At 62.6% G+C, this 115,343-nt stretch carries 89 protein-coding genes, 2 tRNA genes and 2 pseudogenes (2 of these 93 cut by a window edge); 59 read left to right on the forward strand and 34 right to left on the reverse strand.

Features of this window, described 5'->3' with window-relative positions; genetic code table 11:
- Nucleotides 1-234, reverse strand: the 5' portion of a protein-coding gene (rnz, locus tag AC6H4Z_RS04070) for a ribonuclease Z (protein ID WP_497545462.1). It extends 702 nt beyond the left edge of the window; only the first 234 of its 936 coding nucleotides appear in the window; it begins with the start codon at nucleotides 232-234; the stop codon falls past the left edge of the window.
- A 364-nt stretch (nucleotides 235-598) separates the two neighbouring features.
- Between rnz and AC6H4Z_RS04075 the strand changes: the two are divergent.
- Nucleotides 599-844: pseudogene (locus AC6H4Z_RS04075) on the forward strand (KGG domain-containing protein); the annotation flags it as partial.
- A gap of 318 nt (nucleotides 845-1,162) precedes the next feature.
- Here AC6H4Z_RS04075 and AC6H4Z_RS04080 read toward each other — a convergent pair.
- Complete coding sequence (locus tag AC6H4Z_RS04080) at nucleotides 1,163-2,119, reverse strand: threonine ammonia-lyase (protein WP_497545463.1); 957 nt, start codon at nucleotides 2,117-2,119, stop codon at nucleotides 1,163-1,165.
- 174 nt (nucleotides 2,120-2,293) lie between these two features.
- Between AC6H4Z_RS04080 and AC6H4Z_RS04085 the strand changes: the two genes are divergently transcribed.
- A tRNA-Ala gene (locus tag AC6H4Z_RS04085) sits at nucleotides 2,294-2,366 on the forward strand.
- A gap of 204 nt (nucleotides 2,367-2,570) precedes the next feature.
- Here AC6H4Z_RS04085 and AC6H4Z_RS04090 read toward each other — a convergent pair.
- Nucleotides 2,571-3,893 (reverse strand): hypothetical protein, encoded by a 1,323-nt coding sequence (locus AC6H4Z_RS04090; RefSeq protein WP_497545464.1) that lies wholly within the window; start codon nucleotides 3,891-3,893, stop codon nucleotides 2,571-2,573.
- A gap of 130 nt (nucleotides 3,894-4,023) precedes the next feature.
- Between AC6H4Z_RS04090 and AC6H4Z_RS04095 the strand changes: the two genes are divergently transcribed.
- The 5 genes from AC6H4Z_RS04095 (at nucleotide 4,024) to AC6H4Z_RS04115 (ending at nucleotide 9,261) form a co-directional block, all read left to right on the forward strand.
- Nucleotides 4,024-4,096: transfer RNA gene (locus AC6H4Z_RS04095), tRNA-Gln, on the forward strand.
- A 304-nt stretch (nucleotides 4,097-4,400) separates the two neighbouring features.
- On the forward strand, nucleotides 4,401-5,141 hold the full coding sequence (locus AC6H4Z_RS04100; RefSeq protein ID WP_497545465.1) for an FHA domain-containing protein: 741 nt from the start codon (nucleotides 4,401-4,403) through the stop codon (nucleotides 5,139-5,141).
- 60 nt (nucleotides 5,142-5,201) lie between these two features.
- Entirely contained in the window at nucleotides 5,202-7,643 is a 2,442-nt protein-coding gene (locus tag AC6H4Z_RS04105) for an RCC1 domain-containing protein (protein WP_497545466.1), read from the forward strand.
- 13 nt (nucleotides 7,644-7,656) lie between these two features.
- A complete protein-coding gene (locus AC6H4Z_RS04110; protein ID WP_497545467.1) occupies nucleotides 7,657-8,745 on the forward strand; it encodes a hypothetical protein in 1,089 nt (362 codons plus the stop codon).
- Nucleotides 8,746-8,772: 27 nt separating this feature from the next.
- Nucleotides 8,773-9,261, forward strand: a complete 489-nt coding sequence (locus AC6H4Z_RS04115; RefSeq protein WP_497545468.1) for a hypothetical protein — start codon at nucleotides 8,773-8,775, stop codon at nucleotides 9,259-9,261.
- Between the two features lie 6 nt (nucleotides 9,262-9,267).
- On the opposite strand, the gene AC6H4Z_RS04120 is transcribed toward AC6H4Z_RS04115, so the two are convergent.
- The 3 genes from AC6H4Z_RS04120 to AC6H4Z_RS04130 all read right to left on the reverse strand — a co-directional run bounded on the left by AC6H4Z_RS04120 (nucleotide 9,268) and on the right by AC6H4Z_RS04130 (nucleotide 15,167).
- Nucleotides 9,268-9,984 carry a hypothetical protein gene (locus AC6H4Z_RS04120; protein ID WP_497545469.1) on the reverse strand — a complete coding sequence of 239 codons (717 nt, stop codon included), beginning with the start codon at nucleotides 9,982-9,984 and terminating at the stop codon, nucleotides 9,268-9,270.
- A 205-nt stretch (nucleotides 9,985-10,189) separates the two neighbouring features.
- Nucleotides 10,190-13,117, reverse strand: a complete 2,928-nt coding sequence (locus tag AC6H4Z_RS04125; RefSeq protein ID WP_497545470.1) for a WD40/YVTN/BNR-like repeat-containing protein — start codon at nucleotides 13,115-13,117, stop codon at nucleotides 10,190-10,192.
- A 79-nt stretch (nucleotides 13,118-13,196) separates the two neighbouring features.
- Nucleotides 13,197-15,167, reverse strand: a complete 1,971-nt coding sequence (locus AC6H4Z_RS04130; protein WP_497545471.1) for an AfsR/SARP family transcriptional regulator — start codon at nucleotides 15,165-15,167, stop codon at nucleotides 13,197-13,199.
- Nucleotides 15,168-15,339: 172 nt separating this feature from the next.
- On the opposite strand from AC6H4Z_RS04130, the gene AC6H4Z_RS04135 reads away from it, so the two are divergent.
- The 3 genes from AC6H4Z_RS04135 (at nucleotide 15,340) to AC6H4Z_RS04145 (ending at nucleotide 18,194) form a co-directional block, all read left to right on the forward strand.
- Nucleotides 15,340-16,776 (forward strand): hypothetical protein, encoded by a 1,437-nt coding sequence (locus AC6H4Z_RS04135; protein ID WP_497545472.1) that lies wholly within the window; start codon nucleotides 15,340-15,342, stop codon nucleotides 16,774-16,776.
- Between the two features lie 157 nt (nucleotides 16,777-16,933).
- Nucleotides 16,934-17,755, forward strand: a complete 822-nt coding sequence (locus AC6H4Z_RS04140; RefSeq protein ID WP_497547010.1) for an enoyl-CoA hydratase/isomerase family protein — start codon at nucleotides 16,934-16,936, stop codon at nucleotides 17,753-17,755.
- 40 nt (nucleotides 17,756-17,795) lie between these two features.
- On the forward strand, nucleotides 17,796-18,194 hold the full coding sequence (locus tag AC6H4Z_RS04145; protein WP_497545473.1) for a GlcG/HbpS family heme-binding protein: 399 nt from the start codon (nucleotides 17,796-17,798) through the stop codon (nucleotides 18,192-18,194).
- A 12-nt stretch (nucleotides 18,195-18,206) separates the two neighbouring features.
- Here the strand turns inward: AC6H4Z_RS04145 and AC6H4Z_RS04150 are convergent, their stop codons facing one another.
- From AC6H4Z_RS04150 to AC6H4Z_RS04165, 4 genes are all read right to left on the reverse strand, one after another.
- A complete protein-coding gene (locus AC6H4Z_RS04150; protein WP_497545474.1) occupies nucleotides 18,207-19,136 on the reverse strand; it encodes an endonuclease/exonuclease/phosphatase family protein in 930 nt (309 codons plus the stop codon).
- A 187-nt stretch (nucleotides 19,137-19,323) separates the two neighbouring features.
- Entirely contained in the window at nucleotides 19,324-21,126 is a 1,803-nt protein-coding gene (locus tag AC6H4Z_RS04155; RefSeq protein WP_497545475.1) for a RagB/SusD family nutrient uptake outer membrane protein, read from the reverse strand.
- A gap of 10 nt (nucleotides 21,127-21,136) precedes the next feature.
- On the reverse strand, nucleotides 21,137-24,379 hold the full coding sequence (locus AC6H4Z_RS04160; protein WP_497545476.1) for a SusC/RagA family TonB-linked outer membrane protein: 3,243 nt from the start codon (nucleotides 24,377-24,379) through the stop codon (nucleotides 21,137-21,139).
- A gap of 52 nt (nucleotides 24,380-24,431) precedes the next feature.
- Nucleotides 24,432-24,647, reverse strand: coding sequence for a hypothetical protein (locus AC6H4Z_RS04165; protein ID WP_497545477.1), 216 nt, complete (start codon nucleotides 24,645-24,647; stop codon nucleotides 24,432-24,434).
- A 279-nt stretch (nucleotides 24,648-24,926) separates the two neighbouring features.
- On the opposite strand from AC6H4Z_RS04165, the gene AC6H4Z_RS04170 reads away from it, so the two are divergent.
- Nucleotides 24,927-25,388: a DinB family protein gene (locus AC6H4Z_RS04170; protein WP_497545478.1), complete on the forward strand. Its 462-nt coding sequence runs from the start codon at nucleotides 24,927-24,929 to the stop codon at nucleotides 25,386-25,388.
- Nucleotides 25,389-25,404: 16 nt separating this feature from the next.
- On the opposite strand, the gene AC6H4Z_RS04175 is transcribed toward AC6H4Z_RS04170, so the two are convergent.
- Nucleotides 25,405-27,408: an Ig-like domain-containing protein gene (locus AC6H4Z_RS04175; RefSeq protein WP_497545479.1), complete on the reverse strand. Its 2,004-nt coding sequence runs from the start codon at nucleotides 27,406-27,408 to the stop codon at nucleotides 25,405-25,407.
- Nucleotides 27,409-27,451: 43 nt separating this feature from the next.
- Nucleotides 27,452-28,348, reverse strand: a complete 897-nt coding sequence (locus AC6H4Z_RS04180; protein WP_497545480.1) for a LysR family transcriptional regulator — start codon at nucleotides 28,346-28,348, stop codon at nucleotides 27,452-27,454.
- Nucleotides 28,349-28,455: 107 nt separating this feature from the next.
- Here AC6H4Z_RS04180 and AC6H4Z_RS04185 point away from each other — a divergent pair, with 107 nt between their 5' ends.
- The 9 genes from AC6H4Z_RS04185 (at nucleotide 28,456) to AC6H4Z_RS04225 (ending at nucleotide 42,463) form a co-directional block, all read left to right on the forward strand.
- On the forward strand, nucleotides 28,456-28,926 hold the full coding sequence (locus tag AC6H4Z_RS04185; RefSeq protein ID WP_497545481.1) for a RidA family protein: 471 nt from the start codon (nucleotides 28,456-28,458) through the stop codon (nucleotides 28,924-28,926).
- 236 nt (nucleotides 28,927-29,162) lie between these two features.
- Entirely contained in the window at nucleotides 29,163-32,312 is a 3,150-nt protein-coding gene (locus AC6H4Z_RS04190; RefSeq protein WP_497545482.1) for a SusC/RagA family TonB-linked outer membrane protein, read from the forward strand.
- A 24-nt stretch (nucleotides 32,313-32,336) separates the two neighbouring features.
- A complete protein-coding gene (locus tag AC6H4Z_RS04195) occupies nucleotides 32,337-33,737 on the forward strand; it encodes a hypothetical protein (protein WP_497545483.1) in 1,401 nt (466 codons plus the stop codon).
- A gap of 5 nt (nucleotides 33,738-33,742) precedes the next feature.
- A complete protein-coding gene (locus AC6H4Z_RS04200) occupies nucleotides 33,743-34,945 on the forward strand; it encodes a dipeptidase (protein ID WP_497545484.1) in 1,203 nt (400 codons plus the stop codon).
- Nucleotides 34,946-35,010: 65 nt separating this feature from the next.
- Complete coding sequence (locus tag AC6H4Z_RS04205) at nucleotides 35,011-36,444, forward strand: CapA family protein (RefSeq protein ID WP_497545485.1); 1,434 nt, start codon at nucleotides 35,011-35,013, stop codon at nucleotides 36,442-36,444.
- Nucleotides 36,445-36,493: 49 nt separating this feature from the next.
- A complete protein-coding gene (locus AC6H4Z_RS04210) occupies nucleotides 36,494-37,999 on the forward strand; it encodes a S10 family serine carboxypeptidase-like protein (protein ID WP_497545486.1) in 1,506 nt (501 codons plus the stop codon).
- On the forward strand, nucleotides 37,996-39,048 hold the full coding sequence (locus AC6H4Z_RS04215) for an alpha/beta fold hydrolase (protein ID WP_497545487.1): 1,053 nt from the start codon (nucleotides 37,996-37,998) through the stop codon (nucleotides 39,046-39,048). Before AC6H4Z_RS04210 ends, AC6H4Z_RS04215 begins: the two co-directional genes overlap by 4 nt.
- A complete protein-coding gene (locus tag AC6H4Z_RS04220; RefSeq protein ID WP_497545488.1) occupies nucleotides 39,045-40,790 on the forward strand; it encodes an LVIVD repeat-containing protein in 1,746 nt (581 codons plus the stop codon). The genes AC6H4Z_RS04215 and AC6H4Z_RS04220 overlap by 4 nt, the downstream gene beginning before the upstream one ends.
- A gap of 53 nt (nucleotides 40,791-40,843) precedes the next feature.
- Complete coding sequence (locus AC6H4Z_RS04225) at nucleotides 40,844-42,463, forward strand: hypothetical protein (RefSeq protein WP_497545489.1); 1,620 nt, start codon at nucleotides 40,844-40,846, stop codon at nucleotides 42,461-42,463.
- Nucleotides 42,464-42,475: 12 nt separating this feature from the next.
- Here AC6H4Z_RS04225 and AC6H4Z_RS04230 read toward each other — a convergent pair whose 3' ends face one another.
- A complete protein-coding gene (locus AC6H4Z_RS04230) occupies nucleotides 42,476-43,705 on the reverse strand; it encodes an aminotransferase class V-fold PLP-dependent enzyme (protein ID WP_497545490.1) in 1,230 nt (409 codons plus the stop codon).
- A 103-nt stretch (nucleotides 43,706-43,808) separates the two neighbouring features.
- On the opposite strand from AC6H4Z_RS04230, the gene AC6H4Z_RS04235 reads away from it, so the two are divergent.
- Nucleotides 43,809-45,425 (forward strand): hypothetical protein, encoded by a 1,617-nt coding sequence (locus AC6H4Z_RS04235; protein ID WP_497545491.1) that lies wholly within the window; start codon nucleotides 43,809-43,811, stop codon nucleotides 45,423-45,425.
- A 16-nt stretch (nucleotides 45,426-45,441) separates the two neighbouring features.
- On the opposite strand, the gene AC6H4Z_RS04240 is transcribed toward AC6H4Z_RS04235, so the two are convergent.
- Nucleotides 45,442-45,801, reverse strand: a complete 360-nt coding sequence (locus AC6H4Z_RS04240) for a cupin domain-containing protein (protein ID WP_497547011.1) — start codon at nucleotides 45,799-45,801, stop codon at nucleotides 45,442-45,444.
- A 221-nt stretch (nucleotides 45,802-46,022) separates the two neighbouring features.
- Complete coding sequence (locus AC6H4Z_RS04245; protein WP_497545492.1) at nucleotides 46,023-46,853, reverse strand: alpha/beta hydrolase; 831 nt, start codon at nucleotides 46,851-46,853, stop codon at nucleotides 46,023-46,025.
- A 140-nt stretch (nucleotides 46,854-46,993) separates the two neighbouring features.
- On the opposite strand from AC6H4Z_RS04245, the gene AC6H4Z_RS04250 reads away from it, so the two are divergent.
- Entirely contained in the window at nucleotides 46,994-47,143 is a 150-nt protein-coding gene (locus AC6H4Z_RS04250; RefSeq protein ID WP_497545493.1) for a lmo0937 family membrane protein, read from the forward strand.
- A 6-nt stretch (nucleotides 47,144-47,149) separates the two neighbouring features.
- Here the strand turns inward: AC6H4Z_RS04250 and AC6H4Z_RS04255 are convergent, their stop codons facing one another.
- Complete coding sequence (locus tag AC6H4Z_RS04255) at nucleotides 47,150-47,914, reverse strand: hypothetical protein (protein WP_497545494.1); 765 nt, start codon at nucleotides 47,912-47,914, stop codon at nucleotides 47,150-47,152.
- Nucleotides 47,911-48,273 (reverse strand): hypothetical protein, encoded by a 363-nt coding sequence (locus AC6H4Z_RS04260; RefSeq protein ID WP_497545495.1) that lies wholly within the window; start codon nucleotides 48,271-48,273, stop codon nucleotides 47,911-47,913. The genes AC6H4Z_RS04255 and AC6H4Z_RS04260 overlap by 4 nt, the downstream gene beginning before the upstream one ends.
- 182 nt (nucleotides 48,274-48,455) lie before the next feature.
- Between AC6H4Z_RS04260 and AC6H4Z_RS04265 the strand changes: the two genes are divergently transcribed.
- The 7 genes from AC6H4Z_RS04265 to AC6H4Z_RS04295 all read left to right on the forward strand — a co-directional run bounded on the left by AC6H4Z_RS04265 (nucleotide 48,456) and on the right by AC6H4Z_RS04295 (nucleotide 55,283).
- Nucleotides 48,456-49,298: an Lcl C-terminal domain-containing protein gene (locus AC6H4Z_RS04265; RefSeq protein ID WP_497545496.1), complete on the forward strand. Its 843-nt coding sequence runs from the start codon at nucleotides 48,456-48,458 to the stop codon at nucleotides 49,296-49,298.
- A gap of 158 nt (nucleotides 49,299-49,456) precedes the next feature.
- Nucleotides 49,457-50,101, forward strand: a complete 645-nt coding sequence (locus AC6H4Z_RS04270) for a YceI family protein (protein ID WP_497545497.1) — start codon at nucleotides 49,457-49,459, stop codon at nucleotides 50,099-50,101.
- A gap of 143 nt (nucleotides 50,102-50,244) precedes the next feature.
- Entirely contained in the window at nucleotides 50,245-51,318 is a 1,074-nt protein-coding gene (locus AC6H4Z_RS04275) for a multicopper oxidase family protein (protein WP_497545498.1), read from the forward strand.
- A gap of 43 nt (nucleotides 51,319-51,361) precedes the next feature.
- Complete coding sequence (locus AC6H4Z_RS04280) at nucleotides 51,362-52,429, forward strand: sensor histidine kinase (protein WP_497545499.1); 1,068 nt, start codon at nucleotides 51,362-51,364, stop codon at nucleotides 52,427-52,429.
- A gap of 8 nt (nucleotides 52,430-52,437) precedes the next feature.
- Nucleotides 52,438-53,100 carry a response regulator gene (locus AC6H4Z_RS04285; protein ID WP_497545500.1) on the forward strand — a complete coding sequence of 221 codons (663 nt, stop codon included), beginning with the start codon at nucleotides 52,438-52,440 and terminating at the stop codon, nucleotides 53,098-53,100.
- Between the two features lie 38 nt (nucleotides 53,101-53,138).
- Nucleotides 53,139-54,815, forward strand: a complete 1,677-nt coding sequence (locus tag AC6H4Z_RS04290; protein ID WP_497545501.1) for a sensor histidine kinase — start codon at nucleotides 53,139-53,141, stop codon at nucleotides 54,813-54,815.
- 12 nt (nucleotides 54,816-54,827) lie between these two features.
- Entirely contained in the window at nucleotides 54,828-55,283 is a 456-nt protein-coding gene (locus AC6H4Z_RS04295) for a pyridoxamine 5'-phosphate oxidase family protein (RefSeq protein WP_497545502.1), read from the forward strand.
- Between the two features lies 1 nt (nucleotide 55,284).
- Here AC6H4Z_RS04295 and AC6H4Z_RS04300 read toward each other — a convergent pair whose 3' ends face one another.
- A complete protein-coding gene (locus AC6H4Z_RS04300) occupies nucleotides 55,285-56,697 on the reverse strand; it encodes a nitronate monooxygenase (protein ID WP_497545503.1) in 1,413 nt (470 codons plus the stop codon).
- Between the two features lie 253 nt (nucleotides 56,698-56,950).
- Between AC6H4Z_RS04300 and AC6H4Z_RS04305 the strand changes: the two genes are divergently transcribed.
- The 3 genes from AC6H4Z_RS04305 to AC6H4Z_RS04315 all read left to right on the forward strand — a co-directional run bounded on the left by AC6H4Z_RS04305 (nucleotide 56,951) and on the right by AC6H4Z_RS04315 (nucleotide 60,439).
- Nucleotides 56,951-58,225: a universal stress protein gene (locus AC6H4Z_RS04305; protein ID WP_497545504.1), complete on the forward strand. Its 1,275-nt coding sequence runs from the start codon at nucleotides 56,951-56,953 to the stop codon at nucleotides 58,223-58,225.
- 201 nt (nucleotides 58,226-58,426) lie between these two features.
- Complete coding sequence (locus AC6H4Z_RS04310) at nucleotides 58,427-59,821, forward strand: hypothetical protein (RefSeq protein WP_497545505.1); 1,395 nt, start codon at nucleotides 58,427-58,429, stop codon at nucleotides 59,819-59,821.
- A 78-nt stretch (nucleotides 59,822-59,899) separates the two neighbouring features.
- The gene (locus AC6H4Z_RS04315; protein ID WP_497545506.1) at nucleotides 59,900-60,439 is read left to right on the forward strand and encodes a hypothetical protein; all 540 of its coding nucleotides are present in this window, start codon (nucleotides 59,900-59,902) and stop codon (nucleotides 60,437-60,439) included.
- A gap of 21 nt (nucleotides 60,440-60,460) precedes the next feature.
- Here the strand turns inward: AC6H4Z_RS04315 and AC6H4Z_RS04320 are convergent, their stop codons facing one another.
- On the reverse strand, nucleotides 60,461-61,717 hold the full coding sequence (locus AC6H4Z_RS04320) for a YncE family protein (RefSeq protein ID WP_497545507.1): 1,257 nt from the start codon (nucleotides 61,715-61,717) through the stop codon (nucleotides 60,461-60,463).
- A gap of 148 nt (nucleotides 61,718-61,865) precedes the next feature.
- A complete protein-coding gene (locus AC6H4Z_RS04325; RefSeq protein WP_497545508.1) occupies nucleotides 61,866-62,591 on the reverse strand; it encodes a GNAT family N-acetyltransferase in 726 nt (241 codons plus the stop codon).
- Nucleotides 62,592-62,764: 173 nt separating this feature from the next.
- Between AC6H4Z_RS04325 and AC6H4Z_RS04330 the strand changes: the two genes are divergently transcribed.
- Entirely contained in the window at nucleotides 62,765-63,616 is an 852-nt protein-coding gene (locus tag AC6H4Z_RS04330) for an IQM protein middle domain-containing protein (protein WP_497545509.1), read from the forward strand.
- 267 nt (nucleotides 63,617-63,883) lie between these two features.
- Nucleotides 63,884-65,503, forward strand: a complete 1,620-nt coding sequence (locus tag AC6H4Z_RS04335) for a Do family serine endopeptidase (RefSeq protein ID WP_497545510.1) — start codon at nucleotides 63,884-63,886, stop codon at nucleotides 65,501-65,503.
- Nucleotides 65,504-65,592: 89 nt separating this feature from the next.
- Here AC6H4Z_RS04335 and AC6H4Z_RS04340 read toward each other — a convergent pair whose 3' ends face one another.
- Nucleotides 65,593-66,510, reverse strand: coding sequence for an alpha/beta fold hydrolase (locus tag AC6H4Z_RS04340; protein ID WP_497545511.1), 918 nt, complete (start codon nucleotides 66,508-66,510; stop codon nucleotides 65,593-65,595).
- Nucleotides 66,511-66,616: 106 nt separating this feature from the next.
- Nucleotides 66,617-67,039: a VOC family protein gene (locus AC6H4Z_RS04345; protein WP_497545512.1), complete on the reverse strand. Its 423-nt coding sequence runs from the start codon at nucleotides 67,037-67,039 to the stop codon at nucleotides 66,617-66,619.
- A 166-nt stretch (nucleotides 67,040-67,205) separates the two neighbouring features.
- Here AC6H4Z_RS04345 and AC6H4Z_RS04350 point away from each other — a divergent pair, with 166 nt between their 5' ends.
- Nucleotides 67,206-68,267, forward strand: coding sequence for a carboxypeptidase regulatory-like domain-containing protein (locus AC6H4Z_RS04350; protein WP_497545513.1), 1,062 nt, complete (start codon nucleotides 67,206-67,208; stop codon nucleotides 68,265-68,267).
- 6 nt (nucleotides 68,268-68,273) lie between these two features.
- On the opposite strand, the gene AC6H4Z_RS04355 is transcribed toward AC6H4Z_RS04350, so the two are convergent.
- The 3 genes from AC6H4Z_RS04355 to AC6H4Z_RS04365 all read right to left on the reverse strand — a co-directional run bounded on the left by AC6H4Z_RS04355 (nucleotide 68,274) and on the right by AC6H4Z_RS04365 (nucleotide 71,974).
- Complete coding sequence (locus tag AC6H4Z_RS04355; RefSeq protein WP_497547012.1) at nucleotides 68,274-70,592, reverse strand: phosphoketolase family protein; 2,319 nt, start codon at nucleotides 70,590-70,592, stop codon at nucleotides 68,274-68,276.
- Nucleotides 70,593-70,741: 149 nt separating this feature from the next.
- On the reverse strand, nucleotides 70,742-70,939 hold the full coding sequence (locus tag AC6H4Z_RS04360; protein WP_497545514.1) for a hypothetical protein: 198 nt from the start codon (nucleotides 70,937-70,939) through the stop codon (nucleotides 70,742-70,744).
- A gap of 18 nt (nucleotides 70,940-70,957) precedes the next feature.
- Complete coding sequence (locus AC6H4Z_RS04365; RefSeq protein WP_497545515.1) at nucleotides 70,958-71,974, reverse strand: NADP-dependent oxidoreductase; 1,017 nt, start codon at nucleotides 71,972-71,974, stop codon at nucleotides 70,958-70,960.
- 143 nt (nucleotides 71,975-72,117) lie between these two features.
- On the opposite strand from AC6H4Z_RS04365, the gene AC6H4Z_RS04370 reads away from it, so the two are divergent.
- From AC6H4Z_RS04370 to AC6H4Z_RS04380, 3 genes are read left to right on the forward strand one after another with little or no spacing between them, the layout of a single operon-like run.
- A complete protein-coding gene (locus AC6H4Z_RS04370) occupies nucleotides 72,118-72,594 on the forward strand; it encodes a DUF4126 family protein (RefSeq protein WP_497545516.1) in 477 nt (158 codons plus the stop codon).
- Nucleotides 72,591-73,982 (forward strand): mercuric reductase, encoded by a 1,392-nt coding sequence (locus tag AC6H4Z_RS04375; protein WP_497545517.1) that lies wholly within the window; start codon nucleotides 72,591-72,593, stop codon nucleotides 73,980-73,982. The genes AC6H4Z_RS04370 and AC6H4Z_RS04375 overlap by 4 nt, the downstream gene beginning before the upstream one ends.
- Nucleotides 73,979-75,625 carry a sensor histidine kinase gene (locus AC6H4Z_RS04380; protein WP_497545518.1) on the forward strand — a complete coding sequence of 549 codons (1,647 nt, stop codon included), beginning with the start codon at nucleotides 73,979-73,981 and terminating at the stop codon, nucleotides 75,623-75,625. The genes AC6H4Z_RS04375 and AC6H4Z_RS04380 overlap by 4 nt, the downstream gene beginning before the upstream one ends.
- On the opposite strand, the gene AC6H4Z_RS04385 is transcribed toward AC6H4Z_RS04380, so the two are convergent.
- Both AC6H4Z_RS04385 and AC6H4Z_RS04390 read right to left on the reverse strand, forming a co-directional pair.
- Nucleotides 75,622-76,437: a sensor histidine kinase gene (locus AC6H4Z_RS04385; RefSeq protein WP_497547013.1), complete on the reverse strand. Its 816-nt coding sequence runs from the start codon at nucleotides 76,435-76,437 to the stop codon at nucleotides 75,622-75,624. The two genes, AC6H4Z_RS04380 and AC6H4Z_RS04385, sit on opposite strands and share 4 nt — an antisense overlap.
- Nucleotides 76,438-76,446: 9 nt before the next feature.
- Nucleotides 76,447-77,190 (reverse strand): annotated as a pseudogene (locus AC6H4Z_RS04390) (PAS domain-containing protein); the annotation flags it as partial.
- 256 nt (nucleotides 77,191-77,446) lie between these two features.
- Between AC6H4Z_RS04390 and AC6H4Z_RS04395 the strand changes: the two are divergent.
- The 3 genes from AC6H4Z_RS04395 to AC6H4Z_RS04405 all read left to right on the forward strand — a co-directional run bounded on the left by AC6H4Z_RS04395 (nucleotide 77,447) and on the right by AC6H4Z_RS04405 (nucleotide 79,885).
- Nucleotides 77,447-78,703, forward strand: a complete 1,257-nt coding sequence (locus AC6H4Z_RS04395) for an AI-2E family transporter (protein ID WP_497545519.1) — start codon at nucleotides 77,447-77,449, stop codon at nucleotides 78,701-78,703.
- Between the two features lie 73 nt (nucleotides 78,704-78,776).
- The gene (locus AC6H4Z_RS04400; protein WP_497545520.1) at nucleotides 78,777-78,926 is read left to right on the forward strand and encodes a lmo0937 family membrane protein; all 150 of its coding nucleotides are present in this window, start codon (nucleotides 78,777-78,779) and stop codon (nucleotides 78,924-78,926) included.
- Between the two features lie 185 nt (nucleotides 78,927-79,111).
- The gene (locus AC6H4Z_RS04405; protein WP_497545521.1) at nucleotides 79,112-79,885 is read left to right on the forward strand and encodes a DUF8692 domain-containing protein; all 774 of its coding nucleotides are present in this window, start codon (nucleotides 79,112-79,114) and stop codon (nucleotides 79,883-79,885) included.
- Here AC6H4Z_RS04405 and AC6H4Z_RS04410 read toward each other — a convergent pair.
- Both AC6H4Z_RS04410 and AC6H4Z_RS04415 read right to left on the reverse strand, forming a co-directional pair.
- On the reverse strand, nucleotides 79,860-81,074 hold the full coding sequence (locus AC6H4Z_RS04410; RefSeq protein WP_497545522.1) for an ABC transporter permease: 1,215 nt from the start codon (nucleotides 81,072-81,074) through the stop codon (nucleotides 79,860-79,862). The two genes, AC6H4Z_RS04405 and AC6H4Z_RS04410, sit on opposite strands and share 26 nt — an antisense overlap.
- Before the next feature lie 7 nt (nucleotides 81,075-81,081).
- Nucleotides 81,082-81,933, reverse strand: coding sequence for a phosphatase PAP2 family protein (locus AC6H4Z_RS04415; protein WP_497545523.1), 852 nt, complete (start codon nucleotides 81,931-81,933; stop codon nucleotides 81,082-81,084).
- A 123-nt stretch (nucleotides 81,934-82,056) separates the two neighbouring features.
- Here AC6H4Z_RS04415 and AC6H4Z_RS04420 point away from each other — a divergent pair, with 123 nt between their 5' ends.
- Nucleotides 82,057-82,785 carry a phosphatase PAP2 family protein gene (locus AC6H4Z_RS04420; RefSeq protein ID WP_497545524.1) on the forward strand — a complete coding sequence of 243 codons (729 nt, stop codon included), beginning with the start codon at nucleotides 82,057-82,059 and terminating at the stop codon, nucleotides 82,783-82,785.
- 15 nt (nucleotides 82,786-82,800) lie between these two features.
- Here the strand turns inward: AC6H4Z_RS04420 and AC6H4Z_RS04425 are convergent, their stop codons facing one another.
- Nucleotides 82,801-85,716: a TonB-dependent receptor gene (locus AC6H4Z_RS04425; RefSeq protein ID WP_497545525.1), complete on the reverse strand. Its 2,916-nt coding sequence runs from the start codon at nucleotides 85,714-85,716 to the stop codon at nucleotides 82,801-82,803.
- Between the two features lie 253 nt (nucleotides 85,717-85,969).
- Between AC6H4Z_RS04425 and AC6H4Z_RS04430 the strand changes: the two genes are divergently transcribed.
- The 4 genes from AC6H4Z_RS04430 to AC6H4Z_RS04445 all read left to right on the forward strand — a co-directional run bounded on the left by AC6H4Z_RS04430 (nucleotide 85,970) and on the right by AC6H4Z_RS04445 (nucleotide 91,381).
- Nucleotides 85,970-86,977, forward strand: coding sequence for a YncE family protein (locus tag AC6H4Z_RS04430; protein ID WP_497545526.1), 1,008 nt, complete (start codon nucleotides 85,970-85,972; stop codon nucleotides 86,975-86,977).
- A 189-nt stretch (nucleotides 86,978-87,166) separates the two neighbouring features.
- Nucleotides 87,167-88,231 (forward strand): metallophosphoesterase family protein, encoded by a 1,065-nt coding sequence (locus AC6H4Z_RS04435; RefSeq protein ID WP_497545527.1) that lies wholly within the window; start codon nucleotides 87,167-87,169, stop codon nucleotides 88,229-88,231.
- A gap of 11 nt (nucleotides 88,232-88,242) precedes the next feature.
- Nucleotides 88,243-90,153, forward strand: coding sequence for a cytochrome-c peroxidase (locus AC6H4Z_RS04440; RefSeq protein WP_497545528.1), 1,911 nt, complete (start codon nucleotides 88,243-88,245; stop codon nucleotides 90,151-90,153).
- Nucleotides 90,154-90,265: 112 nt separating this feature from the next.
- Nucleotides 90,266-91,381 carry a YncE family protein gene (locus AC6H4Z_RS04445; RefSeq protein WP_497545529.1) on the forward strand — a complete coding sequence of 372 codons (1,116 nt, stop codon included), beginning with the start codon at nucleotides 90,266-90,268 and terminating at the stop codon, nucleotides 91,379-91,381.
- Nucleotides 91,382-91,454: 73 nt separating this feature from the next.
- Here AC6H4Z_RS04445 and AC6H4Z_RS04450 read toward each other — a convergent pair whose 3' ends face one another.
- Nucleotides 91,455-92,504 (reverse strand): VOC family protein, encoded by a 1,050-nt coding sequence (locus tag AC6H4Z_RS04450; protein ID WP_497545530.1) that lies wholly within the window; start codon nucleotides 92,502-92,504, stop codon nucleotides 91,455-91,457.
- A gap of 287 nt (nucleotides 92,505-92,791) precedes the next feature.
- On the opposite strand from AC6H4Z_RS04450, the gene AC6H4Z_RS04455 reads away from it, so the two are divergent.
- The 5 genes from AC6H4Z_RS04455 to AC6H4Z_RS04475 all read left to right on the forward strand — a co-directional run bounded on the left by AC6H4Z_RS04455 (nucleotide 92,792) and on the right by AC6H4Z_RS04475 (nucleotide 104,623).
- Complete coding sequence (locus AC6H4Z_RS04455; protein ID WP_497545531.1) at nucleotides 92,792-95,125, forward strand: glycoside hydrolase family 31 protein; 2,334 nt, start codon at nucleotides 92,792-92,794, stop codon at nucleotides 95,123-95,125.
- 75 nt (nucleotides 95,126-95,200) lie between these two features.
- Nucleotides 95,201-97,234 carry an MFS transporter gene (locus AC6H4Z_RS04460; protein ID WP_497545532.1) on the forward strand — a complete coding sequence of 678 codons (2,034 nt, stop codon included), beginning with the start codon at nucleotides 95,201-95,203 and terminating at the stop codon, nucleotides 97,232-97,234.
- Nucleotides 97,235-97,385: 151 nt separating this feature from the next.
- Nucleotides 97,386-98,930 (forward strand): arylsulfatase, encoded by a 1,545-nt coding sequence (locus tag AC6H4Z_RS04465; protein WP_497545533.1) that lies wholly within the window; start codon nucleotides 97,386-97,388, stop codon nucleotides 98,928-98,930.
- Nucleotides 98,931-99,110: 180 nt separating this feature from the next.
- Nucleotides 99,111-101,699, forward strand: a complete 2,589-nt coding sequence (locus AC6H4Z_RS04470; protein WP_497545534.1) for a protein kinase domain-containing protein — start codon at nucleotides 99,111-99,113, stop codon at nucleotides 101,697-101,699.
- A gap of 143 nt (nucleotides 101,700-101,842) precedes the next feature.
- Nucleotides 101,843-104,623 carry a hypothetical protein gene (locus AC6H4Z_RS04475; protein WP_497545535.1) on the forward strand — a complete coding sequence of 927 codons (2,781 nt, stop codon included), beginning with the start codon at nucleotides 101,843-101,845 and terminating at the stop codon, nucleotides 104,621-104,623.
- 12 nt (nucleotides 104,624-104,635) lie between these two features.
- Here AC6H4Z_RS04475 and AC6H4Z_RS04480 read toward each other — a convergent pair whose 3' ends face one another.
- Together AC6H4Z_RS04480 and AC6H4Z_RS04485 are read right to left on the reverse strand one after the other, a co-directional pair.
- Nucleotides 104,636-105,292 (reverse strand): cysteine dioxygenase family protein, encoded by a 657-nt coding sequence (locus AC6H4Z_RS04480; RefSeq protein WP_497545536.1) that lies wholly within the window; start codon nucleotides 105,290-105,292, stop codon nucleotides 104,636-104,638.
- Between the two features lie 21 nt (nucleotides 105,293-105,313).
- On the reverse strand, nucleotides 105,314-106,399 hold the full coding sequence (locus AC6H4Z_RS04485) for a carboxypeptidase-like regulatory domain-containing protein (RefSeq protein WP_497545537.1): 1,086 nt from the start codon (nucleotides 106,397-106,399) through the stop codon (nucleotides 105,314-105,316).
- A gap of 178 nt (nucleotides 106,400-106,577) precedes the next feature.
- On the opposite strand from AC6H4Z_RS04485, the gene AC6H4Z_RS04490 reads away from it, so the two are divergent.
- Both AC6H4Z_RS04490 and AC6H4Z_RS04495 read left to right on the forward strand, forming a co-directional pair.
- Nucleotides 106,578-107,285: a response regulator gene (locus AC6H4Z_RS04490; RefSeq protein ID WP_497545538.1), complete on the forward strand. Its 708-nt coding sequence runs from the start codon at nucleotides 106,578-106,580 to the stop codon at nucleotides 107,283-107,285.
- A 3-nt stretch (nucleotides 107,286-107,288) separates the two neighbouring features.
- Nucleotides 107,289-108,842, forward strand: a complete 1,554-nt coding sequence (locus AC6H4Z_RS04495) for a sensor histidine kinase (protein WP_497545539.1) — start codon at nucleotides 107,289-107,291, stop codon at nucleotides 108,840-108,842.
- 182 nt (nucleotides 108,843-109,024) lie between these two features.
- Here AC6H4Z_RS04495 and AC6H4Z_RS04500 read toward each other — a convergent pair whose 3' ends face one another.
- Nucleotides 109,025-109,147, reverse strand: a complete 123-nt coding sequence (locus AC6H4Z_RS04500) for a hypothetical protein (protein WP_497545540.1) — start codon at nucleotides 109,145-109,147, stop codon at nucleotides 109,025-109,027.
- On the opposite strand from AC6H4Z_RS04500, the gene kdpF reads away from it, so the two are divergent.
- The 6 genes from kdpF to AC6H4Z_RS04530 form a co-directional block, all read left to right on the forward strand.
- Complete coding sequence (kdpF, locus tag AC6H4Z_RS04505) at nucleotides 109,147-109,236, forward strand: K(+)-transporting ATPase subunit F (protein ID WP_497545541.1); 90 nt, start codon at nucleotides 109,147-109,149, stop codon at nucleotides 109,234-109,236. The two genes, AC6H4Z_RS04500 and kdpF, sit on opposite strands and share 1 nt — an antisense overlap.
- Nucleotides 109,237-109,253: 17 nt before the next feature.
- On the forward strand, nucleotides 109,254-110,969 hold the full coding sequence (kdpA, locus tag AC6H4Z_RS04510; RefSeq protein WP_497545542.1) for a potassium-transporting ATPase subunit KdpA: 1,716 nt from the start codon (nucleotides 109,254-109,256) through the stop codon (nucleotides 110,967-110,969).
- A gap of 1 nt (nucleotide 110,970) precedes the next feature.
- Complete coding sequence (gene kdpB, locus AC6H4Z_RS04515; RefSeq protein ID WP_497545543.1) at nucleotides 110,971-113,112, forward strand: potassium-transporting ATPase subunit KdpB; 2,142 nt, start codon at nucleotides 110,971-110,973, stop codon at nucleotides 113,110-113,112.
- 7 nt (nucleotides 113,113-113,119) lie between these two features.
- The gene (gene kdpC / locus AC6H4Z_RS04520) at nucleotides 113,120-113,701 is read left to right on the forward strand and encodes a potassium-transporting ATPase subunit KdpC (RefSeq protein WP_497545544.1); all 582 of its coding nucleotides are present in this window, start codon (nucleotides 113,120-113,122) and stop codon (nucleotides 113,699-113,701) included.
- The gene (locus tag AC6H4Z_RS04525; protein ID WP_497545545.1) at nucleotides 113,698-115,062 is read left to right on the forward strand and encodes an outer membrane beta-barrel protein; all 1,365 of its coding nucleotides are present in this window, start codon (nucleotides 113,698-113,700) and stop codon (nucleotides 115,060-115,062) included. Before kdpC ends, AC6H4Z_RS04525 begins: the two co-directional genes overlap by 4 nt.
- A gap of 138 nt (nucleotides 115,063-115,200) precedes the next feature.
- Nucleotides 115,201-115,343: the 5' portion of a sensor protein KdpD gene (locus AC6H4Z_RS04530; protein ID WP_497545546.1), read on the forward strand. The gene runs 988 nt beyond the window's last position; the window shows 143 of its 1,131 coding nt (coding positions 1-143); it begins with the start codon at nucleotides 115,201-115,203; its stop codon lies beyond the right edge, outside the window.

Consider the following 115,343-nt stretch of genomic DNA (forward strand, 5'->3'; position numbering starts at 1 on the left):
GGCCATTGTGCGCATCAAACCGATCACTCCGAGCAAGTGATCGGCGTGCATGTGCGTGAAGAAAATGTCTTCAACCGCGAAGGACACGCCGTAGCGCATCATCTGCCGCTGCGTTCCTTCACCACAGTCGAACATGAGCGTTTCGCCCTCTCGATGAATCGCGAGCGACGACACGTTGCGTTCGACGGTTGGTCGAGATGCAGAAGTTCCAAGAAGGCGAATGCTCATCGACATGCGCGTGAATATAGCGCGCAACTGGACTCGTTTTTGCAGCGCTCACGAGGGTGCGTGACGTCCACCCTCGGCCTGCCACTTGCACACTTGGGTACGTGCAATGGTCGGCGAGTGACATGGTGCCCCATGGCGACGGACCAAGCGCACATGCGGGCCTGAACGTCCACCATCGGATTAAGGCCAAATCTCCAGGAGGAGTAGTATGCCGAACAGACCGGGCAACGACGATCGAAACACGCCGGGCGGACTTGGCGACCGTGGCGGACAACGCGACGCGACCAACGACAACGCTCGACAAGGCGCCACGACTGGCGTCGCGCAGAGCGGGTCGGCGCGTTCGCGGAGCAACCGCGGATTCGCATCGATGGACCGCTCCAAGCAGAAGGAAATCGCGAGCAAGGGTGGAAAGGCGGCGCATGCCAAGGGCACCGCGCACGAATTCGACTCGAGCGAGGCGCGGGAAGCGGGACGCAAAGGTGGCGTCGCCGTGAGCCGCAATCGCGAGCACATGGCCGCCATCGGACGTCGCGGCGGCGAAGCTCGCGGTCACTCGCGCTCACGCGCCAGTGTGCACGCGAACACGGGTGCGAGCGACGCACTCAATGGCTCATATCAGAACACTCGCGCAGGCTCGACTCCCGGTGCCGACCGTCAGGTCTCCATCGACAATCAGAGCGAAGGCGTGAGCGCCAATCCGCAGGGCAATCGCGGCGGAAACGCCTCGTTGGGTGGTGAACGCCGTCCGAACAACACGCTCGACGCGAACAACAGCTCCTCGCGCGGCGAGAGCTTTGGAAATCACTAACCACTAAAATCGGTCAGATCGTCCGAAGTCGGTCGGCTGAACGAAGAAGGACGCGACTCGCAAAGGGCGAATCGCGTCCTTCTCGCGTTGAGGGGACCGTGCGGCGTGAGGCGTGCGGCGAAACTACGCGATGAGTTTGTCGAACTTCGCTGCGTCGATGTTCCCGCCGCTCACCACGATCGCAGCCGGTGTTGTGATCGATGTCACTTTTCTCATCAATAGCGCACCGGTCGCGCACGCGCCTGCACCTTCGACGCGCTGCTTCTCTTCGCGCCATAGCCACGCGATTGCCTTCGCGATCTCGTCTTCGCTCAGCGTGACGATCTCGTCGAGCGAGCGCTGGCCGATGTCGAACGCCTCATCGTCGATCTGACCGGCCAACCCATCGGCCAGCGTCGGCACATTCTCGATCTCGACGATCCGGCCCGCTGCGAGCGACAGAGACATTGCCGCCGTGTTCACACTCTGCGCGCCAACGATGCGCACGCCTGGCGCTGCCGCACGCACGATCGCGCCGCACCCACCGAGCAATCCCCCGCCACCGACATTGACGACGAGCGTTGCCAGATCCGGAATGTCGCCGAGGATCTCGAGCGCCACCGTTCCCTGGCCGGCGAGTAGCATATCGCCGAGGCACGGGTTGATGAACGTCGCACCGCGTTCGGCAGCGAGCGCCTTCGCTGCATCCATCGCGGCGTCGTAGTGCGGCTGCGTCGTGTCGATCGTTGCGCCGAGCGCGGTGATTCCATCGCGCTTCACCTTCGGAGCCGTCGTGGGCACGAAGATCGTCGCTGGCACGCCGAAGTGCTTCGCCGCGTACGCGACGCCGAGTCCGTGATTGCCCGCTGAGGATGCGATGACACCGCGAGCGCGCACCTCCGGCGGCAACGTGGCCAACACGTTCAGCGCACCGCGCAGCTTGAACGAACCGGTGGTCTGTTGATTCTCGAGCTTGAGGTACACGTCGCCGCCCGCGGCGTTGCTCAGCGCGGCGCTGCGGACGAGCGGAGTGCGTTTGACGAGCGGCCGAATTCGGTCGGCGGCGGCGATGACGTCGGTGGCGCGAAGGGAGGAGAACATCGCACGAAACTATCGTGCTTTTGGCCGTTTGTTACCTCGTGTTCGCAGGGCCGTCCAGTTGACGTATCACTAGCCGCTCTCTAGGTTTAACGAAGTCGGGAGCGGCCCCGCTTTGCGCGGGGCCTTTTCCATGGTGACACGGCGTTGTGCACCAGGCCGAAGTCGTCAAAATGCGGGGCTGTAGCTCAGCTGGGAGAGCGCTGCAATCGCACTGCAGAGGTCACCGGTTCGATCCCGGTCAGCTCCATAGCAGCATCCCGCTGCGAGGTTTTTGAGGTAGGATCGGCATAGTTATCGCCCTTCGGATATATGCCCGCCGCCGATCGGTAGGACGCAGAGTTCCAATGACGGCGAGCGAGGCAGCACCGACGCCTCCTCGAAGAATGAAGGGCCTGAACGCCACGAGCCAATCGGCTTGGTGGCGTTTTTCATTTTCAGCCCTTTCCTCCCGTCAGCGCCAATGCGGCACGAGCGAGCGAAGATCCGTCTGCAGCGCGAGAAAGCCATCGCGAATGAACCGATCCTCTTCCTGCTCCACTCGACCATCCAAGTCGCCCAACGCATGCGCGGCGAGTCCGCCGAGGAAGCGCATGATCGCGCTCTCCTGAACGTCGAGTCGCACTCGGCGCGAGAGCACGGTCTGACCGCCGGCGGTGTCGCGCACGGCGAAGCGCATCGTCGCGCCAGCGCCATCGAACGGCCGGCGTAGCGGCGAACGAATCAGTCGTTCGGTGAGGAAGGGGAAATCCCACTTTGGCTCGTGCTGCGACACGATCGTCCACGCCCGATCGTGACCGGTATTCGAGATCACGAAATCACTGACCAAGCCGTGAAAGCCAACGGTGAATACCTTCACTTTGAGCGATACGTCCGACGTAAGCTGCAGCGAATCCGGCCACGGCTTCAACGGTCCGTACAGCGTCGTCAGCTTCCCTTGCTCCAATCGGTATCGAATCGTCATTGCGCGGTCGCGCCCCGACACGTCGAGCATCGTGGCGCCCGCGCGATCGGCGAGCACGAAATGGTATTTCGCGGGACCGAGATACTTGTCGAGATAGCCGGCGAGCAGCGGATACGTTGCCTTCATCGTTTCCGGATGAAAGCCAGCAGTGATCGCGACGCTCGTTACGCCCTGCGCGCCCGGCGTGATGTGCAACGAGTCGATCGCGAAGCCGTGACCGAATGCCGCAGTGGCGTGTGGAAACTGCGTCGCCCACTCTTCGCGCATCTCGTGTTCGGTGCGCCCCTCGGGCGCGTGGAACAGCGCCGATAAGAGAAGACTAATTTCCTCGGCCGATACGGTTCCGAGCGCGAGATCGACGCGTGTATCCCAGCCGTAGCCGGAATTCGCGAGTTGCTCGAGTGCGATGACGTGGCGTGTGTCGCCGGGGTGCGCCGGCGGCGTGAGCGACGGGCGCGTCTCGAGGCGATAGCGATTGTTTTCCGTCGATCCTGATACGTACAACAACCGTGACGAAGGTGTCGGTCTCGCTTCCCATACCGTAGTGTCGTTGAAGACGCGGGACGGAATCAGCGCGGCCTGTGCCAATCGAACGCGTGCGGCGTCGTACTTGGGCGAGAGTTCGTTCGGGCTGAAGCGGGCGGTGAATCCCTCGAAGAGCTGCTCGGCGTGGGCTTGGGCAACGGCGGGCGAGGTGCCGAGCGGTCTGAGGGAATCGGAGCAGGCGACGGATCCGCCGAGGGCGAGGGCGGTGGCGGCGGCAGCGGCGACACACGATCGCGCGGAGGGGCGCTGGCTGAGCAGGTTGCGCAAACTGCGGTCGGTGCTGAGGTTAGCCGTCGCGGACGTGCTGCGTCGAGGTCGTCTGCGGGGTTGAACAGGAATGGTTGTCGAACTATAATCAGAGGGGTTCCGGTCAAACGGGACAAAACCCAAAAAACGCTGCCCCTTGGTGTAACTGGCAACACGCCTCACTCTGGATGAGGAGAGTCTAGGTTCGAGACCTAGAGGGGCAACTGTCGAGGGCCCGTCATCACTTAGCTGATGGCGGGCTTTTCGTTGTTGTACTAGATGGGAGGTCCTCAGCCAGTTCGCGGATGGGATGCCGGGCTCATCCGTGCCGGTGGCTACGCGCTTCGGGTTATTGGGGACTTCTCATCCGCCTTTCGAGCGCGACCGGCTGGACGGGCGCTGCGCCACAGTGTATCTCATCGTTGGGGGGTTCCGTGATTTGCCTGCGTTCCGTGACTGTCCCGGCGCGCATGCACACGAAACGCGAGCACCAGCGAGCGTTCCACACTTTTCGAGAGGTCGATCGGAATGACGACCGTGTCCGTGCGAGTCGTCGCGTTGGTCATCGCCGCGGTTGTCGTCGCGGCGCTGCTCGTCGGCCGTTGGGTCGTGAGAAGACGCGCGCTCGCCCGTAATACACCCCCGCCACTCTTCTTCTCGCTGGCGGCTCAGCACTCGCCGACGGCGCCGAACGGCAACGGAACCGCCAACGGTGTGCCTCGTTCGAACGGACTGACGCCCTCGAATGGAGCAGTGCGCACGGTCGCGACGCCGCAGGCAAGCAGAGTTGTCCCCACTCCAGCGACCCCCATCCACGTACGGCGGCAACCCGACGATCGCCCGAGCGCACAACCCCAACGCACCGCCGCGCAGGTTGATGAGGATTACCGGGAAGGGGAGACCATTCGCTTCTATCGACCGAGCGAACAGGCGCTTCAGCTGCTGCCCGGTCACCTCGAGGTGCTCCAAGGCTCGACTCGAGATCGTGAGATCCGATTCGTCCGCGTTCCTGGCGAGCCACCGCACGTGATCCTCGGTCGAGACGCCGGACCATCGCCCAGTATGGTTGGGCTCGGCTCGACGACCGTCAGCCGCCGACACGCCCGATTGGACTACACCGACGGGCGGTGGCACATCGCGAATCTCTCGCACACGAATCCGCTCGTCGTCAACGACACCCTGCTTGCCGACACCGATGCGGCGCGGGTGCTTGCCGAGGGAGACCGACTCGAGTTGGGTGCCGTGGTGCTTCGCTTTCACGAGCATTAGTAAAGTGGAATCCCTCGAGATGATGGGACAGACGGTGTCTGTTCCGCGGAAAGCGTCGGCATGAGCGGAGACCTGTCGGCATCGGCGCGCGCCGGACTCGAAGCGAAGTACGAGGTGCTCCGTGAACTTGGGCGCGGCGGCACAGCCGTCGTCTACCTCGCGCGAGAGCGCGAGACTGGGATCGAAGTCGCGATCAAACTGATTCGATCCAAGTTCGCCGACGACGACGAAGCTCTCGCGCGATTCGCGCGCGAAGCGCAGATGGTCGCGCAGGTGTGGCACCGCAACATCGTTCCGATTCGCGCCGTGCTCGATCTCGACAACGGCGAGATGGCGATCGTGATGGATCACCTCGCGGGACGAACGCTGCGACAGGTGCTCAGTCAGGACGGCGCCATCAGGCCGCACCTGGCCGAGCGGATCGTGCGCGACATTGGCGCCGCGCTCGAGGCAGCACACGCGGCCGGCATCGTTCACCGCGACGTCAAACCGGAAAACATCTTCATCGAGCACGAAGGTCGCGCGGTGCTCGCCGATTTCGGACTGGCTCGGTCGATGACGACCGACACCGAGCTCACGATGCACGGCGTCGCGCTCGGCACGCCGGCGTACATGGCGCCCGAGCAGATCGACGGTGCCGTGCTCGACGCCCGCGCCGACATCTATAGTCTCGGGCTGGTGGGATGGGAGATGCTGTCCGGCCGTCGCCCGTGGGAAGGCCAAAGTCTCTATAGCATTCTCTATCATCAAAAGCACGAGGTCCTCGCCGACGTTCGCGATCTCAGAGAAGGCGTTCCCGACGCGTTTGCGGAAGTAATCGCACGAGCGATCGAGAAGGATCGAGATGCTCGTTGGGCCGATGCGCACGCAATGCTCGAAGCGCTCGATGCCGTGCCGCGAACACGCGTCGTGCCCATTCCCGCGCCGGATACATCCGAAACCATGCGGTTCGTCCGCACGCCGGCGACCGCCGCGCCAATGCTCTCCATGAAGGAGTTGGCGGCGCTCATTCCGGATCTCGAAGAGCAGCCTCGACGCCGAGTCGTGCCGATGCTCGTGCGCGCGCTATCCGCGGTTGTCGTCGTCGGCGTGATCGCGTCGGCCTCCGCTTTCTTTTATTCCCGATCGCGGACGGTGCAGCGAGAAGGAGAAGTGGTGACGTCGGGCGACGTGCGGCCGGCTGTTGAACTGCGCGCAACAGGCCCACTCGCGGTCGGCCATCAAGACTCGACTCGAACGGTGACGTCCGCTGCGAGCCCACGTCCGACACCGGACGTGAGTTCACCGGCAACGCAAACGACGTCGAGTGGCCTCCCGAAGCCAGCGGTGGCTACGTCGGGCGACACAGCAGCGTCGCCCCCAGCGAAGAGTCCGACGTTGGATCGGATTGCCACGTCCGTCCGCTTGCCGACGATCACGGTTCCGTCCGAGTCGAAGGCCATTTCCTCCGGCGCGACGACAATTGCTGCCGGTGGCATGCACAGTTGCTTCATCAACGCCGCTGGGCGCGCGCTGTGCTGGGGAAGCAATGACCAGTCGCAGCTCGGAGCAGGCAAGCTCGAGGCATCCGCGCCTGTCGCCATCGAATCGAGTGAGCGATTTGCGACGATTGCTGCCGGCCTTTCACATAGCTGTGCGGTCACGCGTGGTGGGGCGGCTTGGTGTTGGGGGAACAACGATCGCGGTCAACTGGGCGATGGCTCGCGCACTGCGCCGCTCGCACCTGTTCTCGTCGCGGACGCACATTCGTTCCGCGCGATTGTCGCCGGAACCGCGCACACCTGTGGGTTGGACGCGTACGGCGTCGCATGGTGCTGGGGCTCGAATGCGCGCGGTCAACTCGGGGACAGCACGACGCGCGATAGCTCGGTTCCCGTGAGTGTAGGTGGCGGACGATTCGCGGCCATCGCATCGGGATGGAACTTCACATGCGCGCTCGCCAGTGGCGGTCAGGTGAGCTGTTGGGGCGACAACAGCGCGGGCCAGTTGGGAAATGGCACGACGTTCGATCGTCGAATGCCAGGCACACTGGTGGCTGTCCCTCCATTCACGTCGATCGCCGCCGGCGGCAATCATGCGTGCGCCGTGACTGCCGACGGAGAGGCATACTGCTGGGGACAGAATCACAACGGCCAGCTCGGGGACGGCACGAGTGTTGACCGGACGACTCCCGTGCGCGTGCGCAGTACTGCGCACTTCGTGTCAATCACTGCGGGAGGCGTGCATACGTGCGCGGTGGCGGACGACGGCGCGGCCTATTGCTGGGGACGGAACACATACGGCCAACTGGGTACAGGTCGAACCGTCGACGAGTGGGTGCCGACGGTCGTCGCCGACGGCCATACCTTCGCCTCGGTACGCGCCTTCGGATCGCACACGTGCGGCGTCACCGGTGGCGGCGAGCCGTTCTGCTGGGGCTACAATTTGCAATATCAACTCGGCGACGGCACGCGGACGAACCGACTGCGTCCTGTCCGCGTGGATATCCGTGGTGGCGGGTGATGAGGATAATGACATGAGCGATATATCAACGCGCATCGGGCGCCGCTTCAAGGTTGCGCGGTGGGCGAGCGCCGCCCTGATGGTGTGGGCAATCGTGCCGCTCGCATCAGCGCGTGCGCAGAGCGCCGTAGCGGGCGAGCCCTTGAAGCCAGGCACGGCGCGTGTTCGGCCCGTCTGTGCCGTCGCGCGACTGGTCGCTGCGCCGAGTTCCGAGCAGCGACGGCGCGCGCACGATCTAGTGCAGCAGGGGCAGCAAGCGGCCATGCTCGGCGACAGTCCAGCGGAGCTCCGCGCGTTGCGTGACGCGTCGGCGCTCGACCCGACCGATGCGGATCTCGCATATCAACTTGCACGTGCCTACGAGACGGCGAAGGACGCGCCAAACGCCGTTGCGGAGTATTGTCGCTTTCTCTCGCTGGCGCCCACGTCGCCTGATGCGAGTGAGGTCGTTGAGAAAGTTCGAATTCTCACGCCTCCGCGACCGGAGCAGATCATCGATCTGACGCTCGCCATCTTTCGATCTGGCGTTACCGAATACCAGCGCGGGCAGTTCGCCGCCGCTGACAGTGCCTTTACGCGATCCATCCAAGCGGACAGCGAGTGGGCAGACGCGTACTACAACCGTGCGATCGTTCGGACGGCACGTGGCGATCGCGACGCAGCTCGGGCGGATTTCGCCAAGTATCTCGCGCTCGAGCCAGATGCGAGCGATCGACGCCAAGTCGCACGCCGGATGGCAGGCCTCGGACCCGAGCCGCTATCGCCAATGGTAGCGCTCGCGCTCGGCGCAGTGATACCAGGCGGAGGTCAGTTCTATGCGCATCGTCCGGTGCGCGGGGTGCTGACGATAATCGGCGTCGCCGGGGCATCCACCGTGGCAGCGTTGACGAAGACTGTCCACACCAGTTCTGGCGGGACGAGAACCGAGCGGCCGTATCTGATCAGTGGCATAGTGACTGCGTCGGTGATCGGGGCGCTGAGTGCGCTGAATGCTGCGGCACACGTTCAGGCGCTGGAGGATGTGGGTGGACGCGCCGGGATGTTCTTCGTCCCAGGGGCGAATATGCTCGGTGCGCGAATTAGCATTCCTTCGCGCTGGTAGGCCCGTCGGTCACGCTGGAGAGGTGCGATGGTCAAAACGCGAAACAGGTCCTTGGCGGTGATTGTTTCCGCACTCGCCATCGCAGCGTGTCATCACGCGTCGTCCAAGTCATCGATTCTCACAGCGGATCGACTCGGCGTATACCAGTTTTCCGAGCACCTAGCGGCCGGCGGCGATGCGGGCGAGACACTCGACATCGAGGGGCAAGCCGAGGTGCTCCGCGATTCGGTGTTGGTTGATGCGCGTCCGGGGCCCTGCCGCCTCGACACACCAATCGTTAGTCCGCAACCGTTCGTCTACCGGTGCGGAACCGTCGTACTCACGTTCGATCGACGCGATCCGATTGTCGGCTCGATTTACTCGGTCACGCTTTCGCGAAACGATACGCGACAGGTCTGCGTGCGGAACACGACCAACTCCAGCGGGCGCCCGGTCTGCGCCGAATATTCGTCGATAACGGTTCCGAGCTCAGTGAGGCTGACCGGCTCGCTGCACCTCACGCGAGTCCCCGAGTAGGGTGACTCAGTGGATGGTCGTGAGTTGCAGAATCCCTGACAACACGTTGGAAAGAATCGAGTAATTGCCGTTCGAGTTGCTTCCGTACTGAAGACGGCTGTGATAACCGTCGTCATAGCCGCGTTGGAAACCCTGGCGGAAGTAGTAGCTATAGTCTGCCTGGTCGACGTAGCTGCCGGTGTATCCGTACGTGGCCTCGCGGTACGCCGGCGCGTTGGTGTAGTTCGCCTTCCAGTGATCTTCACGGTCGGCCTGGCCGCTGCGATAGCCTTCGCGATACCCGAGGTTCACCGCCTGCCGTAACGCGTCGACGCCGAACTGATTCGTTTCGCGCGCAGCGCCGTTCACGTTGAACCGATAGGTGTGCGGCGTCGAGATGTACGCCTCCCTCGCGTAGTCGCGCTCGTTGCGAAGTTCCGCCTGCTGCCGTGCCAATTGGGCCGCGTATTCCTGCTGTGCGCGGTACTGCGCGGTTCGCTTCTGTGCCTGGAGCTGTGCAGCCTCCTGCTGGGCCGCGCGCGTCTGCTCATCGAGATGCTTGCGATAGTCGGCAGTGCGCCGCTGCTCGTCGACAATCCGGCGCCGTTGCTCCTCGGCCGCAACCGGCGGACGCGGTGGTTCGTTGCCGCCGCGTCCACGACCGCGCGCATCCTGCGCGCGTGCCGTCACGCTCGTGGCGATGAGGAATAGGGTGGCAACGCTCACCACGTGAATGGATTTCATTTCAATCGACCTCGATTGCGCGACAAAGAATGGTGGTGGCCGCGCATTCGGCGGCGACGCCCTCTGTTGGGCAACGGCCATGCCCCAGATGGACGTGCGCGCGCAAAGATTCGCACTGGTCGTCAGCAACCAATGCGTCATCAGAAAAATCGAATCGATCTCTATCGACCCGCGACGCCGGCGAATGCCGACGCCCGAATCATTGTTACGCCCGAGGCGTCGGCTTCACGAGGAACGATTGCGAATAGGACCGTCCGTTGACCGTGAGCCGCGCCGTGAACGTGCCGCTAAGCGCCGCACCCCCGGCGCCGCGTCCACCCCCACGGCCTCCACGCCCGCCGACTGGCGCAGCGATCGGCGGCCATATGATGCGGTGCATGCCGGCGTTCGTTGCAAACGGTTCTGGTGTAGGACGCCACAGCGCGCTCGTATTCGGAATCCCGCCAGCTCCACGACCACCTCGTCCACCGCCTGCACCCGTCGCCGCGGTCGCTGGCGCCTCGCTCGAAAACGTGCGAAGCGTCGCACCGCTCGCGTCGAGAATGTCGATCGTCACCGGCCCAGTCGCGCTCGCGCCGAGGTAGTAGTCGATCGGCACGCCGGCCGGTCCACCGTCCGTCGTTGCTTCATCCTTCTGCGTCGGCGTGCCGTTATCGCTTCCTGGCGGGAAGTATGTCGTGTCGGATGGTTTGAACAGGAACGCGTCAGCAGCGAGCACGGTGTTGTCGACCTGACGCAGCGCCGCAATGTCGTCGATGACCCAGAAGCCGCGACCGTGCGTGCCGACGACGAGATCATTTTCATGAATTGCGAAATCGCGTACGGACGTCACCGGCAGATTGAGTTGTAGCGCGCGCCAGTTGTCGCCATCGTCGAATGAGACGAACGCGCCGCGCTCCGTGCCTGCGAAGAGAAGTCCTCTTCGTTTCGGATCCTCCTTCACGACGTGCACATACACGCCGGCTGGAAGCCCGTTCGTGATCTTCTGCCAGCTCTTTCCCTGATCGCGCGTGCGATAGATGTACGGCTCGAAATCCTGTAGCTGATGCCGATCGACCGATGCGTATGCCGTGTTCGCGTCGAAGTGCGACGCCTCGATTCCGGTCACGCGACTCCATGCCGTGAGCGCCGGCGGCGTCACGTTCTGCCAACTCTTGCCGTCATCGGTGGTGACATGAATCAATCCGTCGTCGGTGCCGACCCAGAGCAGCGGCGCCGAGAGTGGCGACGGCGACACAGCGTAGATCACGCCGCGCTTTCCATTGCGATCGACGTGCGCAGCGGCCGCGGCGTCGAGATTCGCTGGAACGCCCGGATCTGGTCGCGTAAGATCCTGGCTGATGCGCGTCCACGTCACCGCTGAGTCGGTGGACTTGTAGAGAAACTGACTCGCGTAGTAGAGAGCGTGCGGATCTGCAGGGGAGAGAACCAGCGGCTGCGTCCAGTCGGCGCGGTCGACGCCCTGTGCAACCGGCGCAGTCGTGCCGGCAACTGGACGATTCGTCTCCAACTCCCATCGCTGACCCGTTCCGCCGAACACGACGCCCGGGTTCAATGGATCGCCGGCCGTCATCCCGCTTTCGCCACCAGCGCCGATCGGTTCCCAGTCGCGCATTGTGATCTCGGCGAACTTGCCCCGCGAGCGAACGGCACACGCACCCGAGTCTTGCTGCGCACCGGTCACCCAATAGGGCGCGCGATAATCGACGGACACGTGATAGATCTGCGCCGTGGGCTGATTGAGCCAGGAACTCCAGGTCACGTCGCGCGGATCTTCGGTCTTTGCGTTTCGCGTGATGATAGTTCCCTGATCGCTCGCCTGGATCATGGTGTTCGAGTCGTCGGGTGACACCCACGCTTGATGGTAGTCGTCGCCGCCAGGTGATCCGCGCAGCGCGACCCACGTCTTGCCGCCGTCCATCGATCGCGACACCGACACGTTCGGGACGTAGATGATGTCGGCGTTCTTCGGATCGACGGCGATCTTCTCGAAGTACCAGCCGCGTCCCCAGAGCGCGTTGTCGCCCGACATCTTCTTCCATGTCGCGCCGGCGTCATCGGAGCGATAGACGCCGCCCTGTCCCGGCGCTGCTGGTCCACCCGCACCAACGCGCGCTCCCGCTCCTGGCGGCGGCTCGGGCTCGGCGCCACCTGCGGGCACTTCAGCCAAGAGGCAATCGACGACTGCATACACGCGCCGCGGATTGCTCGGCGCAACCGCGATGCCGGTGCGACCGATTCCTTCTTTCGGCAGACCGTTTGTCAGTTTCTTCCAGGTCTCGCCGCCATCGGTCGACTTGAAGATGCCGCCGCCCGGTCCGTTCGTCGGCGCGTACGTGTACCAGGGTGGCCGCCGAGCATTCCACAAACCGGCATATACGATGTTTGAATTCGACGGATCGATCACCACGTCGACCGCGCCGACGTCGTCGTTCGGGCCGAGCACCTTCTTCCAGGTCTTGCCGCCGTCGCGCGTGCGGAAAACGCCGCGCTCGGGATTCGCCGCGTACAGGTGACCGATCGCAGCAACGAAGACCACATTCGGATTGCGCGGATCGATCGCGACCTTGCCGATGTGTTGCGTGCCGTCGAGTCCGAGGTGGGTCCATGTCTTGCCGGCGTCGACGGACTTGTACATGCCGTTGCCGAAGCCGACGGAGTCACGGAGCGTCGATTCGCCGCTGCCGACGTAGACGACGTCGGGCGCCGATGCTGCGACTGCGATCGCACCGATCGACGCGACCGGCTGCGAGTCGAATACCGGTTTCCAGACGCGGCCGGCGTCGATGGACTTCCATACTCCGCCGTTGACCGCGCCGAAGTAGAACTCGTTCGGCCTTCCGGGAACGCCGGTCGCCGCGGCGACGCGACCACCGCGAAATGGCCCGAGCATCCGCCAACGAAGACCCGAATAGAGATCTGTAATCGTCGCGCGCGCCGATGCGACCGAAGCGAGCGCGGCGTGCGGTGGCGCATGTGCCGCGAGTCCGGTGATGTTGAAACGCGGCCCGAGTACCGTCAGGGCACCGAGTTGTCCGGCTCGAACGACGAACCCGCGACGTGAGAAGGTATTCTGGGTCGAGTCGCGGGAGTCGTCAGCCGTGGGGGCGTTTTCGGAAGCGTCGTCGTTCATCGCACTCTCGTCGGGAGGAAACGGTATGCAACAACGGTAGGGCTCCCGAGAGTCGTGCGGAAGGTTAAGAAGCGCTGGCCTACCGTACGATGAGGGCCTGATCGCGCGGAAAGAGTCCGGAGTGCGCTTCCCAGATCTTGTACCGGGCCTCGCCTCGGACGAAGTCGAACAGGGGGTCGACGCGAACCATGTACGCGGAGCCGTCGCGACGCGTCACGACGGAGTCGAGCCAGCGCATCGTCGCGGCCGTGTCGCCGATGACGGCGGTCAGTTCGGCGCGTCGGAGAAACGAGACCCGCTGACCGGCCTCAGCGGCGTGCCCGAGCTGCGCGAGCGTTCGTCTCGCATCGGCGGTGAGGACGCGCCGTGCGGCGGAGTCGCTCGCGACCTTCGTCAGCACAGATGCAGCGGTGGAATCGCCCGCGATGAGTCGCGCGCGTCGAAGGTAGTCGACGGCGGCTCGCGGGCGGCCAGTCACCAGGGAGAGCTTTCCGAGCTCCTCGTAACCGCGTTTCCAATTGTGATCTTCCTCAATCATGCGCGCGTAGACTGCCTTTGAATCGTCGTAACGCCGGGCGAAGTAGAGTTGACTCGCCACGAGACGATCGAAATAGCGGCTCATGGGGTCGAGCTTGTGCGCGAGCTTCGCTTGCGCGACGGCGCTGTCTAGCTGGCCATGGTACCGGAACCAGACCGACTGCAATCCGACGACGTCAGGATCCTCCGGGTCGAGCGCGCGAGCGCGCGCGAGATTGGCGCGGGCGCGCTCCAAGTCGAGATCGCCGAAGATCTCCTTGGCTCCGAGCATGAGCCACGCATTGGCGGCAGTGCTGTCGAGAGCACGCGCCGTCTGAGCCAACTCAGCGACCTTGGCCCATGCTTCATCCGGGTCGGTCAGATCGTTCAGCGCCATGAACGAGTACGCGTGCGCCAGACCGTATAGTCCTGGGACATATCCGGGTTCGCGACGATAGAGGGCGGCGAAGGTATCGCGCGATGCGACGAAGTCGAATTCGAAGCGGAGTAAGAGGCCGCGCAGATACGAGCGATACAGCGAGGTGTCTGCTCGATACCTCGCCGGCAGACGAAGAACGGCGCGCTCGGCTTCCTGCTGTGACAGCGACGCGGACGTCGGCCGTGCGTCGAGTCGCGATCCACGCTGACGCGCCAGAAGTCCGATCAGTGCCAGCGAGACGATTGCTCCCGCCGCGATCACGCGATGCCAGTATTGTCGCACCGGCGTCGGACTCGTCAGCGATGGCATTTGTCCGATCGGAATGGAGCCATCGGAAATCGGCACGAGGCGTTCGGTGGACACAGGCGCCGGTTCGCTGGTCTCGACGGATCGCAGTTCCACCGCGAGCGCGCGGGTTTCGGCGGACGGCTCCGTCTCCAACTCGCGCGCGAGATGATCTGAGAGTTCTTGATATACCCTCAGCGCACCTGCGCGATCGCCGGAGCGAGCGAGCAGCCGCATGAGCAACCGAGCTCCCGGTTCATCGTCCGGATCGAGCCGCACGGCGCGCCTCACGGCGTCGATTTCGACGTGGCCAGCGCCGGCGAGTTCGCGCGACCGTTTCCGGGCCGCCGCACGCACCTCGCGTTGTAGCCCTGCCCGCTGCGCGTCGAGCCAGTGCTCGAAATCGGGAGCGCCCGTGACATGAAAGCCGGGTGCGAGATCTCCAGTCCATAGCGCGAGACCATCGTCTGCGCGTCCGGCCGCGAGATGGGTGCGCAACTCGAGCACGTCGCAGCGAAGTGCGCTGAAGTCGAGACCCACCCATCCCTCCCCGCGGCTGACTATCACGGCGTCGCCCAATGCTTGACGCAAAGCGTGCAGCGCATTTCTGAGCGAATGGCGTGACGACCCATCGTCCGCGTCGGGCCAGAACATCGCCAGCAACTTCTCGCGCGAATGGAGGCCCGTCGGCTCGGCAAGCGCGAGGTAGAGTAGCAACGCGAGCCGTTTTGGCTGCGTTACCGCGCTGGTTCGGCCGCTATCCGATATCGACCGTACGTCGAGGGCGCCGAGTGCTCGCAATTCGATCATGTAAGGACGGTCGGTGACGCGATGGGGACAGGTCGGGGGCGAGACAAACCTACTGTTTCCCGCTCCGCTGCGCAGTCCCTTCGGCGGACTGCTCCTGGTCTCGTCCCCGCTCTTTCGATGGAGGTTTCTGCTTATGAGTTCCAATATCAAATTTCTTATCACTTCTCTCGCCATGGGGCTCGTCGGGGCCACGCTGGTAGCCTCGTGTGCCTCGGACAGCCCGCCGCTGATCGCTCCTGGCACTGCGATGCTCGACCGGCAGCCGCTCGACGACAAAGTCTCGGTTTGTCACAAGCCGGGCGCAGGATCACAGATCCTGATCGTTGGAGCCTCCGCGTTGAAGGCCCATCTGGCCCACGGCGACTATGTGACGACGGAATTGGTGGCTCACGGCGGCCCGTCGGGCGATGGCGTGCACTTCACTCGGATCAGCGACGCACTCGCCGCTGCTCGAGAGAATCGACTTGCACACAGCGAGCTCGTGTCCGGCGCATGCCGAATCACCATCATCATGTCAGGGGAGAAATACAGCGGCACCGTGACCAGCATCCCAAGCGGCGATCTCGAGCAATTTCCGCTAGTCGTCGATGTTCCCGACATAACGCTGCATGGAGCGATGCTCATGGCAGTGGACCTCACTCTGCGCGCGACGGGCGTCGCTGCGTGGGGAAGCACCGAAAGCACTCTCGCTCCGGCCGAGCCGCTTCCGGTCATTGCAGCTGTCTCGACGCCGATCATCGTCGCGAATGGGCATCCCGGAGGCTCAGCGGGCAACGGCCTTTCCGTTGAAGGATTCGTATTCCAGTCGGGCCACAACCCGGCGGTAGATGCCGGAGGTCAGGCGATCCTCGCCGTTCGGGTCACGGGCCTGACGATTCGTGGGAATCGCTTCGAGGGCGGCTTCACGGAGTCGATAGATCTCCGCGCGTCGAACGCCAGTCTCATTTGGAACCACCTCAGTGGCACGGCGGGAACGTGCGACATCTGCCTCGCCGCACCGGGCATCTATCTCGCGACGGGAAATCGCTTGCTTGCCGGGGGAATTCCTGGGATTACAGTGGACGGCGCAGTTTCGCTGCCCGTGCCGGCCGGCGTCGAGCCGCTGCCGCTTCCCGCGACGTCGGAGGTCTGGGCCGAGATCCTGAACAATGAGGTGCGTGATCACGGGCGGCTTCCGGTCGGCGTCGGCATTCGCGTCGACGCGATGGGCGTCAACGGACCGACGGTTCACAACACCGTTCACGCAGACATCCGCGACAATCTGCTCGTCAACAATCGCTTCGGGATGATCATCCACGCAGCATTCCCGGCGCTGAACACGGACCGTAAGAGCGATATCGACGTGACGCTCCACGGCAACGTCATTCAGCAGAGCTGCGAGGCGAAGCTGCTCGTGTCGTTCGCGCGCCACCAGACGGCGCTCGGCCTCGCGTCCACTCCATATCTGCTCAACTCAACGTTCACGCTGAACCTGGGCGGTAACTTGGATTGGAACGACGTGTGGTACAGTCATCCCGCCGGGTTCGGCAACACGCTCATCGTCGACGGGCAGACGATCGCCAACGGCAGTCGCCAGCATTACGACGCTGCCGGTTGTCCGGGCAACTGATCGGAGGCGCGCCGTCCGGCTTCGAGCCGGGCGGCGTTTTTTCTGTCACGCTATTCGTGCAGGATGAAGGTCCAATGGTGGTCTTTCTGCGCTCGCCTGAGACTTCGCCGTTCACATTCGGCGAGCGTAGGAGACTCTTGTGACAGCAACACACACGATGCCCCAAGTCCGGCTCGACCGGTCGTCGCCCGCATGCTGGCGGGTGACGTTCAACAACCCGCCTCTCAATCTCATGGGGCCGGAATTCGTTCTCGAGTTCCGCGAGATCGTATCGGCCATCGAGACGGACGAAGAGGTCCGGGTTGTCGTGTTCGATAGCGCGGTCGAGGGGTTCTTCCTCAACCACAGCGACTTTCACGCAAAGATCGAAGATTTGACGAGCATCCCTCAAGGTCCCACGGGTCTTGAGGCGTGGCCGGACATACTCGTGCGTTTGACGCGCGCACCTGTGGTGACGATCGCGTTGATTCGTGGACGCGCGACTGGAAATGGAAGTGAACTAGCGCTCGCCTGTGACATGAGCTTCGCCAGCCGAGAAAAAACGGTACTGTCGCAATGGGAAGTTGGAGTCGGAATGGTTGCAGGCGGCGGACCCATGGCGCGACTCCCACGGCAGATCGGCCGATCACGCGCTCTGGAGGTACTCCTCGGCTCGCAGGACATCGACGGCGATTTGGCGCAAGCGTACGGCTATGTGAACAGGTCGCTGCCGGACACCGACCTTGATGCGTTCGTCGATGCACTCGCGACGCGGATTGCGTCATTCGACAAATGGGCGATCGCGAACACGAAGCGCCTGGTCAACGAAGCCAGTTTGCCGCCGGACGTTGAAGTCGCGGCCGGATGGGATGCGTGCATCACATCGATCAGTCGGCCATCTACGCAGGCTCGGATGAAAGCGCTATTCGAGCAAGGCTTTCATGAGCCGGGCGACGTGGAGGATCATCTCGGATCGTACCTCGGCCGCATCGGCGGCTGATCTCCACTGACGCGTTCGATCCCACAGGAGCGACGACATCATGGATCTGCTGGGCTTGGCGAAGACGATCGCCGATCGTGTCGAAGCGGAGGCCTCGCGTGTTCGAGTGCCCGTCGCCGTGTGCGTGATCGACGTTCACGGCAACATCGTTCTTCATCACCGCATGAACGGAGCGCCGTTGTTCGCGGTCGAACTCGCCGAGCGAAAGGCGTATACATCGGCGCTCGTGGGAATGCGAACCGTCGATATTCTGCCGCTCACTCAGCCGGGGAAGGAACTCTTCCCGCTCGTCGGCGTGTCGGGCGGGCGGTTTTGTGCGATGGGCGGCGGCGCGCCCGTGTCCGACGATGACCACGTCATCGCCGGCGTCGGGGTAAGCGGTGGAACGGTAGAGCAGGATGTCGCGATTCTCGAGGCAGGAGTTCAACGACAGTCCTGACTCACGCGCGACTCATTTGCAGTGAATGCTGATCGTCGCCAGAACCGGCAGGTGATCCGACGGAAAGCGATTGTCCCAGCTGTCAGGGAGGATGCCGTGCTTCAGCACATCGACGCCCGGCGACACGAGGATGTAGTCGATGATATCGCCCTCTCGCCCGATGCCGCGGAACCCGCCAACGGTGGATGACGACGGTCCATAGTGGCCTTCGCGGCTGATCTTCATTCCATCGAGTAGCGGCGGGTATGCACCAGGGATCGTGTCGCGCGTGAGCACTCGGTAGCCGACAGCGGTGGGCCTCGAGTTGAGATCTCCCGTCATCACCAACGGCAACCTCGCGGCATTGATGGTCGCTAGTCGTTCGCGGATCAGCCGCGCGCTCTGTTGACGGGCCTCTTCTCCGATGTGATCGAAGTGCGTGTTGAGGTGGATGTATTCGCATCCGGTGGCGCGGTCGCGGAAGCGGCCCCACGTGGCGATCCGCTCGAGTGCAGCGTTCCAGCCCTTGCTGCCAGGAACCTCAGGCGTCGGCGAGAGCCAGAACGTTTTGTTCTCGAGCGCCTCGACGCGATCGCGCTTGTAGAGGATCGCGCTGTACTCACCGGCCATCTTGCCGTCGGTGCGTCCGACGCCGACGCGTGAGTACTCCGGGAGCAGTGTGTCGAGATCAGCGAGCATTCCACTGAGCGCTTCCTGCACGCCGATGACGTCGGCGTCGTGGAAGCGAATCAACTGGGCGACCCACGCCTTTCGGTACGGCCAGGAATTCGGCCCGTCGCCCGTGTTGTTGTAGCGAAGATTGAAGGTCATCACGCGCATCGGCGCGACAGCTCGGCGACCGGGATCCGCGGGTGCTCCGGCAAGGGTCGGAGCAGGGTTCGATGCGGTCGCGCATGCGGCGACGAGCGCAACGAGAACGAGGAGGAGATGATGTTTTCGCATGCCGAGAAGTAATCCACGCTATGTTGCCGCTTTGCGCGCGGCGTGTCACAGTGTGGTGGGCCAATCGGTCACGAAATCATCGAGACTTTAGACAAGTGTAATGAATATTCTGCTGCTTCTTCAGCGGGCAAAGAAAAAGGGCGCGCCGAGTATCCGGCGCGCCCTTCTCGTTTCGTTCAGGCCTCGCTTACCAGCCCGGGTTCTGTCCGAGTTTTGGGTTTACTACGATGTCGGTCGTTGAAATGGGATAGAGGTACATCTTGTCGCTCCAGGCGCGCTGTGTGTTGATCAGCCACGTCAGCTGCCCGTGGTCGCCGCTCTGAAGACTGCGCTGCTGCGTCCCGCCGCTCACGTTGATGTACAACACACCCGCGACCTGCGACGTCGGCGCAGTCCCTGTATAGAAGTAGACATCGGGGATGCCGTCTTCGTTGAGGTCCATCAGCTGATTCGCCTTCGGGACGTAGAAGCCCAACCACGGCATGGCCATGAGCTCGCCATGCTTCCAGCGAAGCAGGTCCCAGAAGCGCTGGCCTTCCAGCACCAGCTCGATTCCACGCTCGCGACGGACTTCCAGGATCACCGGGTTCGAGATGTCCGGAAAGTACGTGGACTGGAGATACGGATCGACGCGCGTCGGCAACGCGCTCAAGCCGCCGGTGATTCCCGCACGAGCGCGGAGAGCACCAATCGTCTTCGCCCAATCGGCGCTGGTGATGGTTCCGAGTTCCGCTTTCGCTTCGGCGTAGTTCAGGAGCACTTCCGCGTAGCGATTGATCACGACGTCGTTCGTGTTGCATGCGCACACGTCTGCGCCTGCGTCATCGACTGTCCACTTGATCGGCATGTAGCCGGTCAGCGCCTGCGTAAACGCCGGCGGTGCTGGAACGAGGACGCCCGCGTTGAGCCGCTTGTAGCTGCCCATGCGAATCGTCTGCTGGAGGCGCTTATCGCGCCCCTTCACTTCCGTCATGAACGACAGCGTGTCGTGCCCGGCGATGTCCGTGAAGGGCGTGCCGTCGATGTTCAGGTATGTGTTGACGAACTGGCGAATCAGACTCGCGCCCACACCCGTCGTAGCGCTCGTGTAATCCCAGTTCGCCTGGTGGAGCACGCCGAGTGTTCCGTCTTCGGAGTAGACCAACATCGTCTCCGACGCCGGCGCGACTTCGCTGCTGAACAACTGACGATACGAGTTGTCCGTTCCGCCCCCTGTGTAGAGCGAGAAACGACCGCCGTCCATGATCTGCTGCGACGCATCCGCCGCTGCCTGGAGCCAGGTGTTGGCGGTGCCGCCGAGTCCCTGCGCAAGATCGTTCGCGTGATACTTCCGGAACGTGCCCTCGAAGAGCGCGATACGGGACTTCCACGCGCGCGCCACGTCCTTCGTGATCGAGGTGTGCGTCGCGTCCGTCGTGGCGGTGATGTTCGCGATCGCGTAGTCCAGGTCGTCCAGCACGTGCTGCATGACGACGTCGCGCTTGTCTCGCGCGGCGAAGAGCGTCGTGGAGTCGGTGATGTCGATCGGGCGATCGATCCACGGCACCTCGCCATACTGCTTCACCTTCGCGAAATAGAACAGCGCGCGATAGAACCGGGCGATTCCGTTGAAGTTACTCCGGGTGGCCGGGTCCACTTCACTGCCGACATTGTTGGCGATGAAGAAGTTGACGTTCCGAAGTGCCGTCCACGACCAGGAACCGATCGAGTTCGCGGTGTATTGCGTCGGTAGGACGAACGTGGACGGGCTGCGAACGGCGAGGTAGTCCGACATGTTGTCGCCGTTCGTGATGGAGGTCAGTCCCGGCAGGTTGTTCACGAACGAGTTCGCGTACAACTGCAGGCCGGCTGTGGTGCCAAAGACCGCCGTGGCATTCGTGGACGACACTGGGGTCTGGTTCATATCGCAGCCCGCAGCAAAAGCACCGAGGACGCCAAGGCATCCGACGACCGCAAGCCGCTGCATGGTCGATTTGATAGTTGTAATCATGGCTTGTGTATTAGAAGCCCAGGGTGAGGCCAAAGACGAACGTCTTCATCATCGGGTAGTTGAGTCCATCGCCGCTCGTGCCGCTGGTCAGAATCAGGTCCGAGCCCGCGCTGATGTTCTCCGGGTCCACGTTCTTCACGTACTTGAAGATCGGGGAGTACGTCCACAGGTTCTCGCCCGTCACGTAGATCGTCGTCTTATTCGAGCCGAAGCGCTGCGAGAACTTCACCGGCAGGTCGTACGCGACCTGGAGGTTCTTGAGGCGGATGTAGGAGACGTCCATCATGTACTTCGTTTGCGGCGCACCAACCGAGCGGTTCGTTCCGTTGGCGGCGTACCCGATGTAGCGCGGCAGGAACGCATCCTGGCTCGGGTTCTCCGGCGTCCAGATGACGCCCGGCTTGAGCTGCCACGTCGGGATGAGATCGTAGGGCCGGTTGTACTGACCCCAGAAGTAGTCGGCTTCCGTTGACGGCTTCCACTGCTGTTTGCCGACACCCTGGAAGAAGCCGGAGACGTTAACGCCCCGCCAGCCGGTGTTCAGGTTGATGCCATACGCGTACCGCGGCGTGGTGTTGCCAATGACGGTGAGATCGCCGTGGTCGGACAGCTTGCTCAAGCCCGGATCGATCTTGCCATCGCCATTCAAATCCTTGAATTTGAGATCGCCGGGCTTGTACCCACAGCAGCCGTTGGTCAGGTACGCCTGCGTGGCGTGGTGCGCGATGTCCGCCGAGTCGACGAAGAAGCCCTCGGTCGTGAAGCCCCAGACGTCGCCGATCCGCTGCCCAACGTAGTAGTCGCTGAGCAGGCCGTTCGGGTTGTTGTATTTCAGGATGTTCGCGTGATTGTCGGACAGCGATACTCTGATGCCGTACGTGCCCGGCTTTCCGCCGAGATGGAAGCCATCCTGCCAGCCGAGCGACATTTCCCAGCCCTTGGTCGCGAGGTCGGCGTAGTTGCCCTTCGGCGCTGCTGCACCGAAGACGGCCGGCGGCGTCAGGGCTGACGTGTACATGTTCGTTGTCTTGCGCGTATACACGTCGCCGCTGAAGGTCAGGCGGTTGCTCAACATGTCGAAGTCGAGACCGACGTTCGTCGTCGCCGCGGTTTCCCACGTCAGGCCGTTCGGAAGCACGGCCGGAGCGCTCGTCAGGTTCGGCTTCGTACCATTCGTGATGAAGCCGGACTGCGAGATGCCGAATTGCTGCTGGAACTGATAGGCGCCGACGTTACCGTTGCCCATCGTGCCCCACGAGGCACGCAGGCGCAGATCGTTCACGAGCTTCGGGTTCACTTTCCAGAACGGCTCCTGCGAAACACGCCAGGCGCCTGACACCGACGGGAAGAAGGCGAAACGCTGATCCGTGGGGAACTTCGACGAACCGTCGTACCGACCCGTGAACTCGAGCAGATAGCGGTCATCGTACGAGTAGTTGAGGCGCGTGAACGTGCCGAGGACATTCCAACGCTCGTAGCCACCCGTGATCGTCGTCGCGGTGCCGAGCGCGAGATTCAGGTCCGTGGCGTCCGGGAAGATCAGACCGTTGCGCTGCGCAAGAAGACGATCCCACGTGTGCTCTTCGTAGTTCACGCCCGCCATTGCGCGAAGCGAGTGCTTGCCGCGAAGCGTCGTGTTGAACTCACCGTAGAGGTTCGTGGCGAGGTAGTCGGTGTTCTGGTCGTCGTTCTGCAGGTCGTTGGTCGCCGTACCGAGATACGCGACGGACCCGGGGCGTGTGCTGTATGGCACCGGCACGCGACGCTGCGAGTTGGCGTCCGTTTGCTTCTGGAAGGTGAAGTCGCTGGTGAGCTGGAGGTGGTTGCCGAAGAAGTCACCAACCGCCTCAGTGGTGCTTCTGTAAACGTTGCGGTTGTAGTCGATGCCGTTCTTGCCGTAGGCGAGGTCGCCCACCGAGTAGGCTGACGCCGCGGTCAACGTACCATCGGGGTTGAACAGCGCGGCCAACGGCTGCGTGTTGTCCTCGAGGTTACGCCAGACACCGCCGCCTTCACCAACGTTGAGCGGATTGTGATACTTGCGATTCGAGAAGTCGAAGCTCGAACGCACATTCAGCCACTCGGCCATTCGAATGCCGCCGTTGGCGCGCAGATTCTTCTGCGAGAAGTCGTCGGAGTTGTACCGGAACAGGCCGTCCTGTCCGACGTAGCGTCCCGAGACCATGAACTGCGCGTTGTCGGTGCCGCGCGAGACCGAGAAGTGCTGATCGACCGCGGGAACGTGGTCGTTGTAGAGCAGCTTCATCCAGTCGGTGCTGTTGTAGTAGACGTAGTTGCCGTCTGCTCCAATGACCGTCCCAGGCTGAGTACCGGCTGCCGAACGCGCGGCGAGTGAATCCAGCAATGCCTGGTTGAAGACCATCGTCTTGTTGAACTGCTGCGGGGCGAAGCCCTGATAGGCCTGGTAGGCCTGATTGAACATCTTCGCGTACGTGTAGCCGTCCGTCACGAAATCCGGAATCGCCGTCGGCTGTTTGATGCCGTACGTCGCGCCGTAGTTGATCCGGAACTGATTTGCCTTCGGACGTTTGGTGTTGATGAGCAACACGCCGAATGCGCCACGCGCACCGTAGACGGCAGCCGACGACGCGTCCTTGAGGACCGTGATCGACTCGACGTCGTCAGGGTTGATCAGCGCGGGATCGCCTTCGACACCATCGACCAGCACGAGTGCGCTGCCGCCGGTTCCGATCGACGTCATGCCGCGGATGTTGATCACCGGCGCCTGGATCGGTTTTCCGTCCATCGGCCGAATGTTGACGTTGGGCAGCACGCCCTGGAGGCCCTGTGTCAGGTTGGGCACGGGACGCGTCGCGAGCTCGTCGCCGTTCACCTGCTCGATGGCGCTCGTGACATTTCGACGATCGGCGGTGCCGTAGCCAATCGTTACAACTTCGTCGAGCGCCAGCGGGGCTCGCGTCAGCTGAAACGCGACGGTGGCCGTTCCGTTGGTGGTAATCGTTACCTGGGATTGGCCCATCAGATAGCCAAGCCGTTGGGCAACGATTGTAACTGTTCCCGCGGGAACGTTGTTGAGGACGAACCGTCCCTGGTCGTCAGTCGTCGCGCCGAGGTTCAGCCCTTGCACTCGTACTTGGGCTGAGGGGATCGGCATTGATGCCTGCTGATCGGTGACGGTTCCGCTGATTCTTCCTTGCTGTGCGTGGGCGTTCTTGGCGAACAGCGCCAAGAGCATCGCCAGACCGGGAATGAGTAGACGGACTGTTCGCATTTTGCTCTGGGGAAAAGTTGGGGTAGCAACCACTGTCGTGCAGGCGAACAGACTATGCGTCGATGGATTGTGTCGGATCGCGGAGCAGTTTCGAGCGTGTCACGAAGCCAACACGACACGTGTCGTCAGAGGCGAGACGCCAACGCGCTGTGGAATTGCCGGCGATCATGTGTTTCGACTCTGCCGCCTGTCCGTCGCCGCCGAATGTTCCGAGGCGCGGGCGTCGGGACTTCTCCATGCCACGCAACGGGTTAGCCGGCGCAAGCATGAGTATTTCAGAATGCGTAATTGCTCAACACGACCCGCGGTTCCTCGCCTACGCACCGCCGTGCGGGTTTTGTACATCGGCCAAATTCAAGCCGATACAAGAACGCGGCCCAATCGAGACCTTGCCTGGCGCGGCCTATGCTCGCGCGCGTGGTAGGGTGAAAAGCGCCACGCCGCTTGCGGATTCGGCATTTGTTCGGTACTGTTCACGCCCGCGAAATGGATGGACGCCCGCGACGATGATCGAGGCGTCGACCACCATATAGAAAGAGGAGGCCGCGTGGACGAGAAAACGCTGTTCACAAAATTCTGGACCGACGAATCGACGACGACTCAGAAGGTCCTGTCGCGCATTCCAGACGGATCCGACTATCGGCCAGATCCCAAGTCGCGCACGGCGCGGGAGATCGCGTGGGCGATCGTCTGCGAAGAAAAGATGATCATCGACGCACTCGAGAGCGGAAAGGCCGAGTGGGCGCCGCCACCGCTTCCCGAGACGATGAAAGCGGTCCTCGATGCGTACGAGGCTCAGAGCGCCGGCATGGTGACGCGTTGGCGCAACCTCGCCGACGAGAAGTGGAACGGATCGCTCGACTTCTTCGGCACAGAACGGCCGGCCGCGCCTATGGCGTGGAGCTTTCTATTCGATATCGTGCATCATCGGGGACAAATCTCGACCTACCTACGCCCGATGGGGTCGACGGTGCCGCAGATCTACGGGCCGAGCGGCGATGAACCGTAAGGAATAGCGTCGAGTATCACGGGACGATCTTCTCTTTGGGGTCGAGACGGATGATGAACAAGCCGTTGTTGACGTCCGGCACGTACACCAGTCCGTTCTTGACCACCGCGCCCCACGTGAACGCGGCGTTCGGCACGTTTCCCTTTGGGTCGACGGTGTTCACGTGCGTCATTTCTCGTTGCTGTGCTCGAAGATCGCCGCGCAAGTCGCCCGATAAATCGAACGCTCGAAAGCCCGCATTGTACGCGCCCATGTACAGCGTGTCGCCGACGACCCACATGTTGTGAACGCCGCCGAACTCGGGTTCGTACCACGCGACCTGCTTGGGATGAAAGATGTCTGATACGTCCACGATGTGAAGGCCGCCCCACGCGCGCTCCGGTGCGACGGAGCCGCGCGGGTTCGTCGCACCGAAGGGAAGGATCTCGTCGCCCACCAACACGTAGTTCTTGTAGCGCCATGCAGTGTGCGTTCCACCGATCACAGACGTACCGCTCGCCTGAGCCGGATACCGTTGCGAGATCAGGTCGTACTTGAATTGCGACACGAGCTGCGGATTTGACGGTGAGCCGCCTTTGATGCCATTGCCCACGTCGAGAATCACGAGGCCGTCGTTGAGGTAGCTCGCGTAGAGCAAGCCGTCGTGAACATCCACATCGTGCAGGTATCGGCCGGCGTCCGTGCGCGGCACTTCCCACGTGGCGACCTGCTTTGGATGCGCCGGGTCGTTGATGTCTACGATGTGCAAACGGCCGGTGCCGTCGGCGGTGATGTAGGCGAAGCGGCCATACTTCGCTTGCGTATTGACGTAGGCGGAATGCACGCCTGACGTGACGGGATCAGAGAACTCTGATGCCGGTTTGGGGTGCAACGGATCGTCGAGCGTATAGATGACGATGCCATTCTTGCGGTTGTCGGCGCCCTCGCGAGTCATGACGAGGACCTTGCCATCCTCCGATGACATCACGTCGTTGACCACTCGTGCGTTCAAGACCACCGAATCGGCCACGACGGGGGCCGCAGGGTTGCTCACGTCGATGACGTACACGACGCCTGCCTGCAAAGTGCCGAGATACGCCACCTTGCCGTTTGGATGGACCCAGACCTCAGAGGTGGGATACGCGCTCCGCACCACAGACCCGACAATCGTCGCGGGACGACGCACGTCGCGCACGGCTGCCGTCGCCGTCGCGCTTGCCGCGCGCTGACCGAGCATCGCGGTGACCGTGTACGTCCCGGGCTGGTACGCGACGAACGCGCCATCCTGGCCGATGAGTCCTTCGCCCGGAGCAAATAGCCAGGTCGGCGTGAGACCAGTAATCTCGTGTCCCGACGCGTCGGTCACCGAAAGGGTGAAGTGAACGACGTCACCAGTGCGCACCTGCGGTGCCAATGGCGAAATCGACAACGAACGCACGTTCGCCGAGACCACGTCGACGACGAGTTGCTCACGCGCCGCGCCGGCTTTCGCAGTGATGGTCGCCTTGCCTGGTGCGACGGCCGTGATCGTGCCGTCGCCGGAGGTGCGTACCACAGCGGTCGATGAGCTTGACCATTCTATACGATCGTTGGCGCGAAGATCGCCAGTCGCCGAGTGAACGATGGTTCGGAGGCGAAGCGATTGGCCGGCAAGCAACTTGGCCGAGCGCGGCTCAATGGCGATGGAGGCCGCGGGACCCGCGTGCACGGGAATCGTCACACGCTGAATCACCGGCCGCTGCCCTTCCGCAATCGCGGTCACGGCAATGACGAGAACTCCGGGCGCGCCGGCCGACACCAGCCCATTCTGATCGACACCACCTTCAAAGATCCCTAAACTGCGTTGAAAGCGTATCGTCACGTTCGGAATGACGCGCCCGGCCGAGTCTACCGCCTCGGCTTTGAGCTGCAGCGGCTGTCCAACGGTGACCTCTGGTGACGCGGGCGTGACGACAACGCGAGCCACCACGGCGCTCTGTGCGCCAAGTACCGCGGGAAACAGTCCAACGATGATCGATGTCCATATTCTGGAACGCTGCATCATATCCGTCCGCATCTATTGTTTCGGTTCATCTCAAGTCGCCCTACAGGCGGGCCACTGATCGCGCGATATCGAGGAACGCCGGCAAAATCGTGCTCCGGTTATCCGCGCGCCACGCTGCGTCGATGCGCGTCACCGCCGCGGCGGATCGAATCGGATAGTATCGAACGCCACGCCAGCCCATCTGCTGTACGGACGCCGGAATGATCGTGACGCCGAGTCCGGCCTCGACCAGGCTGATGGTCGTGTACAACTCGCGACTCGTCTGCACGATGCGCGGATGAACGCCGGCCTCGGCGCACACTGCGAGAACGTGCGCGTGAAGCCCCGGCGCGAGGTCGCGAGGGAAGAGCACAAAGTCCTCGTCGGCAACGTCGATGAGACGCAGCCGTTTGTGACTCGCGAGCTCATGTCGCTTACTGACTGCGAGCACGAGGCGCTCTTTCATCATCGTCTCCGTGACGAGTTCCGCATCGCGCGGTGGTTGGCGCAAAAAGCCGATGTCCAACTCGCCAGTTCGCAGCGCGATGAGCTGCGGGCCGGTCGGCAGCTCGCGGAGCTCGAGGCGCACGCTCGGAAATTCCTGGCGGAATCGTCGAATGATTCGTGGTAGTGTCAGGAACATGACCGACGACGCAAATGCGACGGTCAATGTTCCGGTTTCACCGCGAGCGGCGCGTCGTGTGGCATCGGTGACACTGTCGAAATCGGCGATCAAGTGTCGGCCTTTCTCGAGCAGTGTGCGGCCGGCGGCGGTCAGCTGCACGCGCCGGTTTTTCCGCTCGAACACGCTGACGCCGAGGGTGGCTTCGAGACGTTGGATCTGGAGGCTGAGCGGTGGCTGCGTGATGCCGAGCCGGCGCGCGGCGCGGCCGAAGTGAAGTTCTTCGGCGACGGCCACGAAGTACCGTAGGTGTCTGAGCTCGATTTGGTCGATCATACTGATCGTGAATCGATCATGGGCGGACCATATGTTGTACAATCGTTTGTCGGCGCGCCACTCTCTGCGCGCTCGTCATCCAGGCAGACCTCCCTCCCTCAAACGACATGACGCGAATCGTTCTGTCATCACTGTCGGCCGCAACCTCGCTCCTCGCGCTAATTGGCTGCGCGCCGACGCACGCTCCCGCTGCCACACATGCGGCGTCTGTGCTTCCCGAGTTTGTCGTTCCCAATCGAGGCAATAGTCCGTTCTCGCCGGTGGTGCGAGTGGGAAATCTGTTGTTCGTCGCGGGGCAGCTAGGCACGGACAGCAGCGGTTTGGCCAAGGGCGGGATTGGACCCGAAACAACGGCGGCGATGAACAGAATCAGTCAGCTGCTCAAGCAGGCCGGTTCGTCACTCGACCGTGTGGCGAAGTGCACGGTGATGCTCGCCGACATGAAGGATTGGGCGGTGATGAACGACGCGTACAACGCGTTCTTTCCGCAGCGACGTCCGGCGAGGAGCTCGTTCGGCACGACTGGACTTGCTCAGGGTGGTCACGTCGAGATCGAATGCATTGCGACGGTTGATTGATACCGCAAAGCTATCGATACTGCTTCGACAATATATTGGACATTTGAGCCACCCGACGCCAATATCTGCCGTTACGCTGCTATTTTCCCGCCAGCTGTGCTGAGGACGCGCACGCCGACGCTGCACTTCGCGCGTCATCCCGCAAGAGTTCACGCTTCATGTCGAACCCGCACTTCTTTTTTGTCCGCACGCCGCGGCATTCCGTCGAAATCCACTTGCACAACGAGGAGTAGAGGATGAGACCCGGACGATTCGCACGATCGTTCTCCCGTGTGCTCATGGCAGGTACGCTGTGCGTGGTCAGCACCGCAGCATGGGCGCAGGGAACGATCACGGGCCATGTGACTGCGCAAGGCACTCGCGCACCGCTGAGTGATGCGCGCGTCTTGGCGCTCGGCACGAACGCCGCAGCCAACACGGCGCAGGACGGCAAGTACACCATGAATGGTGTACGGGCAGGCACGATCGAGGTTCAGGTGTTTCGGCTTGGCTACCAGGCGGTGAAGAAGACCGTCACGGTGACCGCCGGTAGCACGACCACTCTCGACTTCGAGCTAACCACTGCCGTCGTCGTGCTGCCGGACGTCGTGACGACCGCCACCGGTCAGCAGCGCAAGATCGAGCTCGGAAACGCGGTGTCCAATCTCGGCGACGTGTCGACGCGCATCGAGCAGACGTCGATCACCAACATGAGTGACCTGCTCGTGGGGAAAGTGGCCGGCATGGTCGTGATCCCCGGAGCCTTCACCAACGGCGCGCCGCTCATCCGCATCCGCGGCTTGAACTCGATTTCGCTGAACAACAGCCCGATCTTCGTGGTCGACGGTGTTCGCATGAACATCGGTGGATCGTCGTCGAACGGCGGCAACTTGGCGGCCGGTATCAGCGTCATCAACGACCTCGATGCGTCGTCGATCGAAGACGTTGAAGTCGTGAAGGGTCCGTCGGCGGCGACGTTGTATGGAACTGACGCGGCGAACGGCGTGGTGGTGATCACCACGAAGCGAGGAAAGGCCGGCAAGAATCGCTGGACCTTCAATGCCGAGCAGGGTAGCCTCGTCGACAAGTCGAACTATCTGACGGCGTATATGATCTGGGGGCACGCGCCCGGTTCGACGACGCCCGCGCGCTGCTACACGTACACGATCTCGGCGGGCACCTGTATCGCCGACAGCTCGTCGTCGCTCAACATCATGACCGACAAGACCGGTCTCTCGCCGCTCGCCACTGGCTATCGCAATCAGTGGAATGCGCAGGCGAGCGGCGGTACGGAAGCGGTTCGGTACTTCGTGAGCGGTGGTCTCGAGAACGAGACTGGCCCGATGAAGATGCCGGGCTTTTCGGTGGCGCGTCTGGACTCGGTGGCTGGCGGCGTACGTTCGGAGTGGAACCGCCCTGAGTACTACCAGAAGCTCAACCTGAATTCGAACATAGCGATGGCGTTGAGCCCGATCTTCGACCTCGACGTCTCGGCTGGCTTCGTGAAGGTCGATGAGGGATTGCCGCAGACGAACAACAACACGTTCAGCCCGACCTATCAGTCGATGATGGGACCCGGGTTCAAGACGGCAGGCCCCGGATACACCGGCATTGGCGGCTTGGGTGAGAAGCTCAACGGGTACAACAGCTATGTCCCGTCGGAGATTTTCCAGAACGTCAACCAGAACGCGAGTCAGCGTCTGATTGGTTCGGTGCACGGCGCGTGGCGCCCGTTTGCGTGGATGCAGAACGACGGCACCGTTGGCGTCGACTTCCTCAACCGCACCGGAATTTTCCTCTGTCGCTACCTGGAGTGTCCGGCGTCCGGAACGCTCCGCCAAGGCTCGACGTCGTCATCCACGACGAACAATCGCAACTTCTCGGCGAAGCTCACGAGCACGTCGACGTGGCAGGCGAAGCCGTGGGCAAATCTGAAAACCACGTTCGGCTCCGATTACACGAACGTTGAAAACGACGGCACCAGCGCGAGCGGTACGACGTTGCCGCCGGGTGCGCAGTTGGTCGGTTCGGCTGCGGTGACAAGTGCAAGCAATACGCTTTGGACTGCGACGAAGACGTGGGGCTACTACGCGCAGGAGCAGGTTGGGTTGCGCGATCGGCTCTTCCTCACGGCGGCAGTGCGCGCCGATCAAAACAGTGCGTTCGGCACGAACTTCCAGAACGTCGTGTACCCGAAGTTCAGCGTGTCGTGGCTCGTGTCGGACGAGGGGTTCTTCCCGAAATTCGGATGGCTGGACCAGTTGCGCCTCCGCAGCGCGTACGGCGCGTCCGGCGTGCAGCCGGGTGCCACCTCGGCGCTGATTACGTACGCATCGACCACGGTGAATCAGCCCGTGATCGCCGTAAATCCAACCGGATCGGATACGCCTGGTCTTCGCGCGAGCGCGCTCGGCAACCCGAACCTCAAGCCGGAGTTGTCGGCTGAAACCGAGGCTGGGTTCGAAGCGCGTGTACTGAAGAATCGCGTGAACATCGATTTCACGTACTACAGCAAGCAGACGCGCGACGCGTTGATCAGCCAGAGCATCGCGCCGTCTGCCGGTCCGTCTTCCACGACCGTGCTGAGAAATCTCGGTTCGGTCAAGAACGCGGGTGTTGAACTCACGGTGCAGACGACGCTGTTCGACACGCGGCGCTTTGCTTGGGACGTGACGCTCAGCGGCTCGCACGGCAGCAACAAGCTCGTGAGCCTTGGCGTGGATGCCACGGGCGTTCCGAACAAAACGATCGGCACTGGTGCACTGCGTGATTCCGTCGGTCTACCAATCAACGCGTACACCTACCGCGCGTATCACTACAGCGACCTGAATAAGGACGGCTTCATCACGGCGAACGAGGTCACGGTAGACCAGAACATCTCGTATACCGGCTACTCGAGCCCGCGCGACATCGCGTCGGTCGCCAACGGCTTCGACCTGTTCGGCCGCAAGGTTCGCATCAACAGCTTGTTCGACTACAAGGGCGGTGGACTGCTCGTCAACACCAATCTGGCATTCCAGTGCGCCAACACGCCGCGCTCGTGCCAGGACGTTTCGACGCTCAACTCCCCGTTGGCACGACAGGCAGCGGCGATTGCGGCGAGTGGTCCCTTCACGGGTCAGTCGACGACTCCGGTTGGTTACACAGAGACGTTGCAGTTCTGGAGATTCCGTGAGCTGTCGGCCACGGTCAGCTTGCCCGACAAGTTCGCCAAGGGTTGGCTCCGCGCCGAGAGTGCGGCACTCACCTTCGCGGGTCGCAACCTGCACACCTGGACCGCGTACCGCGGTGTCGACGTCGAAGAGAACGGGATTCCGATCTTCGCGTTCAGCAACGACGTGCAGAACACGACGTTCAGCCAGGGACCGCGCCGGTACTTCACGGTCAAGGCCACTCTCCACTACTAGCCACCCTTCGAGGACGAAACGCATATGAAGTTCATGAATTGCGCGCGGTGGACGACAGTGGGAGCGGTGGCGCTTCTCCCTGCGTTGATCAGCGGATGTGACCTCAAGCAGTCGCTCCTGTCGCCACAGCAGCCTGGCGTCATCGGCCCGACGAGCGTGACCACGCCCACGGGCGCCGAGGCGTTGCGCGTCGGCGCGCTTGGTTCGTTCAAAGCGTGGGTAGCGGGTGGCGGCGTCAACTTCGCCAACCTGCCCATGATGAGTGATCTGGTAACCGACGAGTGGGCCAGCGGCGATACCCAGAGTCAGCACAACGAAACCGACCAGCGCACGATGCAGAGTAGCAACGGCGTGCTCGCGTCGGCGTATACCTCTGCTCAACAGGCGCGTGGTTTCGCGATCACGGCGATCGACGCGCTCCGACAGTACGTCACACCGCCGCCGGCCGCCGAGATTGGCGAGTTGTATTTCGCGCTGGGATTTGCGGAGCTGCAGATGTCGGAAGACTTCTGCAACGGCGTTCCGTTCGGATCCATGGTCGCTGGCGTTCCGACGTATACGCAGCCGATCACGAACGTCGACGGCTTCAAGCTCGCGACTGCTCGGTTCGACAGCGCGCTGACGACGGTGACGGGGACGGATGCGCAGAGCATTGCCATCCATCGCGTGAACGAGATTGCCAAGGCGCGCGCGCAGGTCAACCTCGGCAACTATGCTGCGGCGGCCGCGCTCGTGGCAGACGTTCCGACGAACTACCAGTACCTGCTGACGTTCTCGCTGACGACCACGAGCTCGGAGCTGTATCTGCTCAACGGAAATCCGGCGTCGCGGTTCGTCGTCGGCGACAGCTTTGCCGTGGTCAACGGTGCGTCGAGCGTGATCAAGAACGCGCTGCCGTTCGCGTCGGCCAACGATCCACGCATTCCAGTGACGGGTGCGACGAACAACACCACGAGGAAGGGCTTCGATGGCAGCACGCCATGGGTTGGTCAGTTGCTCTATGGCCAGACCGACGCGTTCCCGGTGCTCACGGGTATTGATGCCCGATTGATCGAAGCCGAGGCGAAGATCGCCACTGGCGACTACGCGGGCATGTTTGCGACGCTCAACGCCCTTCGTACGTCGGCACAGACGATTGGCAGCAAGACGATCGCTGCGATGCCGGCGCTCACGACCGCGCCAACGACGAAGGATGCTGCGCTCACGCTGTTCTTCCGTGAGAAGGCATTCTGGCAGTTCGGCCGCGGCTTTCGGTTGGGCGACATGCGACGGCTGATTCGGCAGTATGGCCGCACGCAGGACAACGTGTTCCCGGTCGGAACGTGGTTCAAGGGCGGTTCGTACGGCACCGACGTCAATCTCCCGATGGTGGACACGGAGTTGACCAACCCGAACTTCCACGGCTGTCTTGATCGCAATCCGTAGTCATCATGTCTGCTGACGGAGCTGGGCCGATTTCACGGCGTGCGATGGTTGCGGCGCTGACCGCAGGTGTCGCAACCATTGGCGCGCCAGCGGTGCTGCGTCGTCGGTTCCAGCTTTTCGCTAGCACGACCACAGAGTACTCGGAACGAGCCATTCGGCTCGTTCAGGGTACCGTGGTGGTCGACATGCTCAATCAGTTTCGCTTTGCCGACACGGCTCTGCAGCCACCGCTCAGTCAGCGGTGGCTTCGGCAGCCTGGTGCGTTCACCGCCGAGAATTGGGCGGAGTACAAAAACTCTGGATTTCGAGTGTTTGGACTCGGCGGTGGCGGCTCCGGTTATGAGGGAGCGCTCGTCGAAATGGCGGAGTGGAATGGCTTTGTCGCGGCGTATCCGGAGTGGTTCACGCGGATCGCCATGGCGGGCGACTTCGAGCGACTCGCGACGAATGGCAAGATCGGAATTCTCGTCACCATGCAGGACGCGGATCATTTTCGCACGGTGAACGACGTCGATCTGTTCTGGTCGTTGGGCCAACGCGCGTCACAGCTCACGTACAATCGAACGAGTCGGCTAGGGTCGGGCTTTCTCGCCGACACCGATGCGGGCCTCACGGAGTACGGTGGACAGGTGCTCGCGCGGATGCAGCAGGTCGGCATGGCGGTCGATCTCTCGCATGCTGGCGATCGCACCACATTGGACGAGCTGGCGGCGGCGACAAAGACTGTGATTGTTTCACACGGAGCGTGCCGCGCCCTCGTGCCCGGGCATCTCCGAGCCAAGACCGACGAGATGATCGCTAAGGTCGCGAAGCTCGGTGGCGTGATCGGAATTCCGATGATCCGGTTCATGGTCAAGCTCGACGAGCCCGTGACCATTGAGAACGCGCTGGATCATTTCGATCACGTGGCGAAAACCGTGGGCGTCGAGCACGTTGGTATCGGTGGCGACCTCGATCTCGTTGGCAACGCGAATCCGGTGAACAGCAGCGCCGCGACGCAGGCGATTCCGAGCAACCAGCCGAACTTCGATCGCTATCACTTCCACGCTGGCCCCGACGGAAAGCTGGCGGTTCCGGGCCTCGATCATCCCAAGCGGACGTACGATCTTGCCGAAGGGCTGATTCGCCGAAAATACAGCGACGCGGACATCGGCTTGATCCTGGGCGGCAATTGGCGACGGGCGTTGTCGTCGATCTGGGGCGTCTAAGTCGGCGCACGAGTGCAGATTCCGGCGGTGCTGCGCAGCGACGGACTTTCTTCTTGGAGTTGACCATGTATCACGCAGTTCGTGCGGCGTCTCTGGCCGCGATGTTCGTCGCATTGGCGCAAACCGCCGGCGCACAGTCAGACTCGACGCTGCGTTCTCCTCCGCCGACCGGCCAGACCACGACGGCGTCACTCGTGTTTCCAACGCCGCCGCGCGCGACCGTAAAAGACGGATTCGTGTACGCGGTGCTCGGCGACATCTCGCAAGTCCGCCCTGTCACGGGCCTCGGCGTGCAGGAGCTCGACAACGTCCTGCGCATCGTACGAGGCGCCGACTTCGCACTCGCGAATCAGGAAGGTCCGGCATTCCACGTCCAAACCAAGAAGTTCGCGGTCAATGAAACGGGCGCGATGATGCCCTCGGATACGACAGCGCCGTGGGACATCAAGAACATGGGCGTGCGCATGGTCACCGTCGCCAACAATCACGGCATGGACTACGGCGCCGATGCGTTGGCCGAGGACATTCGCCTTCTGAATGCCGCGGGCCTGGCATACGCTGGTGCGGGCAACAACCTGCGCGAGGCGCGCGCCGCAACGCTTCTCACGACACCCAAAGGCCGCGTCGCCGTCGTGGCGACTGCTGGCACGTTCAAGCCGAACTTTGTTGCCGCCGACGGACGCGGCGCGCTCGCCGCGAGGCCGGGCATCAGCACAGTGCGCACGACGCTGTTCCAGCAAGTCACGGCGCCAGAGATGAAGGCGCTGCAACAACTCAAGGCCATGCGTTCGCCGGGCAGCGACGTCGACGCAACGGTTCCACAGCAGCTGATGGTGCTCGACCAGATCTACCAGCTCGGCGACAAGCCGGGGCTGTCGTATCGGATCAATCAGTTCGATCTGAAGGACATCATGCAGGCGGTGCACACGGCGAAGCAGAATTCTGACCTCACCGTGTTCACGATTCACGCGCATCAATCGGCCACCGGCGAAGACGATACCAACCCGGTTCCGGGCGACTATCTCGTGCAGCTCTTTCACAGCGTCGTGGACGCTGGTGCCGACGTCGTTGCCGGTCATGGTAACCATTTGATCCGCGGTATAGAGATCTATAAAGGCAAACCGATTTTCTACGGGCTCGCGAGCTTCTCGTTCTCTGGCCAGCCCGCCGGCACGAACATGGGCGGTGAACCGAGGCTTCTCTCTGCGCCCGGTCCGACGGGCCCGCCGAGCGACCAGTCGATCCGCCAGTTGGGGGGCGGCGTGACGCTCACGATGTGGGAGAGCATCTTCGCCACGACCACGTGGGAGGGTGGAAAGCTGAAGGAAGTTCGGATCTACCCGATCGACCTGAATGCGGCCGGCAAGAAGCCAAAGGGAGTTCCGTCGTTCGCGTCACCGGAGCTCGCGAAGAAGATCCTCAACGAGATGAAGACGATGTCGGCGGCCTTCGGGACGAACGTGCAGATCGAAGGCGACGTCGGAGTCATTCGTCCGTAGCCGCGCGACGCCGACGAGTACGCCTTCGATTCCGCGAGGTTACACAGCCATGAGATCCTGGCGCTGGCCATCAGCGGTCCTCAACATTGCGGCGTGGATGTCCATTGGCGTCGCGGCTCATGCGCAGGTGGAACCGGAGCGCACGCCCGTCGTCACGCGTCATCAGATCGCGATCAACGGGCGCCCGCTCGCCTACACTGCCGAGGTCGGGCGCGTTGCAATTAGAGATGTAGAAACTGGCGAGCCGCACGCGCACATGTTCTACACGGCGTATCGCGTCTCGTCGCCGGGGAAGAAGCGACCAGTGATGTTCATCTGGAATGGCGGACCGGGTTGGCCGGCGCTGCCGCTCCACTTCGAAGTCGCTGGTCCCAAGCGGGGCGAAGGCGATCGGATCGTCGACAATGCCGACACCTGGTTGACCGAGAGTGATCTCGTGTTCATCGATCCGGTCGGCACAGGGTGGAGCCGCGCAACGAAACCGGAGTACGTCAAGGAATTCGCCATCATCGTTGGCGACGTCATGGCCGAGGCGGAATTCATTCGCAGCTGGTTGCTGCTCCACGACGCCGAGGACGCGCCGATCATCATTGCGGGCGAGAGCTATGGGTCGTCGCGCGCCGGTCGAGTCGGATATGCGGTGCTCAAGCGTGGCATCAACGTCGCCGGGATCATGCACATTTCTGGCAACACGGATCTGCCGTCGTTCGAGAATGCGCATACCGTCGATTGGGCGATGCACGTTGCTGACATGGCCGTCGTTGGGTTGTATCTAAAGAAGACGCCGCCGGAATTGGGATCGACGCCCGATGCGGTGCGCACAGCGACGGAGAAGTGGGTGCGCGAGCGATATCTGCCCGCCATTCTTCGTGTCGACAGCCTGTCGGATCAGGAACGGAATCAGATCGCCGCGGAGTTGACTGCGCATACGGGATACAACACCGATCGTCTCGACCGAACGAAGTTGATCTTGTCGTCGCAGGGCTGGTTTGGGGCGTTCCCTATCGACGGGAAACGCGCGCTGACGTCCGACTATCGTCGGTCCACGCCGTTGGTCCAGCCGTGGATCCCGGCGGCGTTGCGCTATCTGCGCCGCGACCTCGGCTATCGAACCGATCTGCCGTACATCGGCATGGATGGCGGCGAAACCGTGGAGCAAGGCTTCGCGCCGTCGGGGAAATATCCGGCGAGCATGAACTCGCAGTGGGTGCATTCGGCGATCTACGACGCGACGCCGGAGCAATTCGCCAAGGCGCGTGAAAACTTCGCCAAGGCCGGCATGCTCGGTATCCCGCAAGTCGGTTCGTTGCCGTCGACGCCAGAAGCCATCGTACTCAATCCAAAGCTCAAGGTGCTCGTGGCCCAGGGCGCCTACGATCCGCTTGGCGGCTGCTCGATCAACTCGGAGCGTGCGCGGCGGCTACAGTCGCCGTACAGGGAAGCAGTTCAGTGGAAGTGCTATGACGGCGCGCATCAGATGTATCTCGACATGCCAGCGCGCACGCTGTTCAGCAACGATGTGCGAGCATTCATTCGCACCGCGGTGCCGCAGTGAAGCGCTTCATCGCGCCTGTGCTTTTCCTCGCATCCGCCGCCGCCGCGCAAGCGCCGCCCGGTACCGACTACGTCATTCCGAATTTCGCGTTCGAGACTGGCGCGACCATGCCGCAGCTTCGCGTTCACTACTACACGTTTGGCAAGCCGAGGCGCGACGCGGCCGGCAGCGTCCGAAACGCGGTGCTGATCGTTCATGGAACGACTGGATCTGGCGCTCCGTTCGCGAACAAGACGTTCGCGGGTGAACTCTTCGGACCGGGTCAGCTCCTCGATACATCCAAGTACTATGTGGTGATTCCCGATGCCATTGGGCACGGGAAGTCGAGCAAGCCCAGCGACGGAATGCGCGCGAGCTTTCCGAAGTACAACTACAACGACATGGTGCTCGCGCAGCACGAGCTTCTCACCAAGGGGCTTGGCGTCGATCACCTGCGTCTCATGCTTGGTACGTCGATGGGTTGCATGCACGCTTGGGTGTGGGTCGAGCGCTACCAGAGCTTCATCGACGGCGCAGTGCCATTGGCTTGCGCGCCGACGGAGATCGCCGGTCGCAACCGGATCACTCGCAAGCTGATGATCGAGTACGTGACGAGCGATCCGGCGTACAAGGGCGGCAACTACACGACGCCACCGATGGATGGACTTCGTGCCGCGACAGCGATCATCAATCTCTCCGGCACGTCCCCGAAGATGATGCAGAAGCAGGCGCCGACGCGCGCCGCGGCCGACTCGTCTGCCATGCGCACGGCTCACGCCGCGCAAAGCAATTTCGACGCGAACGATCTCATTTATGCACTGGACGCGTCGCGGGACTACGATCCGTCGCACGACCTCGAGAAGATCACGGCGCACGTACTCGCGATCAATTCCGCCGACGACTTCATCAATCCGCCCGAGCTTGGGCTCATGGAGCAGCTCATGCCGCGCGTGAAACACGGGCGATACGTGCTGCTTCCCATCACTGACGACACTCGCGGTCACGGTACGCATTCGCTTCCGGCAATCTGGAAGGGCTACCTCGCCGAGTTCCTGAAGGAGTTGCCATGAAACGATTCGTTGCCGCGGCGTTGGTCGCGGGGTTCTCGTTGATCGCCGGAACGGACGTTGGAGCACAGACGCCGGATCCGCGCGTCGGCCTGCGTGCAGGATGGATGGACGCCGGACAGGCGCTCTGGAACATGGAGCTGGTCTCGTCGACGCCGCGCCCCGCTGGTTTCTTCGACGCCGCACGTCTCAACGACTATTCGCTGATCAATTCCGATCTGGCGTTCGGCAAGAATTTCATCGTACAGGGAAGTTTCCACGGCTTCCAGATCTGGGACACGACGGATCCGACCGCTCCGAAGCTCCGAACGGCGTTCGCGTGCCCCGGCGGCCAGATGGATCCGTCGATCTATCGGAATCTCCTGTTCCTCGCAGTCGAGATGCCAAACGGCCGCGTCGACTGCGGCACGCAGGGCGTGCGAGACTCGGTGAGCAAAGACCGCTTCCGCGGCGTGCGCATTTTCGACATCAGCGATCTCGATCATCCGAAACAGATTGCGGCCATTCAGACGTGTCGTGGCGCTCATACGCAAACCCTGATCGAAGATCCGAACGACAAGGCGAACATCTACATCTACGGGTCGGGAACGGCCGTGGTGCGATCGCCGAATGAGCTAGCAGGGTGTTCAGGCAAGCCGGCCGACAAGGATTCCAGTACGTCGTTGTTCCGCATCGACGTCATCAAAGTGCCGCTCGCCGCGCCGCAGAATGCGCGCGTAGTCAGCTCACCGCGAATCTTCGCCGACTCCGGCAGGATCGCGGGACTGTGGATGGGGGGGAACCACGGCGAGGGTACGCAGACCACGGGAATCACCGACCAATGTCACGACATCACCGTGTATCCGGCGATTCGACTCGCCGCCGGTGCGTGTTCGGGCAACGGTATTCTGATCGACATTGCGAATCCGTCGAAGCCGCGCCGCCTCACAGCCGTTTCCGACGTGAACTTCGCCTACTGGCACTCGGCGACATTCAACAACGACGGCACGACGGTCGTCTTCACCGACGAATGGGGCGGTGGACAAGCGCCGCGTTGCCTTGCGGCAGATCGCCCAGAATGGGGCGCCGATGCCATCTTCAAACTCTCCGGACACACGCTCACGCAAGTGAGCTACTTCAAGCTGCCGGCAGCGCAGACGGCGCAAGAGAACTGCGTCGCGCACAATGGCTCGCTCATTCCAGTGCCGGGTCGCGACATCCTCGTCCAGGCGTGGTACCAGGGCGGAGTATCTGTCGTCGACTTTACCGACGCGGCTCACCCGAAGGAGATCGCATACTTCGACCGCGGCCCAGTCGACTCGACGCGACTCGTGTCATTTGCCGGATCTTGGGGCGCGTACTGGTACAACGGTCACATCGTGAGCTCGGAGATCGCCCGCGGTCTCGACATTCTTTCGCTCAAGCCGAGCGAACTGCTTTCACAGAACGAAATCGACGCGGCAAATCTCGTTCGCTTCGACGTGTTCAATCCGCAGACGCAGCCAAAGATCGTTTGGCCCGCGGCATACCCAGCTGCCCGCGCATATCTCGACCAGCTCGCGCGAAATGACGGACTCGCAGCGAATCGTCGTGAGGCAATCGGCCGCGAGCTCGATCGCACGGAGCAACTCGGCAGTGCGCAGCGCAAGTTGCCACTCGAGAAGCTTGCCGCGCAGATCGCGCGCGACGCCACCAGCGCGAGCGACGCAACGCGAGTACGAGCGTTAGCCGCAGCGGTCAAGGCGTTGGCGAATAAGAAGTCTTGACCCACGCACAAGCGACTGCGTTTTCTAAACCCTTGCTGACCGGAACAGTTCAGATGCGAATCTCATCGCTTGTCGGACAAATATTGTGCGGCGCAATCATCGTTGCCCCGGCTGCGGCGCAGCGAGGCAGAGGCGTGCCGGTCGTTGTCGATCCTGCGGCGACCGCGGACATTGTCGTGCGTCCGGTTCGCAATGGGTCACCCGATGTACAGTACGCCGAGGTTCACGAGGTGTTCACGCGGAGTCCCGGCGTGACCAACGCGAATTTCTCCGTGCAAGTGCCGGGACCTCCACCGGGTGCTCCTCCTGCAGGTCTGGAAGTCGTGGAGATGTCCGATGCCAACGGAGCCGTTCCCGTCGTCACGGACAGCGGTGGTGGCCGTCCGTGGCGCGCACAGCGTCCGGTCACGTATCCGGTGATGATCACATTCAAGGCGCGCATGTGGCCGCCCGGAACGCGCACCAATCCATCGCCAATGCTGCGCACCGCGGAGGGCGCGGTGAGCGCTCAGGGCAGCGGCATGTTTGTGGTGCCGTCAGATGGCGTCAACTATGCGGGTCATTTCCGGTGGGACCTGAGCGACCTCGCTCCTGGCTCGATCACGACGTCGGGGCTGACTGACGAAAACGACGTTCGCGCGCCAATCCAGACGCTCACGCAGAATTTCTACATGGCCGGGCCGCTCCATCGCTATCCAGCGAAGGGAGATCGCGACGGCTTCGCTGCGTACTGGCACGGTGTGACGCGCTGGGATGGGCCGCGCGACATGGCGTGGGTTGCGTCGATGTATGAGTATATGCGAAAGACGTGGGGCGAGACGGAGCCACGCCGATATCGCGTGATGGGCCGGATGCTTCCACCGCCTGCGTACGGCGGCACCGCGACCGGAAATCAGTTCATGTTCAATCACCTGGCGGCGCAGTACGACACGAGCGACATCGGCCCGCTGCTTCTCCTGGCGCACGAGACCGGACACCTGTTCGTTCGCGGCCTGCAGAATCCGGGTGGCGGCGGCCCGTCGAACAACTGGTTCAGTGAAGGGCTAAACGAGTACTACGCCATCACGCTCGCGCTCCGCTCCGGGCTTGCGCCGCCCGATCTCGTCTTGGCGGAAATGAACACGCAGACGAAGAACTATTACACGAATCCGCGCAAGAACATGCCCGCGGACTCCGTCGCGATGAACAATCCGTTGACCGATGTCATGGCGCAGAACATCTCGTACGAGCGCGGCACATTGTTCTGGGCGGAGATGGACGCGCGTATTCGCGCCGCGAGCAAAGGGAAGCGCAATCTCGACAACGTCATGATCCCACTAGTCACACGCGCGCGGACGCTCGGCGGCGGCGGGACGGATGGAGGAATTCAAGCGAGACCCGGTGGGCAGCCGGGTTGGTTTACTCCCGACGAATTGGTCGATTCGCTCGTAAAGGAGGCCGGCCCGTCGGCACGACAGCTGTTCGATTCAGTGATTGTTCGCGGCAAGAGCATCGTTCCCACCGCGAGCGCGTTCGGACCGTGCTTTGAGCTGCGGCCCGCGAGGTATCAGGGGCGCTATCTCGGATCGAATGCGGCTCGTCAGGCGGCGGTCGGGCTTCCGCCGGCTCCCGATATCGACGCGTATCTCTGGGCGCGCACGTCAGTGCCGAATGAGCGGTGCCAGAAGTGGTAAGCGCAGAGCGAGCTACGCCAGTCGCTTGGTGACCACCAGCAAGCGATCGACGTCGTCAGCATTATTGAACAAAGCGATCGAGGCGCGAACGTGGTCGTCGCGCACGCTGACATCGACCTTCGCATCCTCGAACGCTTTTTCGATTTCCGCCTTCGGTCGCTTGCTGTAGAAACACAACACGGACGAACGATTGCCGGCCGGCGTGAACAGCTTGTAGCCCTGACCGAGGAGTCCGGCTTCGAGACGGCGCGTCAAGCCGAACGTGTGCTCGGCGATGCGATCGATACCAACCTTCTCGAGGTACGACAGCGCTGCGCCAAGCTGGTGCACCTCAGCGAACGGCAGCGACGCGTAGTTGTAGCGCCGCGCGTTCTTCTTGAGCTCGAAGTGATGGTCCGGAAGATCGGACGAAACTTGAAAGATGCCGAAGCGGTCCATCGGCACGCGATCGAGCAGCGACTGTTTGATGTAGAAGGGCGCCACGCCAAATCCGCCGAGAAGCCACTTGTACGTTCCAGCGCAGAGGAAGTCTACGTCGTCGGCATGGACGTCGATCGGAAACATTCCAACTGCTTGGATTGCGTCGACGTGCAGCAGCGCCCCATGCGCATGCGCGAGGTCGGCGAGCGCTTTCACGTCATGTCGCAAGCCGTTCACGGACGAGACGTACGAACAAGCGATGAGGCGCGTACGGTTGTCCACCTGGCGAGCAAAGTCGGCCGGCGTGATAGCGCCGTTTCGATTCTTGACGATACGCAGTTCGATCCCACGGCGCTTCTCGAGCTGCCGGTGTACGACGACGGCTCCGTCGTAATGCAGGTCGTCGATGACGACATTGTCGCCTGGAGCGAGCGGAACGTTGTTGGCAACCGTGTTCTCGCCTTCTGACGTGGCGAACACGAACCCGATTTCGTCCGGTGAGGCATTAATGAGTTTGGCGAACTGCGTACACACCGCACCTGTTTTGCCGAGCAATTCGCCGACGGAAATGGGACGCGTCGCCTTGGATTGGAGGAATGCCGCACCGGCTGCGGTGACGGCGCGCGGACTCGGAGTGATGTATGCGGCATTGAGGAACGTGCGTCCGTTTTCGAGGATCGGAAAATCCGCGCGCACGCCGAGCGGATCGTCGCCCGGAGCCAGTCGAATAGGCGACTCCGCGAATGCGCGCGTTGGAGCAACCACCGCGGCGGCGGCCATAGATGTCGCCGAGGCGACGAATGTGCGGCGATCGATCGGCATCGTTATCCTCTCCACTGATCTCGTCTTTCGAAACGACTTGCAGCTAACCATGCCAAACAAAGCGCCAATGCGCACCTTTTGCCATAGTGCGGGAGTCATTCAGATGCGCATTGCATCGTATGTGCTGAGAGTATTGTGCGGCGTCGTCATCGCTTCGCCCGCTGTCGCGCAGCGCGGCGGAGGACCGCCCCCTGTCATCGACCCAGCGGCGTCTGTCGACATTGTCGTGCGTCCGGTGCGCAACGGCGCGTCCGACGCGCAATACGCCGAGATTCGCGAGCGAATCGTTCGGAGTCCGGGAGTCACCAGCGCCGACTTCGCGGTTCAGGTCCCGGGTGGACCTCCGGGTCCGGCGGCGGCGGGTTTGGAGGTTGTGGAGATGACCGACGCTCAAGGTTCGGTCCCGGTTCTCGCTGACAGCGGAGGAAGCCGGCGGTGGCGCGCGCAGCGAGCGGTCACGTTCCCGGTGACCGTCACGTTCAAGGCGCGCATGTGGCCGCCCGGAACGCGCACCAACCCTTCATATATGTTGCGGGCCGCCGAGGGAGCCGTGAGTGGGCAGGGTACGGGCATTCTCGTCACGCCCACCGATGGTGTCGTCTATGACGCGCACTTTCGATGGGACCTCAGCGATCTCGCGCCCGGTTCGATCACGACGTCGGGTTTGACCGACCAGAACGACGTGCATGCTCCGCTCGCGACGCTCTCACAGAATTTCTTCATGGCGGGACCGCTCAATCGATATCCCGCGAAGGGAGATCGCGACGGGTTTGCCGCGTATTGGCACGGCACGCCGCCCTGGGATGCGCCGAAGGCGATGGAGTGGGTCGCGTCGATGTATGAGTATATGCGAAAGTTCTGGGGCGAGACATCGCCGCGGCGCTATCGCGTGCTGGGGCGAATGTTCCCGCCTCCCGCCATCGGCGGCACGGCACTCCTGAATCAGTTCATCTTCAATGCGCCGGCCGGGCCGCGCGACACGACGCAGATCGGTCCCCTGCTTCTGTTGGCGCATGAAACCGGACACCTGTTCGTCCGTGGACTTCAGAACCCCGGCGGCGGCGGCTCGTCGAACAACTGGTTCAACGAAGGGTTGAACGAGTACTACGCGGTCATCCACGCGCTCCGCTCCGGTCTCGCTTCGCCCGACCTCGTGTTGGAGCAGATCAATCTGCAGACGCGCAACTACTACACGAATCCGCGAAGGAATATGCCGGCGGATTCGATCGCCAGAACGAGTCCCTTCACTGATGGCCGGGCATACACGGCCTCGTACGAACGCGGCCTGCTGTTCTGGGCGGATATGGACGCGCGGATTCGCGCTGCGACGAACGGGCGGCGCAATCTCGACAGCGTCATGATCCCGCTCGTCACCCGCGCGCGCACACTCGGCGGCGAGGGAGACGCCAGCAACCAAGCGAAACCCGGCGGCCAGCCAGGCTGGTTTACTCCGGACGAGCTGGTCGACTCGCTCGCGAAAGCGGCTGGGCCGGACGCGCGACAGGTTTTTGATTCAGTGATCGTGCGCGGGCGGACGCTCGTTCCTCGGTCGAATGCATTTGGGCCGTGTTTCGAGCTTCGGCCGACCAAACTTGCCGATCGGTATATTGGCTCCGCGGATCCTCGGGCAGCGGCGGCGGGCCCGCCCGTTCCCGAAATCGATGCGTATCTCTGGGTGCGCGTCGCGTCAGTCCCAGACGCGCGCTGCCGTCGGTGGTGAAGCGCGCGACGCGAGATCAGCGCGCCTTTCGAGGATCGTCGTTGGGATCGACGTACTCGAGTCCGAGCGGACCAATTGCGGTGACTTGCGAGACGTACTCGCCCGACTGCGCCCAATGGAAGTGTGCCGTGCTGCCGGGTAGCACCACCACGCTTCCGGCGGCGTACGCCGTCAACGCTGACGCGTCGAACGTCGTCCCGCGTCCGACGTAGAAGATGCCCGAGATGACCGTGTAGATGCGGTCCTCGGGGTGCACATGCGGCATCAGCTTGATGCCGCCCGGTACTTTGACGCGAATCACGTATGGTCCGGGCTCTTTCGGGTCGCCAACAAGCACGGCGAGCCGCGCTTCCGCGGGGAACGCCGCGAAGGGCATCCACTCGATGTCCTCCGGACGAATCGAGCCGAAGCTCGTTGGTGACAGTGCGCGCGGCGTCAAAGCTGGCTCCAGAGAGATGTGGAAGGCTCTCAACCCGCGACGCGGCTTCGCATCGTGTGTGCCGGAAAGCGAGGGCCGGGTTCGCTCGCTAGCCACGTGAAAAACGGCCCGTCGAGTTCGCATCGACGGGCCGTTTGCACGAGCGTTATTAGAGATGTCTAGGCAGTGGCGATGTGCTGATCGATCCAGCGCTGAATGTCGCCGAGCACTTCTTCCTTGCCGAGATCGCTGAGCAGGTCGTGGTAGTGGCCTTCATACAACTTCAACGTCTTATCAGTCGAACCAGCGGTGTCGTAGAACAACTGGCTGCCGCTCGGCTTCGTGGCTTTGTCGGCCGTGCCGTGAAGAATGAGCACCGGAAGCGTGATCAACGGAAATTCCTTCTTGAGCCGCTCGTCGGCGCGCACCATCTCGGCAACCGTCTTCGTTGGTTGAACTTCATGGGCGATGAGCGGGTCGTTGTTCATCGCGGCAACGACCGCGGGATCACGCGAGAAATCCTCGTTCTTCAACTTGAGGACGTGTGCGTGCGGCGCGACGTGGCTCAGGCCCTTGAGAACCGCGAGTGCGAAATCGGGGGCGGGCACCTGATGCGCGAAGCTCTCGCAGATGAGGCCCGCGAGTTCGGACTGATGCTCGAGCGTGTACATACACGACACCACGCCGCCGGCGCTGTGACCGAGCAGGAAGACCGGTAGGCCCGGTTCCGCCGCCTTCGCCATCGAGACGAGAGTCGCGACGTCGCTGACGTAGTCGGCGAATGTCTCGACATAGAAGCGTTCACCGTCCGAGTTGCCGCGCCCTCGCAGATCGAGGGAGTACACCGCGAGCCCGGCATTCGTGAACTGTTCGGCGACCCACTGATACTGACCGCTATGGGCGTTGAAGCCCGGGACGATCACCACGACTGCGCGTGGCGCGTTCTTCGGGCGCCATGTGCGCGTGAAGATTTTCAGACCGCCGGTGCCTTCGAATGACCCGCTGTTCATCGTTTCGTGTTCCGGTTTGAAGGGGGAATGCGCGGAATGTAGCGCCGCAGGGCGCGAACTCACTGTGGGCGAGTGGCTTCGATCGACATCGAGGCATGGCTGTTGCCAAATAGCCGGGAAACCCTAACCATGGTTCACCGATGCTTTACACGCTCGCCGTTGTTCTCATTATCCTCTGGCTGCTCGGATTCACCATGTTCCACGTCGGTGGTCTGATCCACGTGCTGCTGGTGATCGCGATTGTTGCCGTCTTGCTTCGCGTCATCCAAGGCCGGAGGCCAGTCGCGTAGCGCGACTCAGCGCTCGTTCGCCTTGAACCCGTAGACTTCCACCCTCCGATCCTCCGCGAGTTGCGCGTCACCGGCAGCGCCAGCGACGCCCGTGGGGAGGGTGTGTCGCGGTCCTGCGGCTAGCGCGACCACTGAGCGAATCGAGGCCGCGCGACATCGCGTCGAGTCGCTGAGCATGGCCGCGATCTGATCGGCGCGTCGCTGTGCGAGCTCGAAATTCGACGCGAAGCGCGATTGCGCGCGGCCTGACAGCTCGCGTTGGTCGAATCGGCCGACGACGAGCGCGGAGCGGGAACCGGAATCGGCTAACGCCGCTCGCATCGCGCAGATCGCAATCGAAAAGCGTGGATCCGACGTTGCCGCCGATGCCGGTTCGAATTCGGGAAGCGCGCCAGCGACGGCAATCAGGGTGGTAAGGCTGTTTGCCTTCTTGGGTGCGGCGATGTTCGTGATCAGCACCAGGGCGAGCAGGAGAAACCCGAAGACATAGGACCAGATCCCGATGTTGTAGCCCCACGTCAGGTGTGGGCCAAACGCGGTTCCTCCGATGTTCTTCCACGCCGCGAGGGTCCCCCAGGTCGCGGCGAAGGTTGCCACAATCAGTAGAAACCACGCGCCCCACAGCATCCAACCGAAGCGCGGCGTTTGGTTGAACCGGTCGTAAAAATACGTGGCCGATAGCGTGAGCAATCCGGTCGCGAGGCCAACGATCCATTTGAGGGCGTCGCGAATCCAATCCAGCCTCGTTTCCCGCGGATCGGGAGCCGTCATGTTCGGAGCACATCGGCTGGATGGGCCCAGACGGCGCGCGGCGGGTCGACCGTGACCGGTGTTCCGCCCGACCCACCACTGCCACCCGAACCACCGATGCACAGCGGGCAGTCGCTCTGGTTCAGGAGAGAGATGACTTCCCGATCGCCAATGCGGAGCCGTCGATCCTCGCTTAGCGCTCGGAGCCGCGTGGCCGCCCACGACGCGGCCTGAAGCACGACTTCTCGAGGCTGCGCAAGTGCCGCGCGCTCGTATGCGGCACGGACGATGTCTGCAATTCGATTCGCAGTCGCAGCGTTTCCGTCGAGCTCGCGGAGGAATAGCTCGCGGGCGTCCTCGAGGTCCTGAATCGTGCTCATCTCTGAACTCGCCTCTGTTCGGGCCGGCTTGAATAACAGCCGCTCCGGCTTCCAGCGCCAGACTGGACGTCGAGTCGTGACGCAGTCGGCTACGCCTGCGGTCGAGGCGTAAGCACCTCGTCCAACTGGTACGTCTCCGCGCGAAATGGCGATCCTACTCATTCGAAGTTGCGGGAGAAGCAATGAGAGTATCGATCCGCCGCCATTCGGCGTGTGTGGCATTGGCGTCGTTGAGTCTGATCGCCTCGTGCGACGACCAGGCAGCCGTCATCAACTCCGTGCCGACAACGCTGGCACTCACGTCGATTCTGCCGCCGCAAGGCGTGCTCGCCGACAGCGTGCTCGTCACACTCCTCGGGACGAACTTCGTCGTTGGCGCGACGACCGTGAACGTTGCCGGCGGCGACATCGCAGTGCGCAATGTGAACGTCGCGGCCAGCGGACGAGAAATCACGGCCACGTTCATCATCAGTGGCGCGGCGACGATCGGCGGTCGTCAGGTGACGGTCACAGCGCGAGGGCAAACGAGCACCGCGCAACCCTTCACCGTCGTAGCAGGCGCACGCTTCGTCGACCTCGGCTCCGTGATTCGTGATACGAAGACGAATCTGTTCTGGGAGAAAAAGACTGCTCTGAACGATGGCGGCCTGCACGACGTGAACACCACGTACTCATGGTGTGCAGCGACGGGAACTATTGACGTTGGCGTCCCGTGCCAGAACAACACCGCGTCGTGGATTGGCAACGTGAATGCGTCGAACTTCGCCGGCTTCAATACCTGGCGCGTACCCACCGTGGCGGAGCTTCAGACAATCCTACTGACGCCGTGCCCGGGAAATGGTATCCCGTGCATCAACCCGATCTTTGGCCCGACGACGACGGCAGCCGGCGCGCAGTACTGGTCGTCGTCCGCATCGACCACCGACATCCTTTCGGCGTTCTTCGTCAATTTCGCTGACGGAGGAGTGACGCCGGATGCGAAGCTTACCAAGCATTTCGTTCGCGCGGTGCTGTCGTTTCCCTGAGGGAATTCTCTCTCTCATCGTCAGTCGTTCCCCGACCAACGTTCGTTCCTCTGCCCGACAGAGCTACGGAGCGTCAAAACCGATCTTCTCTGCAGTTCGATGGAACACCGTGCAGCGCCGACCGGCGCGGGTGAACCACCGACAGCCAGGGAGGAAGGATGACTGCCTCACGTTTCGCTGTTGCCGCGGTGGTTGTGCTGTTGACCCCGATCACCGCTACTGTCACTGCGCAGGAAACCGCTCGGGTTGCCGTTGCGCCCGAGAGCAAACTCTGGATCGAAGGGACGTCGAACCTGCACGGATGGAGCTGCAAGGCTGAAAAGCTCGAGGCGCAGCTCGACTTCGACGCGGCAGCCGCGACGCAGCTCACCACCGCTGCACCCCAGGCTCTCAAGCGCGTTCAGGTGAAGGTGCCCGTGAAGTCGCTCAAGTGCGGCCACGGTGCAATGGATGACAACCTGTACAAGGCGCTGAACGCCGACGCCACTCCGGAGATCAGCTACATCCTCGCGACGTTCGATGCCGTTCCCGCCGACGTGAAGGACTCCTTCACCCTTCGTACGATCGGCACGCTCACGGTGGCCGGGAAGGAAAACAAAGTCACCATGGACATCGAAGCCACACGTTCCGCCGACGGAACGGTGAAGGCGAAGGGCGTCGTACCGATCAAGATGACGGACTACGGCATCAAGCCGCCGACGGCCATCTTCGGCCGCCTCAAGACGGGCGATGAAGTGAAGGTCAACTTCGAGCTCACCGTCGGCGGAAAAGCCATCGCAACTGCGGTCAGCTCCCAGCCCTAAAGCGGCCCACCACAATGCCTCGGGGAATCCCTGACAAGCCGTCAGGAATTCCCCGTCGGTTTTTCCTCCCACTCCCCGACAGTGCACGTCGATCGCCAAACGTACACTCCCTTCAGCACACACTTCTGAATTCGAGACCGACAATGTCCGATACATCAGTACTCGATCTGCTCGAGAAGAACACCAGCCGCCGTCGATTCCTGCGCGACGGCGGAGTTGCCGCACTCGTCGCCGGCGTCGCGACCGCGTGCAAACCGGCATCGACAGCAAAGGCGGCCATCGCCCAACAGACGGTCGGTCAGACCGGCGGAACGATGGGCGCGCACGACACGGCTGCTGGAGCCGCGTCTGCCGCGGACGCGATGGATGCGATGCACGAGAAAGGCATCAAAGCCTTTCCGGCAAAGACTGCAGGCCTAGGCAATCAGCGCATGACGCCAAAGATGGACAAAGGCGTGAAGGTTTTCGAAATCACCGCGAAGAAGATTCAGTGGGAAACGGAGCCAGGTCGTCTCGTCGAGGCGTGGGCGTACAACGACCAGATTCCCGGCCCTCAGATTCGAGTGACGGAAGGCGACCGCGTTCGACTCATCCTTCACAACGAGCTGCCTGAATCCACAGCGGTCCATTTCCATGGACTCGAACTGCCGAACGACATGGACGGCGTACCGTTCATCACGCAGCCGCCGGTGAAGCCAGGCCAATCGTTCACGTACGAGTTCACGGTACCGAACTCCGGATCGCACATGTACCACTCGCATCACAACGCGAGCAAGCAGGTCGCGCTCGGCTTGCTTGGCGCATTCATCGTCGAACCGAAGGAAAAGACGCAGTACGACCACGCTGACGTTGACGAAGTGTTCATCCTCAACGACGGCGCGCACGGCTACACCTTCAATGGCAAGAGCTTTCCGGCAACGCAACCGCTCGTCGCAAAGCTCGGTCAGAAGATGCGCATTCGGTTCATGAACGAAGGCATGATGATCCATCCGATGCACCTTCACGGGATGCACATGACGATCATCGCCAAGGATGGGTGGCCTGTGCCGGCGCCATGGAAGTGCGACACGCTGAACGTCGCACCAGGCGAGCGGTGGGATGTGATCGTCAACTGCAACAATCCGGGAACGTGGGCGTTTCACTGCCACATCCTTCCGCACGCCGAATCGGATCACGGCATGTTCGGCATGGTAACGGCGCTCGTCGTGAACAAATAACAGAACGCGAATCACGCGTAGACCCCCGGCTTCGTTGCCTCGGATGACACGAACGGCCATACAGGGAACGGTTCCCAAGCTGCATGTTGCAGCGCGCGATCGGCAAAACGAGCGCAGCATCCGCCTCGCTGCGCTACGTGTGCCGCTCGCTACAAAGCTCGTCGGCGCGAATCTACTGGTCGTGGCGACGCTGCTCGGCGCACGATTCGTGAGCGGCGGACCGTTGAATCGCAGCGCGATGATCATCATTTCGGCCGTTGTCGCGCTGCACCTGGGGCTCGTGTTGGTGGCACTTCGGCCGATTCGCGACCTCGAAGCAGTGGCTGCCCGGGTATGGCGCGGTGATGTTGGCGCGCGCGTCGAGCGCTCGCGCGTTGCGGACCACGGTGTGCTCCGCGTTGGATCGATGTTCAACATCCTGCTCGACGGTCTCGAGCTGGACCGAACGCGCATGCGTGCGCTGACAACCGAAGTCATCGCCGCGGGCGACCGCGAACGCGCCGCGATTGCTCGCGAGCTGCACGACTCGGCCGCACAACATCTCGCTGCGCTGCTGTTGCAGCTTTCGGCGACGGCGCGCGATGCCGCCGATCCAGTCATCGCCGAGCGGGTCCGCGCGGCGCGCGATTCAACGGAAGGGATTCTCGAAGAGATCCGCCGGCTGTCGCACACCGTGCATCCGGCCGTGCTCGACGACCTCGGCCTCGAGGCGGCCTTGCGCAAACTCGCGCGCGATGCCTCTCACGGGAATGGAATCGACATCGACGTGAGTACGGCCGACGCGCCTCGCCGCCTTCCCGCGAACGTGGAGACCGTGCTGTATCGCGTGGCGCAGGAAGCCGTTCGCAATGCGACCAAGCACGCGTCGCCGAAACGAATTCGCATCAACGTCTTTCAATCGAGACCGTCGGTCACACTCGAAGTTCACGACGATGGGCATGGCTTCGATCTCGCCGGCGCAACTCGGCAGCGAGCTGGAATGGGGTTGCTGTCAATGCATGAGCGCGTCGGTCTCATCGACGGTGCGTTGGAGATCAAGACCGCTCCGGGCAGCGGAACTACCGTGTCCGCAACTGTTCCTCTCGACGCGCATTCATCCGCAGTAGATTAGGAGAAGCTATGACGAACGATCTCATCCGCGTGGTTCTGGCCGACGATCACAACGTTGTTCGCGCTGGCCTGCGCGCAGTGCTCGGCGTGGCCAAGGACATCGAGGTAATCGGCGAAGCCAAGACCGGTCGTGAGGCGGTCACGATGGCCGAGCGCTTCAAGCCGGACGTCGTCGTCATGGATCTCGACATGCCGGAGCTCGACGGCACCGCTGCGACGAAAGAGATCGTCATGAAGGGGCTCGCGGCCCGTGTACTCGTGCTGACGATGCACGCCGAGGAGGACTACCTCATTCCCTTGATGGAAGCCGGAGCTGCCGGGTACTTGGTGAAGAGCGCAGCCGACCGAGAGTTGGTCGACGCCGTTCGCGCCGTTGCACACGGTGATGTGTATGTGCGCCCAGCGGCCGCGCGGGTGCTGGCCAAGAATCTCACCAAGAAGGATCCCGCGGCCACTGATCGCGAACGGTTCGACAAGCTCACGCAGCGTGAACGCGATGTTCTCCGATACGTGGCGCAAGGGTTTTCGGCGCCGGAAATCGGTGAAAAGCTGTTCATCAGTCCCAAGACCGTCGATACGTACAAACAACGCATTCAGGAAAAGCTTGGGCTCTCCCATCGCTCTGATTACGTACAGCTCGCCCTGAAGTTGGGGATCCTCTCGGAGGTGTAAGTCTGTCGTCTACGCCGTGGCTCGTCGCGGGTGTGGCGGTGGCGCTCTTGGCCATTCAGCAGGCGTGGGTTCGCGCACGCCTCCGGGAACAGCGTCGCGCTCAAGACGCCATGCGCGCGTCGGAGGAGAAATTCTCCAGCATCCTCGCGATCGCCGCCGACGCGATCATCACGATCGACCACACGCAGCGAATCGTGCACTTCAATCGCGGCGCCGAGGAGATTTTTGGGTATACCGCGGCCGAGGCGATCGGACGCCATCTCGCCATTCTGCTCCCGCCGCGTTTCCGTACGTCGCACGAGACGCACATGGAACGATTCGCGCAATCGCCGACGACGGCGCGCCGGATGGGTGAACGTCGCGAGATCTTCGGTCTACGGAGTGACGGCACCGAATTCCCGGCCGAAGCATCGATCTCCAAGCTGGTCGTGCCGGATGGAATTCTTTTCACCGTCGTCCTGCGCGACATCACGACACAGAAGCGCGCCGAGGAAGGCGAACGTTTTCTGTCGGCGACGACGACCGATCTCGCGCAGACGCTCGCCGTCGATGCCACGGTGCGGGCCATCGTGGATTTGCCTGTCCCGCACCTCGCCGACGCGTGTATTCTCGATCTCGTGAGTCAGGGTGGAGAGTTCACGCGCCTCACGAGCACTCGTCAGCGCAGTGAACTGACGCCAGCGCTCGAGGCGCTCGCGGCGCACCCTCTCACCGCCGACTCGCCGTCGCCCGTCATCGATGTTGTACGTCGCAACCGACGCGAGTACGTCGAGACCGTGGACGTCGAGTGGCTCGAGAGCAACACGGACCCGGAGAGTCTCGAGTCGTGGCGACGGCTAGGAGCGCGGTCATTGCTCATTGTTCCCTTGCATACGGCGGGAGAAAGCCGCGGGGCAATCACACTGATTCGCACGGGCGATGCTGCATTCGATGCTGATCATCGTGCACTCGCAGAGAAGTACGCAATGAGCGCCGCGACCGCGCTCGAGAACGCGCGGCTCTATGACAGCGCGCAGCATGCCAACCGTGCTCGCGACGAAGTGTTGGGAATCGTCTCGCACGATCTGCGGAATCCGATCAGCGCGATTGCAATGTGCGCGCGTGTGCTCAAGGAGAATCCGCCATCGGATCCAGGCGCCAGAGCGGAATTGCTCGACACGATCCAGGAGTCGACGGACTGGGTGAATCGCCTCATCGCAGATCTGTTGGATGTGGCGAACATCGAGCGCGAGCGACTATCCCTCGAGATTCGACCCCACGAACCGTCGCAGCTCGCCTTGCAAGCGATTCACATGTTCGAGGTAGAAGCGCAGCAGCATGGAATCAGATTGGAGGCTCGGCTGCCAACCAATCTCCCACTGATTGCGGCGGACGGCGCGCGCGTCGTTCAGGTGTTGGGAAACCTGCTTCGCAACGCGATCAAGTTCACGCCGCGCGATGGAGTGGTCATCCTTGCCGTGGAGCCGCGCCAAGAGGGCGTCGTATTCTCGGTGACGGACACGGGTCCCGGAATCCACGCCGAGCAGCAAGCCAGAGTGTTCGAACGCTACTGGCAGTCGTCCAGCGGGGCCCGAACTCGCGGAACCGGCTTGGGGCTGTCGATTGCGAAGGGTATTATCGACGCGCACGGTGGACGCATCTGGCTCGAGAGCGAGGTGGGGAAGGGGAGCACGTTCTCATTCGCCATCCCGCACAGCGCAACGCGCGAGAGCTAACTCGGAGATGCTATGACCGCGACCAATCGACCGAACTTTTCAGATCTCTCACGCGACGAGGCGACCGCCCTCTTGGAACACCATCACGTCGGGCGGCTGGCCTATACGTTTCGTGATCGCGTCGACATCGAACCGATCTCATATGTCTTCGCCGATGGCTGGGTATATGCGCGAACATCGCCGGGCAGCAAGCTGACGACCGTACAGCATCACCCGTGGGTCGCGTTCGAGATCGATGAGATTGCGAGTCGCTTCGAGTGGCAGAGTGTCGTCTTGCGCGGCTCGATCCACTTCCTCGACGCGTCGCGCGGGCCTGCGGAACGTGAGGCATACGATCTCGCCTTGCGGCTGTTGCGAGCTGGCGACGCGCAGGCACTGACCGAGACTGATCCGACGCCATATCGGCAGGTGCTGTTTCGCATCCATGCCGACGAGATCACCGGACGTCGCGCGACGCCCGGCGAGTAGATCAGCGACCGTCTAGATACGCAACGACGTCCGCGGCGGTGTACGAGCGTCGGCCTGCGAGGAAGTCCGGAAGGACAAGCAGATCGTCGCCGCTCGTGATCAACGCCGGCTCGTTGCCGTCGTCGCGACGCTGTGCCTGCCCAATGTTGGCCGTGAGACCGTTGCACAAGCACCGCCGATCCACGGTATCGGCGAGCGTTCCACCATTCGCTACGAACGTATCAACCGGCTCGGCGGCACACCGATAGACCGTGCGTTCGTCGCTGGTGCGCACCGCTGTTCGCAGGTAGCCGAGATCGCACACGCGAACACGACGAGCGGGCGCATCTTCGTCGTCGGGCAACCGCACGACTTTGAATGGGTAGCCGGTCGGCGACGCCTTCGGATCGGTGAACACGCTGGCGCGGCCGTTCAATACCGCATCGATGACGCGCGCTTTTACGTCCGCGTCGAGCCCCGATTCTTCGGCGAAAGCGAACAGCGTTCCAGCTTGGATTCCTGCTGCGCCTTCGGCGAGTGCCGAGCGCAGTCCGTTGGGCGATCCGAAGCCGCCGGCGAGCCAGAACGGGCGATCGAGTTCGCGCATGCGAGCGAGATCGACGACGTCGCGTTCTCCATACGACGGCTCGCCGCGCGCGTTCAGCTGCGCGGAACCGCGGGGCGGCGCATTGTGGCCGCCGGCAGTCGGGCCCTCGACGACGAATCCATCGACGCGGCCGTTCGCTTTGCGCGCGAGCGTTGCTGCCAGTGAGGCGGCCGACACGACGGCAAGGAAGCGTGGCCGCGAGAGCGAAGTCGTGGGTTTGCGCCAGTGCCGCGCCGGATCGAACTCGAGGAATTCGGCGGCTCCTTGATCGAGCCCGTCAACGTCGAAGCGAATACGCGCGGAACGATGCTCGGCGAATGCATCGAGCACACCGGGAATCTCACGAGGAATGCCGGCACCCATGATGACGTAGTCGACGCCGGCGAGCATTGCCCCATAGAGCGATGCCAGGTTGGGCATCTGCACTTTGGTGAGCAGGTTGATCCCGATTGGGTTCGCGTGTCCTTCTTTCGCGAGCCAGACTTCCACGAAGTTGGCGAGCACGGTGATTCGTTCGCGCGAATCGCTGACACGCTGTTTGTACATCGACAGCAGCTTGTATGGCGCGTCGCCGCGTCCGAGGAGATTGAGGAACCGACGAATCACGTCGTTCGCGATTCCAGCAATCGGAAAGTGCGCCATCGCGCGACGAATGTGCCCACCGGGATCACCGTCCTGAAGACGCCGCACCAGCACGGTATCGAGCATCGATCCGGACACGACGCCGAGTTGTCCAGCTGAAGCAACTGCGCGCGCCAGCCTCCAGTTGGAAACACCAACACCCATCCCGCCCTGAATGATGCGGGGAAGTCGATCGAGATCCGTCATGCTACTCCAAAGCACGGGTCTGTCCGCCGATCCGGACGTGGTTGGCGGCTGAGTGTTCAGACTATCCGCGCGTCGGCAAGCATGAAGTCGGGGGAAGTCCGCGTACGCGTCGGTGTTTCCCTGACATCGGTACCTGGTTCCGGCGAACGCCCGACACGATTCAGGGCATTCGCCGACGGTGCGATCACCCGCGTCGCGCGACTATGCCTGGACGCGATTGTGATGTCTCGGACCGACGAAGCCAGGAGAAAACATGAATACCCTACACATGCCATCCGCCCTTCCGGAGCTTGGCGTTCGAGCCAGCCATTCCTCGCCGGTCATCGTTGCGACTGACGGGCGCGAGCAATCCGACTCGGCGTTGATCGTCGGCCGGCTGTTCGCGAACGATCCGGACGCGCTGCGCCTCGTCAGCGTGTTGAAGCCAATGCCGTTGATTCCCGACGCACCGCTGCAGCCAGAGGACGAATATGAGATCGCGCGCGTGCGTCGCGAGACTGCACGCGCCGAGGTAGCGACGCAGATGCTTCGTACTTGGGATGACCGGCACACTCTCGATCTCTACGACGGTGATCCGGCGGGCGTGATCGCCCGATTGGCGCATCAGGCGAGCGCCACGATGATCGTGAGCGGCCTTGGGCGTCACCGCGTTGTGGACCGCGTGTTCGGCGATGAAACCGCACTGCGACTCATTCGCATGTCGAGCGTGCCGGTGTTTGCCGCAGCAAGCGGGCTTCATCAGGCGCCGAATCGCATCGTGATTGCAGTGGACTTCAGTGAGACGAGCCTTCGCGCCGCCCGACTCGCGCTGGAACTGGCCGCGGCCGGCGCCACGATTTACCTCGCCCACGTCGCCCCGCGCGACAGTTCGCTATACGACTGGAAGGGCTGGGGCTCGAACTACAAGCAGGATGCGGGCGATGCGCTGCAGCGAACGCGCGAACAGCTGCAAGTCCCGAAGGACATGGTGATTCAGAAGGTGCTGCTGCAGGGCGATCCGGCCACCGAGCTGCTCGCGTTTGCCGCCAGCGTCAACGCTGACCTGATCGCTACGGGAAGCCACGGCCATGGGTTCGTTGCTCGAATGCTGATTGGCAGTGTGACCACGCGCATCGTCAGATGCTCGACGTGCAGCGTCTTGACCGTCCCGCACGCGGCGGCGATGACCCGCGCTCGCACCACCGTTGGGCCGCCGGTTGTCGCGGTCCTCCCGAACGCCGAATGGACAGACCAGCTCGACGGTTTCACTCGGCGCAATGCCGGCCGCCGCGGCGTTCTCGAAGTGGACGATCCGGAAATCGGCGCGCAGGCGCAAGAGTTCGACTACCCGCTGCTCGGCGCGACGTACGACGTACACGACCAACGAGTGCAGCTGATGCTCGGCGATGATGGCGAGACGCGCAGGCACCTCACTCGCAGCATCGGCGCTGTGACTGCCATTGACGTTCTGCGCGATGATCGTGGACGAGACCTCGCGATTCGGATCGCGCACGGCACCGGACAAACGCTGTTGACGTTCACATCGTAGCTGACAATGCCATCAGTGAACGTTGCTTGACGGTGGGTCGGGAAAACCCTCACAGGAAAGCATCCGACCCACCACGAAGATTCAGTCATTCCCGGACGGATCGGAGCAACCGGCACTCGTACCTTCGAGGCGAGTTCAGACGAGGCCAATGGGTCGGCCCGCCAGACGATTCAAGTCACAACTCCGACTGGAGGAACCTATATGAAACACATCACGAAATTCGGCCTCGCTGCCCTCTTAATCACGGGGTTCGCTAGCGCTGTGACGGCGCAGCAGAGTGGCGATGGAAATGCCGGCTCCGCGAAGCCTGCCACGGCCGCCCGCTCCGATAGCACTCCCAAGAAAGAAACGCCACAGAAGGTGAGTCTGTATCGTCCATTAGAGATCAATCATATCCGTCCGGCCGATCAGCGCGGCGTCAACGTCTTCGAGCCATCCAAGACCGATGAGGTCCCGTTCACCGGCTTCGCGCTTTCGTTCGGCGGAGCGTTCACGCAGGAATTCCAAGGGCTCGCACACCAGAACACCGCTACGCCAGTCCTTGTGAGCGGCGTGAACCAAAATCAGCTCATCACGATCGGTCACGGTTTCAACAACGCCGTCGCCAATCTCAACGTGAACGCGCAAATCGCCCCAGGGATCCGCGTCGCGATGACCTCGTATCTGTCGGCGCGGCATCACCAGGAGTCCTGGGTCAAGGACGGCTACCTGCTGATCGACGATTCGCCGATCGACAACGCCCTGCTCAAAGGGATCATGAAGTACACCACGCTTCGCGTGGGACACTTCGAGATCAATTATGGCGACTCGCACTTCCGTCGCAGCGACAACGGCAACGGCATGTTCAATCCGTTCGCTGGGAACTACATCCTCGACGCTTTCACGACCGAGATTGGCGCCGAAGTCTACGCGCGGTCGAATGGGTTGATCGCCATGCTCGGTGGAACGGGCGGTGAGGTGCACGGACAGGTCACTGGACCGCAGGCTCGTTCGATGAGCGTTCTCGGAAAGGTCGGCTTCGACAAATCGCTCGATAAGGACCTCCGCTTCCGCCTCACCGGATCGTTCTACGCGAACAACAAAGCAGCCAGCAACACGCTGTTCACGGGGGACCGCGGCGGCTCGCCGTACTACGACGTGCTCGAGAACACCGCGTCGACGGAAACCGCAAACGCGTGGTCGGGCCAGGTGCGCCCTGGGTTCTCGAACAAGGTCAACGCCGAAGTCATCAACCCATTCATCAAGATCGGCGGTGCTGAATTCTTCGGGAACTTCGAGACGGCAACGGGCGGCGCATTCACGGAGCCAAAGCTGCGCACGGTCCACCAGAACGTCTACGAGGGGCTGTATCGCTTGGTGAACGACAGATTCTTCGTCGGCGGCCGGTACAACACTCTCAAAGGTCAGATGATCGCCAAGAGCTCAGACGACCAGAGCGTGGATCGGTACGAGGTTGGCGGCGGCTGGTTCGTAACGCCGAATGTGCTCGCGAAGCTGGAGTGGGTGAATCAGAAATACACCGACTTCCCGCTGACCGACATCCGGAACGGTGGCCAGTTCAAAGGCTTCATGATCCAGGGCGTCGTCGGGTTCTAAGTCACTCGATGTTCAACCACAACTCCGCTGAGGTCTTCCTTGGCGGAGTTGTCGCGTCGAACCACCGCGGAGGCAGGGATGCTCAATTCGCCAACAAGATCGACTCGACGCCGACTCGCGATTGGCTCGGCGGTGGTCGCTGCGCTCGTGTCTTATCCGAGGACGTCCGTGCTCACGCAGAGTATAGATGTGAGCTGTACGTACGCGCGATGCGGACTGAACATCGTCCCGCGGCTCGCAGGCCTGGATATCGTCCAGGGCGAATCAGAGACGAAGGTCGGCTCGTTGCTCTTTCTCTGGCCGAGTGATGTGAGCCAAGTGTTCGCACACGATGCGGTAGCGCGATCCTTTGCGGTGCGTGCAACCAGACGTCGGCGCCTCGGCGCAGCGATGACTGATGCTGGCGCATTGCTGGTTGCCGTCGGAACTTTCGGAGTGTTGCGCGATCACGGCCGCGTTGGCGGTGCGCCGTCGATCGCCGTCGGTGCCGGCATTGGACTGATTGGCGGATCCGTTCCCGTCCATTTCTCCGCCGACGCAAACCTCAGTCGCGCAGTCTGGCGATACAACGCGGCGTTGGCGGCAACGCCGCCCGCTTGGTCCGGCAGAGCGCCGTGACGGACCAAGCGGCGCTCGTCATCAACGCAGGATGTCAGCCCAGCCGCCTTCGTTTGCGACCACGATAGCGACTCCTTTAGGATCCACGGCAATACGCCTCGGGGTTCCGCCCGTCGTGATTGTCGTCACCACCGTCCGTGATCGCGGGTCGATGACCGCGACTTTTCCCGCGCTGGACAGCGCCGTATAGACAAACCCGTCTTGGCCGAGCGCCAGCCCGAACGCTCCTCCATCGACTGGGATCTGCGAAACGACGTTGCCGCTCGCGACGTTCACAACCATCACCGTTCCACCTTCGTTCGCGACGTACAGCTCAGAGCCGTCGACTGACGCCGCGATGTCTTGCGGACGACCGGCGAGGGTGAGCGTACGCGCGACGGATTTTGTTCCGAGATTGATCTCGGTAATCGTTCCAGCGCTGAACGAACTCACGTAGAGACGATCGGCAATGCGCGCAATTCCGTTCGGATTCGCCGGAATCGGAATCGTGGCCAACACCGAGAGACTTGATGCGTCCACGATCAGCAGCGATCCGGCGTTGGACGCCACCGCCGCGACATAAAGTGTTTTTCCGTCCGCCGAGAGAAGGGCGCGGAAGGCGTTGCTGCCCACCGGGATCGTGTTGGTCTGTCGCGCCGACGCGATATCGACCCTGCCGAGTGTTCCCGCGAGGAAGTTCGTTACAAATGCGCCGGTGCCCGATGCGTCGAAGACGACGTCGCCCGGATCCCGTCCAACCGAAATGCTCGTCAGTGCGCTCGGCGTAGCCAGATCCACCCGTGTGATCGCGTCGGCATCCTGTTGGGTGACGAGAACGGTTCCGCTGTTCGAGATCGCGACACCAAACGGCCGGCCGGTGATTGCAACACGCGTCGCGTTCGTTTTCGGCACGGGCGGCAGTGCTTGCACGACGACTGCAAGCTCCTTGACGATCGCGCCAGAAACTGCGCGAACAATGGTCGTCCCGGGAGTAACTCCAGTGACGAGGCCTGCTGCGGTCGTTGTGGCGATCGTCGTGTTCGTAGACGAAAACTGAACGGAGACTCCTGTCAGCTGCCCACCATTCTGATCGACGGCAGTTGCAGTGACCTGCGAAGATTGGCCCGTGATAAGCGTGAGACTGTTTGGACTGAGTGCAATCGCGCTGAGGACCGGCGTGTTCCCCGTTGGTATCGGCGTCGGTGTCATCGGCGTGCTACTTCCGCCGCAGTTGGCGGCAATTGCCGCGAGAACGGCGACACGCAACGATCGACGCGTGTTTGACGAGAAAGGCTTCATGCGAATGTTCAGGTGGTAGTGGTGACAGCAGCCTATTCACAATCGGGCGCAATCACAAGATTGTCCGCACGCAGACGGTCGATCTGTGTGTCACGGCACAGCAACGCTGTATTAAAATGCTCTAATCTGTGCCGTATTGCCGCGCCGACTATCTCCGATACACGCGGAGGACCGCGCCGGCCACAAACCCCATCGGCTCATAAAACGCTGCGCGCTTTCGCGACGTAAACAGAATCGCCGGCGCCCGCGAGCCGTGCGCCATCGCAACAGCGATCGCCTCTCGAGACACGGCCTCACCGTATCCTCGGCCGCGATACTGCTCCGCTGTCGCGACCCCTCCGAGGTACGTGCCTTGCTCGGTCGGAAAGGCGGCAGCGCACGCGACGGGTTCTTCGTCGAGCCAGCCGACGACTGCGTGGCTGTTCGGTGCGCGCAGATAGTGTTCGTAGAGGTCCGTTCCCGCCGACACTCCGAAATCGTACGCGCTGTTGTTGATCGCCGCGAAATCCTTCAAGCCGTCCATGTTCTCGACCGGACGGAACTCGAGCACAGGGGCCGGGCGTCGCCTAGGCGCAAGCTCGGGAGCGGACATTCCGATGATGGTGCCGGTGCGATGAAGGCCGCGGCTAATGAGTATATGCTCATAGGTGGCGTCGCGAAACCAATCGTCGAGGACGACGACGTCCCACGGCGCATCTGTACCGTCGCCATACTCGAGCGCGCGCTCGACCTGTGACGAGAAGGCGTCGTGCGACTCGGGATCAGACGTGAGGATGCAATGGCTCGACGGCATCGCCAAATTCGTGAACGCGATCGACATGCCCGACGTCTGCTCGGCGAACCCGCCAGGCACATAGCGGCAGCGTTGCAACATAGCCGCCGCAAAACAAGCGTTTAGGGACTCGCTGAGGCTTGGCGTTCGCGCTGTAGGCATCTCTGCTGGCGGATGTTCGTTGTGACGCGTATCGGTCCGGAGCGTATTCACGAGAGACTGCGCTCTGTCGCGCGTCTCGTGGATGCGCATCCCCTCCTCCGGCAAGACCTGACATGGAATTCGTAGACGACGATTCAGACAGTCCAGCCGATAGCATGTTGGACATCGACAGCCATGGCCACTACCAGAGCGGCTATGTGACTACGGTGACGCACGTCGTCGTGACGGAGGGGCCGACGAAGCCTGGCCAGGTCACGGCGAACTTTGGTCAAAAGAAAGATCTATTCGACAAACCGGGCGTCAAACTCCCCGACTTGAAGAATGCGACGCTTGTCACCAGCAAAATGAAGGACGGCGCTGAGGTCGAAAAGATCACTGAGGCGCGGGTCCGCCGGCAGGCTTACGAAGTCTCGATCACCGGCAAGCTGCGACGAGGCGTGATGGGTAAGGCTGCCGATGGGACACCAGTCTATCGTCCGCCCGAGGAGTTCGATACCGAAAGCATCAAGGCGAAGTATCCGAACGCCGGCGGCAATTGGCTCGACACCGACGTGAAGAACAAGCGCTTTGCCGAGTTGTTCGAGGATTGGGCGAAGCGAAGCCTGATTTGGGTGTGCACGAATGAAAAGGGACGCATTGGTCCGACGTTCTACTCGCACGTCGGCGTTCCCAAGAAGTTCCACCACTCCTCGTTCACGTCAGGCGGCGCGTTGCTCGCCGCAGGCGAGTGGATCGTCGAAGCGGGCTCGCTCAAGAAGATCAGCGCGAACAGCGGTCACTATCAGCCGACGATCACCGAGTTTCACCGCGCCGTGTTGTATATGTCGCCCGCGTGGAATACGGACACCGAAGTCCTGCTGTTCAATAAGGACAAGGACAATTGGGAGTATGTCCCGGTGAACATTTTCAAGAGCAATCCGAGCGACGGCGGGAAGTACTTCGCGCACCCGGATCAGGTGAAGTAACACCGATCGCGGTCGCGGCTCGTACTGCCTCGAGGCGAGCCAGGATCCGTTAGAGAACGCACATTCGCTCCATCCGCCACAGCGGCCCCTCCTGAATGTTGGGGCCGCTTAGCGTGTTCCCCATCCCCGACGGCGCGCGTCGCGGGCCGCGGAACGGCGCGAGAGTTCATGGGTACGATTTAACAATCCCCCACCTCGCGCCCCATCGGCAGGAATGCCGAATGGTCAGCGCATGCATTTGCAATCGCCAAACATTTCGAGGTGCTCATGAAACACACGTCACGTAGGTGGCGGGGACCGGTCCCCGCGATCGCGCTCACCGTCGCGGTCGCGACCGCAGCCGTCGGCGCCGCTGAATTTCCGCGCGCTCTGAACGCTGCTCCGCTCTCTTCCGACAGCACGAGCGCTCGCCGCAATGGCAGCGCCTCCAACGGTTCGGTCGCCAAGCTCGAAGATCTGAGCGACGCGTTCGCAACTGTCGCCGCTCGCGTCAAGCCGAGCGTCGTATACATCACCGCACGCCTCGAAGCGCGTCCTGTCGCGCAGCGATCGCGCGGCCAGTCGCCGGATCTCAACCAACTTCCACCCGAGCTTCGCCAGTTCTTCCGCGGCGCTCCCGGTCAGGGCGGGGCACCGAATGAGCCCGACGAGCCGCGCGGAGGTGGGATGGCTTCCGGATCAGGCTTCGTCGTATCGAACGATGGCTACATCCTCACGAACAACCACGTTGTCGACGGCGCGAGCGAAGTACGCGTCCGCCTTCTCGATCGACGTGAGTTCAAGGCCAAGGTCGTTGGCCGCGATCCGAACACCGATGTCGCGGTCCTGAAAATCGACGCAACCAATCTCACGGCAGCTCCGCTGGGCAACAGTGACGGCGCACGCGTTGGCGAATGGGTTCTCGCAGTCGGCAATCCACTCGGCGAAAATCTCACCTTCACCGTGACGCAGGGTATCGTCAGCGCCAAGGGCCGTGCGCTCGCGCTGCCGGGCCAGTCGCAGCAGACGATTCAAGATTTCATACAGACGGACGCGGCAATCAACCCAGGCAACTCGGGTGGACCGCTCGTCAATACGCGCGGCGAAGTCATCGGCATCAACTCGGCCATCGAAAGTCCGACGGGTTACAACGCCGGATATGGCTTCGCAGTTCCGATCAACCTCGCGCGATCGGTGATGGAGCAGATCGTCAAGTCTGGCCACGTCGAACGAGCAGCGCTTGGAATTCAGGTTCGCGATGCTGGCGCTGATGATGCGGCGTACGTTGGTCTCAAGGACATTCGCGGCATCCTGGTGCAGGATTTCGGCGATGCAACGTCTCCGGCCCGTCAGGCCGGCGTCCAGCCAGGCGACGTGATCGTTTCGGTCGATGGTAAGCAGGTCGACTATGTCGCGCAGTTGCAGGAAGCGATTGCGTTCCGTAAGCCTGGCGATGTCGTCAATGTCGAAGTTGCGCGAAAGGGCGGACAGCGTGCGACGCTGCGAGTTCCGCTGCAGCGCGTCGGCGGTCCTGCTGCCGCGGCGTCCGCGTCGGATGACGCAACCGATGGCGACGAAGCACGCGGCTCGGCGATGCACGCGCTCGGCGCGAGTGTCACGGCGGTTGATGCCGCGATGGCGCGTCAGCTCCAACTTCCGAGCGATGTGCGTGGCGTGATGGTGACGGGCGTGCAGGACGGCAGCTCCGCGGCAACGCATTTGACGACGCCGAATGCCGGTGGCCCGGACATCATTCTGTCCGTAGAAGGAACGGCGGTTCAGTCGCCGGCCGAGCTACGCACGGCGTTGGCTGCGACCAAGCCGGGTGACATCGTTACGCTCCGCGTTTACAACGTGCCGAGCAAGTCACGGCGCATCGAACGAGTTCGCGTGGGCGCCACGAAGTAGCCTGTAACTGATCGACGCGGATCACAAACGGCGGGGCCGGATCTCGAATGAGGTCCGGCCCCGTCTTCATTGATGAGCAGGTTCGCTGATCACGGACCCAGGAACGCTCTGATCGCGGCGACGACCTGGTCGCGCTGTTCTTCGATGAGCCAATGCCCCGAGTTGGCGATGACCTTGCTGGTGACGTTGGTGAACGCCGCACCAGCAATGTCGGCCATCTTCGCGCCGTAGGAATGATCTCCGCCGATCGCCAACACGGGCGTCGCGAGTTTCTTTCCGGCGAGTAGCGCGCGATTGTCCTTCGCGTCCTGGTCGAAGGCGGCGAACTGGCTGAACGCCGAGTGCATGGCGCCGGGCTGCGCGTAAAGCGTGGCGTAGTGCACGCGAGTTTGCTCGGTGATCTTGGATGGAGTCGCCGACAGCTCGTTCCAGAAACGGTCGAGGTAGATGCGCTCGCGACCGGCAACGAGTCGTTCTTCATCGGGCCCGTAGAAGTAGAAATGCCACGTCTTTGGCGTGTGCGAGAGCTCCTCCCACGGGCCGATGCCCGGAATCGGAGCGTCCATGAGCACGAGCTTCATCACGCGCTTTGGATATTGTGCCGTTAGCGCGAAGGCGATCATGTTGCCGATGTCATGTGCGACGACATCAGCTCGGACGACGCCGAGCGAGTCCATGATGGCGGCGACATCCTTGGCTTCGGTGACTTTGTCGAAGCCTGAGGTTGGCCGTGAGGAAAGTCCAAAGCCGCGAATGTCGGGTGCGATCACCGTGTGATCGCGAATGAGATTCGCGGCGAGTGGTGCCCACATGTCGCCTGTGTCGGCGAACCCATGCAGCAGAACGACGGCGGGTCCTTTGCCGCCGACGCGGACGTGGATCGTCGCTCCGTTGACGGCGATGTCGCGCACGCGCACGCCTTGAGGAAATGGTTCGACTTGCGCCGCTACTGACATCGGCGTGCTGATGGTCATAGCGGTGAGGGCCCAGCGGGCGAGCTGTCGCATGGCGGAGGTCGTTGACGTAATGAAGCACGTCGTGGGATCGTCCCACGACGTGTTTCAAGTGTACGGCAAGCTGGTGTCCGCGGCGCCAAGCAGGCGCGAGTCTTTCTTACGGTCCGGACAATCCGATCGGCACCCCTCCGGGCGCGCGGACGATTGCGATCGTGACGCCCTCCATCACGCGTGTCGGTGGCATCATCGCCACAGCGCCCTCAGCCAAGGCTTTGTCGAATGCCTCCTGCGCATTCGCGACGTGCGCGTACGGAATGCTGCCGGGAATCTCCGGCGGACTCACAGGACGAACCGCACCGCCTCCCTTTTCCGAATACGCAAAGAGATGGATGTCTCCGCCCGGTGTCGCGAACGGCGGTCGGAATTTCCACCCGAGCACGCTCGCGCACCACGCTTTCGTCGCGGCGGGGTCAGCGCTCGCGAGATCGGTGTGGGTGATCCATCCGTCCAGTCCTTTTGTGAATTCGTGTTTCTGTTCCGAGAGTTCGTTCGACTCGGGCTGCGAGGATGGATTCGACATAGGCTCACTGAAGGTTCGAGGCGCGGTGGGTCAGGGCAAGCATACACGGTCAATGAAGGGCGAGCCAGAGCGCATCGAGCGCTTGTCGCGTCGGCTACGGAGGAAGCAGTTGACAAAGTCGAGCTCGTAATTCATATCTACGGAATAATCAGTAGATGGTGACTCGATGCGTATTGCTCTGCTCTCGCTTGCGTTCGTGGCGTCAACCCTGAACGGGCAAACGCCGGTGCGAGTTGTTGGTGGTTCGCTCGCGGGTGTGGTGCGAGATCTCAGTGGCGCACCGCTCGCCGATGTGAGCGTCACGTTGCTGGGCGAGAACGCGGCGACGCGCACCGACAGCGCGGGGAATTTCGTGCTCCGCGACCTGTCGCCGGGCGGCCACACTGCGCTATTCCGGCGCATCGGCTACCAGAGCGTAGAGTATCGATGGGCGGTACGATCCGGCGCGGCGCTACAGGTCGCCGTCGCAATGACGCCAACGCCGCGTCAACTCGACCGCGTCGTGGTCGAGGCGTCTGTCGGCTCGCGTCGTCGCGGAACGTCGAGCATTCGCGGGACAGCCGTCGATTCATCCGGTGCAGGTGTTGGTGGAGCGGACGTGCGCCTGCTTGGCGCGGGACTGTCGACCGTCGCGGACTCTGCGGGCCGATTCGAGTTTCAAATGTTGGCGGCGGGATCGTACATCGTCCGAGTGCGACGACAGGGTTTGACGAGCGCGAACTATGTAATGCAAATCGTCGACGACGACAGTCGCGGCATCACGCTCAAGATGTATCCGCTGCCCAAAAAGACCGCTGCGCGCGACAGTTCGGCCGCCAGTGGATATGGAATTCCCGATCAGGCATTCGACGCGTTCGATCGGCGAGAGCGCAATGGATCCGGCGGCAGCATCGTTGGACCCGGTGATCTCTTCCGCGCGGAACGCGCCTCGCTGGACGTCGTACTTCAGCGATATCGCGATGCCCTCCCGCTTCGCGGACGGCCGTCAATGATCGCCGAGGCGGGATCGGAGAGCGAGGGTGATTGTCTGTTGATCGATGGGCGGCACGCCGTCTATCAGCCGCTTCGCTCGTTCACGAGCACCCAGGTGCAACTCGTCGAAGTGTTTCGCACGAACGCATTCGTCGATCCATCCGTCACATCGGAGATGGAATCGGTCAGAGAATGTCGTGGTGGAATGGACCGCCATCCGGCATACTTCGTACTGTGGACACGAGCACTCCGCTGACTGACGTCAGTCGGTCCATCGCCAATCGCGAATCTCCGGCGCGTCATCGAAGTGCTGACGAGAATAGCGTACCGCGTCGTCGATAAGGCGCTGCAACGTGGCTGACAGTTCGGTGACGCGCGCCGGAGCAATCGACGACGAGCGGATCGCCAACTCGGCGAGATGATAGCGACTCATTCCGTTGAGGATCACCATATCGAACGGCGTCGTGGTCGTGCCCTGTTCGTTGAATCCTCGAACGTGAAACCGCGCCGGATGCGGTCGTCGATGCACGAGTTGGTGCACGGCGAACTGGTAGCCGTGAAATGCGAAGACCACCGGTTTGTCCGACGTGAACAGTTCGATGAATCGGCTGTCAGGCATGCCGTGCGGGTGAATCGACGGCGAGAACAGCGCCATGATATCGAGAACGTTCACGACACGGACGCGGATGTCCGGTGCCATCCGTCGAAGTAGCCACGCGGCGGCCACGATCTCGAGCGTCGGCGTGTCACCGGCGCACGCGAGCACGACGTCTGGCTCGCCACCGTCCGCACTACTCGCCCACTCCCAGGTCGACGCCCCACGCTCGGCGTGTTCGATGGCGTCGTTCATCGAGAGCCACTGAAGCTGCGGCTGTTTGTCGATCACGATCAGGTTGACGTAGTTGCGCGAGCGCAGGCAATGATCGGCGACGGACAACAGCGAATTGGCGTCGGGCGGCAGGTAGATGCGCGCGACGGTTCCGCGCTTCGACAGCATGACGTCGATGAGTCCGGGGCCTTGATGGCTGAAGCCGTTGTGATCGTTTCGCCAACACGTCGACGTCAGCAGGATGTTGAGCGATGGAACAGGAACGCGCCACGGCAGCGTATCCGCTTCAGACAGCCACTTCGAGTGTTGTACCGTCATCGACGCGGACACCATGGCGAAGGACTCGTAGGTGACGAACATGCCGTGACGTCCGGTCAACGTATAGCCTTCGAGCCAGCCTTCGCAGAGGTGTTCACTCAGCACCTCCATTACGCGTCCGTCGGGTGCGACGCGATCGTCGATCGAGGTGCGTCGGCCGATGAGACAACGACTCTCGACCTCGAATACGTTCGAGAGCCGATTCGAGTTGGTCTCATCGGGGCAGAATAAGCGGAAGTCGTTCGTCGCAGCATTTCGGACGAACACATCCCGCAGCATGCCGCCGAGTTGCCTGGTGGATTCGTGCACGACCGTCGCGGGGTTCGGAACGGCGACTGCGTATTCGCGGAAGTCGGGAATGTCGAGCGCCCGTGGCGATCCGCCGCCGTTGGCGTGCGGACTCGCACCCATGCGCTTGGTGCCTTTGGGTGCTAGTGATGCGAGGTCTGCGATCAGAGTTCCGGAATCGTCAAATAGCGTTTCCGGTTCGTAGCTCCGGAGCCACACCTCGAGCATCGATAGTTCTTCGGCGCTGGTTCGTGCTTTGGGCAACGGGACTTGGTGCGCGCGGAACGTTCCTTCGATGGGGTGGCCGTCGAGTACGGCTGGCCCGGTCCAGCCTTTCGGCGTTCGGAGGATGATCGCCGGCCACCGCGGTCGCTCGTCGATGTGCGCTGCACCGATACCGCGCGCGTTGGCTTGAATCGAACGAATGCTGTCGACGCAGTGGTCGAGCGTTTTCGCGAGCGTCTGATGCACGGCCATCGGCTCGTCGCCCTCGACTTCGGACACTTCGTATCCATGACTTTCAAGCATGCGAACGACGTCGCGATTGCTTTCACGCGCGAGCACCGTCGGCCCGCTGATCTTGTAGCCGTTGAGGTGCAGGATCGGCAGCACGGCGCCGTCGCGCGCTGGGTTGAGGAAGCTGATGCTCTTCCATGCTCCTTCGAGCGGCGCTGTTTCCGCTTCGCCGTCGCCGACGACCGCTGCAACGATGAGATCAGGATTGTCGAACGCTGCTCCGAAGGCGTGCGAGAGAACGTAGCCGAGCTCGCCGCCTTCGTGGATTGATCCCGGCGTCGGGACACTCACGTGGCTCGGGATTCCGCCGGGGGTGGAGAACTGACGAAAGAGCTTCCGTATGCCATCGATGTCGCGCGTGATGTGCGGATAGATCTCCGTGTACGTTCCCTCCAGATACACATTGGCAACGATCGCGGGGCCACCATGCCCAGGGCCGGCCAGATAGATCGCCGACACTCCTCGCTCGGCTATGACGCGATTGAGGTGCACGTAGATCAGGCTCAGGCCAGGCGACGTGCCCCAGTGCCCGAGGAGGCGCGGCTTGATGTGGCTGGCGTCCAGCGGTTCGCGCAGGAGCGGGTTGTCAGACAGAAAGATCTGTCCGACGGTGAGGTAGTTCGCGGCCATCCAATAGCGATGAATTCGCTGCAGCAACTCGTTGCTGAGGGGCCCGGCAGCGACGACATCGCGTTGTGCTGCGAGCGCCGTCGCTTCGCGCGCGGGGACGGCGCTCGAGATTGTCGAGTCGAATTCGAACTTACGGGTGTTCACGTGTGCTACACGTCGTCCTCATCCCGAGGACTCGCATCCGCCTCGCGGACTTCCATTTCTGCGTCCGTTACGAATTCGTCAGCGTCGTCCGGTGGCTCGCGTCGCACCGGAGTAACGTCGCGCAGTCGGTTGGGCTCGCCGGCTGCATAGTCTGCATTGCTGTGTTCGTCGGCATTGCGGTTCGGTCGTTTCTTGTCGGCCATTGGTCGGTTCCTCGGCAGCTAGTGATCTGAGACGCGCAGCACGACTCGCCCCAGTAGATGTCCTTTCTCGACGAGTCGGTGAGCCTGTGCGGCTTGATCGAGTCGGAACTGCTTTGCGATCGGAACTGTCATCCGTGACTTTCCCATCGCACGATTCAGTCGGGCGAATTCGTTCAATCCCATCTTGGCATCATACGCCACGAGCTTCATCCCGCGCCGCTTCCGCGGCGCAGGCTCGACGCCGTGCGGGTACGCAACGCGACCGCCTGGACGGAGTGCGTCGATACATGCCGTGAGCGTCTTACCGCCGGCGAGTGCGAGGATTGCGTCGACGCCGTCGGGAGCAAAGGCGTCGAGCGCCTTCGCGAGATCGCCGTGTTTTCCATCGATCGCGACGTCGGCGCCAAGTCGCTTGGCGAAGGCAGTACCATCGCGACCTGAAGCAATGGCGAGCACATGCGCCCCGCGTTGCTTTGCGAACTGAAGCGCAAACATTCCGACGTTCCCGCTCGCGCCGACAATCACGACACGCTCATTGCGCCGAATTGCGAGCGCGTCATCGACGCCCTGCAGGGCAGTGAGCGCCACCGACGGCGACGCTCCGGCGCGAAGCAGGTCGAGTCCTCGCGGGACGCGCGCGACACTTGGATCGGCAACCGCGACATACTCGGCGTCGAATCCTCCCTTCTTACTGCCGAAGTTGAAGGCGTACACTCTGTCGCCAACGCGGAAGCGTCGAACGCGAGCGCCGCGCGCCACGACGGTACCGGAGCCATCCGAGCCGAGCACGAGCGGAAACTGAGCGTTCTCGACGCCCCACGCTCCAGAACGCTGAAATGGTTCCCAGGTGCCGACGCCCGCGGTGTCGACGGCGATCATCACGTCGCGGGCGCCCATTCTCGGAAGCGGCAATTCATGAATCTTGAGGACCGACGCTGGGCCGGTACGATCGATCGCCGCCGCACGCATCGTCGAAGGAAGCGCGCGTTGCTTCGATCGCGCGTTGTAACGTCGCTTTGTTTTCGCAGTGGCCATGCTACGTCCTCGTCATCCTGAGTGTGGCTGTTGGGCGTCGGCGCGCACCGCAACCTTTGCGCCGGTGCTTGTATGAGGATCCTCGATAGGGTACAATCGGCTTGACACTTGCACGGACGCCCCGACCCACCACGGAGCTCTCTGTGAATCTTCCTGAGGTGCTGCTGCTCGCATTTCTCATCGGCGTAGTTGCAGGATTGCGCTCGATGATTGCGCCGGCGGTTGTAGCGTGGGCGGCTCATCGCGACCGGCTTCATCTCTACGATTCGCTCGCATTCATGGAATCGACTGTCGCCGTTTCGATTTTTACCGTGTTGGCGATCGGCGAGCTGATCCTCGACAAGCTCCCATCGACTCCGAGTCGGACGACGATTGCCGGCTTCGTTCCTCGGGTGGCATTGGGCGCACTATCTGGCGCGACACTCGCGGCAGCAGGGCATCAGTCCACGATTGTGGGCGCAGTGTTCGGCGCCGCCGGAGGTATCGTCGGCACGTTTGGCGGCTACAAGGCGCGGACCGAGCTCGTTCGTTCGCTCAAGGTTCCCGACTTCGTCGTCGCCTGCGCCGAGGACATCATCGCGATTGGCGGAGGCTTGCTCATCGTGTCGAGGTTTGGTTGACGGCTCTCGAGTCGTATCAAGCGATCGTCATTGGCGCCGGGCAAGCTGGAACACCGTTGAGCGTCGCGCTCGCCAACGCGGGGTGGCGCACCGCATTGATAGAGCGCGAACACATCGGCGGTACCTGCATCAACGAAGGGTGCACGCCGACCAAGACGATGGTCGCCAGCGCACGGGCCGCGTACATCACGCGGCGAGGCGCAGACTATGGCGTTCACGCCGAGAATGTCCGCGTCGAGATGGAGCGCGTGCGGCAGCGCAAACGCGACATCGTGACCAGTTTTCGCTCCGGGAGCGAGAGGCGCATTCAGAAAACGGCCAACCTCGATTGGATCGTTGGCGAAGCGAGCTTTGAAGGTCCGAAGTCGGTGCGTGTTCGACTCAAGGACGGTGGCGAGCGACTGCTCGTGGGCGAGTCGATCTTCGTCAATGCCGGTGACCGGCCGTCGGTGCCCAAGATCGAGGGCTTGAGCGACGTTCCGTTCCTCGACAGCACGTCGATCATGGAGCTGGATTCCGTCCCGGAACATCTGCTCGTGCTGGGCGGCGGCGACATCGGCTTGGAGTTCGGGCAGATGTTCCGGCGATTCGGAAGTCGCGTGACGATCGTTGAAGCGGCGGCACGGTTGCTCGTGCGCGAGGATGCTGACGTTTCAGATGAAGTGGCCGCGATTCTCCGGCAAGACGGCGTTGAGCTTTTACTCAATTCGAAAGTCGCGCGCGTTGCGAAGGACGGACCCAAGATCCGTCTCACGCTTCATACGGCGAGCGGCGAGGCCGTTCACGAGGGGTCGCATCTGCTCGTGGCGGTTGGTCGTACACCGAACAGCGATTCTCTGAATCTTCCCGCGGCGGGTATTGCCGCCGATGATCGCGGTTTCATTCGAGTGAACAATCGCCTCGAGACCAACCAGAACGGCATCTACGCGTTGGGAGACATCAAGGGCGGCCCGGCGTTCACGCACATCTCCTACGACGACTTCAGAATCATTCGCACGAACGTCATCGAGAAGGGCAGGGCGTCGATCGACGGGCGGTTGGTACCATTCGTCGTCTATATCGATCCGCAGCTCGGGCGCGTCGGGCTGGGCGAGACCGAGGCACGTGCGCAGAAGAAGGACATTCGGGTGGCCAAGATGCCTATGAAATCCGTGGCTCGGGCGCTGGAAGTCGACGAGACGCGCGGATTCATGAAGGCCGTCATCGACGCGGACACCGGTCAGCTGCTTGGCGCCACGGTGCTGGGCATCGAGGGCGGCGAGATCATGTCGATGCTGCAACTCGCGATCATGGGCAAGCTGCACTACACTATGCTTCGCGAGGGCGTGTTCGCGCACCCCACGTTGGCCGAGTCACTCAACAACCTCTTTACGCACATCGCCGGGTGAACTACCCCGCTCGCGGCTTGTTCGACGGTCCTGGCGGCATGCGCGCCTTGTACCGCGATTTCGACTGGGCATCGACGCCGTTCGGGCCAATCGAGTCCTGGCCGCTCAGTCTGACCCTCCTGGTTCGGGCGATGCTCGCGTCACGGCACCCGATGTTCTTATGGTGGGGGCCGCAACTCGTTCAGATCTACAACGACGCCTATCGCCCGAGTTTTGGCTCGGGCGGTCGCGACATCCGCGCCATCGGCGCGCGCGGCCAGGAGTTCTGGACCGAGATCTGGGAGATCATCGGTCCGCAGATCACGCAGGTGATGAACGGCGGCGAGTCGACATGGCACGAAGACCAACTCGTCCCCATCGAGCGAAACGGTCGACTAGAGGACGTGTGGTGGACGTACGGATACAGTCCCGTGTTCGACGAACAGGGAGGCATCGCCGGCGTTCTCGTGGTGTGTCAGGAGACGACCGCTCGAGTCCTCGCGGAACGAGAGCTCAAGGTCGTCAATCGTCAACTCGAGGTCGAGCGCTCGCGCCTCGCTTACGCGTTCCAGCAAGCGCCGTCGTTCCTCGCCGTGCTCCGTGGCCCGGACTTCGTGTTCGAGATGGCGAACGAGGCGTACCATCGGTTGGTTGGCCACCGTGATATCGTGGGTCATTCGGTGTTCGACGCTCTTCCGGAGATTCGCGGACAGGGGTTCAAAGAGTTGCTCGAAGAGGTCGTCGCAACGCGCAAGCCATTCGTTGGGACCGCCGTTCCGATCATGCTCTTCCGAACGCCTGGCGAACCACCCGAGGAGCGGATTCTCGACTTTGTGTACTTCCCGCTGATCGAGGCCGACGGCAGCTGCGACGGTGTGATCGCACACGGCATCGACGTGACCGACTATGTGCGGGCCCGCGAGGAGAGCGAGCGAGCGCGCGCAGACGCCGAGGCGGCGAATCGGTCGAAGAGCGAGTTTCTCACGGTGATGAGTCACGAGTTGCGCACACCGCTGAACGCTATCGATGGATACGCGCAACTCATCGAGCTGGGAATTCGCGGCCCGGTGACCAACGAAATACGCACTGACCTGGGCAAGATTCGACAGAGCCAACGTCACTTGCTCGGTCTGATCAATGACGTGCTGAACTACTCACGCGTCGAGGCATCGGCAGTGCGATATGAGATTACTGATGTCGCCATCGACGAGACGATTGCCGCGTGCGAATCGCTCACGGCGCCGCAGATGCACACAATCGGCCTGACATTCGAGAATCGCTGCGCCGCCGCCCACATCTTTGTCCGTGCCGATCCGGAACGTGTGCGTCAGATCGTGTTGAATCTTCTGACGAACGCCATGAAGTTCACGCCGTCAGGCGGCCGAATTTCAGTGGCGTGCGCGACCGATGGCGCGCTCGTCAGCGTTCGCGTGTCCGACACCGGTCGCGGGATCGCGCCCGAACAACTCGGCCGTATTTTCGATCCATTCGTCCAGGTCGACACGCGCCTCACGCGCACGAGCGACGGTATTGGCCTGGGCCTCGCCATCAGCCGCCAGTTGGCCCGCGGAATGGAGGGCGACCTCAGTGTCGAGAGTACGGTTGGTGTCGGCAGCACGTTCACGCTCACATTGCCCGACGCGAGCGCAATCGTTCAGTCCTAATCGGGCAGCTGGCCCGTCTCGTGAGCGCTCGGCAGGGACAACGTAAACGTCGAACCGACGCCGAGTGTGCTTTCCGCTTCGACGCGCCCGTGCATCCCGCGCGCGAGGTCGTAGCTGATCGCGAGCCCCAAGCCTGTGCCTTCACGCGTATTGGTGAGCGACCGGCCGACCTGCACGAACGGTTCGAAGATCACGCCGAGTTGATTTACGGGAATTCCGCACCCCGTGTCGCGAACGTGCACGGCGGCGAATCCCCCATCGAGTCGCTCGCATTGTAGGGTGATGCGACCGCCGGGCTCCGTGAACTTCACCGCGTTCGACACGAGGTTCAGCAGAATCTGTTCGACCTTCGGCCGGTCGGCCCACACCGCGATGTCCGAAGGGCACTCCAGCGCCTCGAGCGCAACATGCTTCGCTTGAGCGAGCGGTGCGACCATCTGAATCACGTCGTCGACGACGTCGTGCAACACGACGGGCGCGAACGTGTAAGTGATCTGTCCCGCCTCGACGCGACTGAAATTGAGAATATCATTAATGACGCCGAGGAGATGCTGTTGGCTACGCTTGATACGCGCGAGCTGTTCGATCTGCGTTTGCGTCACCGACCCGGAGATTCCCATCATCAACAGATCGGCATAGCCACCGATTGCGTTGAGTGGCGTACGCAGCTCATGAGACATGGCAGCGAGAAACTCGGCTTTGGCGCGGTTGGCGTCCTTCAGCTGTGCGGCGAGCTCACTGAGCTCTCGCTCGCGTTCCTCGGCGGCTTGGCGTCTGGCCTCTTCTGCCGCGACTTGGCGAGCGGCGTCCAGCGATCGTTTTTCCGCGGCGCGCCGTTCGGTGAGGTCGCGCGTGATCTTGGCGAATCCAACGAGGTCACCGGCGCGATTGCGAATGGCGGTGATCAGGACGTTCGCCCAAAACGCTGTTCCGTCGCGACGGAGTCGCCAACCTTCCTCCTCGTACGTCCCGGTGGACGAGGCAATTTCGAGTTCATGCTCGGGCTTGTGTGCCGCGATGTCTTCGGGCGGGTAGAAGCGCGAAAATGACTGGCCGATGATTTCGTGCGGCGCATATCCCTTGATGCGCTCCGCGCCGGCGTTCCAGGTCGCTACATGACCTGTGGGGTCGAGCATGAAAATGGCGTAGTCCTTCACCCCCTCGACCAAGAGGCGGAAGAGCTGCTCGCTTTTGCGGAGTGCTTCTTCGGCGTCGCGTCGCTCGGTCAAGTCGCGAGTGATTTTCGCGAAGCCAATGAGAGTTCCATCATCGGCCCGCAGGGCGGTGATGACGACGTTCACCCAGAAGCGGGAGCCGTCTTTGCGAATGCGCCAGCCTTCGTCTTCGAAGCGTCCGGTTTTCGCCGCCGCCGCGAGCTCGAACTCTGGAAAGCGTTCGGCGATCCGCTCGGCGGGGTAGAAGATCGAGAAATGCTTCCCAATCGCCTCCTCGGCCGTGTAGCCCTTGAGGCGCTCGGCGCCCGCGTTCCACGTCAGGATGTGACCCTGCGGATCGAGCGCGAAGATCGCATAGTCCTGAATGCGATCCACCAGAAGGCGGCGCAGTTGGGCGTCGTCTCTCCCGAGTCGATCTGTGAGTGTTTTCTCGTCCTCGGTCACGGCGCGGTGTTCGGCAAAAAGAAAGGAAAAAGGGAGACTCGGCTCACGCAGAACGGCGCCATGCAGGGGGAATGTCGAGTGCGGTCGGCACGGATGCTAGGGGTCGCCGATCGGTACGGCCTGAGCAGCAGGCGCGGCTCTTGCTCTTTCGGCTCCCGGCAAGCGGATCGTCAAGCGACTGAAATCGGGATGTGGAGAGGCGATGAAGAAGAGCGACGCGGGCTTCGTTAGCGATTTCGCAGCGAGTGCCGCGAAATCGCCCAATTCCGTCTTTGCTCCGACTGTCGACGTTGGCGACGAGGCGCATCGCGGCCCCGACGGGGAGCCCGCGCCGGACATTTCGCGAACCGAGAACGCCGCCGAGAGTCAGTCCATCCGGTCGGTCAGCCTGATCGTTCTCGCGGTGCTCGCGACGCTCTACACGCTGTACTTTGCGCGCGACTTCTTCGTGCCGATCGTCTTTGCCGTGTTGCTGAACTTCCTGTTCAGTCCTTTGCTCCGAATGCTCGCGCGCTTCCGGATTCCCACGCCTGCTGGCGCGGCGATCGTCGTGGTGCTTCTCGTGGGAGCCGTTGGCGGCGGGATGTACTCGCTCGCGGGTCCGGCGCAGAGCCTGGCCGCGTCGGCGCCCGAGACGCTCGCAAAGGCGAACAAGAAGCTGCGCACGCTCATTCTCGCACGTGTGCAGAAGGCCGCCAGTCAGGTCGAACGCGCGGCGGGAACGCTCGGTGAGGCCGCTCCGGGACGCGCAACGCAGCCAATCGTCGTGAGCACCGGACCGACGATTGGTTCACGAATTCTCGGCACGACGCAAACGCTCGTCGCCGGAATTCTCGAGGTGGCGATCCTGCTCTACTTCTTGCTCGCCGGTGGCGATCTCTTTCTTCAGAAACTGATCAAGGTCCTGCCGTATTCGGGTGACAAGCGGAAGGTGGTCGAGATCGCGCGAGCCACTGAGGCGGCCGTGTCGGCGTTCCTGTCGACCGCGCTCCTCGTCAACGTTGGCGAAGGCGTTGTTGTGGGCCTGCTCCTCTGGGCGCTGAAGATGCCTAGCCCAGCTCTGTGGGGCGCGTTGGTCGCCGCATTGGAATTCGTTCCGTACCTCGGCGCGCTCACCGGTGTGGTTCTGCTCGGTCTCGCCGGTCTCACGACATTCGAGAACGTGGGTCATGCGCTGCTGATACCGGGCAGCTTTCTCGCCGTGAACTTGATTCAGGCGAACCTCGTGACGCCGATGCTGCTGGGCCACCGTCTGACGCTGAATCCCGTCGCGATCTTTGTGGGGCTGACGTTCTTCTTCTGGATCTGGGGAGTGGCGGGGGCGGTTCTCGCCGTCCCGATTCTCGCTACGCTCAAGATCTTCTGCGACAACATCGAGTCGTTGGCTGCGCTCGGAGAATTCCTGGGCGAGCGAGACGACGACGAGCGGCGGGTGACGGTTCGCGGGCATCCGGCATAGCGATTGAGCGCGGGCGCACGGGTTCGGCCCGCTAGTTGCCTACGGTTGATTCACTTTCAACTGTGACTGAAAAATGCTCTATACAATCGCGATCGTCTTACTGGTTCTCTGGGCGCTTGGTTTTCTGGCGTTCCACGTTGGCGGCGGCTTGATTCACCTGCTGCTCGTCATCGCCGTCGTCGTTGTGCTGCTTCGCATCATTCAGGGTCGCCGTCCGGTCTGATCGGCGGATCTCGCAGCCGGGCGATTCGCCCGTGCTGCGAGCCCGATGTGCGTGGCAACGCTCGGGCGGAATAAGGGTTCCCTTATCGCCTGACGCGGCTCATGCCGCGTTTGGGGTTGGTCGATACTCGCATAGAGAGCTCCGCTGCGGAGCGACTGTGCTGATTCCAATCGACCTTGCCTCTGATGCGAACGACATCTCACGAGCAGGACTCCCTGAACATGGTTGGAGTGTTCCTGCTACTCATGCTCGCCGGCGACGCCTTTTTCATTGGCGTTCATCTCGTGCACGTGTCCTCACACACGTTGTTGCAGGATACGCTGTATTCGATCGAGACCGACGGCGGATTTTCCGAGTGGTTCCAGTACATCAAAGAAGGTTGGATCGCTCTTCTGTGTTTTGCGCTGTGGCGTCGAAGCCAGAATGTCTTCCTCGTCGGGTGGGCGTTGCTCTTCGGCTACTTCCTTCTCGATGACTCCATGCAGTTGCATGAGGCGGGCGGAGAATCGATCAGCCGTCACCTGCACTTCGTCAGCGTTGCCGGCTTGCGTCCGCAGGACCTTGGTGAACTCGTAGTCTCGGGGATCATGGGGACGATCTTCCTGTGCACGATCGGCTTCACGTACTTCAGCGCACCGCACAACGACAAGAACATCTCGCAGGACTTCGCTTTTCTCGTGGCCGTGCTAGTGACGTTCGGTGTTGGTGTCGACGCGTTTCACTCGTTCGTGGTGGGTGCGACGCACAACAAAGCCAGCCGCACCGCCTTCGGGCTTCTCGAAGATGGCGGTGAGATGATCTCGATGAGCCTCATCTGCTGGTATGCGCTCGACCTCGTCGAGCGAAAGGGATTGGTCGCCGATCAGCGAGTGTGGGCACGCTTCGCGAATGTGCTTCGCCGCGCGGTAGCATCAGCCGAAGGTGGTCGCCAGCCTATTCGTGGCGTAGCGCTTCGATAGGATCGAGCGAAGACGCCCGGCGAGCTGGCCACACGCCGAATAGAATCCCGACGCCGGCCGCGAACAGGAAGGCCATCGCGACTGACGTCGGGCCGAGCGTCGTGTCCCAACCAAAAGAATTGCGGAGCAGCACTGCGCCGCCCATTCCAGCGGCAATTCCGACGGCGCCACCCGCGATGCACAGCGCCATGGCCTCGATGAGGAACTGAACGAGGATATTTCGTTTGGTTGCCCCGAGCGCTTTCCGAATCCCGATCTCGCGCGTGCGTTCGGTGACCGACACCAACATGATGTTCATGATGCCAATTCCGCCGACGAGCAGGCTCACAGCGGCGATGCCGGCCAGGAGCGTCGTGAATACCTGAGTCGTCTCGCCGAGTGTCTGGAGAAAGTCGGCCTGGTTGCGAATGCGGAAGTCGTCGGGTTGACCCTGTCGCAATTGGTGCGCGCGACGCATGGCGGTCTGGATCTCGGACATCGCGTCGGGGAGGTCGTTCTCACTCGATGCGAGCGCGAAGATATCGTCGAGTTTCTCGGTCTTGAAGACGCGGTACCGGCCCGTGCCGAACGGAATGAGCACATTGTCATCAGGGCTGCCGAAGCCGGCGCCAGCGCCTTTCGCCTTGAGAATGCCGATGACCACGAACTGCACGCCGCCGATGCGAACTCGTTCGCCGATGAGCGACGGCGGGTCTTTCACCTCCAGCTTCGTCACCGCGCCAGCGCCCAGCACCGCGACGCGGGCGCGCCCGATGTCGTCGCCCGACGAGAACATCTCGCCGTATTCGATCTCGAATTTGCGCACGGCGAGGTAGTTCGGCGTCACGCCAAAGATGTCGATGTTCGTGTTCTTGTTCCCCCACACGAGCTGCAGCGTTTTGTCCTGCTGCGGTTGGACGCCGAGGACGTGGGGCGAGCGTTCCTCGATGGCACGAACGTCGGAGATGGTCATCCGCTTGGTGACGTTCAACTGCACGCCGCCCTGCGAGACGCGCGCGGCGTCGATCTGCAGTGTCGTCGTGCCGAGCCGTGCGATGCGATCGCGCACCGACCGCTGCGCACCGTCGCCGAGCGCAATCATGGCGATCACCGCCGCGACGCCAATCACGATGCCGAGCATCGTGAGCAGAGAACGGAGGACGTTCGCGCGCAGCGCACTGAACGCAATGCGGAGGACTTCGAATCTCATGGAGAAATCAGTGGGTGCTCGACCAACCCACCATGACGCGATTGGCGTCGATGGGTTTGACTTCGATCCCGAGCAGGGTGCGATCGATCAGGTTGTTCGAATGCCCGTGGCTGTAGCGCACGACCTTGATGCCGCCGAACGTGCCAATCGCCGCGCCAAGAGCGATGTCGCTTGCCCAATGCGCGTTGTTGTACATCCGCGAGAGCCCCACGAGCGTTGCGCCGCCATACATGACGGGCGCCACGAACCAGATGCCGTTCGGCCACCAGCGTTGTGATTCACTCGTCACCGTCGACGCCGCCGCGAATGCGGCAGTGGTGTGACCGGAGGGAAATGACTGATACGCACTATTGCCGAACCCGCGATTGAGCTTGAACGCGCGCGGGTTCGTATCCGCCGTGACATACGGACGCGCTCGACCGGCGACGCCCTTCAACGCTGCGGTAAAGGTGCTGGCGATGACGACGGCTTCCGTTCCGTGAAGACCGAGATCAGCGACGTCCTTCCATCCCGAGATCTTTCCGACGGCGAACAGCGAGACGCCGATGACGATCGAACCAGGATCGGCGACGTATTGAATTCCCTTCGACGCGTTCTTGAAGAAGCGGTTCGCCTGCGTGCTCGAATCCTGGAGATGCGTCGCCAGAGCGCGATCGGCGGGGAACATCGAGACCGTGAGAACGGTGAAGCCGCCCGCGAGTGCGGCGTCGCGCCAGGTGAAGAGTGTCTTCGAGGCGTGGACGCTGTCGCCGACGAGTGGCGTCTGCGCGTGCGACAGCGACGCGCCGGCGCACGTGAGGGTCAGCCCGATTGTCGCGAAACGAGTCGCCAATCGTCCGTTCGTCCAACCTGTGGCCATGTGTGCAGATCGGCCGTCTCGGCCCGCTGAGTCGACGCGAATCGTATCGTGGCGATCCTGTCGCGACGATGACATGCACGTGACTGGCGACACGGGCACGGCATTGGCGATAGTAGTCGGACCTTGATCACACAGCCGACGCAGTCGCGCTTTGCCCGGCTCCATCCGCGAGCCTATCTCGGCATTCACGCCCTATTGGGTTTCGGGCTTGCCGTCGCGTGCGCGTGGGTCTTCTTCGCTATCGCCGAGGACGTGCCCGAGAACGGGATGATGGTGCGCGTCGACATCGCGGTTGCAGATTGGCTGCAGAAGCACGGCACCGAGCGCGGCGAGTCGCTGTTCGTTGGTGTGAGCTATCTCGGAGCGCAGGTGCTGATCGCGATCGTCGTCATCGCGGCGATTGCACTCACGTGGCGCCGGGATTGGCGACGGCTCTCCCTACTTCTCGTCACGTGTGCTGGCGGTGCGCTTCTCAACGTAGTGCTCAAAACCGCCTTCCATCGATCGCGTCCGCCGTTCGCGTCGGAATTTCACGCGACGTCGTGGAGCTTTCCGAGCGGGCACGCGATGAATTCCCTGATCGTCTACGGGCTGTTGGCGTACTGGCTCACGCGGCGCAAAACCGATGCAGGGCCCTGGTGGGTCGTCGCTGCCGTCGTGCTGATTTCCGCGATCGGCTATGCGCGCCTGTACCTCGGCGTCCACTATCTCAGTGATGTCTTCGCCGGTTTCAGCGCTGGCCTGATGTGGCTCGCGGTGTGTATCACCGGCTATCAGTTCGCGGAACGCAATCGCGTGGGGCCAAGCAAACGGCCCCACGCGCTCGCGAACGATCCTCAAGCGACAGTGTGAGTCGCCTGCGCTAGCTCAGCGGGTCCCGGGGACCGCTCCGAAGCCGTACTTCAATGAGACGATGAAACTGCGTCCATAGTACTCGCGCTGTCCGCTGAACTGCGCTTGACTGTTGCCGTTATAGAAACCGAATACGGCGTTGTTCAGGTTCAGTCCTGAGAATTGTACGGACACATCCGACCGCAAATCGACCGTCACCGATGCGTCGAGCTGAGAATGCGGAAGGAACCAGTTGTCGCCGCTCGGCGTTGCCGAGCCGTCGCCGTACGACGTGATGCTTTCTCCTTGATACTGCCACGCAGCGCGCGCCGAAACGCGGTGAGCGTCGTACGTCAGGGCGAAATTCCCCAGGCTGTTCGACTGACGCGGCAACCGCGCATAGCGAATCGTGGGTTGGCCGAGCGTGGCTGCCGTCGTTGCCGTGTCCTTGGTGACCGCAGCGCGAGAGTACACTTGCGTCCAGTTGACGTCGAAGCCAAGTCCCGCCGGCAAGCCGGGAACGAAGTCCAATCGACGCGCGAAGTCGAACTCCGCGCCGACGAGATGCGCGTCGCCGCCGTTGGCCGGTGCCGTCGCGTAGTACCCGTCGAATTCGGTGGCCGGCCCGTGGTACACGAACTCGCGACTATAGATGAAGTCCGTGATCTGCTTGTAGAACACGCCTGCGGAGAAAACACCCGAGGCGCCAAAATATCGCTCGCCGAGCAGATCGACGTTCCACGCATGTTGCGGCTTCAAGTCGGGATTGCCGACCGAAAGATTGTTGAACTTGAGGGCGCAGGTGGAGCAGATCAGTCCCGAGACGTGCGGCGCGAGGTCGGAGTAGTTCGCCCGCGCGATTCCTCGCGTTACGGCAAAGCGCAGGTTCGTATTGTCGTCTACGGCGTATCGCAGCTGCGCGCTCGGAAAGAGATCCGTGTAGTTCTGCGTCGCGTTGACGCGGTGCACCGTCTGCGTTCCACTAGCCTTGCCCGGCGCGCTTGCCGGCGTCGACGCGTCATTCCCGGAGAAATGCACTGCCGTGTTTTCGAGACGCAGGCCAGCGTTGATGCGAAGTGCACCGTAGTCGAGTGTGTGCATCGCATAGGCCGACGCGACCTTTTCACCACCGGTGAAATTGCTGAGCGAATCGGTGATCGGTTTCGTCGTCTCCTTGAACATCGTTGGATTGGCGCTTTCGAATGTTCGGAGCGTCGTATGATTCGCCTGTGGGCCAATCTCGAAGCCGTTCGCCAGATCCTGGTAGAACTTTGTATCGGAGAACGTGCCGAGCACCTGCGTCAACGTAACCGGCGCGGTGGCGGAAAAGCTTCGATTGAGGTTCACGTTGTCGCGACTTTCATCGCGATACTTCAGGCCGATTTTCAGCTGCGCGGCGGATGAGCCGAGCATGTACTGCTTGAGTGCATCGATCTGGCCCGCCGCCTCATCGGCTTTGGTCTTTCCGGCACCGATCGAGGCGGACTTGAACGCGTAGTTCGCCGGTGAGTTGGCCTGCGCCTGATCCGCCGCCGACAGATACGAGTACTTCGGGTAGTCGTGGTTGGTGCCGTCGTAGCGGTAGTTCAACCCGCTGTATGTAAATGCCGTCGAGTTTGCGTCGGTCGAGGAGGATCGAGTCCCGGCGTAGCTCGCGGTGTAATCGATCTCCATTCCGGCCATCTGCTTCTTTCCGCCACCGTTGACGCTGAACAACTGCTCTACCGGCGAGCGGTTCGACGTGTTGCGGGTGAGCGTTGCGCCGGTGCCGATGCCTGTCGCGCCGGACGACGCCTGCGCCGAGTCGCCGTCCGCCGCGATATCGTATTTGTAGACGACGCCGAAGTTCTTGAACTTGCTCCATGCGCCGCGAAGGAACATCGACGAGCCGTCATCGAACCGATAGTCGAGTGCGCCGTTCGCGCCCCAACGAGTCCGATCGTACAGATAGTCGCGCTGGTCCCATTCAACCGGGATGGGTGTGCCCTTGGCGTTTGCGTCCCACGCGAGTTCGATGTCGTTGATGCCGCGGTTGTTGTGATCCCAGGTGCCACCGAACAGGACGCCGAGTTTTCGCTGGTCACCGAGGCGGCCGCCCCACATGGCACTTCCTTGTGACTGCGAGCGCGACTCGAGTGTCGATTGGCCGAACTGACCAGCGATGTATCCGCGCGGAGCGCCCTCGGGGGTTTTCGTAACGAGGTTCACCGAGCCTCCGATCGCGTCGGCGTCCTGGTCGGCCGTGAGCGTTTTGGACACTTCGATGGCGGCGAGGATGTCGGTCGGAACGTCGTCGAGCTTCGTGATGCGACTTCCCGTCTGCGTCCCGGGGATATGGACGCCGTTCACCGTAACATTCGACAGGCGAGGTTCAGTGCCGCGGATCTGAACGAACTTGCCTTCGCCTTCATCGCGCTCGGTCGACACACCTGGAATGCGCGCAGCGGCCTCGGCCGCATTCGCGTTTGGCAATGCGCGGATTACGTCGCCGGACAAAACGGAAACCAAGTTGTCGGCGTTCTTCTGTTTGGCGAGCGCCTGCTCCGTCGTTTCATTGAGCCGTGGCGATGCGCTGACGATGACGCGATCGAGTTCTCGAGCTGCGATGTTGAGCGTCACGTCGTGCGTCGTGGTTTCGCCGGATCGAATCACGATCGTGAACGAGTCCGGGGCGAAGCCGTTGTGGCGAACAACCGCCGTATACGATCCGGCGGGGATGTTCGCGACGGAATAGTTGCCGCGTGCGTCGGATGCGGCACCGAGCCCGGTACCGTTGACATGGACCGTCGCGCCGACGACAGCAGTTTGTGTGTTGTCGGCGACGTGTCCGCGCAGGGTGCCCTGTTGCGCGTGCGCAGTCGCTGCAACGGCAACGCAGAGGGCGACCGCGACGGTTCCGCCGTTGGAACGGCTTCGAATGCGCTCGAATGGACGAAGGTTGAAGGCTATCATAGGGTACTAATCCGGTGCGGAAAGTGAACGAGTCGATGCAATCGGCGCGGTCATCGTCTGCGTCGGTCGTAACGGCGCAACGCACCGTCCTGTAACGTTCCGTCGCGCAGTATCGATCTTTGTGTCCAAGCTGTCAGGACGCTGACAAATGACGGGAGTTTGTCATCTTCCCGACAGCTTCGCACGGCTAGCATGGTTGCGACGAGTGACAATCGTCGCATTCGAAAACACTTAAACATCTCATGGAGCTCGCATGCGTCGCCTGCCGCTCGTTCTATCGCTCATCGCCGCTCACCACGTCGGCGCGCAAGCGGCCGCCCAGTATCGAATTGCCCACACGTATCCGCTGGGCGGCGCCGGAAGCTGGGATTACGTCGTTCCCGAGCCGGCGCAGCATCGCGTGTTCATCGGACGTCAGGATCGTCTCATGGTCGTCGACGCCGCTGACGGCAAACTGCTCGGCGAGGTAGCCGGCATTCATGGCGCGCATGGCGTGGCGATCGTGCCGCAACTCGGCCGTGGCTTCGCGACGTCGGGTGACGACAGCTCCATCGTCATGTTTGATCTCAAGACCTTCAAGACACTCGGGAAGATCCGTGCGGCCGAGGATGCGGACGCGATCATCTACGATGCAGCGTCAAACCGCGTGTTCTCGTTCAACGGCGATGCGCATTCAGCGACGGTGGTCGATCCAGTCGCCGGCAAGTGGTTGGCCAATATCGACCTGGGAGGCAAGCCCGAGTACGGGGCGTCGGCGGGCGATGGAAAGGTCTACGTCGACCTCACGGACAACGGCGAAGTCGTCGAGATCGATGCAAAGGCACTCCGCGTTACGCGTCGATGGTCCACGGCGCCCTGCAAGAACCCCGTCGCGATGGCAATCGACGTTGCGCACCAGCGGCTGTTCAGCGGCTGTCGAAGTGGCGTGATGGCGGTGTCGGACTACCGAGCAGGGAAGATCGTAGCCACCGCGCCAATCGGCGCCGGTGTCGATGGTGCCGCGTTCGATCCGGCCACGGGCGATGCCTTCGCGTCCAACGCGGATGGTACGCTCACGGTGATCCATCAGGATTCGCCGGATAGCTATCGAGTCGTGCAGACGCTCAAGACGATGACGGCCTCGCGCAACATCGGACTCGATGCAACGACTCACGCGCTGTTCCTGCCCGGAGCGACCTTCGAGCCAGTACCAGCGGGCGTAAAGCAAAAGGCGAAGCAGGTCGCTGGGTCGTTTGTGCTGATGGTCGTCGAGCGCCGATAGCGCGGCGCTTCATCGGGAAGCGTGACGGTCACTAAGCATTTGTCATCTTCCCGACAGCTCGAGAGCGGTGCCAGAGCGAAACGCAAGCGTCGTGAACAGTCCGTTACGCGACAGTGTGTGATTGTGTGACGTAAGCGAACGAGAGTGCGCGATCTGCTGTGTTCGTGTCTCACTCCCGACTTCATCGCCATGCACAATCGCCGCTTCGCCGCCCTTGGTAGCCTTGCTCTCGTCACGACTGCTCTGACGTTCGCCTGTTCGGACTCGAACAGTCTGTCGGATCCACCGGTCGACCCGAATGGCGTCGCGTATTCCTTCGTCACGCTCGGGTGCAATCGCGTCGCCGCCGGCGACACGATCGGCAACGTCAGCACCGCGAACGTTGCTCAGCTCAACAAAACCTTCGCCGACATCGCATCGATCAGCCCCAAGCCGAACTTTCTCTTCTTCACCGGCGACATGGTGCTCGGCTACACCAACGACAGCACCAACCTCGACAAGGAGTTGAAGGGTTGGGTCGCGTTGTGGCAGGCGTCACCGGCGTCCGCAGCCGGCATCGAGCTCGTTGCGGTGCCGGGGAATCACGAAACGGAGAACGTCGCCAAGGTCGCGACGTCGCCGGCCGAGCGCGTGTGGCTCCGCGATCTGGCGCCGTACATCTCGCGTGGCGGGAATGGACCGGCGGCCGGTGTCGACGGCTACACGACCGATCAGAGCAAGCTGACGTATTCGTTCGATTATAAGGATGCGCATTTCGTGACGATCAGCACCGACGGCGTTGGTAAGGATTGGCACGTGCCCACGACGTGGGTGACGAGCGATCTCGCCGCCGCGAAGGCGAAGGGTCAGAAGCACATCTTCGTGTTCGGACACAAACCTGCGTATCCGTATCCCACAGTGCCGACGGACGGTCTCGTGTTCGACCAGGCGTCGCGCGACCTGTTCTGGAACACGCTCACCGCGAACCAGGTCGAAGGCATGTTCTCGGCGCACAACCACGTCTACTATCGCTTCCAGCCGACGGGCAAGACGTGGCAGATCATTGCCGGCAACGGCGGCACGGCGCTCGACGCCACGATCGATACGTCGATTCCGAACACCGGAGCGTATTTCGGCTTCACGCTCGTGCAGGTGCTGAACTCGGGTCGTGTCATTCTCAAGAGCTATGGCCGCGACGTGCCGACGGCCGGTTACACGGCAGCGGTCACTGGTTCCACGTCGGTGCGTGATTCGGCCGAGATCACCTGGAAGTAGAGTAGGGAATTGTGAATCACCGGCGGGACCGTCAGTCCCGACAGGTGCGGCGTCGCGCGTGGATCATTCGCGCCGGCGCCGCGCTGGCAGTGGTCGCGGGCGTTGGAGCAACACGGGCGCACTCCGCGCGCCTTTCGCTCGAGCGTGCGCGGAATGAGCGTGTGCAGCAATGGATTGGGCGAGCGAGCGATTCTCTCGATGCGTCGCTCGCCCGACTCGGCGCAGCGGTCGATGCGTCTCAGACTGCGTCGGACAGTGCGTCGGCGCGCCGTGTACGATCGGCATTTGTCGACGCGCGCACGCGCTTCAAGCAATTGGAAGGCGTCGTCGAGTTCTATGCACCGGCGCTAGCGGCATCGCTGAACTCGCGTCGTCAGGAAGTGGACGACGACGACGCGCCTCCACCGTCGACGCTCGCGCCGGGAGGATTTCCTGCACTCGAGCCGTTGGTCTGGCCAGTCGTTGCGCGAGATAGCGCAGCGCGCGTGCACGTTCTCGTCGATGGCATGCGGCGCGTTGTTGCGCGGGTGCGAGCGCTGAGTGGCGCACTCGCGCCAACGGATGCGCAGCTCGTCGAGCTCGCGCGCCTCGAGGTTGCACGTGTCTCTACGCTCGGTATCGCCGGGTTCGATGCGCCGGTGACGCGCGCGTCGATGCGCGAGGCCGCTGATGCGCTCGACGGTGTCAGGCTCCTCTTTGCTGATGCCGGCCCCGCGTGGTGGCCGACGCTTGCGCCCCAACGTCGCGCCATGGACTCGACGTTCACGCGTGCGTCTGCATATCTGCGCGCGCACACGGACTTCGAGACGTTCGACCGGCTCGTATTCATCGCGGCATACGCCGAGCCTGCGGCGCAGTCGGTCGACGCAATTCGGCGCGCGGCGGGAACGACTTCGGTTCGCATGCTACGTGGTTGGCGGTCTGATGTAGCGTCGGTGTATGATGCGGGCGCGTTTGATCCGAGTGCGTATGCCTCGACGGACCTTCCGGCGCCGACGACGAATACGATTGCCCTGGGCAAGCGACTGTTTTTCGAGCCAGCACTCTCGGGAACGGGCACACGGTCGTGCGCGTCCTGTCACGTGCCGTCGCATGCGTTCACCGACGGACTCTCGCGCGCGGCGCGCATCGATGGACGCGGACAGGTCGCGCGGCACACGCCGACGCTGCTCAACGCGGGAGTCGCGCCGGCGCAATTTGCCGACGAGCGCGCGATGACGCTCGAGGAGCAAGTTGTTCGCGTTCTGGAAAGTCCGGGAGAGATGGGAAGCTCGGTGGAGCGCGCGGCAGCGGCGGTTGGCCGTCACCCTGACTATCGCGCCCAGTTTGCGCAGACATTCGGCGGAGCTGCGGACAGCGCCGTGACGCCGGTGCGACTGCGTGTGGCGCTCGCGGCGTTCGTGCGGTCGCTCGTCGCGCTCGACTCTCGGTTCGATCGGGCGGTGCGTGGCGACACTGCGTTGCTCAGCGCGCAGGAGCGGCAGGGCTTCACGCTGTTCATGGGAAAGGCGGGCTGCGGGACCTGTCACTTCGCGCCGCTCTTCAACGGCAACACGCCGCCGTTGTACCACGCGTCCGATGTGGAAGTCATTGGCACTCCGGTGTCTCCCGAACGGCCGTCCGTGGTCGACTCTGATTCTGGTCGCGGAAAGATCGATCGACTTCCGCTGCACGTTCGCGCGTTCAAGACGCCGACGCTGCGCAACGCAACGCTCACCGCACCGTACATGCACAATGGTGCGTTTCGTTCGCTCGACGACGTGATCGCGTTCTATAATGGCGGCGGCGGGGTGGGCGCAGGGGCGCGGATTCCGAATCAGACGTTGAGCCCCGACTCCCTCCATCTGACGCTTGGGGAGCGGGGAGCGATTGTCGCGTTCCTCCGGACGCTCATCGATACGACGCCGGCTTCACGTAAGTAGCGCGGAACGGGACCTGGGAATGCTTGGCCACTGGACTCGTCATCGTGACGACAGGTCCGGTGGCTATTTTCGCACTTCTGGAGCTTTCCCATTCTCAACTGAGGATCCGCTCATGAAACGCATTGGTGTAGCGTCGCTGCTCGTGGCGTCGGTTGCTGCGATGCCACTGGGCGCGCAGCAGCCTTCGACCACTGGCCCGTACACGGTGGTGCAACGCGCTCGCGTGGGCGGTGAGGGCGGGACCGACTACATCTTCGCCGATGTGGTCGGGCGACGGCTCTACATTCCGCGCGGCGGAGCACGGGCGGTGCCGGCCACCGACAGCACGCCGGCCAAAGCCGCCGTGCCGGGCCGCATCACTGTGTTCGATCTCGAAACGATCGCCCCGCTCGGGGAAATCCCAAACACGGGCGGTAACGGTGTCGCCGTCGACCCAAAGTCCGGCCACGGCTTCTCGAGCAGCAAACCCGTTTCGATGTTCGACACAAAAACGCTGGCGCTGATCAAGACGATCGACGTTGGCGCGGCGCAGCCTGACGGCATTTACTTCGACGCGTTCAACGATCGCGTATACGTCTTTAGTCATCCGACGAAGGATGCCACCGTCATCGACGCCAAGGACGGCACCGTCCTCGGCACGATCGACCTCGGCGGAGTGCCCGAGCAGGCCGTGTCAGATGGAAAGGGAACGCTGTATGTCGTGATGCAGGATGTGCCCGGAAGCGTTACGGTCGTCGATGCCAAAACCATGAAGGCCACTGCGCACTATGCGCTTGGCGACAATGGTCGTTGCAACGGGCTCGCGCTCGACGCCAAGAACCACGTGCTGTTCGCGGCGTGTGCGACGTCGGGCAATCCACCCGCAAATCCGCCGCAGCCGATGATGGTCGTACTGAACGCACAGAACGGTGCCATCCTGGCGAACCTTCCGCTCGCCGGCGGATCGGACGGAGCGGTGTTCAATCCAGCGACGATGGAAGCGTTCAGCTCGCACGGCAACGGTACCCTCACGGTGATCAAAGAGAAGAGTCCCACGAGCTTCGAGGTCGAAGAGAATCTTCAAACGATGGCCGGCGCGCGCACGTTGACGCTCGACACGAAGACGAATCGAATCCTCACGATGAGCGTTGAGCGCGGACCCGCACCTCCTCCGCCGGCCGGCGGCGGACGCGGCGGACAGGCACCAGCAATCCCCGGCTCGTTCACCATCGTCGTGATCGGCAAATGAGTTTGCGTTAGCCGAAATACAAAAGGGCGACCCGAGAAATTCGGGTCGCCCTTTTTGTCCTGCCGAACGGTGCTTAGCGAACCGTTCGATTCGCCTTGGTGCCGTTGCTGATCTGAAGGTCGAAGCCCTGCGGCGTCGTGGTGTGATAGCTCTTATACAGCGCCTTGGGATCGTCGATCTTGAGCGACGTGCCGGTGTCTTCGCGCCCGTTCAGGCCGCGCTTGTCGAGCTCGGCCTTCACCGCGGCCCACTCGAACGGATCGATGCCGAATGAGATGTGGCCGATCGATGCGCGACGTACGGCCGGCATTGGACGAGCCGTGTTCATTGGGTTGCCGCCGCGAATGATGACGTTGCCGCAATCTTCGCAGATCCACGTTTCGTTCTGGCTGCCTTCGTCGCCAGTTGGCATCCAGCCGAGGAGGGCCTGGTACCACGCGACGCTCTCCTTGTAGTTCGTGACGCCGAACGAAATGTGGTCGAGCCACACCGTGTGCCAGTTCGTCGACGCGAAGGGCGCAGGAGCAGACGATGCGATTCCGTCCTTGCCCTTTGCCGCGGCGCGTGCCTTAGCGTATGAGCCGTTGCTGATCTGAATATCGAAACCGTCTGGATCCTTCACGCGGAAGCTCTCGAACTTGCCGTCGTTGTCGGCGACCGGATTGAGGCCGCGCTTCTTGAGCTCAGCTTCGACCTTTTTCGCGTCCCACGGCGAGATCGCGTACGACATCATGCTCCACACGGCCGACGGAGGAGTGCGCGGGCCGCCGCGACCACCACCACGTCGACCGCCCGTGGTGTCGCCGGCCTGGGCGACCGGGGCCGGCGGCGGGGGCGGCGGCGTGTAACCACCGCGAATGACGACCGTGGCGATGTCGCCAATGTCGAGGACTGCCTGCTTGCCGTCGTCGCTGCGAATCTTCCAGTTCATCAGCGCGGCGTAGTAGGCCGCTTCCTTCTTGTAATCGACGGCGTCCATCGTGAAGTGATCCATCGCGACCGTCTTCCAGCCCGTGGACGCGAACGGCGCCTTGGCGGGAGTGGTGTCACATGCCGGCGTTCCTTCGCCGGGTCGCCCCTTACAGCTGCCCTGCGCGGATGCGGCGCCGAGTGGGGCCAGCATCAGGGCAACGCCAAATGTCGTAGTCAGTGCGGTACGGGTGAGCCCTGACGCGAAGGCGTTGAGGCATCGGGAAGAGCGATTTCCCATCGGTTGCTTCTCCGGCGAGCGAATGCGAGTGGACGTGAATACGGCGGAGGGGACTTCGAACGACTCTCGGGATACTGCGACTGTGCGCCCCCGGCGGCAAGGCGCGGCCGTAGGGTACTGGGAGCCTTTGTCGTTTCTTAGACATTGACCTCCGATAGCAATACGTTCATGCGCCAGTTTTCGCTTAACCTCCGGTTCCGATGCCTCGTTCTGGCCTGACCCGTCGTGAAGCCCTCAAACAGCTAGGCGTTGGAGCGGCGGCCCTCGCGCTGCGGCCGTCCGCGAGCGCCGCTCTCGTCGGCGCGAACGGCGAACCGCTCGTCGTGGCCGGACAGCCGGCCGAGCTCACCGTGACGTCGGTGAGTCCGGTGACGGTGCGACTCACGCTGCGCGCCGCGGGCGTTGGTGACGCGGCGCACCAAGTCATTCCATTCACCGGCGCGCTGGTGAAGGACGAGTATTCGCCACCGGTCGTTCGTGCATCGGACACGGCGTCGGCATCCCGCGTGCGCGCGGGCGACGTGATCGTTCGATTGACGTCGAATCCGCCGACGGTTCACGTCGAGAGCGCGCGCGGTGACGCGGTCCAGCGGCTCACGCTGGACGCGATTGCGCCGGGAATGTCGTTCGTTCTTCCCCGCGGTCCGCTTTTGGGGCTAGGCGAGGGCGGTCCGCAGTTCGACCGAAAGGGCTCGACCGATCAGATGCGAAATGGCCAGGGCGGCTATCGACTGGCAACCCACGGCACGCGCGCGCCAGTGCAATGGCTGATTGGCACCGACGGTTGGGCGATGTTCATCCATCAACCGTACGGAGCGTTCGACTTCACAGGCACCGAAGGGCGCTTCACGCCGACGATTCTGCCGCCAACAGGAAATCAGCTCGTCAACAGTCCAAACCCTGTTGCTGCGACGGTCGGGCTGCCGCTCGACGTCTTCGTCGTCGCGTCGAAGGATCCGTCGGTCATCATGCGTGAGTATGCGCGCATCACTGGACTGCCCGAACTTCCCGCACGATGGACGCTTGGCTACCAACAGTCGCATCGGACGCTCGCGGGGCCCGAGTCGGTGATGGAGGTCGCTCGTACCCTCCGCGCGAAAAAGCTTCCCTGCGACGCTCTCATCTATCTCGGCACTGAGTTCACGCCGTCTGGCTGGAACACGCGCAACGGTGAATTCACGTGGCACACTGGAAACTTTCCCGAACCGAAGAAGACGATCGACGAGCTGCACGCCGATCACTTCAAGGTGATTCTGCACACCGTGATCGAAGGGCGTGAGCTCACGGGCAACGTGGGCGACGCATGCTCGGCCGATCCGCAGCCGTCGGGGCGGATGGCGAACGACCAATGGCCGGCCTCGCGCCAGGTGTCGTGCTACTGGCCGATTCATAAAACACTCATGGACGTCGGCGTTGACGGCTGGTGGCCCGATCAAGGCGACGGCTACGATGGACCATCGCGCTTCAATCGCCATCGGATGTACTGGGAAGGCACACAGATGTACCGCCCGAACGACCGGCCATTCGCGCTGCATCGCAATGCGTCGGCGGGAATTCAGCGGTACGGCGGTTTCATCTGGTCGGGCGACGTGCAATCGCGCTGGGATACGCTCAAGGCGCACGTGCCTGTCGCGATCAACACCGGTTTGTCGGGATTGCCACTCTGGGGAACGGACATCGGCGGCTTCTACGGCACCACCGATTTCACCGGCGAGCTGTTCGTGCGCTGGTTTCAGTTCGCGGCGTTCTGTCCACTCTTTCGATCGCACGGTCGCAACTGGCATCTGCACACGCCGTGGGGTTGGGATGGCGGCGACGGCGGGCCGCCAGAGACGGCGAACTTCACTGCGGATCCGGCCGAGTTGCACAACAAAGACGTAGAGCCAATCTGCCGGAAGTATCTCGAGCTGCGGTCGCAGTTGACGCCGTACATCTACACCGCGTTGAAGGACACCACGGAAACGGGCCTTCCAATGATGCGCGCGCTCTGGCTGCATCACGCCGACGATCCCGAAGCGGTGAAACGCGGCGATCAGTTTCTCTGGGGACGCGATCTGCTCGTTGCACCCGTCGTCGATAAGGGCGCCGCGAGCCGACGCGTGTATTTGCCCAAGGGACAGTGGTTCGACTTCTGGACTGGCGAACGACTCGTTGGCGGTCGAGAGATCGAACGTGCAGTGGATCTCGCGACGATTCCGCTGTACGTGCGCGCGGGCGCCGTGATTCCCACAGGGCCAGTGCGGCAGTACACAGACGAGCCCGTCGCTGGCAACGATGTGCTGACTGTGTATCCCGGAGCCAATGCAACGTCGATGCTTTACGACGACGATGGACGATCGTTCGACTATCGCTCGGGTGCGTTTTCGCGAATTACGATGGAATGGCGCGACAGCTCTCGCCGATTGGCGCTGCGCCTCGCACCGGGTTCACGAATGCTCACGCCATCGCCCCGTACGTTCGATGTGCGACTCAGCGGCTCGTCGACCGTGAAGTCGGTGGCGTTCAGCGGAAAGCCGATCGAGCTGCAGCTGTAACGGGTTCAGCCGGCCGCGGCACACAACTGGCTTCGTCGCGACGGTTGACGTGGACCCGAGCGAGGCCAAGTACGGATGACCGCTGCAAGCACGCTGGACCGCAACGCGAACGAACCGATTGCACTCGACCATCGCCGCGTTCTGATCGCGTTCAGCGGTCTGGTGATGGTGATGCTCCTCGCCGCGTTGGATTCGACAATTGTGTCGACCGCGCTCCCGACGATCGTCGGCGAACTCGGTGGACTCGAGCATCTCGCGTGGGTGGTGACGGGCTATCTGCTCGCGCAGACCGTCGTGACTCCAGTGTATGGCAAGCTCGGAGATCTGTACGGTCGCAAGATCGTCCTCCAGGCCGCGACGGTGCTGTTTCTCCTCGGCTCCGTGCTCTGCGGAATGAGTCAGAGCATGACGCAGCTCATCCTGTTTCGCGCGATTCAGGGGCTCGGTGGCGGCGGCCTGGCCGTGACGACGCAGGCAGTCGTGGGCGACATCGTCGCACCAATCGATCGCGGACGATATCAGGGAATTTTCGGCGCAGTCTACGGACTTGCGAGCATCGCCGGCCCACTGCTCGGCGGCTACTTCACGACCCATTGGACCTGGCGCTGGATCTTTTACATCAATCTTCCGTTCGGCATCATCGCGCTGTTCGTGCTGCATGCCACGCTGCCGGCGCAAGCGGAGAGAATCTCTCGCGCCATCGACTACGCCGGTGCCTCGCTCCTCGCGGTGTTCCTCACGGCGGTGACACTCGTCGCTGATTTCGGCGGACTGACCTATCCGTGGTCGTCGCCGCCGATGCTCGGGCTGATCGCGATCAGCATTGGCTCACTCGGCGGATTCATCTTGGCGGAGCGAAGAGCGGCCGAGCCAGTGATTCCGCTTCGACTGTTTGCTAATCGGACGTTCGCACTGACATCAGGTATTGGCCTGATCGTCGGCTTCGCTTTGTTCGGCTCCGTCACGTATCTGCCGGTCTTTCTCCAAGTGGTGCGCGGTGCGAGTCCGACATCATCCGGGTTGCAGATGTTGCCGATGATGATCGGCATGCTGACCGCATCGATCGCGGTCGGGCAGCTCATCAGTCGTACCGGTCGCTACAAGATCTTTCCTGTTGTCGGCACTGCCGTCGCCGCAGCAGGACTGGCTCTACTTGCGCGCGTATCCGTCACGACCGGCGCCATGAGCATTTCGATTGCGATGTTGGTGCTCGGGCTCGGCATCGGCATGGTGATGCAGGTGTTGGTGATCGCCGTGCAGAATGCGGTCGACTATCGCGATCTCGGCGTCGCGACATCGGGTGCGACGCTGTTCCGTCTCGTTGGCGGATCGCTTGGAACGGCGCTGCTCGGCGCCGTGTTCTCCGCGCGATTGGCCGCGAACCTAACGAACGCGGGCGGCTCCACGATTGGCCACGCCGCAAGTCGGATGACGGCGCACGATCTCGCTGCGCTCACGCCTGCCGCGCGCGATGCCTACGTGCACGCCTTTGCCAATGCGCTCGATACGGTGTTCCTGCTCGCCGCAATTGTCGCCGCAGTTGGTTTCATACTCACGCTGCTTCTTCCAGAACATCCGCTGCGCCGTACCATCGCCGCCACCGCCGCTGAAGCAGGCGACGACGCTGCTGGAGCCTTTGGCCGCCCCGAAGCTCAAGAATCGGATGACGAGTTGCGTCGCGGACTCGCGATCTTCGCCAATCGAGATGTGCAGCGCGCGCACATTGCGAAGATCGTTGAACGCGCTGGAGTCGCGCTCAGTCCGGGAGCAGCGTGGTTGCTCGTTCGCATGGAACGCGATTCTTCGCTCGATCTTCGCGCGCTCGGTAACGAACATCAGGTTGCGGCCGATCGCATGACGACGCTGCGCGAAGAGTTGGAGCGTGCAGGGATGCTGGTTCCTTCCGCGCGCGATTCACGAATCCCATGGCGACTGACCGAAGCGGGCTGTGATACACTCGCTCGCTTGATCGACGCGCGCCGCGCTCATCTGGCGGATCTCATCGCCGAATGGCCGACTGAGCAACGCGAGGGAGTGCGTCGAGAACTCCAGCGGATCGCCGAGCGTTTGGTGCCGGGTATTTCGCGTGATCTCATAGCGCCGGCGTGAGCAGTTTCGGTCGCTGCTGACGACGCTCGTTGCCGCTTTGGTCCAATGGCTGTGTTTCATGCACGCTGCGTAGCCTGAACGACTGCGCGAGACGGGGATAGCGCCCCTGTTGGCGCCGCCCGGGCCCAACGTTTTCACGGAGGCAGCGGAAATGGCCACACGCAAGCAACCCAACATCGTCTTCATCATGGGCGATGATATTGGCTGGTTCAACATCAGCGCGTACCATCAGGGCATCATGGCGAGTCGAACGCCGAACATCGACCGACTCGCGGCGGAAGGAATGCGGTTCACGGATTACTACGCAGAGGCTAGCTGCACCGCAGGCCGCGCAAACTTCATTACCGGTCAGTTGCCGCTGCGCACGGGTCTCACAACTGTAGGTCAAGCGGGCGCGAAGCTCGGTATGCCTGCGGCCGCGCCAACGATTGCGACGGCGTTGCGCGCGCAAGGATACGTCACCGGGCAGTTCGGCAAGAATCACCTCGGTGATCGCAACGAGTTTCTGCCGACACTCCACGGCTTCGACGAATTCTGGGGATATCTCTATCACCTGGATGCGATGGAGGACCCGTTCCATCGCAACTACCCGCAGGAGCTGAAGGACAAGATCGGTCCGCGCAATCTGCTGCACACGTTCGCGACGGATACCGACGACGCGACCGAAGATCCGCGATGGGGCCGAGTGGGCAAGCAGAAGATCGTCGACGAGGGCCCGCTGCCACCGCGTCCGATGAAGGGCATCAAGCACAACATGGAGACGATCGACGAAGTGATTCTCGATCACGCGCTCGACTTCATCGACACGGCCGTGGCCGCCGACCGGCCGTTCTTCATGTGGCTGAACCCGACGCGCATGCACGTCGTGACGCATCTATCAGAAAAGTATGATTCGATGCGCACGCCGGAGAACAGCTGGGGCATTTACGAAGCGGGCATGGCGCAGTTCGATGACGTGATTGGCGGCGTCATGAAGAAGCTCGACGACGCCGGCTTGACCGACAACACGATCGTCGTTGTGACGACTGACAATGGTGCCGAGAATTTCACGTGGCCCGATGGCGGTCAGACGCCGTTCGCTGGTGGCAAGGGTCAGGTGCTCGAAGGCGGCTTCCGCGCGCCGTGCATTTTGCGTTGGCCCGGTCAGGTACCCGCAGGCAAAGTGGAGAACGGCATCATCTCCGGGCTCGACTGGTTCCCGACCTTCGTGGCGGCGGCCGGAAACACGACGATTGTCGAGGATCTGAAACACGGCCTGAACCTCGGTGACAAATCGTACACGGTCCATCTCGACGGCTACAACCAACTCGATTTCATCAGAGGAAAGACCGAGTCGCAGCGCCACGAAGTGATCTACTGCGCCGAGTCGACTGTGGGCGCGGTGCGCGTTAACGATTACAAATACCGATTCATTGATCAGCCACAGGGATGGCTGGGCGGCACGGTCAAACCGGATTGGCCGATTCTCGTGAACTTGCGACTCGATCCGTTCGAGCGGACCGGCCTTTCGGGCTCGCTGGAGTTCACAGAGTGGTACAAGTACGAGTTCTGGCGCTTCGTGCTGGTCCAGGAGGTTGTCGGAAAGATTGCCCAGACCTTCGTGGAATTCCCGCCGATGCAGGAAGGCGCGTCGTTCAACCTCGAGGGGCTGAAGGCACAGGTCCAAAAGGCGATGCTGGCGCACCACGGGCAGTAGCGGAGCGATACAGCGCGACCTTTGGAGTTGGTGGGACTGAACATCGACGAGACGGACAGCGATTTTCGCTGTCCGTCTGCATTTCTCAGTCATGTTTCGGGCTTGAGAGAACCGCGCGCGCGCCATATGATCACCTGACCGGCCCCGCGCCTCTTCGTCCGTTCGGCCCCTGGAGAGTTCTTGTCTGATTCGTCCGATCCCGAGTTCACCCCTTCCGACGTTGTCGTTCGTCTAAGGGCGGCGCTCGAGGGCCGATACGAGGTCCTGCGGGAGCTCGGGCGCGGCGGCATGGCAACGGTCTACCTGGCGAACGACGTCAAGCACGATCGCGAAGTCGCCATCAAGGTGCTCCACCCCGAGCTGGCGGCGTCGCTCGGCGGCGAACGCTTCGAGCGCGAGATCCGACTAGCGGCCAAGCTGCAGCACCCGCACATCCTGGGGCTCCACGATTCTGGCGTCGCCGGCGACTTGCTGTACTACGTCATGCCGTTCGTGAAGGGTGAGTCGTTGCGCGATCGCATCGATCGCGAAGGAATGCTGCCCGTCGAAGACGCTGTGGGCATCACCCTCGAGGTGAGCGACGCGCTGGGGTACGCGCATTCGCGCGGTGTCGTGCATCGCGACATCAAGCCCGAGAACATTCTGCTGTCCGAAGGGCACGCGTTGGTCGCGGACTTCGGTATTGCCCGCGCCATTGCCAACGAGGGGCAGTCGCAGAAGCTGACCGCCACCGGCATGTCGATGGGCACGCCGTACTACATGGCTCCCGAACAGGCGAGCGGCGAAGTCGTTGGGCCTACAGCGGACATCTACAGCCTTGGCTGTATGCTGTACGAGATGCTGGCCGGCGAACCGCCGTTCACCGGCAAGAACTCCATGCAGATCATGGCGCGCCACGCCATGGAACAGGTGCCGAGCATCTGCATCGTGCGGAGTTCGGTGCCGGACGAGATCGAGGAAGCGATCTTCGCGGCGCTCGGGAAAGTGCCGGCGGATCGTCCGCAGACTGCCGTCCTGTTTTCCGAGATGCTCGGACTCCCAATGGGTGTCACGTCCAGCATGCGGACGCGGAATTTTACAGCGACGCGACGCACCGCATCAGGCGCGCAGCGCGTCGTCGCTCCGCCGCCGACTCCTGCCTGGCGTCGGCCGCTCACGCTCGCCGCGGGTGCAGTCGTCCTTGCCGCGGCTGCCGGATTTGGTGTCTGGCACTTCGTGCGACCGTCACGCGCGGTGGCGGCGAACGGCCCTGATGCGCATCGCATTGCCGTTCTGTATTTCGACGATCAGAGCAAGGATCACTCGCTCGGAGCGCTCGCGGACGGTTTTACCGAGGGGCTGATTCGATCGCTGGCCAATGCGCCGACGCTCACCGTGATTCCGCGCGACGGTGTCGAGCGCTTTCGTGGGTCATCAGTCGCCACGGATAGCATTGCCCGCGTGCTTCGCGCCGGATACATGGTTCGCGGCGAAGTGGAGCCCGCAGGTCCGCGCATTCGCGTCGCGCTGCGCCTGGATGATGCGAGCGGCGTAAACCTCCAGCGGTCGTCGATTTCGGTTTCGGCGGACAGCCTGAGCGGAATGCAGGAGCGCCTGACCATCGCCGCATCCGATCTCATTCGCAAACAGCTCGGCTCCGAGATTCAGATCAAGCAGGAGCGGGCGGCGACGGACAACTCCGCGGCGTGGCTACTGCTCCAGCGTGGGCAGCAACGCCAGAGGACTGGTGAGAGCCTGAATTCAAAGGGCGACACGGCGGGTTTGAACCGCGAATTTCTTGCGGCAGATTCGCTCTATGCGGCGTCGCAACAGCAGGATCCGAAGTGGTCCGAGCCTGCGACGTTGCGTGCGGCGCTCGCGTATCGTCGATCGCGTCTCGCCGCGGGCGATCCGCCGACGATTCGTAAGTGGATCGACGTCGGGTTGGGTTTTGCCGATCAGGCGGTGGCGAACGACGCGAGCAACGCTGACGCCTTCGAGACGCGCGGCAATCTGCGCTACTGGAGCTGGGTCGCGGCCATCGAGACCGACGCGGCCAAGCGCGAGTCGGCCCTTCTTACGGCAAAGACAGACCTCGAGAAGTCGACGACGCTGAATCGGAATCAGGCTGGCGCGTACGCCACGCTGTCGCATTTGTACTATCAGGTTCCGTCGATGACGCCGTCGGACGTCTACATCGCCGCTCAGCGCGCGCTCGAGGCCGACGAGTTCCTTGCCAACGCGAACGTCATTTTCTCTCGTCTGTTCAATGCTGCGTACGACCTCGGGCAGTTCGACAAAGCGGAGCAGTGGTGCACGGCCGCGAAGCAGCGCTTTCCGGGGGACGTGCGCACCGTTCGGTGCCAGCTCTATCTCCTGACCACTAAGAGTCTGCCCGCGAGCGTGTCTACCGCGTGGAAGTTGGCCGATTCCGCCGTGGCGATGGTTCCGCCGGCAGCTCGGCCACGAGAGCGGTTGACCGAGGACATGCTCGTGGCGGCGATGCTCGCCCAGGCGAGCAAGACGCAGCCGAGTCTCGCGGACAGCGCGCGTCATGTCGCCCGCCGGTCCGAGGGTACGGCGGTGAACGATCCGACGCGCGATCTCGCTTGGTTTGGCGCCTTTGTATCCACTTTGCTCGGCGACAAGGACGACGCGATTCGTCTGCTGAAGCAGTACCTCGCCGCCAACCCGCAGCGCGCCATATCGTTGCGAACGGATCCAGGCTGGTGGTTCCGCGATCTCGAAAAGGATCCGCGCTTCCGCCAGGTCGTAGGCGCCGCGCCGTAGCGTCCGCGCGACAGGTGTTGTAGCGCCGTCGCCCGTCTTGCGACCTGCATCACAAACCCATCTATTGCTCGTCCCGGTTCGATCACACACTGCGATCGCGCCGAGGCGTTTTTACGCCTGCTCCAAGAGAGAGATCTGCGACGATGCGACGCTCTGTTTTTCGTGGTACTTCCCTCGTTGCACTCGCTCTCGTCGTCGCGTCGTGTACGGATCGCAACCCAACCGGAGCGGCCTCGGCGCGTTCTGCCGGGGTATCCAGCTTCGTTCCAGCGAACGCCTGCACGACCCTTAGTAATCTCATATCGCTCGTCAACGCGCTGTTCGCGGCTGGATCGCCGAACCTCACGACGCTGTTGACGAAGTTGAACGACCTTCAGGCTCAATTGGCGGCGGGCAATACCGCGGCCGCGCAGGACCAGGCGCGGAGCATCGTCGCCCTCGTACGGCAGCAGGCAGAGGCGGGCGCACTGGCGGGAACGGTTGCGCAGCTTCAGTCGCTCATCAGCTCCGTGTTGTGCTACGCGGGGCTGTCGCCGGACACATTCCTCGTCGTGCCGACGGATGCGCCGCGCGTGTTCGTGACGGCCGACAAAAAGGCTGGCGTGTCGCTGCAGGGCAATACGGTGACAGCTCCGACGCTGATCACGATTACGCAGCTGCCCACGGACGTTTCGCCGCTGAACACCAAACTCGATGTGTATCCGGGTTTCGTGCTCGTCACGCAGTCTGGTCCTCTCACCAAGGCGGCGGTCGTCGGCGTTTGTCCGTCGGCGAGTGTCCCAGCGAGCGTGCTGCCACGGCTTCGGCTCGGCCACCAGAAAACGAGCGGGTTCGAAATCACGCCGTCCGCCGATGCGAGTTTCCTCGACTGCTCGAGTGCCTCGGCGAGTCGCGCATCGAAGTGGTTGCAAGCCGTCGCGAGTCTGATTCTCCCAAAGCCCCTATATGCAAAGGTGCTGGCGGGCGGCATCGGTGGACTGGCTACTGAGTTCAGCCCGTTCGGTCCTGTCGACACAGAGATGCGCTTCGCAGGCGGCGTTGGCGGAACCGCCACGGAGTTCCAGCTGCCGGCGGTACGCGATTCGAACGGTGTGTCGCGACCTGCGGCTGCGACCACCGCGATATGCCCAGTGGTTGAAGGAGCTGTTGGGGGGGCGGTCTCGCCGGATTGTCGTCCGGGTGTGACCCTCAAGACGGCCAAGGGAACGCTGCTCCAGAATGTGCCGGTCAACTGGGCCATCGGCGTTGGCGGCGGCGCTGCGGCGCCCGAGGCATCGGGAACGCGGACGTGCGGCGCCTTTGGCGCGACGGCAGCGACGGCCACCGACGCGACCGCGAGGGCAGGCGTGTGCTGGAATCTCGGACCAGTCGCCGGGACCAACACGGTCATCGCGACGCCGTCGGTTGGCGGCGACGTCCCGCCGGGGGTGAGCTTCAGCCCGGCGAACATCACGTTCGAGGCGACTGCGAAACTGATCACGCCAACGGCGACAGCCACTGGCGGCACGTTCGATTTCGACGGTACGGGACATTCGGGGAGCGGTACCTGCTCCAACGGTCTCACGCCGGTGCTCAGCTATAGCGGCGCCGGCTCAGTGCCGGTGAGTGTTGGGTCGTATACGCTGACGGTCACGTGCGGCGCAGGTAGCGCGTCGTACAAGCCGGTGAGCCAGACGGCGGCCATCGAGATCAAGCCGGCAAAAACGACGGCGACGATCACCTGTCCGGTCTCCGTCACGTTCACCGGTACGGCGCTCGCGCCCTGTACGGCGATCGTGAGCGGTGGCGGGCTCACGCTGAGCATGCCGCCCACGTACACGAACAACGTGAGCGTTGGTACGGCAACGGCGGTGCTGGCGTACGGCGGGGACGTGAACCATTTGCCGAGCGATGGGACCGCGACTTTCAAGATTACTAGTGTTGCATCGTCCGTCGTGGTGACGTGCCCAGCGTCGGTCGTCTTTACTGACGCGCTGCTCACGCCCTGTACGGCAACGGTGACGGGGCCAGGTCTCTCGGTTTCGGCGACGCCGACGTATTCGTCGAACTTCAACGTTGGAACGGCGACTGCGAGCGTCAGCTATGCTGGCGATGCAAATCATGCCGCGAGCACCGGCTCCGCGACGTTCAACATCACTGCGGCGCCGACGACCACGTCGGTGAATTGCCCGACCTCGGTAACATTCACCGGCTCGCCGTTGACGCCTTGCGTGGCGACGGCGACGGGACCGGGGCTCAATCTTCCGCTCACGCCGGTGTACGCGTCGAACGTTGCGTCAGGCACCGCGACGGTGACCGCCAGTTATCCGGGCGGCGGCAATTTCCTCGCAAGCAACGGATCGTCGAGCTTCCAGATCACTGGCATGACGACGACGGCGCGGGTGACGTGTCTGCCCTTCGCGCTATATACCGGATCGCCGGTCACGCCGTGCACCGGATTGGTCGAGGGCAGCGGACTACACCTCGTCGTGACGCCGACATACACGTCGAATGTCGTGGGTACTGCGACGGCGACGGTCAACTACGCCGGTGGTAGCGGCTACGGCCCGTCGAGTGCGTCGAAGACATTCCAGATCTACTACGTACAGGCGGGAATCTTCGGTGCGCCGCTCTCGTCGGTGCGCCCGCCGAGCCAGTCCTTCGTCACCAAGGGTACGCCGATCACGGCGAATATCACGCTACTTTCGGCGCTTGGCGTCGGCGTGACTGGGGCGTCGGGCAGCATCACCGTGCAAGACGTCGGTCCAAACGGAACGAGCACGCCGGTGACCGTGCTGTCGTCGGCGAACGCGTTCAGTTCGAATGGCGATGGGAGCTACTCCTCGACATTCAGCACGTCAGGCCTCGCGTCGCTGCACTACTACATCGTGTCTGCGTCGTGGAACGATGGATCGGGGACGATTGGCTGGTTCTACCTCAAGTAGCCGCTCGCTGGATCAATTCGGAACGACGTCGGTCGGGCACGGCGCATTGGCGTAGCCCGACCGAAATGCGGTTACCGTGCCGGCGTTGGGATCGAACTTGTGCCGCCACACGCAGGCTGTGTCGTTCGCCAGCAGGTGAATCGAGATCGACGGTGACGCCGACGTCGTTTTGACGTAGTGGATGTCGTCGGTCGGCGGAATGAGCGGATAGCACGCTCCGCGGGTCAGGTCCTGCCGCTTCGACACCTCGAGCTCCGCGCGCAACGGATCGCTCGCGTCGTCGAGGCGCCGATATACGGTTTCGCGCTGCTCTCCGCGATATACGCCGACGATTCCCCAGGCCAAGTGGTCGTGTACCGGGGTTTCGGCTCCCGCTGGGATGACGAGCGAAAACAGGCAGAGCGATCCATCTTCGGCGCGGTACAGCGCGTATTGGCCGATGCCGTCGCCCATTCGACTTTTCTCATCGGGCCCGGCAAACTCGTCGGGGAGCCAGCCGTCGGATTCGAGGAGTCGCGAGAACATTGGCATGAGCGCGTCGATCCGATCGGCATAGTCGGCGTCGCTGGACAACTGGTGCGTGGCTTCGTCGATCAATTGCCTGATCTCTGGTGTGTCGACGAGAAAACCGAACGCATCGTGCGCGTGGTGATGATGTGTGTCACACATTCGAAAACCTCGTTGCTCGAGCTACGGCCGTTTCGACTCGTCGCCCGGTTTTCCGTGGAGGAATTGTACAGCGATCAACCGCTGCTCTTCGCGCGCGGCGGTTGGTGTGTCGGGAAGCAGCGACTTCGCCGCAAAACGATTCACCGATTCGATCCCGACGATCATCGGAAGAGTGGGGAGCATTTCGCCGAAGTACGTCACCGCTTCGGTCGAGACGAGCCCCTGAAGGCCAGCCGGGATTCGACTCAGGCGCAACACTGATCGCCGGATCTGGAACGTATTCTGATCGAGGTACATAGTGCCGTTCACGTCGGGATCCTTGATCCTCGCCGAAGCGGTGAAGTCAACGCGTAGCAGATCGTCTCCGGCGACGGTCTCCACGCCACCGTTGTAGAAGCAGTGATTGTCGATGAAGGTCGGGTCGGCAAACGTCACGAGCGTCGGAATGTTCATCGTCATCCCACCGCCACCGAAGATGCGTGAGATGCCGCCGTGTCGCTCGAGCACTGAGCCCGGCCGATACGCCCACAGCGCCGAGCTTGCAACCGAGTTCGTATCTGCGCGCTCGAAGCGCGTTCTCCCGCTGCGAAGCGACGTGGAGAACGACCGCTCAACTGAGTAGATGTACGGGTATGTGCGCGCCAGCAACTGATACTGTTCGGCATTCATGTGCAGCTGATCAAACACGGCAGCAAACGCCGAATCTGAGGCGGCGGCAGGCGCGCCTGGTTTTGTGCATGGCGGGTAGTCATGCACTTCCATCGTGGCGAGACGCACCGCGATATGCGACAGCGTTACGCGGACGGTATCCGTCCGCCCGGCGTGGACGTCGACGGTCAGCTCGACGGGCGAATAGCCGAGGTGTCGAACGCGTAAGCGCAACGGTCCAGCGGGAAGGCCGCCAAGATAGAACACGCCACGATCGTTGCTGAAACGCTCCTGGGACAACGACGGCGCGGACACGACGCTATACGGCAGCGGCAGATCGCCTTCCTTCATCGTCACGAAGCCGACGACGGCGCCGGACGAATCGGCGCGAGGCGAACCAGTCCCTTGACCGCGAGCCACCGCGGCCATTCCCAGGAGCAGGACAGCGATACGAATCACGGGCGTTGCCGCGGCGACATTGCGTCCTCTGCGGGTGGGGCGTGTGAGTCCGCAAAACGTGCGACGTTTTGGCCAGTCGCGCGAGTGGCGAGCCCCGGTTTCGCGTCCGGCGACGAGGTAGGTACCTTGAGTGCGACGCACGACGTGTGCGTACCGAGCGCGAGAGTCCGAACCCCGCATGACCGACCGAACTGGCCGAGCGCAAACGATCCTCGTCATCGACGATGAGCCGCAGATTCGGCGCGTCGTGCGCAACGCGTTCGAGGGCGACGTCGCGCGTGTGCTCGAAGCAGCCACAGCGGTCGAAGGGGTCGACCTCGCGGCGGCGGAGCAGCCCTCGCTGATCATTCTCGACCTCGGGCTTCCCGATCGCGACGGACGAGACGTGTGTCGCGACCTCCGCGCGTTCACCGCCGTGCCGATCATCGTACTCTCTGCGCGGCACGAGGAGCGAGAAAAGATCTCGGCGCTGGATGCGGGCGCGGACGATTACGTCACCAAGCCGTTCAGTACCGCAGAGCTGCAAGCGCGCGCTCGCGCCCAGCTGCGGCGTGCCGCGCCACGCGATCAAGACGGTGGCACGCGCGTCACGCTCGGCGACTTGGTTGTGGACCTCGTTGGTCGAGTCGTCACGAAGAACGGCGAGAATGTGCATCTCACTCCAATCGAGTGGGAACTGCTCAAGACGCTCGTCACGCACGCTGATCAGACGCTCACGCACCGACAGCTCTTCACGGCAGTGTGGGGCAAGTCGCACGGCGACGCACAGCAATATCTCCGCGTGTACGTCGGTCAACTCCGCCGAAAGATCGAAGCTGACGCAGTGCGACCGCGATACATCAAGACGGAACCCGGCGTGGGGTATCGCCTGCAAACGAGCGGCTGACGCGTGACGCCAGACCAGGAAGTTCCGGGCAAACGCCGCATTCCGATTAGAGAAGCGGTAGTCGCCTTCGCCGGGCTCGCGGCGGTCACTGTCGGAATGCTTTTCGTTCGCACGCGCCTCGACAAGGCGCACGTTGCCCTCATCTACCTGCTTGTCGTGTTGGGCGGGAGCGCCGGTGCCGGGCGCGTCGTGGGCCTGAGCATTGGCCTGTCGGCATTCCTGCTCTTCAACCTGCTCTTCCTGCCGCCGTACTACACGCTCACGCTCACCGATCCACTCGATTGGCTGGTGCTCCTGGTCTTCCTCGCGACCAGCATCGTGGCTGCCGAGCTGCTCGACCGCCAGCGACGTCAGGCCGAGCTTGCCGCCGCCCGCGCGCGTGAGCTGGATCGCTTGGCAACGTTGGGCGCCGAGACGCTCGATGCTGCTCGCGCGGAGCAGGCGCTTGTGGCAATCGCGGAAGTCATTTGCCAAACCGTGGGCGTGGAGCGCTGCGAACTCTTCGTGTGGGAGCGCGAGCGGAACGAATTGCGTCGTGTCGCAGCGAGCGCGAACCGCACTGCGACCGAGACGGACGCGACCGAACTCATGAAGTATGTGGCGGGCACGCGTCGCAGTGCGATCGAACACGAGGATGGCACCATTCACGTCGTCGACGACGCGAGCACCGCGCCTGGGGCTCAGGATGAGCGCGTCGGACGAGCGTTCGCCATAGCGCTGTCGGCGCGCGGAGAGACGGTCGGCGCACTGCGTATCAGCGGGCGAACCACGTTCGCGCTGTCGGCGGATCAATGGCGCGTCCTCACGGCGCTGGCGTACTACGCCGCGCTGGCGACCTACCGCTTGCGATTGGAGCAGGCGGAAGAAACCGCCGAAGCGTTGCGACGCGCGGACCATGTGAAGGACGCGCTGCTCGCGTCGGTATCGCACGACCTTCGCACGCCGCTGACGACGATCAAAGGCCTCGCCCAGGAAATTGCCCTCGACGGACAGTCGCGGGCGCTGGCGATCGGCGATGAAGTCGACAGGCTCGCGCTGCTCGTTGACGACCTGTTACAGATGTCTCAACTGGACGCCGGTGCGGTGCAGGTGACTCCCGAGTTGAATACGGTCGACGACCTGATCGGCGCCGCGCTGCAGCGGGCGGAGACCGTATTGCGCAACCACCGCGTCGAGGTGCGGGCGCTCGATACCTTGCTCGTCGGGCGATTCGACTTCGCGCATTCGTTGCGCATCCTCGTCAATCTCCTCGAGAACGCCGCCAAGTATTCGCCAGCGGGCGCACCGATCGAGCTCGGCGCCGAGCGACGCGACGATCGCATCGAAATCACCGTGGCCGATCGGGGCGCAGGGGTTGCTCCAGCGGAGCGCGACCGAATCTTCGAGCCGTTCTATCGTGCTCCCGGGACTACACCCGACGTTCGCGGCGCCGGCCTTGGCCTTTCGATCGCTCGCCGACTGGCCGAAGCACAGCACGGCCGACTATCGGTCGACGGTCGAGCTGGCGGTGGCAGCGTCTTCTCCCTCAGCCTGCCAGCGGCCGACCTCCCGTCGTGAGCGATTGGGAGCGCGCGCGCGACGCGCGGCTCCGACAATCCTTGTGAGTTCCTTATGCCGGCGCCGCGCTCCCTTGTGCGGTCCTTACGCCTCATCGGATAGCGTATCAGAGCGCCGATGGGGCGTTTTGCTTTCCCCCCGGATCCAGGCGCAGTCAACGGTATCCAGATGAATGATCTGATCTACATACTCGGAACGATCGCCTTCTTCGCGCTGATGATCGCATACGTGCGCGCCTGCGATCGGTTGGGACACGCGTCTTCTGCCGACAGCCGGAACGGTGCTTCGTCGGAGGGGGGGAACAATGAGCCTCGATAGCTGGATCGCGGGCATTCTCGCGGTCGCTGTGCTCGTCTACCTCGTTTACACGCTCCTTCGCCCAGAGAAGTTCTAGGAGTTTCGACTTTCTATATGACAGTCAACGGTTGGCTCCAGATCGCGCTGTTCAGTCTGTGCATTCTGCTCGTCGCAAAGCCGCTCGGCCTCTATCTCGTCAAGGTCTACGACGGATCGATCGGCTGGCTGCGGGCGGTCGAGCGCGTCATCTACAAAGTCTGCGGCGTCGACCCCACAGAGGATCAGCACTGGACGCGATACGCCGCCGGCGTGCTCCTGTTCAGCGGTGCGACGATGCTCTTCACGTATGTCGCGTTGCGACTGCAACACCTCCTACCGCTCAACCCTCAGCACATGGCGGGCGTGGTGGACCGGCAGGCATTCGAAACGTCGGCCTCGTTCACGACGAATACGAACTGGCAGTCGTACAGCGGCGAAGCGCTGATGTCGTACTTCTCGCAGATGACGCAGCTCGCCTATCACAACTTCGTCTCGGCTGCTGTCGGAATGGCTACTGCGGTAGCGCTAGTTCGCAGCTTGTCGCGCCGGTCTGCAGGGAAGCTCGGGAACTTTTACGTCGATCTCGTACGCGGCACGTTGTACGTGCTGCTTCCGCTCTCCTTCCTCATCGCCTTCGTGCTCGTTCAGCAGGGCGTGATTCAGAACTTCAAACCGTACCTCGACGTCACTACGCTCGAGGGTGCGAAGCAGACGATCGCAATGGGCCCGGTCGCAAGCCAGGAGACGATCAAGCAACTCGGCACGAACGGCGGCGGGTTCTTCAACGCCAACTCGGCGCATCCATTCGAGAACCCGACTCCGTGGACCAACTTCTGGTCCGTCTTCATGATCTTCATGATCCCGTCGGGCATGGTCTACATGTTCGGCCGGATGGTGAAGAACCAGCGCCATGGATGGGCGGTGTGGGCGGCGATGTTCCTGTTGTTTTTCGTCGGCGTGACCACCGCGTACTGGGCGGAGGCCAAGGGCAATCCGATTCACGCGGCGCGCGGGCTCGATCTCGCGACGACCGCAACGAATCCTGGCGGCAACATGGAGGGCAAGGAGGTCCGATTCGGCATCGCCAATTCGGCGCTCTATGCCACTGTAACGACCGACGCGTCATGCGGCTGCGTCAACGCCATGCACGACTCCTTTACTCCGCTCGGCGGTCTCGTTCCGCTCGTGAACATGCAGCTCGGCGAAGTCGTATTCGGCGGTGTGGGAGCGGGCCTCTATGGCATCGTCGTGATGATCGTGCTCACGGTGTTCATCGCCGGGCTGATGGTCGGTCGAACGCCGGAATACCTGGGTAAAAAAATTCAGGCGCGTGAGATCCAGATGGCCATGCTGTACGCGCTGGTCTTTCCGGCGGCGATTCTCACGCTGACGGCGATTTCGGTGTTGGTCAAACCCGGGCTTGCGGGTCTGAACAATTCGGGCCCTCACGGCCTATCAGAGATCCTATACGCGTTCACGTCGACGGCGGCCAATAACGGCAGCGCGTTCGCCGGCCTGACGGGATCGACGTACTACTACAACACAACGCTTGGACTGAACACGCTCATCGGACGCTTCATGATGGCGGTCCCGATGCTCGCGCTCGGCGGGTTTCTCGCCGAGAAGAAAGTCGCGCCAGAAACGGCTGGAACGTTCCCAGTCACTGGCCCGCTGTTCGTCCTGCTTCTCATCGGCGTCATCCTCATCGTCAGCGCGCTCACCTTCTTTCCGGCGCTCGCGCTCGGACCGATCGTCGAGCACCTGTCGATGGTCGCCGGGAAGGTCTTCTAACATGTCAGTTCAAAAACGTCCCCTCTTCGATCCGCCGATCGTCGCGCGCGCCATTCGCGATGCAGTCGTGAAGCTTTCGCCGAAGCACATGCTTCGGAACCCGGTGATGTTCGTGGTGCTGGTCGGCAGCGTGTTGACCACGCTCGTCGTGGTGCGAGACATCGCTGGTGGTCGCGGCGGCATTGGCTTCACGCTGCAAATCGCCATCTGGCTCTGGTTCACGGTCGTTTTCGCAAACTTCGCCGAAGCGATGGCCGAGGGTCGCGGCAAGGCGCAGGCCGACGCACTTCGTGCATCGCGCACGCAGACGCACGCGAAGCGACTCGACGCCTCCGATGATCGCAACGTTCCCGTCGACAAGCTCGCGTTCGAGTTGACGCCGGCGCCGTCACTTCGGCGCGGAGATCTCGTGCTGTGCACGCCGGGCGACGTCATTCCGAGCGACGGCGAAGTCGTCGACGGAGTCGCGTCGGTCGACGAGTCCGCGATCACCGGCGAGTCGGCACCCGTCATCCGTGAGTCAGGCGGCGATCGGTCGGCCGTCACTGGTGGAACCAAGGTGCTGTCGGACTACCTGATCATTCGTATCACGGCCAACCCCGGCGAGACGTTCATCGACCGGATGATCGCGCTCGTGGAAGGCGCGACGCGGCAAAAGACGCCGAACGAGATCGCGCTGACGATTCTGCTTTCGGGGCTGACGATCATCTTCCTCATCGCGGTCGTCACGCTGCAGCCATTCGCAGCATACAGCGGTGGTCCGGCCTCGATCCCGGTGCTCATTGCACTGCTCGTCTGTCTAATTCCCACGACGATCGGCGGGCTGCTCTCGGCAATCGGCATTGCCGGAATGGATCGGATGATTCAGCAGAACGTGATCGCAATGAGCGGTCGTGCCGTCGAGGCAGCGGGCGACGTCAACACGCTTCTACTCGACAAGACTGGCACCATCACGCTCGGCAATCGGCAGGCGGTGGCATTTTTGCCAATGCCCGGCGTGCCCGAGTCACAGGTCGCCGACCGTGCGCAGTTGGCATCGTTGGCCGACGAGACGCCTGAAGGCCGCAGCATCGTTGTGTTGGCGAAGGAAAAGTTTGGTCTGCGCGGACGAACGCTCGCGGAAGGCAGCCGAGTGGTCGTCGAGCCAACGACGGGCAGGCGCGAGCACCCGGCACACATGGAATTCGTGCCGTTCTCCGCGTCGACGCGCATGAGTGGAGTGAACGCTGGCGCGCTGCAGCTCAGAAAGGGCGCGGGCGATTCGATCTCCGCCTGGGTGCGCGAGCAGGGCGGTGTTGTTCCGGCTGAAATGACGGCGGCTATCGAGACGGTGGCGCGCGCCGGCGGGACGCCACTGGTCGTCGCGGAGAACGAGCATTCCGACGAGATGGGCAACGGAACGGCGAAGGTGCTCGGCGTCATCTACTTGAAGGACGTCATCAAGGGCGGCATGCGCGAGCGCTTCGACCGGCTGCGCGCGATGGGCATTCGCACCGTCATGATCACCGGCGACAACCCGCTCACCGCGGCCGCGATCGCGCAGGAAGCGGGCGTCGATGACTTCCTGGCCGAAGCGAAGCCGGAAGACAAGATGGCGTTGATCAGGCGAGAACAGGCAGGCGGTAAGCTCGTCGCAATGACGGGCGACGGTACGAACGACGCCCCTGCGCTCGCACAGGCCGATGTCGGCGTGGCGATGAATAGCGGCACGCAGTCGGCGAAAGAAGCGGGAAACATGATCGACCTCGACTCCAATCCGACGAAGCTCATCGAAGTCGTCGAGATCGGAAAGCAGCTGCTCATGACACGCGGGTCGCTCACCACGTTCTCGATCGCGAACGACGTGGCGAAGTACTTCGCGATCATCCCAGCGATGTTCGTCGTCACGTACCCAGCGCTGCAAACGCTGAACGTCATGCGCCTGCATTCGCCGCAGTCGGCAATCCTCGCGAGTGTGATTTTCAACGCGCTGATCATCATCGCGCTCATTCCACTCGCGCTGCGCGGTGTGCGGTATCGCCCGGCGTCGGCCGCGGTGATTCTGCGCCGCAACCTGTTTATCTACGGCTTCGGTGGTCTCGTCGTGCCGTTTGTCGGGATCAAGATCATCGACATGCTCCTCGTCCTCACCCGGCTCGTCTGAGGTCAATATGCTCCGCAATCAATTTCGGCCGGCGATTCTCATGACGCTCGTACTCTGCGTCATCACTGGCTTGATCTATCCTGGGGTCGTCACTGGCCTCGCTCAGTTGGTGTTCCCTCGTCAGGCCAATGGATCGCTCGTCACCGTAAACGGGCGCGTTGTTGGCAGTGTGCTGATCGGCCAATCGTTCACGCAGGCCCAGTACTTCCACTCTCGCCCGTCAGCAGCCGGGAGTGGGTATGACGCAACCGCTTCGTCGGGCACGAACAAAGGACCGACGGATGCAAAGCTTGCTGACACGCTCATCGCCCAAGCAGTGGACAGTGCGGTGAAGAACGATGGTGCCGTGAAGGGTCGCATCCCGACCGACATGGTGACCTCGTCCGCTTCTGGACTCGACCCGCACATCTCGCCGGCGAACGCGTATCTGCAAGTTGCCCGTGTGGCGCGCGCTCGAAGCGTCGACTCGGCAGCCGTGCGCCGTGTACTCGACGGACACGTCGAAGATCGCCAGTTCGGCTTTTTCGGGGAGCCACGCGTCAACGTTCTCCTCCTCAACATCGCGCTCGACAGCGCATTCAAGAAATGAAAATCCCTCTTTCGGCGATCGTTCTGACCGTCGGATTGCAAATCACCGCCTCGGTGGCTCGCGCGCAGGGCTCTGCGTGCGAACCAGATACCGTCGGCAAGAAGCCCGATCCGTTCGCGTTCGCGGATTTCACTTGGATGAACGGCAATCCGCGTACGAAGGACTCGCCGCTATCCACGAAGTATTTCACAGGTGAGTTCCGCGCCGACGTGAGCTATATCGGCGACTTCAATCATCCGATCGATCACACTCTGATTGGCACGTCGGAAAGCGGTCGCACCAGCGAGTTGCAGGTTCAGCAGCTCGGCTTTGGCGGCGACTTTCATTGCGGGTTCGTTCGCGGCCGTTTCATGACACAGTTTGGGATGTACTCCACGATGACGCCGCGCAACGACGCGAGCCCAGGTCGCGGGCAGTGGCAGTTGGACAACGCGTATCGATACATCTCCGAGGCTTACGGCGGTCGCCACTGGAACAAGATGAATGGCATCAACCTCGACGCCGGCATCTTCCTGTCGTATCTCGGCTTGTTCAGTTATTACAATTTTGACAACTGGGCGTATCAGCCGTCCTACGTCTCGTCGAACACGCCATGGTTCTTCACGGGTATACGGTTGCAGTTTTTTCCCACGGAGCACCTGAAGATCGAGCCGTGGCTGATCAATGGTTGGCAGTCGTACGGCATGTTCAATGAGGCACCAGGCGTGGGCGCGCAGATTCTGTATCGCCCGAATGGCTGGCTGTCGATGCTGACGAACGACTACTACGGCCACGATTGGCTCGGCATTCCCAATCGGTGGCGGTTGCACACGGACAACAGCATCGAAGTGAAGTACTACGACAACCCGAAGAAGACCTTCGACAAGGGCGCATTCTCGCTGACGCTCGACGCCGGATGTGAGCGCGGCGGCGGCGTGAGCTGCACTGGAAGCCGCGACGATGGCCCGAAGCAGAGCTTTCTCGGGTTCATGCTCTACAATCGCAGCTGGTTCGCCAACGACGAGTTCGGTCTCACGCTCGGCGGCGGAGCGATGAACAACCCGGGCCGGTACTTGGTGCTGTTACCCCCGATCAATGGCGCTACGGCCTTCTCAGGGACACCGTACTTCACGCAGAGTCCAGGCGACGCGTTCAAAGGCTGGGACGCATCGGTGACGTTCGACTACATGCCGGACCAATACACGACGTTTCGTTTCGAACTCGATCACCGTGAATCGAACGTACCGTATTTCGCGGGGGCGGGCGGGGTCACGCCGCCGGGTGGCAACACCGGGCCGGCAGGATCGGTCGTATCGAATTTCTTCCCCGATCTTCGCAAAACGGAAACACGATTGAACTTTGCGCTCTTGGTAAAACTCTAACGAACCATGGCCGCCGACGAACGATCGCCGTCAGCACAGTCCGCCGCGGGGAACGAGTCGCAACTGACTCGTTCCCCGGTCGAACGTCGCCGAGCGTCGCGGGAACCGGGGACCGAGGCCTCCGAGTTTCTCACGCTCGTGCGGCAACGCGAGCGCGGAAAGCTCAAGCTGTACATCGGATCGGCGGCCGGTGTGGGCAAGACGTACCGCATGCTCACAGAGGCGAATGACCTCAAGCGTCGCGGCGTCGACGTCGTCGTCGGCTTCGTTGAAACGCATAA

The sequence above is a fragment of the Leucogemmata humicola genome (assembly GCF_055379415.1).

Excerpts from the sequence above, each read along its gene's own strand:
- AC6H4Z_RS04080 (WP_497545463.1), bottom strand. The coding sequence starts at position 2,119 with ATGTTCTCCTCCCTTCGCGCCACCGACGTCATCGCCGCCGCCGACCGA.
- AC6H4Z_RS04100 (WP_497545465.1), top strand. The coding sequence starts at position 4,401 with ATGACGACCGTGTCCGTGCGAGTCGTCGCGTTGGTCATCGCCGCGGTT.
- AC6H4Z_RS04105 (WP_497545466.1), top strand. The coding sequence starts at position 5,202 with ATGAGCGGAGACCTGTCGGCATCGGCGCGCGCCGGACTCGAAGCGAAG.
- AC6H4Z_RS04110 (WP_497545467.1), top strand. The coding sequence starts at position 7,657 with ATGAGCGATATATCAACGCGCATCGGGCGCCGCTTCAAGGTTGCGCGG.
- AC6H4Z_RS04115 (WP_497545468.1), top strand. The coding sequence starts at position 8,773 with ATGGTCAAAACGCGAAACAGGTCCTTGGCGGTGATTGTTTCCGCACTC.
- AC6H4Z_RS04120 (WP_497545469.1), bottom strand. The coding sequence starts at position 9,984 with ATGAAATCCATTCACGTGGTGAGCGTTGCCACCCTATTCCTCATCGCC.
- AC6H4Z_RS04125 (WP_497545470.1), bottom strand. The coding sequence starts at position 13,117 with ATGAACGACGACGCTTCCGAAAACGCCCCCACGGCTGACGACTCCCGC.
- AC6H4Z_RS04130 (WP_497545471.1), bottom strand. The coding sequence starts at position 15,167 with ATGATCGAATTGCGAGCACTCGGCGCCCTCGACGTACGGTCGATATCG.
- AC6H4Z_RS04135 (WP_497545472.1), top strand. The coding sequence starts at position 15,340 with ATGGGGCTCGTCGGGGCCACGCTGGTAGCCTCGTGTGCCTCGGACAGC.
- AC6H4Z_RS04140 (WP_497547010.1), top strand. The coding sequence starts at position 16,934 with ATGCCCCAAGTCCGGCTCGACCGGTCGTCGCCCGCATGCTGGCGGGTG.
- AC6H4Z_RS04145 (WP_497545473.1), top strand. The coding sequence starts at position 17,796 with ATGGATCTGCTGGGCTTGGCGAAGACGATCGCCGATCGTGTCGAAGCG.
- AC6H4Z_RS04150 (WP_497545474.1), bottom strand. The coding sequence starts at position 19,136 with ATGCGAAAACATCATCTCCTCCTCGTTCTCGTTGCGCTCGTCGCCGCA.
- AC6H4Z_RS04155 (WP_497545475.1), bottom strand. The coding sequence starts at position 21,126 with ATGATTACAACTATCAAATCGACCATGCAGCGGCTTGCGGTCGTCGGA.
- AC6H4Z_RS04160 (WP_497545476.1), bottom strand. The coding sequence starts at position 24,379 with ATGCGAACAGTCCGTCTACTCATTCCCGGTCTGGCGATGCTCTTGGCG.
- AC6H4Z_RS04165 (WP_497545477.1), bottom strand. The coding sequence starts at position 24,647 with ATGCTTGCGCCGGCTAACCCGTTGCGTGGCATGGAGAAGTCCCGACGC.
- AC6H4Z_RS04175 (WP_497545479.1), bottom strand. The coding sequence starts at position 27,408 with ATGCAGCGTTCCAGAATATGGACATCGATCATCGTTGGACTGTTTCCC.
- AC6H4Z_RS04180 (WP_497545480.1), bottom strand. The coding sequence starts at position 28,348 with ATGATCGACCAAATCGAGCTCAGACACCTACGGTACTTCGTGGCCGTC.
- AC6H4Z_RS04185 (WP_497545481.1), top strand. The coding sequence starts at position 28,456 with ATGACGCGAATCGTTCTGTCATCACTGTCGGCCGCAACCTCGCTCCTC.
- AC6H4Z_RS04190 (WP_497545482.1), top strand. The coding sequence starts at position 29,163 with ATGAGACCCGGACGATTCGCACGATCGTTCTCCCGTGTGCTCATGGCA.
- AC6H4Z_RS04195 (WP_497545483.1), top strand. The coding sequence starts at position 32,337 with ATGAAGTTCATGAATTGCGCGCGGTGGACGACAGTGGGAGCGGTGGCG.
- AC6H4Z_RS04200 (WP_497545484.1), top strand. The coding sequence starts at position 33,743 with ATGTCTGCTGACGGAGCTGGGCCGATTTCACGGCGTGCGATGGTTGCG.
- AC6H4Z_RS04205 (WP_497545485.1), top strand. The coding sequence starts at position 35,011 with ATGTATCACGCAGTTCGTGCGGCGTCTCTGGCCGCGATGTTCGTCGCA.
- AC6H4Z_RS04210 (WP_497545486.1), top strand. The coding sequence starts at position 36,494 with ATGAGATCCTGGCGCTGGCCATCAGCGGTCCTCAACATTGCGGCGTGG.
- AC6H4Z_RS04220 (WP_497545488.1), top strand. The coding sequence starts at position 39,045 with ATGAAACGATTCGTTGCCGCGGCGTTGGTCGCGGGGTTCTCGTTGATC.
- AC6H4Z_RS04225 (WP_497545489.1), top strand. The coding sequence starts at position 40,844 with ATGCGAATCTCATCGCTTGTCGGACAAATATTGTGCGGCGCAATCATC.
- AC6H4Z_RS04230 (WP_497545490.1), bottom strand. The coding sequence starts at position 43,705 with ATGCCGATCGATCGCCGCACATTCGTCGCCTCGGCGACATCTATGGCC.
- AC6H4Z_RS04235 (WP_497545491.1), top strand. The coding sequence starts at position 43,809 with ATGCGCATTGCATCGTATGTGCTGAGAGTATTGTGCGGCGTCGTCATC.
- AC6H4Z_RS04240 (WP_497547011.1), bottom strand. The coding sequence starts at position 45,801 with ATGCCCTTCGCGGCGTTCCCCGCGGAAGCGCGGCTCGCCGTGCTTGTT.
- AC6H4Z_RS04245 (WP_497545492.1), bottom strand. The coding sequence starts at position 46,853 with ATGAACAGCGGGTCATTCGAAGGCACCGGCGGTCTGAAAATCTTCACG.
- AC6H4Z_RS04250 (WP_497545493.1), top strand. The coding sequence starts at position 46,994 with ATGCTTTACACGCTCGCCGTTGTTCTCATTATCCTCTGGCTGCTCGGA.
- AC6H4Z_RS04255 (WP_497545494.1), bottom strand. The coding sequence starts at position 47,914 with ATGACGGCTCCCGATCCGCGGGAAACGAGGCTGGATTGGATTCGCGAC.
- AC6H4Z_RS04260 (WP_497545495.1), bottom strand. The coding sequence starts at position 48,273 with ATGAGCACGATTCAGGACCTCGAGGACGCCCGCGAGCTATTCCTCCGC.
- AC6H4Z_RS04265 (WP_497545496.1), top strand. The coding sequence starts at position 48,456 with ATGAGAGTATCGATCCGCCGCCATTCGGCGTGTGTGGCATTGGCGTCG.
- AC6H4Z_RS04270 (WP_497545497.1), top strand. The coding sequence starts at position 49,457 with ATGACTGCCTCACGTTTCGCTGTTGCCGCGGTGGTTGTGCTGTTGACC.
- AC6H4Z_RS04275 (WP_497545498.1), top strand. The coding sequence starts at position 50,245 with ATGTCCGATACATCAGTACTCGATCTGCTCGAGAAGAACACCAGCCGC.
- AC6H4Z_RS04280 (WP_497545499.1), top strand. The coding sequence starts at position 51,362 with ATGACACGAACGGCCATACAGGGAACGGTTCCCAAGCTGCATGTTGCA.
- AC6H4Z_RS04285 (WP_497545500.1), top strand. The coding sequence starts at position 52,438 with ATGACGAACGATCTCATCCGCGTGGTTCTGGCCGACGATCACAACGTT.
- AC6H4Z_RS04295 (WP_497545502.1), top strand. The coding sequence starts at position 54,828 with ATGACCGCGACCAATCGACCGAACTTTTCAGATCTCTCACGCGACGAG.
- AC6H4Z_RS04300 (WP_497545503.1), bottom strand. The coding sequence starts at position 56,697 with ATGACGGATCTCGATCGACTTCCCCGCATCATTCAGGGCGGGATGGGT.
- AC6H4Z_RS04305 (WP_497545504.1), top strand. The coding sequence starts at position 56,951 with ATGAATACCCTACACATGCCATCCGCCCTTCCGGAGCTTGGCGTTCGA.
- AC6H4Z_RS04310 (WP_497545505.1), top strand. The coding sequence starts at position 58,427 with ATGAAACACATCACGAAATTCGGCCTCGCTGCCCTCTTAATCACGGGG.
- AC6H4Z_RS04315 (WP_497545506.1), top strand. The coding sequence starts at position 59,900 with ATGCTCAATTCGCCAACAAGATCGACTCGACGCCGACTCGCGATTGGC.
- AC6H4Z_RS04320 (WP_497545507.1), bottom strand. The coding sequence starts at position 61,717 with ATGAAGCCTTTCTCGTCAAACACGCGTCGATCGTTGCGTGTCGCCGTT.
- AC6H4Z_RS04325 (WP_497545508.1), bottom strand. The coding sequence starts at position 62,591 with ATGTTGCAACGCTGCCGCTATGTGCCTGGCGGGTTCGCCGAGCAGACG.
- AC6H4Z_RS04330 (WP_497545509.1), top strand. The coding sequence starts at position 62,765 with ATGGAATTCGTAGACGACGATTCAGACAGTCCAGCCGATAGCATGTTG.
- AC6H4Z_RS04335 (WP_497545510.1), top strand. The coding sequence starts at position 63,884 with ATGAAACACACGTCACGTAGGTGGCGGGGACCGGTCCCCGCGATCGCG.
- AC6H4Z_RS04340 (WP_497545511.1), bottom strand. The coding sequence starts at position 66,510 with ATGCGACAGCTCGCCCGCTGGGCCCTCACCGCTATGACCATCAGCACG.
- AC6H4Z_RS04345 (WP_497545512.1), bottom strand. The coding sequence starts at position 67,039 with ATGTCGAATCCATCCTCGCAGCCCGAGTCGAACGAACTCTCGGAACAG.
- AC6H4Z_RS04350 (WP_497545513.1), top strand. The coding sequence starts at position 67,206 with ATGCGTATTGCTCTGCTCTCGCTTGCGTTCGTGGCGTCAACCCTGAAC.
- AC6H4Z_RS04355 (WP_497547012.1), bottom strand. The coding sequence starts at position 70,592 with ATGGCCGCGAACTACCTCACCGTCGGACAGATCTTTCTGTCTGACAAC.
- AC6H4Z_RS04360 (WP_497545514.1), bottom strand. The coding sequence starts at position 70,939 with ATGGCCGACAAGAAACGACCGAACCGCAATGCCGACGAACACAGCAAT.
- AC6H4Z_RS04365 (WP_497545515.1), bottom strand. The coding sequence starts at position 71,974 with ATGGCCACTGCGAAAACAAAGCGACGTTACAACGCGCGATCGAAGCAA.
- AC6H4Z_RS04395 (WP_497545519.1), top strand. The coding sequence starts at position 77,447 with ATGAAGAAGAGCGACGCGGGCTTCGTTAGCGATTTCGCAGCGAGTGCC.
- AC6H4Z_RS04400 (WP_497545520.1), top strand. The coding sequence starts at position 78,777 with ATGCTCTATACAATCGCGATCGTCTTACTGGTTCTCTGGGCGCTTGGT.
- AC6H4Z_RS04405 (WP_497545521.1), top strand. The coding sequence starts at position 79,112 with ATGCGAACGACATCTCACGAGCAGGACTCCCTGAACATGGTTGGAGTG.
- AC6H4Z_RS04410 (WP_497545522.1), bottom strand. The coding sequence starts at position 81,074 with ATGAGATTCGAAGTCCTCCGCATTGCGTTCAGTGCGCTGCGCGCGAAC.
- AC6H4Z_RS04415 (WP_497545523.1), bottom strand. The coding sequence starts at position 81,933 with ATGGCCACAGGTTGGACGAACGGACGATTGGCGACTCGTTTCGCGACA.
- AC6H4Z_RS04425 (WP_497545525.1), bottom strand. The coding sequence starts at position 85,716 with ATGATAGCCTTCAACCTTCGTCCATTCGAGCGCATTCGAAGCCGTTCC.
- AC6H4Z_RS04430 (WP_497545526.1), top strand. The coding sequence starts at position 85,970 with ATGCGTCGCCTGCCGCTCGTTCTATCGCTCATCGCCGCTCACCACGTC.
- AC6H4Z_RS04435 (WP_497545527.1), top strand. The coding sequence starts at position 87,167 with ATGCACAATCGCCGCTTCGCCGCCCTTGGTAGCCTTGCTCTCGTCACG.
- AC6H4Z_RS04445 (WP_497545529.1), top strand. The coding sequence starts at position 90,266 with ATGAAACGCATTGGTGTAGCGTCGCTGCTCGTGGCGTCGGTTGCTGCG.
- AC6H4Z_RS04450 (WP_497545530.1), bottom strand. The coding sequence starts at position 92,504 with ATGCTGGCCCCACTCGGCGCCGCATCCGCGCAGGGCAGCTGTAAGGGG.
- AC6H4Z_RS04455 (WP_497545531.1), top strand. The coding sequence starts at position 92,792 with ATGCCTCGTTCTGGCCTGACCCGTCGTGAAGCCCTCAAACAGCTAGGC.
- AC6H4Z_RS04460 (WP_497545532.1), top strand. The coding sequence starts at position 95,201 with ATGACCGCTGCAAGCACGCTGGACCGCAACGCGAACGAACCGATTGCA.
- AC6H4Z_RS04465 (WP_497545533.1), top strand. The coding sequence starts at position 97,386 with ATGGCCACACGCAAGCAACCCAACATCGTCTTCATCATGGGCGATGAT.
- AC6H4Z_RS04475 (WP_497545535.1), top strand. The coding sequence starts at position 101,843 with ATGCGACGCTCTGTTTTTCGTGGTACTTCCCTCGTTGCACTCGCTCTC.
- AC6H4Z_RS04480 (WP_497545536.1), bottom strand. The coding sequence starts at position 105,292 with ATGTGTGACACACATCATCACCACGCGCACGATGCGTTCGGTTTTCTC.
- AC6H4Z_RS04490 (WP_497545538.1), top strand. The coding sequence starts at position 106,578 with ATGACCGACCGAACTGGCCGAGCGCAAACGATCCTCGTCATCGACGAT.
- kdpF (WP_497545541.1), top strand. The coding sequence starts at position 109,147 with ATGAGCCTCGATAGCTGGATCGCGGGCATTCTCGCGGTCGCTGTGCTC.
- kdpA (WP_497545542.1), top strand. The coding sequence starts at position 109,254 with ATGACAGTCAACGGTTGGCTCCAGATCGCGCTGTTCAGTCTGTGCATT.
- kdpB (WP_497545543.1), top strand. The coding sequence starts at position 110,971 with ATGTCAGTTCAAAAACGTCCCCTCTTCGATCCGCCGATCGTCGCGCGC.
- kdpC (WP_497545544.1), top strand. The coding sequence starts at position 113,120 with ATGCTCCGCAATCAATTTCGGCCGGCGATTCTCATGACGCTCGTACTC.
- AC6H4Z_RS04525 (WP_497545545.1), top strand. The coding sequence starts at position 113,698 with ATGAAAATCCCTCTTTCGGCGATCGTTCTGACCGTCGGATTGCAAATC.